Annotated in this window: 116 protein-coding genes, 2 tRNA genes and 3 pseudogenes (2 of these 121 cut by a window edge); 60 read left to right on the forward strand and 61 right to left on the reverse strand. The window is 68.0% G+C overall.

Annotated features, from left to right (window positions below):
* The 3 genes from AB0H88_RS26255 to AB0H88_RS26265 all read left to right on the forward strand — a co-directional run.
* A protein-coding gene (locus AB0H88_RS26255) for an aminotransferase class V-fold PLP-dependent enzyme (RefSeq protein ID WP_357648750.1) crosses the window boundary here: on the forward strand, positions 1–708 show its 3' portion. 609 nt of this gene lie to the left of the window's left edge; only the last 708 of its 1,317 coding nucleotides appear in the window; the start codon falls outside the window, past its left edge; its stop codon occupies positions 706–708.
* Between the two features lie 122 nt (positions 709–830).
* Positions 831–1,211 carry a metalloregulator ArsR/SmtB family transcription factor gene (locus AB0H88_RS26260; RefSeq protein WP_357648751.1) on the forward strand — a complete coding sequence of 127 codons (381 nt, stop codon included), beginning with the start codon at positions 831–833 and terminating at the stop codon, positions 1,209–1,211.
* Positions 1,208–1,933 carry a cation transporter gene (locus AB0H88_RS26265; protein ID WP_357648753.1) on the forward strand — a complete coding sequence of 242 codons (726 nt, stop codon included), beginning with the start codon at positions 1,208–1,210 and terminating at the stop codon, positions 1,931–1,933. The genes AB0H88_RS26260 and AB0H88_RS26265 overlap by 4 nt, the downstream gene beginning before the upstream one ends.
* A 98-nt stretch (positions 1,934–2,031) precedes the next feature.
* Here AB0H88_RS26265 and AB0H88_RS26270 read toward each other — a convergent pair whose 3' ends face one another.
* The 3 genes from AB0H88_RS26270 to AB0H88_RS26280 all read right to left on the reverse strand — a co-directional run bounded on the left by AB0H88_RS26270 (position 2,032) and on the right by AB0H88_RS26280 (position 7,307).
* Positions 2,032–2,490 (reverse strand): GNAT family N-acetyltransferase, encoded by a 459-nt coding sequence (locus AB0H88_RS26270; RefSeq protein WP_357648755.1) that lies wholly within the window; start codon positions 2,488–2,490, stop codon positions 2,032–2,034.
* A 137-nt stretch (positions 2,491–2,627) separates the two neighbouring features.
* Positions 2,628–6,182 (reverse strand): DNA polymerase III subunit alpha, encoded by a 3,555-nt coding sequence (gene dnaE, locus AB0H88_RS26275; protein WP_357648757.1) that lies wholly within the window; start codon positions 6,180–6,182, stop codon positions 2,628–2,630.
* A gap of 138 nt (positions 6,183–6,320) precedes the next feature.
* Complete coding sequence (locus AB0H88_RS26280; protein ID WP_357648759.1) at positions 6,321–7,307, reverse strand: DUF1838 family protein; 987 nt, start codon at positions 7,305–7,307, stop codon at positions 6,321–6,323.
* Between the two features lie 148 nt (positions 7,308–7,455).
* Between AB0H88_RS26280 and AB0H88_RS26285 the strand changes: the two genes are divergently transcribed.
* Positions 7,456–7,884 carry an SRPBCC family protein gene (locus AB0H88_RS26285; protein WP_357648761.1) on the forward strand — a complete coding sequence of 143 codons (429 nt, stop codon included), beginning with the start codon at positions 7,456–7,458 and terminating at the stop codon, positions 7,882–7,884.
* Between the two features lie 106 nt (positions 7,885–7,990).
* On the opposite strand, the gene AB0H88_RS26290 is transcribed toward AB0H88_RS26285, so the two are convergent.
* Complete coding sequence (locus tag AB0H88_RS26290) at positions 7,991–9,559, reverse strand: alpha-L-arabinofuranosidase B (RefSeq protein WP_357648763.1); 1,569 nt, start codon at positions 9,557–9,559, stop codon at positions 7,991–7,993.
* 423 nt (positions 9,560–9,982) lie between these two features.
* Here AB0H88_RS26290 and AB0H88_RS26295 point away from each other — a divergent pair, with 423 nt between their 5' ends.
* Complete coding sequence (locus tag AB0H88_RS26295; protein ID WP_357648765.1) at positions 9,983–10,918, forward strand: NADP-dependent oxidoreductase; 936 nt, start codon at positions 9,983–9,985, stop codon at positions 10,916–10,918.
* Positions 10,919–10,994: 76 nt separating this feature from the next.
* On the opposite strand, the gene AB0H88_RS26300 is transcribed toward AB0H88_RS26295, so the two are convergent.
* Positions 10,995–12,788 (reverse strand): protein kinase, encoded by a 1,794-nt coding sequence (locus AB0H88_RS26300; protein WP_357648767.1) that lies wholly within the window; start codon positions 12,786–12,788, stop codon positions 10,995–10,997.
* 210 nt (positions 12,789–12,998) lie between these two features.
* Between AB0H88_RS26300 and AB0H88_RS26305 the strand changes: the two genes are divergently transcribed.
* The 4 genes from AB0H88_RS26305 to AB0H88_RS26320 are packed head-to-tail and all read left to right on the forward strand — an operon-like array spanning position 12,999 to position 16,639.
* A complete protein-coding gene (locus tag AB0H88_RS26305; protein ID WP_357649349.1) occupies positions 12,999–13,508 on the forward strand; it encodes a hypothetical protein in 510 nt (169 codons plus the stop codon).
* Positions 13,421–13,864, forward strand: a complete 444-nt coding sequence (locus AB0H88_RS26310) for a DUF1152 domain-containing protein (RefSeq protein WP_357649317.1) — start codon at positions 13,421–13,423, stop codon at positions 13,862–13,864. Before AB0H88_RS26305 ends, AB0H88_RS26310 begins: the two co-directional genes overlap by 88 nt.
* The gene (locus AB0H88_RS26315; RefSeq protein ID WP_357648769.1) at positions 13,854–14,357 is read left to right on the forward strand and encodes a hypothetical protein; all 504 of its coding nucleotides are present in this window, start codon (positions 13,854–13,856) and stop codon (positions 14,355–14,357) included. The genes AB0H88_RS26310 and AB0H88_RS26315 overlap by 11 nt, the downstream gene beginning before the upstream one ends.
* Positions 14,354–16,639, forward strand: coding sequence for a bifunctional polysaccharide deacetylase/glycosyltransferase family 2 protein (locus tag AB0H88_RS26320; protein ID WP_357648771.1), 2,286 nt, complete (start codon positions 14,354–14,356; stop codon positions 16,637–16,639). The genes AB0H88_RS26315 and AB0H88_RS26320 overlap by 4 nt, the downstream gene beginning before the upstream one ends.
* 34 nt (positions 16,640–16,673) lie before the next feature.
* On the opposite strand, the gene AB0H88_RS26325 is transcribed toward AB0H88_RS26320, so the two are convergent.
* Both AB0H88_RS26325 and AB0H88_RS26330 read right to left on the reverse strand, forming a co-directional pair.
* Positions 16,674–17,753: a BtrH N-terminal domain-containing protein gene (locus tag AB0H88_RS26325; RefSeq protein ID WP_357648773.1), complete on the reverse strand. Its 1,080-nt coding sequence runs from the start codon at positions 17,751–17,753 to the stop codon at positions 16,674–16,676.
* A 189-nt stretch (positions 17,754–17,942) separates the two neighbouring features.
* A complete protein-coding gene (locus AB0H88_RS26330) occupies positions 17,943–18,902 on the reverse strand; it encodes a GntR family transcriptional regulator (RefSeq protein ID WP_357648775.1) in 960 nt (319 codons plus the stop codon).
* Positions 18,903–19,075: 173 nt separating this feature from the next.
* On the opposite strand from AB0H88_RS26330, the gene AB0H88_RS26335 reads away from it, so the two are divergent.
* The 8 genes from AB0H88_RS26335 to AB0H88_RS26370 all read left to right on the forward strand — a co-directional run bounded on the left by AB0H88_RS26335 (position 19,076) and on the right by AB0H88_RS26370 (position 28,705).
* Positions 19,076–20,107, forward strand: coding sequence for a hypothetical protein (locus AB0H88_RS26335; protein ID WP_357648777.1), 1,032 nt, complete (start codon positions 19,076–19,078; stop codon positions 20,105–20,107).
* A 98-nt stretch (positions 20,108–20,205) separates the two neighbouring features.
* Entirely contained in the window at positions 20,206–20,667 is a 462-nt protein-coding gene (locus AB0H88_RS26340; RefSeq protein ID WP_357648779.1) for an NUDIX domain-containing protein, read from the forward strand.
* 156 nt (positions 20,668–20,823) lie between these two features.
* Positions 20,824–21,252 (forward strand): Rrf2 family transcriptional regulator, encoded by a 429-nt coding sequence (locus AB0H88_RS26345; RefSeq protein WP_357648781.1) that lies wholly within the window; start codon positions 20,824–20,826, stop codon positions 21,250–21,252.
* A 32-nt stretch (positions 21,253–21,284) separates the two neighbouring features.
* Entirely contained in the window at positions 21,285–22,502 is a 1,218-nt protein-coding gene (locus AB0H88_RS26350; protein ID WP_357648783.1) for a globin domain-containing protein, read from the forward strand.
* Between the two features lie 141 nt (positions 22,503–22,643).
* Positions 22,644–23,195, forward strand: a complete 552-nt coding sequence (locus tag AB0H88_RS26355; RefSeq protein WP_357648785.1) for an N-acetyltransferase — start codon at positions 22,644–22,646, stop codon at positions 23,193–23,195.
* Between the two features lie 235 nt (positions 23,196–23,430).
* Positions 23,431–24,924, forward strand: a complete 1,494-nt coding sequence (locus AB0H88_RS26360) for a hypothetical protein (protein ID WP_357648787.1) — start codon at positions 23,431–23,433, stop codon at positions 24,922–24,924.
* A 5-nt stretch (positions 24,925–24,929) separates the two neighbouring features.
* The gene (locus AB0H88_RS26365; RefSeq protein ID WP_357648789.1) at positions 24,930–26,159 is read left to right on the forward strand and encodes a hypothetical protein; all 1,230 of its coding nucleotides are present in this window, start codon (positions 24,930–24,932) and stop codon (positions 26,157–26,159) included.
* Positions 26,160–26,725: 566 nt separating this feature from the next.
* Positions 26,726–28,705 (forward strand): sugar transferase, encoded by a 1,980-nt coding sequence (locus tag AB0H88_RS26370; protein ID WP_357648791.1) that lies wholly within the window; start codon positions 26,726–26,728, stop codon positions 28,703–28,705.
* 192 nt (positions 28,706–28,897) lie between these two features.
* Here the strand turns inward: AB0H88_RS26370 and AB0H88_RS26375 are convergent, their stop codons facing one another.
* Positions 28,898–29,509 carry a transposase gene (locus AB0H88_RS26375; protein ID WP_357648793.1) on the reverse strand — a complete coding sequence of 204 codons (612 nt, stop codon included), beginning with the start codon at positions 29,507–29,509 and terminating at the stop codon, positions 28,898–28,900.
* A gap of 104 nt (positions 29,510–29,613) precedes the next feature.
* On the opposite strand from AB0H88_RS26375, the gene AB0H88_RS26380 reads away from it, so the two are divergent.
* Positions 29,614–30,045: a hypothetical protein gene (locus tag AB0H88_RS26380; protein WP_357648795.1), complete on the forward strand. Its 432-nt coding sequence runs from the start codon at positions 29,614–29,616 to the stop codon at positions 30,043–30,045.
* Between the two features lie 19 nt (positions 30,046–30,064).
* Here AB0H88_RS26380 and AB0H88_RS26385 read toward each other — a convergent pair whose 3' ends face one another.
* Entirely contained in the window at positions 30,065–30,364 is a 300-nt protein-coding gene (locus AB0H88_RS26385) for a hypothetical protein (RefSeq protein WP_357648797.1), read from the reverse strand.
* Between AB0H88_RS26385 and AB0H88_RS26390 the strand changes: the two genes are divergently transcribed.
* The 4 genes from AB0H88_RS26390 (at position 30,348) to AB0H88_RS26405 (ending at position 32,548) form a co-directional block, all read left to right on the forward strand.
* Entirely contained in the window at positions 30,348–30,557 is a 210-nt protein-coding gene (locus AB0H88_RS26390; protein WP_357648799.1) for a hypothetical protein, read from the forward strand. The two genes, AB0H88_RS26385 and AB0H88_RS26390, sit on opposite strands and share 17 nt — an antisense overlap.
* A gap of 273 nt (positions 30,558–30,830) precedes the next feature.
* Positions 30,831–31,766, forward strand: a complete 936-nt coding sequence (locus AB0H88_RS26395) for an ADP-ribosylglycohydrolase family protein (RefSeq protein ID WP_357649319.1) — start codon at positions 30,831–30,833, stop codon at positions 31,764–31,766.
* 224 nt (positions 31,767–31,990) lie between these two features.
* Positions 31,991–32,284, forward strand: coding sequence for a hypothetical protein (locus AB0H88_RS26400; RefSeq protein ID WP_357648801.1), 294 nt, complete (start codon positions 31,991–31,993; stop codon positions 32,282–32,284).
* 87 nt (positions 32,285–32,371) lie between these two features.
* Positions 32,372–32,548, forward strand: coding sequence for a hypothetical protein (locus AB0H88_RS26405; protein ID WP_357648802.1), 177 nt, complete (start codon positions 32,372–32,374; stop codon positions 32,546–32,548).
* A 346-nt stretch (positions 32,549–32,894) separates the two neighbouring features.
* Here the strand turns inward: AB0H88_RS26405 and AB0H88_RS26410 are convergent.
* Positions 32,895–33,011 (reverse strand) — tRNA-OTHER (locus tag AB0H88_RS26410).
* A 126-nt stretch (positions 33,012–33,137) separates the two neighbouring features.
* Here AB0H88_RS26410 and AB0H88_RS26415 point away from each other — a divergent pair.
* Positions 33,138–33,740 (forward strand): hypothetical protein, encoded by a 603-nt coding sequence (locus AB0H88_RS26415; RefSeq protein ID WP_357648804.1) that lies wholly within the window; start codon positions 33,138–33,140, stop codon positions 33,738–33,740.
* 316 nt (positions 33,741–34,056) lie between these two features.
* Complete coding sequence (locus AB0H88_RS26420; protein ID WP_357648806.1) at positions 34,057–34,515, forward strand: hypothetical protein; 459 nt, start codon at positions 34,057–34,059, stop codon at positions 34,513–34,515.
* A 281-nt stretch (positions 34,516–34,796) separates the two neighbouring features.
* Here AB0H88_RS26420 and AB0H88_RS26425 read toward each other — a convergent pair whose 3' ends face one another.
* From AB0H88_RS26425 to AB0H88_RS26435, 3 genes are read right to left on the reverse strand one after another with little or no spacing between them, the layout of a single operon-like run.
* Entirely contained in the window at positions 34,797–35,204 is a 408-nt protein-coding gene (locus AB0H88_RS26425; RefSeq protein WP_357648808.1) for a hypothetical protein, read from the reverse strand.
* A gap of 2 nt (positions 35,205–35,206) precedes the next feature.
* Positions 35,207–36,358, reverse strand: a complete 1,152-nt coding sequence (locus AB0H88_RS26430; RefSeq protein WP_357648810.1) for a hypothetical protein — start codon at positions 36,356–36,358, stop codon at positions 35,207–35,209.
* A 3-nt stretch (positions 36,359–36,361) separates the two neighbouring features.
* The gene (locus AB0H88_RS26435; RefSeq protein WP_357648812.1) at positions 36,362–36,601 is read right to left on the reverse strand and encodes a hypothetical protein; all 240 of its coding nucleotides are present in this window, start codon (positions 36,599–36,601) and stop codon (positions 36,362–36,364) included.
* Positions 36,602–37,399: 798 nt separating this feature from the next.
* Here AB0H88_RS26435 and proS point away from each other — a divergent pair.
* The 5 genes and pseudogenes from proS (at position 37,400) to AB0H88_RS26460 (ending at position 42,709) form a co-directional block, all read left to right on the forward strand.
* Positions 37,400–38,842: a proline--tRNA ligase gene (gene proS / locus AB0H88_RS26440; protein WP_357648814.1), complete on the forward strand. Its 1,443-nt coding sequence runs from the start codon at positions 37,400–37,402 to the stop codon at positions 38,840–38,842.
* 451 nt (positions 38,843–39,293) lie between these two features.
* Positions 39,294–41,177 carry an IS481 family transposase gene (locus AB0H88_RS26445; RefSeq protein WP_357649321.1) on the forward strand — a complete coding sequence of 628 codons (1,884 nt, stop codon included), beginning with the start codon at positions 39,294–39,296 and terminating at the stop codon, positions 41,175–41,177.
* A 224-nt stretch (positions 41,178–41,401) separates the two neighbouring features.
* Positions 41,402–41,857, forward strand: a pseudogene (locus AB0H88_RS26450) (hypothetical protein); the annotation flags it as partial.
* Positions 41,858–42,075: 218 nt separating this feature from the next.
* A pseudogene (locus AB0H88_RS26455) lies at positions 42,076–42,450 on the forward strand (tyrosine-type recombinase/integrase); the annotation flags it as partial.
* A gap of 58 nt (positions 42,451–42,508) precedes the next feature.
* The gene (locus AB0H88_RS26460) at positions 42,509–42,709 is read left to right on the forward strand and encodes a hypothetical protein (RefSeq protein ID WP_357648816.1); all 201 of its coding nucleotides are present in this window, start codon (positions 42,509–42,511) and stop codon (positions 42,707–42,709) included.
* 61 nt (positions 42,710–42,770) lie between these two features.
* Here the strand turns inward: AB0H88_RS26460 and AB0H88_RS26465 are convergent.
* A tRNA-Thr gene (locus tag AB0H88_RS26465) sits at positions 42,771–42,843 on the reverse strand.
* 21 nt (positions 42,844–42,864) lie between these two features.
* Positions 42,865–43,824 carry a 23S rRNA (guanosine(2251)-2'-O)-methyltransferase RlmB gene (rlmB, locus tag AB0H88_RS26470; protein ID WP_357648818.1) on the reverse strand — a complete coding sequence of 320 codons (960 nt, stop codon included), beginning with the start codon at positions 43,822–43,824 and terminating at the stop codon, positions 42,865–42,867.
* Positions 43,825–44,060: 236 nt separating this feature from the next.
* On the opposite strand from rlmB, the gene AB0H88_RS26475 reads away from it, so the two are divergent.
* A complete protein-coding gene (locus tag AB0H88_RS26475; RefSeq protein WP_357648820.1) occupies positions 44,061–45,068 on the forward strand; it encodes an alpha/beta hydrolase in 1,008 nt (335 codons plus the stop codon).
* A 33-nt stretch (positions 45,069–45,101) separates the two neighbouring features.
* Here AB0H88_RS26475 and AB0H88_RS26480 read toward each other — a convergent pair whose 3' ends face one another.
* Positions 45,102–45,788, reverse strand: coding sequence for a winged helix-turn-helix transcriptional regulator (locus tag AB0H88_RS26480; RefSeq protein ID WP_357648822.1), 687 nt, complete (start codon positions 45,786–45,788; stop codon positions 45,102–45,104).
* Positions 45,789–46,504: 716 nt separating this feature from the next.
* Between AB0H88_RS26480 and AB0H88_RS26485 the strand changes: the two genes are divergently transcribed.
* From AB0H88_RS26485 to AB0H88_RS26495, 3 genes are all read left to right on the forward strand, one after another.
* Complete coding sequence (locus AB0H88_RS26485) at positions 46,505–47,026, forward strand: hypothetical protein (RefSeq protein ID WP_357648824.1); 522 nt, start codon at positions 46,505–46,507, stop codon at positions 47,024–47,026.
* 96 nt (positions 47,027–47,122) lie between these two features.
* A complete protein-coding gene (locus AB0H88_RS26490; RefSeq protein WP_357648826.1) occupies positions 47,123–47,638 on the forward strand; it encodes a hypothetical protein in 516 nt (171 codons plus the stop codon).
* 200 nt (positions 47,639–47,838) lie between these two features.
* Complete coding sequence (locus AB0H88_RS26495; RefSeq protein WP_357648828.1) at positions 47,839–48,771, forward strand: NBR1-Ig-like domain-containing protein; 933 nt, start codon at positions 47,839–47,841, stop codon at positions 48,769–48,771.
* A 20-nt stretch (positions 48,772–48,791) separates the two neighbouring features.
* Here AB0H88_RS26495 and AB0H88_RS26500 read toward each other — a convergent pair whose 3' ends face one another.
* Positions 48,792–49,697 (reverse strand): alpha/beta fold hydrolase, encoded by a 906-nt coding sequence (locus AB0H88_RS26500; RefSeq protein ID WP_357648830.1) that lies wholly within the window; start codon positions 49,695–49,697, stop codon positions 48,792–48,794.
* Positions 49,694–50,797 (reverse strand): LLM class flavin-dependent oxidoreductase, encoded by a 1,104-nt coding sequence (locus AB0H88_RS26505; protein WP_357648831.1) that lies wholly within the window; start codon positions 50,795–50,797, stop codon positions 49,694–49,696. Before AB0H88_RS26505 ends, AB0H88_RS26500 begins: the two co-directional genes overlap by 4 nt.
* A gap of 101 nt (positions 50,798–50,898) precedes the next feature.
* Between AB0H88_RS26505 and AB0H88_RS26510 the strand changes: the two genes are divergently transcribed.
* Positions 50,899–51,333: an organic hydroperoxide resistance protein gene (locus AB0H88_RS26510; RefSeq protein WP_357648833.1), complete on the forward strand. Its 435-nt coding sequence runs from the start codon at positions 50,899–50,901 to the stop codon at positions 51,331–51,333.
* A gap of 197 nt (positions 51,334–51,530) precedes the next feature.
* Here AB0H88_RS26510 and cysS read toward each other — a convergent pair whose 3' ends face one another.
* Positions 51,531–52,922 carry a cysteine--tRNA ligase gene (cysS, locus tag AB0H88_RS26515; RefSeq protein ID WP_357648835.1) on the reverse strand — a complete coding sequence of 464 codons (1,392 nt, stop codon included), beginning with the start codon at positions 52,920–52,922 and terminating at the stop codon, positions 51,531–51,533.
* Between the two features lie 43 nt (positions 52,923–52,965).
* Positions 52,966–53,352 (reverse strand): PPOX class F420-dependent oxidoreductase, encoded by a 387-nt coding sequence (locus AB0H88_RS26520; protein ID WP_225294221.1) that lies wholly within the window; start codon positions 53,350–53,352, stop codon positions 52,966–52,968.
* Positions 53,353–53,404: 52 nt separating this feature from the next.
* Here AB0H88_RS26520 and AB0H88_RS26525 point away from each other — a divergent pair, with 52 nt between their 5' ends.
* Positions 53,405–55,282 carry a DUF2637 domain-containing protein gene (locus tag AB0H88_RS26525; protein ID WP_357648837.1) on the forward strand — a complete coding sequence of 626 codons (1,878 nt, stop codon included), beginning with the start codon at positions 53,405–53,407 and terminating at the stop codon, positions 55,280–55,282.
* Positions 55,283–55,428: 146 nt separating this feature from the next.
* On the opposite strand, the gene AB0H88_RS26530 is transcribed toward AB0H88_RS26525, so the two are convergent.
* The 4 genes from AB0H88_RS26530 to AB0H88_RS26545 all read right to left on the reverse strand — a co-directional run bounded on the left by AB0H88_RS26530 (position 55,429) and on the right by AB0H88_RS26545 (position 57,306).
* Complete coding sequence (locus AB0H88_RS26530) at positions 55,429–55,704, reverse strand: GlsB/YeaQ/YmgE family stress response membrane protein (protein WP_225294225.1); 276 nt, start codon at positions 55,702–55,704, stop codon at positions 55,429–55,431.
* A gap of 94 nt (positions 55,705–55,798) precedes the next feature.
* Entirely contained in the window at positions 55,799–56,086 is a 288-nt protein-coding gene (locus AB0H88_RS26535) for a GlsB/YeaQ/YmgE family stress response membrane protein (RefSeq protein WP_357648839.1), read from the reverse strand.
* A gap of 264 nt (positions 56,087–56,350) precedes the next feature.
* The gene (ispF, locus tag AB0H88_RS26540) at positions 56,351–56,806 is read right to left on the reverse strand and encodes a 2-C-methyl-D-erythritol 2,4-cyclodiphosphate synthase (protein ID WP_357648841.1); all 456 of its coding nucleotides are present in this window, start codon (positions 56,804–56,806) and stop codon (positions 56,351–56,353) included.
* 17 nt (positions 56,807–56,823) lie between these two features.
* On the reverse strand, positions 56,824–57,306 hold the full coding sequence (locus AB0H88_RS26545) for a CarD family transcriptional regulator (RefSeq protein WP_189141336.1): 483 nt from the start codon (positions 57,304–57,306) through the stop codon (positions 56,824–56,826).
* Between the two features lie 241 nt (positions 57,307–57,547).
* On the opposite strand from AB0H88_RS26545, the gene AB0H88_RS26550 reads away from it, so the two are divergent.
* Positions 57,548–58,135 (forward strand): copper chaperone PCu(A)C, encoded by a 588-nt coding sequence (locus AB0H88_RS26550; protein WP_357648844.1) that lies wholly within the window; start codon positions 57,548–57,550, stop codon positions 58,133–58,135.
* A 124-nt stretch (positions 58,136–58,259) separates the two neighbouring features.
* Here AB0H88_RS26550 and AB0H88_RS26555 read toward each other — a convergent pair whose 3' ends face one another.
* A complete protein-coding gene (locus AB0H88_RS26555; RefSeq protein ID WP_357648847.1) occupies positions 58,260–58,952 on the reverse strand; it encodes a response regulator transcription factor in 693 nt (230 codons plus the stop codon).
* Positions 58,949–60,127 (reverse strand): ATP-binding protein, encoded by a 1,179-nt coding sequence (locus AB0H88_RS26560; protein WP_357648849.1) that lies wholly within the window; start codon positions 60,125–60,127, stop codon positions 58,949–58,951. Before AB0H88_RS26560 ends, AB0H88_RS26555 begins: the two co-directional genes overlap by 4 nt.
* Positions 60,128–60,250: 123 nt before the next feature.
* Here AB0H88_RS26560 and phoU point away from each other — a divergent pair, with 123 nt between their 5' ends.
* The gene (gene phoU, locus AB0H88_RS26565; protein ID WP_357648851.1) at positions 60,251–60,901 is read left to right on the forward strand and encodes a phosphate signaling complex protein PhoU; all 651 of its coding nucleotides are present in this window, start codon (positions 60,251–60,253) and stop codon (positions 60,899–60,901) included.
* Positions 60,902–60,958: 57 nt separating this feature from the next.
* Here phoU and AB0H88_RS26570 read toward each other — a convergent pair whose 3' ends face one another.
* The 3 genes from AB0H88_RS26570 to mshA all read right to left on the reverse strand — a co-directional run bounded on the left by AB0H88_RS26570 (position 60,959) and on the right by mshA (position 63,554).
* A complete protein-coding gene (locus AB0H88_RS26570) occupies positions 60,959–61,702 on the reverse strand; it encodes a phosphoglyceromutase (protein ID WP_357648853.1) in 744 nt (247 codons plus the stop codon).
* Positions 61,703–61,781: 79 nt separating this feature from the next.
* Positions 61,782–62,270, reverse strand: a complete 489-nt coding sequence (locus tag AB0H88_RS26575) for a YbjN domain-containing protein (protein ID WP_357648856.1) — start codon at positions 62,268–62,270, stop codon at positions 61,782–61,784.
* 45 nt (positions 62,271–62,315) lie between these two features.
* A complete protein-coding gene (gene mshA / locus AB0H88_RS26580; RefSeq protein ID WP_357649323.1) occupies positions 62,316–63,554 on the reverse strand; it encodes a D-inositol-3-phosphate glycosyltransferase in 1,239 nt (412 codons plus the stop codon).
* A gap of 132 nt (positions 63,555–63,686) precedes the next feature.
* Here mshA and AB0H88_RS26585 point away from each other — a divergent pair, with 132 nt between their 5' ends.
* Both AB0H88_RS26585 and AB0H88_RS26590 read left to right on the forward strand, forming a co-directional pair.
* Positions 63,687–64,430 carry an SDR family NAD(P)-dependent oxidoreductase gene (locus AB0H88_RS26585; RefSeq protein WP_357648858.1) on the forward strand — a complete coding sequence of 248 codons (744 nt, stop codon included), beginning with the start codon at positions 63,687–63,689 and terminating at the stop codon, positions 64,428–64,430.
* Positions 64,423–65,214, forward strand: coding sequence for a class I SAM-dependent methyltransferase (locus AB0H88_RS26590; RefSeq protein ID WP_357648859.1), 792 nt, complete (start codon positions 64,423–64,425; stop codon positions 65,212–65,214). Before AB0H88_RS26585 ends, AB0H88_RS26590 begins: the two co-directional genes overlap by 8 nt.
* A 7-nt stretch (positions 65,215–65,221) precedes the next feature.
* Here the strand turns inward: AB0H88_RS26590 and AB0H88_RS26595 are convergent, their stop codons facing one another.
* A complete protein-coding gene (locus AB0H88_RS26595; RefSeq protein ID WP_357648861.1) occupies positions 65,222–65,725 on the reverse strand; it encodes an O-acetyl-ADP-ribose deacetylase in 504 nt (167 codons plus the stop codon).
* A 54-nt stretch (positions 65,726–65,779) separates the two neighbouring features.
* Here AB0H88_RS26595 and AB0H88_RS26600 point away from each other — a divergent pair, with 54 nt between their 5' ends.
* From AB0H88_RS26600 to AB0H88_RS26620, 5 genes are all read left to right on the forward strand, one after another.
* Complete coding sequence (locus tag AB0H88_RS26600) at positions 65,780–66,142, forward strand: BlaI/MecI/CopY family transcriptional regulator (protein ID WP_357648863.1); 363 nt, start codon at positions 65,780–65,782, stop codon at positions 66,140–66,142.
* A complete protein-coding gene (locus AB0H88_RS26605; protein WP_357648865.1) occupies positions 66,139–67,044 on the forward strand; it encodes a M56 family metallopeptidase in 906 nt (301 codons plus the stop codon). The genes AB0H88_RS26600 and AB0H88_RS26605 overlap by 4 nt, the downstream gene beginning before the upstream one ends.
* 59 nt (positions 67,045–67,103) lie before the next feature.
* Positions 67,104–67,595 carry a helix-turn-helix domain-containing protein gene (locus AB0H88_RS26610; protein WP_357648867.1) on the forward strand — a complete coding sequence of 164 codons (492 nt, stop codon included), beginning with the start codon at positions 67,104–67,106 and terminating at the stop codon, positions 67,593–67,595.
* Positions 67,596–67,598: 3 nt separating this feature from the next.
* On the forward strand, positions 67,599–68,015 hold the full coding sequence (locus AB0H88_RS26615; RefSeq protein ID WP_357648869.1) for a hypothetical protein: 417 nt from the start codon (positions 67,599–67,601) through the stop codon (positions 68,013–68,015).
* 139 nt (positions 68,016–68,154) lie between these two features.
* A complete protein-coding gene (locus AB0H88_RS26620; protein ID WP_357648871.1) occupies positions 68,155–68,502 on the forward strand; it encodes a DUF2516 family protein in 348 nt (115 codons plus the stop codon).
* Here the strand turns inward: AB0H88_RS26620 and AB0H88_RS26625 are convergent.
* The gene (locus AB0H88_RS26625; RefSeq protein WP_357649325.1) at positions 68,487–69,056 is read right to left on the reverse strand and encodes an SGNH/GDSL hydrolase family protein; all 570 of its coding nucleotides are present in this window, start codon (positions 69,054–69,056) and stop codon (positions 68,487–68,489) included. The two genes, AB0H88_RS26620 and AB0H88_RS26625, sit on opposite strands and share 16 nt — an antisense overlap.
* 195 nt (positions 69,057–69,251) lie before the next feature.
* On the opposite strand from AB0H88_RS26625, the gene AB0H88_RS26630 reads away from it, so the two are divergent.
* Positions 69,252–69,986, forward strand: a complete 735-nt coding sequence (locus AB0H88_RS26630; protein WP_357648873.1) for an alanyl-tRNA editing protein — start codon at positions 69,252–69,254, stop codon at positions 69,984–69,986.
* 135 nt (positions 69,987–70,121) lie between these two features.
* Here the strand turns inward: AB0H88_RS26630 and AB0H88_RS26635 are convergent, their stop codons facing one another.
* Positions 70,122–71,207: a TetR/AcrR family transcriptional regulator C-terminal domain-containing protein gene (locus AB0H88_RS26635; protein ID WP_357648875.1), complete on the reverse strand. Its 1,086-nt coding sequence runs from the start codon at positions 71,205–71,207 to the stop codon at positions 70,122–70,124.
* Positions 71,208–71,322: 115 nt separating this feature from the next.
* Between AB0H88_RS26635 and AB0H88_RS26640 the strand changes: the two genes are divergently transcribed.
* The 4 genes from AB0H88_RS26640 to AB0H88_RS26655 all read left to right on the forward strand — a co-directional run bounded on the left by AB0H88_RS26640 (position 71,323) and on the right by AB0H88_RS26655 (position 78,016).
* Positions 71,323–72,417 carry an FAD-dependent monooxygenase gene (locus tag AB0H88_RS26640; RefSeq protein WP_357648877.1) on the forward strand — a complete coding sequence of 365 codons (1,095 nt, stop codon included), beginning with the start codon at positions 71,323–71,325 and terminating at the stop codon, positions 72,415–72,417.
* A gap of 46 nt (positions 72,418–72,463) precedes the next feature.
* Positions 72,464–74,071: a DUF2207 domain-containing protein gene (locus tag AB0H88_RS26645; RefSeq protein ID WP_357648879.1), complete on the forward strand. Its 1,608-nt coding sequence runs from the start codon at positions 72,464–72,466 to the stop codon at positions 74,069–74,071.
* A 475-nt stretch (positions 74,072–74,546) separates the two neighbouring features.
* On the forward strand, positions 74,547–76,205 hold the full coding sequence (locus AB0H88_RS26650; protein ID WP_357649328.1) for an ABC transporter ATP-binding protein: 1,659 nt from the start codon (positions 74,547–74,549) through the stop codon (positions 76,203–76,205).
* Entirely contained in the window at positions 76,205–78,016 is a 1,812-nt protein-coding gene (locus AB0H88_RS26655) for an ABC transporter ATP-binding protein (protein ID WP_357648881.1), read from the forward strand. Before AB0H88_RS26650 ends, AB0H88_RS26655 begins: the two co-directional genes overlap by 1 nt.
* Positions 78,017–78,409: 393 nt before the next feature.
* Here AB0H88_RS26655 and AB0H88_RS26660 read toward each other — a convergent pair whose 3' ends face one another.
* Positions 78,410–79,318, reverse strand: a complete 909-nt coding sequence (locus AB0H88_RS26660; RefSeq protein ID WP_357648883.1) for an asparaginase — start codon at positions 79,316–79,318, stop codon at positions 78,410–78,412.
* Between the two features lie 59 nt (positions 79,319–79,377).
* Between AB0H88_RS26660 and dtd the strand changes: the two genes are divergently transcribed.
* Complete coding sequence (gene dtd, locus AB0H88_RS26665) at positions 79,378–79,803, forward strand: D-aminoacyl-tRNA deacylase (RefSeq protein ID WP_357648885.1); 426 nt, start codon at positions 79,378–79,380, stop codon at positions 79,801–79,803.
* Between the two features lie 56 nt (positions 79,804–79,859).
* On the opposite strand, the gene AB0H88_RS26670 is transcribed toward dtd, so the two are convergent.
* The 4 genes from AB0H88_RS26670 to AB0H88_RS26685 all read right to left on the reverse strand — a co-directional run bounded on the left by AB0H88_RS26670 (position 79,860) and on the right by AB0H88_RS26685 (position 82,386).
* Positions 79,860–80,798, reverse strand: a complete 939-nt coding sequence (locus AB0H88_RS26670) for a glycine cleavage T C-terminal barrel domain-containing protein (protein WP_357648887.1) — start codon at positions 80,796–80,798, stop codon at positions 79,860–79,862.
* Between the two features lie 66 nt (positions 80,799–80,864).
* On the reverse strand, positions 80,865–81,278 hold the full coding sequence (locus AB0H88_RS26675) for a Fur family transcriptional regulator (RefSeq protein ID WP_357648889.1): 414 nt from the start codon (positions 81,276–81,278) through the stop codon (positions 80,865–80,867).
* 305 nt (positions 81,279–81,583) lie between these two features.
* Positions 81,584–81,880 (reverse strand): DUF2470 domain-containing protein, encoded by a 297-nt coding sequence (locus AB0H88_RS26680; RefSeq protein ID WP_357648891.1) that lies wholly within the window; start codon positions 81,878–81,880, stop codon positions 81,584–81,586.
* Between the two features lie 5 nt (positions 81,881–81,885).
* Positions 81,886–82,386, reverse strand: a complete 501-nt coding sequence (locus tag AB0H88_RS26685; RefSeq protein ID WP_357648893.1) for an FABP family protein — start codon at positions 82,384–82,386, stop codon at positions 81,886–81,888.
* A 66-nt stretch (positions 82,387–82,452) separates the two neighbouring features.
* Here AB0H88_RS26685 and AB0H88_RS26690 point away from each other — a divergent pair, with 66 nt between their 5' ends.
* From AB0H88_RS26690 to AB0H88_RS26700, 3 genes are all read left to right on the forward strand, one after another.
* Entirely contained in the window at positions 82,453–82,815 is a 363-nt protein-coding gene (locus AB0H88_RS26690; RefSeq protein WP_357648895.1) for a DsrE family protein, read from the forward strand.
* Positions 82,816–82,923: 108 nt separating this feature from the next.
* Positions 82,924–83,328 (forward strand): YciI family protein, encoded by a 405-nt coding sequence (locus AB0H88_RS26695; RefSeq protein ID WP_357649330.1) that lies wholly within the window; start codon positions 82,924–82,926, stop codon positions 83,326–83,328.
* 88 nt (positions 83,329–83,416) lie between these two features.
* Positions 83,417–84,700 carry a DUF6596 domain-containing protein gene (locus AB0H88_RS26700; RefSeq protein WP_357648897.1) on the forward strand — a complete coding sequence of 428 codons (1,284 nt, stop codon included), beginning with the start codon at positions 83,417–83,419 and terminating at the stop codon, positions 84,698–84,700.
* Here AB0H88_RS26700 and AB0H88_RS26705 read toward each other — a convergent pair.
* The gene (locus AB0H88_RS26705) at positions 84,652–85,365 is read right to left on the reverse strand and encodes a glutamine amidotransferase (RefSeq protein WP_357648899.1); all 714 of its coding nucleotides are present in this window, start codon (positions 85,363–85,365) and stop codon (positions 84,652–84,654) included. The genes AB0H88_RS26700 and AB0H88_RS26705 overlap by 49 nt on opposite strands.
* A complete protein-coding gene (locus tag AB0H88_RS26710) occupies positions 85,355–86,584 on the reverse strand; it encodes a MurT ligase domain-containing protein (protein WP_357648901.1) in 1,230 nt (409 codons plus the stop codon). The genes AB0H88_RS26705 and AB0H88_RS26710 overlap by 11 nt, the downstream gene beginning before the upstream one ends.
* A 217-nt stretch (positions 86,585–86,801) precedes the next feature.
* Between AB0H88_RS26710 and AB0H88_RS26715 the strand changes: the two genes are divergently transcribed.
* Together AB0H88_RS26715 and AB0H88_RS26720 are read left to right on the forward strand one after the other, a co-directional pair.
* Positions 86,802–87,665, forward strand: a complete 864-nt coding sequence (locus AB0H88_RS26715; RefSeq protein ID WP_357648903.1) for an LLM class F420-dependent oxidoreductase — start codon at positions 86,802–86,804, stop codon at positions 87,663–87,665.
* Positions 87,666–87,802: 137 nt separating this feature from the next.
* The gene (locus AB0H88_RS26720; RefSeq protein ID WP_357648905.1) at positions 87,803–90,016 is read left to right on the forward strand and encodes a hypothetical protein; all 2,214 of its coding nucleotides are present in this window, start codon (positions 87,803–87,805) and stop codon (positions 90,014–90,016) included.
* Positions 90,017–90,061: 45 nt separating this feature from the next.
* On the opposite strand, the gene AB0H88_RS26725 is transcribed toward AB0H88_RS26720, so the two are convergent.
* Entirely contained in the window at positions 90,062–90,793 is a 732-nt protein-coding gene (locus AB0H88_RS26725) for an alpha/beta hydrolase (RefSeq protein ID WP_357648907.1), read from the reverse strand.
* A 212-nt stretch (positions 90,794–91,005) separates the two neighbouring features.
* Here AB0H88_RS26725 and AB0H88_RS26730 point away from each other — a divergent pair.
* Positions 91,006–91,185: pseudogene (locus tag AB0H88_RS26730) on the forward strand (hypothetical protein); the annotation flags it as partial.
* Between the two features lie 245 nt (positions 91,186–91,430).
* Here AB0H88_RS26730 and AB0H88_RS26735 read toward each other — a convergent pair.
* The 9 genes from AB0H88_RS26735 to AB0H88_RS26775 form a co-directional block, all read right to left on the reverse strand.
* Complete coding sequence (locus AB0H88_RS26735) at positions 91,431–92,558, reverse strand: Fic family protein (protein WP_357648909.1); 1,128 nt, start codon at positions 92,556–92,558, stop codon at positions 91,431–91,433.
* A 341-nt stretch (positions 92,559–92,899) separates the two neighbouring features.
* Positions 92,900–93,265, reverse strand: a complete 366-nt coding sequence (locus tag AB0H88_RS26740) for a nuclear transport factor 2 family protein (RefSeq protein ID WP_357648911.1) — start codon at positions 93,263–93,265, stop codon at positions 92,900–92,902.
* Between the two features lie 322 nt (positions 93,266–93,587).
* A complete protein-coding gene (locus tag AB0H88_RS26745) occupies positions 93,588–93,923 on the reverse strand; it encodes a hypothetical protein (protein WP_357648913.1) in 336 nt (111 codons plus the stop codon).
* Positions 93,924–93,993: 70 nt separating this feature from the next.
* Positions 93,994–94,197, reverse strand: coding sequence for a hypothetical protein (locus AB0H88_RS26750; protein ID WP_357648915.1), 204 nt, complete (start codon positions 94,195–94,197; stop codon positions 93,994–93,996).
* Between the two features lie 303 nt (positions 94,198–94,500).
* Positions 94,501–94,830 carry a helix-turn-helix transcriptional regulator gene (locus AB0H88_RS26755; protein WP_357648917.1) on the reverse strand — a complete coding sequence of 110 codons (330 nt, stop codon included), beginning with the start codon at positions 94,828–94,830 and terminating at the stop codon, positions 94,501–94,503.
* Complete coding sequence (locus AB0H88_RS26760) at positions 94,827–94,991, reverse strand: type II toxin-antitoxin system RelE/ParE family toxin (protein ID WP_357648919.1); 165 nt, start codon at positions 94,989–94,991, stop codon at positions 94,827–94,829. The genes AB0H88_RS26755 and AB0H88_RS26760 overlap by 4 nt, the downstream gene beginning before the upstream one ends.
* Before the next feature lie 3 nt (positions 94,992–94,994).
* Complete coding sequence (locus AB0H88_RS26765; RefSeq protein ID WP_357648921.1) at positions 94,995–95,213, reverse strand: hypothetical protein; 219 nt, start codon at positions 95,211–95,213, stop codon at positions 94,995–94,997.
* Positions 95,214–95,517: 304 nt separating this feature from the next.
* The gene (locus tag AB0H88_RS26770) at positions 95,518–98,481 is read right to left on the reverse strand and encodes an ATP-binding protein (RefSeq protein WP_357648923.1); all 2,964 of its coding nucleotides are present in this window, start codon (positions 98,479–98,481) and stop codon (positions 95,518–95,520) included.
* A 70-nt stretch (positions 98,482–98,551) separates the two neighbouring features.
* The gene (locus AB0H88_RS26775) at positions 98,552–100,489 is read right to left on the reverse strand and encodes a hypothetical protein (RefSeq protein ID WP_357648925.1); all 1,938 of its coding nucleotides are present in this window, start codon (positions 100,487–100,489) and stop codon (positions 98,552–98,554) included.
* A 164-nt stretch (positions 100,490–100,653) separates the two neighbouring features.
* Between AB0H88_RS26775 and AB0H88_RS26780 the strand changes: the two genes are divergently transcribed.
* The 3 genes from AB0H88_RS26780 (at position 100,654) to AB0H88_RS26790 (ending at position 102,937) form a co-directional block, all read left to right on the forward strand.
* Complete coding sequence (locus AB0H88_RS26780; RefSeq protein ID WP_357648927.1) at positions 100,654–101,346, forward strand: hypothetical protein; 693 nt, start codon at positions 100,654–100,656, stop codon at positions 101,344–101,346.
* Complete coding sequence (locus AB0H88_RS26785; RefSeq protein ID WP_357648929.1) at positions 101,343–101,972, forward strand: hypothetical protein; 630 nt, start codon at positions 101,343–101,345, stop codon at positions 101,970–101,972. The genes AB0H88_RS26780 and AB0H88_RS26785 overlap by 4 nt, the downstream gene beginning before the upstream one ends.
* A 194-nt stretch (positions 101,973–102,166) precedes the next feature.
* Positions 102,167–102,937, forward strand: a complete 771-nt coding sequence (locus AB0H88_RS26790; protein ID WP_357648931.1) for a hypothetical protein — start codon at positions 102,167–102,169, stop codon at positions 102,935–102,937.
* A gap of 54 nt (positions 102,938–102,991) precedes the next feature.
* Here the strand turns inward: AB0H88_RS26790 and AB0H88_RS26795 are convergent, their stop codons facing one another.
* Entirely contained in the window at positions 102,992–104,323 is a 1,332-nt protein-coding gene (locus tag AB0H88_RS26795; RefSeq protein ID WP_357648933.1) for a hypothetical protein, read from the reverse strand.
* Between the two features lie 151 nt (positions 104,324–104,474).
* Between AB0H88_RS26795 and AB0H88_RS26800 the strand changes: the two genes are divergently transcribed.
* Positions 104,475–105,029, forward strand: a complete 555-nt coding sequence (locus AB0H88_RS26800) for an XRE family transcriptional regulator (RefSeq protein ID WP_357648935.1) — start codon at positions 104,475–104,477, stop codon at positions 105,027–105,029.
* A gap of 75 nt (positions 105,030–105,104) precedes the next feature.
* Here AB0H88_RS26800 and AB0H88_RS26805 read toward each other — a convergent pair whose 3' ends face one another.
* The 11 genes from AB0H88_RS26805 to AB0H88_RS26855 form a co-directional block, all read right to left on the reverse strand.
* Positions 105,105–105,845: a methylated-DNA--[protein]-cysteine S-methyltransferase gene (locus tag AB0H88_RS26805; protein ID WP_357648937.1), complete on the reverse strand. Its 741-nt coding sequence runs from the start codon at positions 105,843–105,845 to the stop codon at positions 105,105–105,107.
* The gene (locus AB0H88_RS26810) at positions 105,842–106,402 is read right to left on the reverse strand and encodes an RNA polymerase sigma factor (protein WP_357648939.1); all 561 of its coding nucleotides are present in this window, start codon (positions 106,400–106,402) and stop codon (positions 105,842–105,844) included. Before AB0H88_RS26810 ends, AB0H88_RS26805 begins: the two co-directional genes overlap by 4 nt.
* 93 nt (positions 106,403–106,495) lie before the next feature.
* A complete protein-coding gene (locus tag AB0H88_RS26815; protein WP_357648941.1) occupies positions 106,496–106,816 on the reverse strand; it encodes a DUF1416 domain-containing protein in 321 nt (106 codons plus the stop codon).
* Positions 106,816–107,655: a sulfurtransferase gene (locus AB0H88_RS26820; protein WP_357648944.1), complete on the reverse strand. Its 840-nt coding sequence runs from the start codon at positions 107,653–107,655 to the stop codon at positions 106,816–106,818. Before AB0H88_RS26820 ends, AB0H88_RS26815 begins: the two co-directional genes overlap by 1 nt.
* Entirely contained in the window at positions 107,652–108,083 is a 432-nt protein-coding gene (locus AB0H88_RS26825; protein ID WP_357648946.1) for a DUF4395 domain-containing protein, read from the reverse strand. Before AB0H88_RS26825 ends, AB0H88_RS26820 begins: the two co-directional genes overlap by 4 nt.
* 61 nt (positions 108,084–108,144) lie before the next feature.
* Positions 108,145–108,228, reverse strand: a complete 84-nt coding sequence (locus tag AB0H88_RS26830; protein ID WP_350668905.1) for a putative leader peptide — start codon at positions 108,226–108,228, stop codon at positions 108,145–108,147.
* 32 nt (positions 108,229–108,260) lie between these two features.
* A complete protein-coding gene (locus AB0H88_RS26835; RefSeq protein WP_357648948.1) occupies positions 108,261–108,704 on the reverse strand; it encodes a thioredoxin family protein in 444 nt (147 codons plus the stop codon).
* Positions 108,705–108,757: 53 nt separating this feature from the next.
* On the reverse strand, positions 108,758–109,561 hold the full coding sequence (locus AB0H88_RS26840; protein WP_357649333.1) for a zf-HC2 domain-containing protein: 804 nt from the start codon (positions 109,559–109,561) through the stop codon (positions 108,758–108,760).
* A complete protein-coding gene (locus AB0H88_RS26845; protein ID WP_357649335.1) occupies positions 109,561–110,073 on the reverse strand; it encodes a sigma-70 family RNA polymerase sigma factor in 513 nt (170 codons plus the stop codon). Before AB0H88_RS26845 ends, AB0H88_RS26840 begins: the two co-directional genes overlap by 1 nt.
* Before the next feature lie 37 nt (positions 110,074–110,110).
* A complete protein-coding gene (locus AB0H88_RS26850) occupies positions 110,111–110,776 on the reverse strand; it encodes a DUF2993 domain-containing protein (RefSeq protein WP_357648949.1) in 666 nt (221 codons plus the stop codon).
* A 71-nt stretch (positions 110,777–110,847) separates the two neighbouring features.
* Positions 110,848–110,970, reverse strand: partial view of a MoaD/ThiS family protein gene (locus tag AB0H88_RS26855; RefSeq protein ID WP_357648951.1) — the 3' end only. The gene runs 129 nt beyond the window's last position; only the last 123 of its 252 coding nucleotides appear in the window; its start codon lies beyond the right edge, outside the window — the gene reads right to left on this strand; it ends in the stop codon at positions 110,848–110,850.

Raw genomic sequence — 110,970 nt, forward strand, 5'->3', positions numbered from 1 at the left:
CCGAAGGCGAAACTGCTGCTGCTCAGCCACATGAACAACCGCACCGGCCTGGTCACGCCGGTGCGCCAGATCGTCGCCATGGCCCGCCGGCGCGGCGTCGACGTCATCGTCGACGCCGCCCACTCCTGGGGGCAGCTCGACTTCACCCTGCCCGACTTCGACGCCGACTTCGCCGCCTTCTCCCTGCACAAGTGGATGAACATGCCGCTGGGGGCCGGATTCCTCTACATCCGTGCCCAGCGCCTGGCCGACATCGACCCCCTCTACGCCGATGAGACCTATCCGGCCACCGACATCCGCTCCCGCGTGCACTCCGGCACCATGAACGTCGCCCCCTTCCTCACCGCCGACGCCGCCCTGGACTTCCACGACACTCTCGGCGCCGAGGTCAAGCAGGCCCGGCTGCGGTTCCTGCGCGATCGCTGGGTCCACCAGCTGCGCGACCTCACCAACGTACAGATCCTCACTCCGGACGAGCCCGACATGTACGGCGCCATCACCGCCTTGCGGCTGCGCGGCCGTACCTCTGAAGCCGACAACCTGACCATCGCCGACGAGCTCATGACCCGGCACCGGATCTTCACCGTCGCCCGCACCGGGATGACCGGCGGCGCCGCCGTACGCGTCACCCCGGCCCTGTTCACCTCCGCCGACGATGTGGACCGGCTCGCGTCCGCACTGCGCGACATCGCCCGCAGAGAGGCGTGATCAGCGCGTTACTCTCCTGAGCAGCCATCCCATCCATCCCAAATACGGGCTATCATCGCAATATGGCGATTGATCCTTCTAGTGACAGAAGTGTGAGTGCCGACCCTGATGGCGGCCGATGTGTGACTACCGATATCGCCGCCGGCATCTCCCCTGCGGCGGCGCTGTTCCATTCCCTGGCCGATGAGACCCGGCTGCGCATCGTGCAGCGCCTGGCCCGTGGGGAGGCGCGGGTGGTGGACCTGACCGCCCAGCTCGGGCTGGCCCAGTCCACCGTGTCCAAGCACGTGGCGTGCCTGCGCGACTGCGGGCTGGTCGATTACCGCACCGAAGGCCGGCAGTCGTTCTACTCCCTGACCCGACCGGAGCTGCTGGATCTGCTGGCCTCAGCCGAGCAGCTGCTGGCCGCCACCGGCCACGCGGTCGCCCTGTGTCCCGTCTACGGTGCCGAGCGCGCCGACGGGGACGTCGAGCCGGTGACCGGGGAGGCGTCGAGGTCATGAGCACGGCGAACCTGCCCGGTCTCCGCCCGGCTCCGGACCGGCGCGCCTTGCTGCAGCGCCGGATCCGGCTGCTGGTCGCGGCGACCATCACCTACAACGTGATCGAGGCCGCGGTGGCCATCACCGCCGGCGCTGTCGCCTCCTCCGCCGCGCTGATCGGCTTCGGCCTCGACTCCGTCGTGGAGGTCGCCTCGGCCGCCGCGGTGGCCTGGCAATTCTCCGCCACCGACCATGAGCGCCGGGAACGGGCCGCGCTGCGCGTCATCGCGATCTCCTTCTTCGCGCTGGCCGCCTATGTCACCTTCGATGCGGTACGCGCCCTGCTTGGTGCCGGACAGGCCGAACATTCCACGCCCGGACTGATCCTGGCCGCGCTCAGTCTGATGATCATGCCGTTCCTGTCGGCGGCGCAGCGCCGCGCCGGCCGCGAGCTCGGCTCCACCTCGGCGGTGGCCGACTCCCAGCAGACCCTGCTGTGCACCTACCTGTCCGGGGCGCTGCTCGTGGGGCTGGCGCTCAACAGCCTGTTCGGCTGGTCCTGGGCCGACCCGATCACCGCCCTGGTCATCGCCGCCGTGGCGGTCAAGGAAGGCCGCGAGGCTTGGCGCGGCGATGCCTGCTGCGCCGCGCCCACCGGCTTGACGACCTCATCCACCAACGCCGCCGAAGCCGACGCGTGCGCCGATGACTGCTGCTCACCCACCCTGGAGGACCCCCGCTGACCTGGCCGCCCTGCTCCAGACCGCCGGCGAGGCGCGATGACCCCGAGCCGATCTGCTCCAGAGCGCCGGCAAACGTCCTTCGGGAACCGTCTACGGGATCAGCGGAAGCTCAGCTCGTACTCGACCTGCTCGATCGGATTGCCGTCACCGAAATCATGCTTGCGGACCGCACCCGACTCGGTGAAGCCGCTCTTGGCGTAGAAGCGGCGTGACTGGGGTGTGTCGCGCAGCGTCCACAGATGCACCCCGCCGAAGCCCTCCTCGCGCAGCCTGGTCAAGGAGGCGGCGATCAGGGCGCCCGCACTGCCGGTGCCCCACCCGTCCGGGTGGCTGTAGAAGCCGAAGATCTCCGCATCTCCTGGCCGCGTCGGCGAGGGGCCGAAGTAGGAGAAGGTCAGCGGCCGTCCGGCCAGCGCGGCGAGCAGGATGGTGCCTTGCCCGTCGGCGAGCGTGTCGTGCCACTTCTCGCGCCGGCTCCGTACGGCTTCGGCGAAGTACTCCGCGTCGAAGAAGCCCTCATAGGCCGCCTTCCAGGACTCCGCGTGGATCTCCCCCACCACGCCTCCGTCATCCGTGGATGCCTGAAATGTCGTAATACCTTCTGCCATGAGGTGATTCTTTCACTTGGACCTGCCTTCACAGCGCGGGCACGTGGGTGGCTCCGCAGTCGAGACGACCTCGATCTGCCGTTGGGTCACAGCATGATGGCTTCCGGCCCGAACAACTGCTTCACGTCGGCGGCGAAGCTGGGCTCGGCATTGACCGAGAACTCCGGCAGAGCGCACACCAGGGTCTTCCCGCTCAGCCGCTGCACGTTGATCCGCAGCGGCACGCTGCCCTGGTGCAGCTTCAGTACGTTACGGAGCTCTTCCACGGCTTGTTGCGTGAGGCGTTCCTCGCGGACCTGGATGGTGACGGGATGCCCGGAATCGCTGGTGATGCCGGACACGTCGAGCGGTGTGAGATCTTGTGCGAAGACGCTGATGGCGCCGTCCCGGTTGTTGACCTGGCCGCCGACCGACACCACGACGTCGCCGCGCAGCTCCGGGGCGTACAGCTCGTAGCTCTTGGGGAAGAACAGGCACTCGATGGCCGCGTCCATGTCCTCGACGGTGACGATCGCCCACACGTTGCCGGCCTTGTTGACCCGCTTGTCGACCTTGGTGATGAGGCCGCACACCCGTACGTCGCCGCGGTCGTCACGGCCGCTTTCGAGCAGTTCGGCGATGGTGGTGTCGCGGTTGCGGGCCAGCAGCCGCTCCGTGCCCGCCAGCGGGTGGTCCGACACGTACAGGCCGAGCATCTCCCGCTCGAAGTCCAGCAGCGTCTTCTTGTCCCACTCCATGTCGGGGATCTGGACGGAGAACGCCGCCTCTCCCTCGTCGTCGCTCGGGCCGCCGAACAGGGAGTCCTGGCCGTGGGCCTCGTTCTTCTTGATGTCGATGACCGAATCGACCGCCTGCTCGTGCACCATGAGCAGCGCCTTGCGCTGGTGGCCGAGCGAGTCGAACGCGCCCGCCTTGATCAGCGATTCGATGACCCGCTTGTTGCAGGCCGTCAACGGCACCTTGCTGAGGAAGTCGTTGAAGTGCTCGTAGCGGCCCTTCTCGGCGCGGGCCTTGACGATGCCCTCCACCACGTTCTCCCCGACGTTACGGACCGCGCCCATCCCGAAGCGCACCTGGGTGTCGCCGACCGCGACGAAGTCGAGCTGGCTGTCGTTCACGTCCGGCGGCAGGACCTGGATGCCCATCTTGCGGCATTCGGCGAGGTAGACGCCGGCCTTGTCCTTGTCGTCACCGACCGAGGTCAGCAGGGCGGCCATGTACTCGGCGGGGTAGTTGGCCTTCAGGTAGGCGGTCCAGTAGGCGACCAGTCCGTATCCGGCGGTGTGGGACTTGTTGAAGGCGTATCCGGAGAAGGGCAGCATGACATCCCACAGCGCCTGGATCGCCTCGTCGCTGTAGTTGTTGGCCCGCATGCCCGCCTGGAAGTTGGCGTACTCGGCGTCCAGGATCTCCTTCTTCTTCTTGCCCATGGCCCGGCGCAGCAGGTCGGCGCCGCCCAGCGTGTAGCCGGCCAGCTCCCGGGCCACGGCCATGATCTGCTCCTGGTAGACGAGCAGGTGGAAGGTGGGGCCGAGGATGGGTTCGAGCGCTTCCTTGAGCTCGGGGTGGATGGGCTCGATGTCCTGGCGGGCGTTCTTGCGGTGCGCGTAGTTGGTGTGCGCGTTGGCGGCCATCGGGCCCGGCCGGTAGAGGGCGAGCACTGCCGCGATGTCCTCGAACCGGGTGGGCTCCATCAGCCGCAGCAGCTGCCGCATCGGGCCGCCGTCGAGCTGGAAGACGCCCAGGGTGTCACCGCGGGCCAGCAGCTTGTACGTGGTCTCGTCATCGAGGGGAAGCGTCAGCGTGTCGAGCTCCACGCCCCGGTTCTGCTTGATGATCTTGATGGCGTGGTCGATGATGCCCAGGTTGCGCAGGCCCAAGAAGTCCATCTTGATCAGGCCCATGTCTTCACAGCTCGGGTAGTCGAACCCGGTGATGATCACCTTGTCCTTGTCCCGCATGTGCATGGGGATCAGGTCCAGCAGGGGCGCCGAGGACAGGATGACCGCCGCCGCGTGCACGCCCGTACCGCGAATCAGACCCTCGATGCCGCGGCCGGTGTCGATCACCTTGCGCACGTCCTGGTCGTTGTCGTACAGGGCGCGGATCTCGGCGCCTTCGACGTAACGGGGGTGATCCTCGTTGAACATGTCCGCCAGCGGGACACCCTTGCCCATGACGTCCGGCGGCATCGCCTTGGTGATCTTGTCGCCCATCACGAACGGGTAGCCCAGGATGCGGGAGGCGTCCTTGACGGCGGCCTTCGCCTTGATCGTGCCGAACGTGTTGACCTGCGCGGTGGCCTCGCTGCCGTACTTCTGGGTCACGTACTGGACCATGCGGTCGCGCTGGCGGTCGTCGAAGTCGAGGTCGATGTCGGGCGGGCTGATGCGCTCGGGGTTCAGGAACCGCTCGAACAGCAGGCCGTGCTCCAACGGGTCGAGCTCGGTGATGCGTGTCGCGTAGGCGACGATCGAGCCGGTGGCGCTACCACGGCCGGGCCCCACCGCGATGCCGTTGTCGCGGGCGTGCTGGCAGATGTCGGCGACGACGAGGAAGTAGGAGGAGAAGCCGAGCGGACCGATGACCTTCATCTCGGTCTCGTAGCGCTCCGTGACCTCGGCGGGGACCGGGGTGCCGTAACGCATCTCCAGGCCGCGTTCGACCTCCTTGCGCAGCCAGGACTCCTGCGTCTCGCCCTCGGGGACGTCCGGGTATTGGGGCATCCGGTCCACGTAGGCGAACACGTCGCTGTAGTCGCCGACCATCTCGGCCACGAGCAGCGTGTTGTCACACGCTTCGGGCAGATCGGCGAACAGCCTGCGCATCTCGTCAGCGCTCTTGAGGTAGTAGCCCGACCCGTTGAACCGGAACCGGTTGGGGTCGTCCTTGTTCTTGCCCACGCCGACGCACAGAAGGCTGTCGTGCGCGTCGGCCTGGTCCTCGGTCACATAGTGGCTGTCGTTGGTGACCAGCAGCGGGATGTTGAGCTGCTTGGCCAGTCGCAGCAGGTCGGCCCGGACGTCCCGCTCGATGTCGATGCCGTGGTCCATCAACTCCAGGAAGTAGTTCTCCTTGCCGAAGATCTCCTGGTATTCGCCGGCGACCCTGACCGCCTCGTCGTACTGGCCGAGCCGGATCCGGGTCTGCACCGCACCGGACGGGCAGCCGGTGGTGGCGATGATGCCGTTCGCGTATTGAGAGATCAGGTCCTGGTCCATCCGGGGCTTGGAGTAGTAGCCCTCGAACGAGGCCAAGGACGACAGCTTGAACAGATTGCGCAGTCCGTTCGCGTCCTTGGCCCACATGGTCATGTGGGTGAACCGGCCACCGCCGGAGACGTCCTTGCCGCCTTCGCCGTCCGCCACACCGGTCTCGGCTCGCGACCCCCAGAAGACCGGCTTCTTCACGAACCGGTTCTCCGGCGCCACGTAGGCCTCGATGCCGATGATGGGCTTGACGGGGCTGTCCTTGGCCACCTTCTGGAACTCGTACGCCCCGAACATGTTGCCGTGATCGGACATCGCGATCGCCGGCATCTCGAGGCGGGCGGCCTCCTTGAACAGCGGCTTCATCTTCGCCGCCCCGTCAAGCATGCTGTACTCAGTGTGGACGTGCAGATGTACGAAGGACTTGCTCACCCGTTCCCCTAACCTCGCGCCCCGGCCCGACTGCACGCATGAGCCTATTCCGTCCCGTGAGGCTGTTGGGGCATTGAACCCGAGGCGCAGACACCCTGTGCCGGGCTGTTGCCAGAGTGCAATGCGGCTCCCGGAAGGTCAGCCCTTTCCGTTGGCGGCGCACCAGCCGGACCACGTGGTGGCGCCCTTGCCCAGCTGCTTGTTGTAGAAGGAGCTCCAGGAGTTCTCGCTCGGGCCGGGAGCGGTGGGAGCGGCCTTGAAGAGCGGGTAGGCGGCGTCGATCTCCGCGCGTAGCCACGGCTCGACGTCCAGGTAGGAATCCAGTGACCAGCTGCGGGCGTGGTAGGTGAGCTGGCCGCGGACGCCGGTCTCCGGCAGGCACATGAACGGCGCCCACGGGCTCGTCCTGGCCCAGCTGATCTTGGTGTCCATCGCGCCCCTGGGGACGCTGCCCGCGACCGTACGGGCCGCGACCTCGCGATCGTCGACGTAGAAGTCGAACATCTCCTGGGCCGCGTAGACGCCGTTCACCAGACCGAACTGCTCACCCAACGTGGCCCCGAAGTCGGTGCGTACCGGGATGTCGCTGGTCCACTCGGTCTCGTCGTGCATCTCCCGCAGGGGCGGGCCGACGTAGGAGGAGGTGACGTTGAACGGGCCGAAGTTCACCGTGTCGTTGTTGATCGGGACGACCGGGTAGGTGCGCTGGTCGATCGGGTTCTTCCACTCCCGCAGGATCTTCGTGGGGTCGGCGGGGTCGGCGTAGAAGACGATCTCGCGGGAGAGCTGGTAGAGCTGCGTGGTGCCGGGCACCCGGTACAGCCGCCGGATGTTGTAGCCCTCGAGGTTGAACAGCTTCTGGCCGTGGCGCAGCTGCGGGTCGTAGGCGTTGCCCTCGATGTTGGCGTAGACGGCTCCCGAGATCCGGAAGACCATGTCCCGCCCGTCCGGTCGCCCATTGGTCTGCAGGGACAGCATGCCGCTCTTGTCCGTGACCGTCTTGTAGACCGGCCCCGGATAGGTCGGATCCTCTGTCTGCTGTTCCGCCGCCGCGCCGGGAATGGCGACGCACACGAACAGCGCGGTGAGGGCCGCGGACAGGGTTAAGCCACGACGCTTGGACAAGGGGTGCTCCTGGGATGCCGGGGTGACAGTGATCCTGCTGATCATCTCAGGCGGCGTTCGTGATCATTTCGCGCTTCCCGGCGGTAAGAAATCTGACCACAATTCTCGGACAGAACTCGCAGGTACGGGAGGCCAGGTGTCGAGCAGCGTGCTGACCCACGAATTCCACGTGGACGCCACACCGGAGAAGGTGTTCGAGCACCTGACGACTCCGGAGAGCTACATCGGTCTGTCTCCCCTCGTGGTCGCCGTCAGCGATGTGGACCGCTCGGAGGCCGGCGTGATCCGGTACACAGCCGTCGAGCGGTTCCGATTTCTGCGGATCTTCACCTACGACAACGCGATCGACGTGGCCCTGCACACCGACGGCCTGTCCGTCCACGGCGAGGTGCGGAGCCCGGGACGCATTCGCATGGCCTACCGCTTCGACCTGGAGCCGGACGGCACCGGCACCCGGATGAGCGACCGGCTCGACCTGACGGCGCCGTGGCTCCTGGCCGGGTTCGCCGCCGGCCAGGCGCGCAACGTCCAGCTCGCCCGCGCCCGGATCCTGGCAGCACGGCTGTCGCGTAGGTAGGCCCCACTTGTCATCCGGACGGAAGCGCGACCATGTGGCTGCGACGGTCTGGGAGAACGGCGTGGAGCCGCCCCCAAGGAGACGGCTCCACTCAAGAGGGCGACATCTATGCCCAGGCTTGTTCGACGATCCAGCTCACGTCGTCGGCCCATGAGGTGGCGCTGTCGAAGGCGTTCGACCCGCCGTTGCTGGCGATGTAGACGATGTTGTTGTAGTGGCGGATGAAGCGGGTCGGGAAGTTGTAGGAGGCGAGCGAGGTGCCCTGACCGCTCTTGCCGGTCTGCGGGCAGAAGGTGGCGTCGGCGGCGAACAGTGAGCTGCCGTCGTTGTGCTGCCGGTACAGCTGGTAGTTCTGGTGCCGCAGGTAGTCGCCGGGGTAGTTCCTCGACTCGAACGACACGCACGAGCCGCTGGCCAGACCGCTGCGCACGATCCACGAGGCGTCGCTCTTGTCGAGAGACGAGCTGGCCGAGGTGATCACCGACGTGATGGCCTGGTCGTTCTGGTGCCGGATGTAGCGGTCCGTGTAGGAGGACGTCGTCGCGCGCAGCGAGATCGACGAGCCGGGGGTGAGCGTCCCGCCGGGGTTGCCGCCGCCGCTCGACGGCGAGTATCCGGCGGCGACGATGCCGGCCTGGACGGCGTTCTCGGTGGCGTCCGACGGATAGCCGGAGGTCATCACGCCTTCGTAGAAGGTGCCGCGGGCACCGATGCTGTTGTCGCCGCCGATGCCCAGGATGATCGCCCCCTCCTTCTTCATCGGGTTGTAGCCCGCGACGTTGGGGCGCGCTCCGTTGTAGTAGGTCGACAGGTTGCCCGACTGCGCGTTGCCGGCCCGGATCGACCAGTGGTTCGGCTCGCCCTTGATGATGGCGGTCAGGAACCGGTGGTTCACGGTCGGGTCGTTCGCGTTGTAGCCCGGGTTCACTCCGGAGAACAGGCCGTTCTCGAGGTCGGCCATGACCCAGGGGCCGTTGCCCGTGCCGTAGCCCCAGACCTTGATGTTCCCGAAGTAGATGGCCTCCATGGTGCCGTTGCCGTTGTCACGGCTGTTGGTCTCGGCGTTGCCGTAGTCGAAGCAGCAGCCGCCGTTGTAGTGCGTGCCGTCGAAGACCGCGTACATCCCCTCAGGCTGGTCGCCCTTCGCGACGCCGTTGGTGTTGTTGTTGCGGTAGCCGGTGCCAGGAGCCACATAGACGCCGTACGCCTTGTGACCGTTGATCATCGTCGGCGCCGCGGTCGCGTTCGCGAGGTTGTCATACCCGCCCGGAGCCGGGCCGGGGAATCCGCCGGGGGGCGCCTGGGTGAGGTTGTTGCCCCGACCAGACTGGTCGTAAATGATGGTGATGACGCAGGTCGTACCCGCGCAGAACGAATCCTGCGTGGCGGCGTCGGCGTATCCGCCCGCACTCAGGAGGCCGATGTTCCTGGTGGTGTTGTCCGAGGAACGGCGCACCTGGTACAGCGAGCCGTTGTAGGTGCCGTACAGGGCGCGGGTCGTACTGTGCGCCGCGACGCACGGGGTGCCGCCGGCGGCGTAGATGTCACACGACAGCGACGTCGCGGCCTGGGACGGCGTGGAGATCCCGGCCAGGAGGCCGGCGGCGAGCGCGACGGCCGCACCCGCGGACAGCAGTACCTTTTTAAGCTGCCGTAATTGGGACCGAACAATCATGATGAACCTCTGCCTTTCAGGGGGCGTCGCGGACGTCGCGATATTCCAGGCACAGGTCATTAACAAAAGACGCGAGGGACGCCGCCGTACGACCATGTACGCAGCGACATACCAGCCGACCTGCGACATCGCGACAGGGACGGAAAGGAGATTACATTGTTAGCGCTAACATTTTTGGCTGCTATACGACCTCCAGAGACGCGTTTATGGGTTGACTGGCTCACTATGAATCGGAAGCCTATGTTGCGTCAAGGTTTCGGAAGAGTTATGCGGCTACCGAGCCGAACGGTTGTCGCGGGCGGCGGCGAGGTGCGCGCTCCTGTCCGTACGCTAGGCACCTCGAGGTGCCTACTTCCCGCCAGAGAGTAGCTCTCCGTAGGGTCGTCTCAAGTCCTGAACCCTTTGGAACAACAAGGAGAGCTCATGCGCGCAGTAGTCATCCAGGCATTCGGCGGCCCTGAGGCTCTGCAGATCGCGGACGTGCCGACGCCGGTCGCGGGAGAAGGTCAAGTCCGGATTCGGGTCCAGGCCGCGACGGTCAACCCGGTCGATCTGGCCACTCGGTCCGGTGCGCTCACGGAGGCGGGCTTGCTGCCGGTGCGGGACGTGATCGGCATCGGGTGGGATGTCGCCGGAACCGTCGAGGAGACGGGCCCAGGGGTCACCGGTTTCGTGCGCGGGCAGCAGGTGATCGGCCTGTCCGACCGGCTGGACGTGCCGCTCGGCACTCAGGCCGAACACGTCGTCATCGACGCGGACGCGGTCACAGCCGCGCCCGCGGGGGTATCGCCCGTACAAGCCGCCACGCTGCCCCTGAACGGTCTCACCGCCGCGCAAGCCCTCGACGGACTCGACCTGAGCCACGGGCAGACGCTGCTGGTGACCGGGGCGGCCGGTGCGGTCGGCGGCTTCGCGATCCAACTGGCCGTCGAGCGCGGGCTCCGGGTGGTCGCGGTCGCCGGAGCCGATGACGAACCGCTGGTCCGCGGGCTCGGCGCCGAACTGTTCGTACCGCGTACGGCGCGGCTTGGCGAGGCGGTCCGTTCCCTTGTTCCGGGCGGTGTGCACGCGGCGCTGGACGCGGCCGTGGTCGGAGCGGCCGCCCTCGACGCGGTCCGGTCGGGGGGAGCCTTCGCCGCGCTGGTGTCGGGCGGGGCGCCGGCTCCGCTGCGCGGCATCCGGGTCTTCAACCACTGGATTCGCGCTGACGGCGTCCTTCTTTCCAGGCTTGCCACCCTGGTCGAAGCAGGCTCCCTCACGCTACGCGTAGCCGAGACCATGCCCCTCGACCAAGTCGCCGCCGCCCACCGACGCCTCGCGAAAGGCGGCCTCCGCGGTCGCCTCGTCCTCACTCTTTAAAGATCACTCCCGCTGGCCGGCGTCTTCTCTGACGAAAGCCCGCCTGGTCTACCCCTCGCAGCGGTGTGGCGAGCGGTCAGTCGCCGAGTTTGGCCGCCTGCATGGCGGTCAGCCGACGGACATAGAGAGCGGCGACGACCGCTGCCGGCACGACGAGCACGTGCAGGATCAGAATGATCCAGGTCAGCGGCTCGAAGTCGTACCAGGGGGGCCGCCGCATGCCGGAATACCGCATCTTGCCGGTCTCCGTCCATGGGGTCCAGTAGAGAGGCCAGGTCAGGAGGGTGGCCAGCCAGACGAACCACCAGGTGTGCAGCAGGCCGGCGGGGGCCATACCGCCGCCCCGGCCGGGCGGGCTGGAGGCATGCCAGACGTCGTTGGCGATCTGTTTGGGAAGGAAGAGGTTTCCCACCGGGATGAACCAGCCGGCCACCGCCATGAACGGGCGGTACCTCAGCTGCCCGGGCGCGAGCCGCTCGGCGACGGCGCGTACCCGGACGAACCAGATCAGCCAGCCCACCACCAGCCCGACGCCGAAAAGGATCTGGGCGCCCAGCAGGACGTAGACGGTGTCCTCGATCTCTGACCGCGAATTCCACCAGCTGGATAACCCGTCCCGATCTGCTCCGTCGACGACGACGATGAGTTGCTGGACGGCCGTAAGCGCGGAGGCCAGGGCGAAGAGAGCGAGAAGCCAGTAGACAGCGGCCCGGTACCCGTCGGCAGGGAGCGCCTGGCCGCGCGCGCGGCGGCGTTCGTCGACCAGTCGCGGCCGTGGTGCCTTCGACTGCCCGGCCCGAGCAGCCTGCTGCGACTGGTCGCCGGGGGGCTCGGCCACGGGGCCGGCCAAGGACATGGTGAGCTGGGCAGTGGGCGGTTGCGGCGTGACGGCCGGGGCCGTCGCCCTGGCCTCGGTGACACGGTCCGCGCCGGGTGCGGCGCCCGCGGCGAGGATCATCCGGGTCCGCGGATCCTCCTGGTCGAGAAGCTGTACCGCCTCCTGGCCCAGCCGAGCCAACACCTCTGCGGGCAGCCACGGCCCCAGCGAGCGATACTGCGTATCCTCCCGTTCCCGCAGCTCGACCAGGGTCGGCCGGTCGGCCGGGTCCTTGGCCAGGCAGTCCTTGATCAGTCCCAGCAGCGACTCTGGCACCCCGGTGAGGTCCGGCGGCTCGTGTACCACCCGGTACATCAGAGCGTGCACCTGACTCTCCGGCGCGTCGAACGGCAGCCGCCCGGCGGCGGCGAAGGCCAGCACCGTGCCCAGCGAGAAGATGTCGCTCGCCTCGGTCAGACTCTCGCCCCGGATCTGTTCCGGTGACATGAAGCCGGGCGAGCCGATCAACGCCCCGGTGGAGGTCAGGCCCCCGGCGGTGGAGGCATCCAAGGCACGGACGATGCCGAAGTCGATCACCTTCGGTCCGTCGATGGTCACCATCACGTTCGACGGCTTCAGGTCGCGATGGATGAGCCCAGCGGCGTGGATGTCGCCCAGCGCCTGGCACAACCCGGAGGCCAGGCCGCGCACCGAATGCTCTGGCAGCGGCCTGCGCGGCTCCGTCACCACCTGTTGCAGGGTCGGCCCGGCGACGTACGCCGTGGCCACCCAGGGCAATGCCGCATCCGGGTCGGCTTCCAGTACGGCGGCCGTCCACTTCCCCCCGACCCGCTGGGCCGCGGCGACCTCCTCGGCGAACCGACGGCGGAAATCCGGGGTCGCCACCAGATCGCCGCGAATGGTCTTCACCGCCACCATCCGGCCGCGCGGCGACCGTGCCAGGTAGACCACTCCCATGCCGCCTTCCCCCAGCCTGCCGATGAGCCGGTAGTCAGCGATCCGGTCGGGGTCCTGTCCTTGCAGAGGCTGCACAGCTGGCGACTTCCTACCCTTGAGCATCGTGTGGCGGACCAAGACAGAGCCTTGGCTCTTTCCGGGAATCGATCATCGACTTTAATCAGTCCCAAGGGCGGAGCTCAAGACCAGCGGCAACCACCCCGGCCAGCTTGCTCGCGCAGGAGCGGGGTCATGGACAGCGATCGGGTCGGGCGTTTCCACCAGCTTTACGGGAAGATGTGACGCATGTTTGGCACGCCCCTGTCCGCCCGGCTTGAGCGTTCCAGCCGGATCCTCGTCGCCGGCGCGGGCGGAGGCCTCGACGTGTACGCCGGACTACCCCTTGCCCTGTCTCTTCGGGAAGCCGGCAAGGAGGTGCACCTGGCGAACCTGTCGTTCAGCCACCTCGACGCCCTCGACCTGGACGTCTGGCTGTTCGAGGACGTGGCGGAGATACGCCCGGACACCACGACCCGCGACTGGTACTTCCCCGAGGGCTGCCTGGCCCGCTGGCTGGCCACGCACGGCCAGCCGTCGACCGTGTACGCCTTCCCCAAGGTGGGCGTCCGCCCGCTGCTTCCCCAAGGTGGGCGTCCGCCCGCTGCTTCCCCAAGGTGGGCGTCCGCCCGCTGCGCGCCCCGTACGCCAAGCTCGCCGAGCACCTCGACCTGGACGCGGTCGTCTTGGTGGACGGCGGCACCGACATCCTCATGCGCGGCGACGAAGCCGGCCTCGGCACCCCGGCCGAGGACATGACGAGCCTGGCCGCCGCCCACGCTCTCGACGTTCCCGAGAAGATCGTGGCCTGCCTGGGCTTCGGGGTGGACGCCTATCACGGCGTCAACCACGTACAGGTCCTGGAGAACCTGGCGGCCCTGGAACGCGACGGCGCCTACCTGGGCGCGCTCTCCGTCTCCAGGTCCACGAAGGCGGGTGCGCTCCACCTCGACGCCGTCGCCCACGCCCAGGCGGAGCTGCCGGCGTACCCGAGCATCGTGAACGGTTCGATCGCGGCGGCCGTGCGCGGCGAGTTCGGGGAGCACCCCGCCCAAATCGCACTATTTCCCCACAAGTTACATCTGGTCACTACTCTTTCCCGATGTGTCTCCTGAGCATCACCACACGACAGCCGTCTTCGTCGACCAGAGCGGTCGCCGGCGACGGCTGATCATGATCGGCTCGATCGCGTCCAGTGTGCTGGTCATCGCACTGCTCGCGGTCGTCATCGGCGGCTTGTTCTCCAACACGACGCTGTCGGTGACCGGATGGCCGGGCGATCACAAGGGCGGGATGGGCAGCACGGCTTCGCCCGATCCTTCACCGACGCCTCGGGCGAGCCGGACCAAGCGGCCCACCCCTTCGGCGATCCGCACCTCAGCGCGTCCCACTCCGAGCAGCACCCGGTCCGCCGTACAGTCGAAGGATCCTGAGACCGTACGGACCCCGTCTTCGTCACCCAGCGCGAAGCCGAGTACTGCACCGGAACCGGAGCCGACCACCGAACCCACAGCCGAGCCCGTAGCCGAGCCGACCGACCTACCCCGCGGCCAGAGCAGGACGCCGCCGGGGCTCGACCCGGACCGGACGAAGGGGCCGAAGAAGTGAGCGGCCTCGCCGACCAGGACAGAGCCGACCAGGACAGAGCCGGCCAAGATCGGCAGGTATGGCCCCGCCCGGCGGTCTCCGCCTGGCAGGATCCCGCTTCGGTCCAGTGGGCGGGTCAGCCTGAGCAGGCCCGACCGCCCGCCCCCACGCCGTCTCCCGCCAAGCGAGCCGACCCGAGGGGCCACTGGTTCCTGCTGGCCATCGGCATGCTGCTGGCGGTCGGCGCCCTCGTACTCAACGGTTACGTGACCAACGTCGTCGGCGAGACGCACACCGCTCCGCCCGCCACCGACCACCCTTCCCCGCAGCTCGCGGAGATGCGGCGAGGCGGACCCGTGCTGAACCTCACGGGCAGCGAGCCCTCCAGCGCGCACCTGCCGAACAAGACGATCGCTCTCACCTTCGATGACGGCCCGGATCCCGCCTGGACGCCGGCGGTGCTCGACGCCCTGAAGAAGCACGGTGCCAAGGCGACGTTCTTCGTCGTCGGCTCGAAGGTCGCGAAGTACCCCGAACTGGCTCGGCGGATCGTCGCGGAAGGCCATGAGCTGGGCAGCCATACCTACACGCACGCCGAGCTGGCGGCTGTTCCCGGCTGGCGGCTCAGGCTGGAGCTGTCTCTGACGCAGAAGGCCCTGACGGGAGCGACCGGGCTGCACACCGCCCTGGTCCGCCCACCGTACTCCTCCACCCCCGAAGCGATCACGGGCCCGCAGTGGGAGAGCATGAAGGCGCTGGCGGCCGAGGGGTACCTCGTCACGCTGGCGGATCTCGACACCAAGGACTGGAGCCGCCCCGGCACGCGGAAGATCGTGACCTCGTCGCTTCCGGCCGGGGGCCGCGGTGCGATCGTCATGATGCACGACTCGGGTGGCGACAGGCGGCAGACCGTCGAGGCCGTCGATCTGGTCCTGAAGGAGCTCGCGGGCAAGGGCTACCGGGCGGTCACGGTGACCAAGGCCCTCGGCATGCCACCGGCACAGCAGCAGGCCGGCGGAGTGGACCGGTTCGTCGGCTCAGCGTTGAACATGGCCCAGCGCGCATCCGGATGGTTCACCGACGCGCTGATGTGGGTGCTCGTCGCCGCGGGCGCGCTCACGCTGGCGCGACTGGTCTTCTTCGCCGTACTCGCGTGGGTGCATGCCCGCCGTACCAGAGGTGGAAAGCGGCGAAGGGGGCGCGCGCCCGCATGGCCCGCACCCCCGCCCGTGACGGTGATCGTGCCCGCCTACAACGAGGCGGCGGGGATCCAGGCGACGGTACGCTCACTGGCCGACACCGCCTATCAGGGCCAGCTGGAGATCCTCGTCATCGACGACGGCTCGACCGACGCGACCGCCGAACTGGCCGCCGGGCTGGGATTGGCCAACGTACGGGTGATCCGGCAACGTAACGGCGGCAAACCCGCGGCGCTCAACACGGGCATCGCGGCGGCCGGGCACGAGTTGCTCATCATGGTGGACGGCGACACCGTCTTCGAACCCGCGACGATCGGCCACCTGGTACGCCAGCTCTCCGACCCCACGGTCGGCGCGGTGAGCGGCAACACCAAGGTCGGCAACCGGCGCGGCATGATCGGGCGCTGGCAGCACATCGAGTACGTCATCGGGTTCAACCTCGACAGGCGTGCCTTCGAGCAGCTCGACTGCATGGCGACCGTACCCGGCGCGATCGGGGCGTTCCGCCGCTCGGCGCTGGTGGCCCTGGACGGTGTCAGCACCGACACGCTGGCGGAGGACACCGACCTCACGATGGCACTGTGCCGGGCCGGATGGCGCGTGGTCTACGAGGAGAAGGCCCTGGCCTGGACCGAGGCCCCGACCACGCTCGGCCAGCTGTGGAAGCAGCGCTACCGCTGGTGCTACGGCACCATGCAGGCGATGTGGAAGCATCGCCGCGCCGTACTCGACCAGGACCCGTTCGGCCGCCGCTGCCTCGGCTACCTGGCGCTGTTCCAGGTGCTGCTGCCGCTGCTCGCACCCGTCGTCGACCTCATGGCGATCTACAGCACGGCCGTGGGCGATCCCCTGCCGGTGGTCGCGGTGTGGGCCGGGTTCGTCGCGGTGCAGGCACTGACCGGCTGGTACGCGCTCCGCCTGGACGGCGAGCGCGCCTCGGCCCTGTGGGTGCTCCCTTTGCAGCAGTTCGTCTACCGTCAGCTCTTGTACCTCGTGGTCATCCAGTCATTGGCGACCGCGGTGCTGGGCGTACGGCTGCGCTGGCACACGGTACGCCGGGAGGGCACGTTCAGCGCACCCACCGCTCCCGGCCTCTTGCGCTGAGGCTTGTGCCAATCGCCAGGTCTGCTCCATGCCGTCAAGAAGCTGTCCGGAGTGGCGGTTGGATCGCACTCAGCACTTGCATGGCGTCCCGTTCGATCTGCGAAAGGTCGTGGAGGATGGCGCCGGCTTGCTCAAGGTGGGCCGCGTCGCCGTCCTGTCCGGCCTTCGCGATCAAGTCGGCCACGCTCGTCCACAGTGCGGCTGCCTCGGCGTACAGCCGGTGACCTGTGCGAAGGCGGTCATCGTCGATGAGCTCGGTACACTCGCCAAGAAAGTCACGGTAGAGGGCGCGGAACAGGGCGCCGCCGGTGCCGGCCTTCTCCATGAGTACGGCGGCTTGCGGCAGGTCACGCTGTGGATCGTCCGTGCGCTGCCACCACTTGGACACCTGGCCTGCGGCTTTCTGGATGCCGCGGTGGCCCAGGTTCGCGATGGGCGCGGCGAGGAAGGTGTCGGCGCAGGCTTTGATCGCGGGCATGATCTGGTCCTGCCAGGAGGGCGCATGCGCCGGCAGGGTGATGGAGAACGAGCGGTTCCTGGCCGTCATCGGGCCTCGTTCGGCCCTGGCCATGGCCAGGCTGGTCCGGCTCGTACGTACGGCTCCTCCCTGCTGCGCGGTGTCCACCAGGTAGGCATCGTGCTCGTCGTAGCCGTACATGGCGACGACGTGGCCGCCGAAGTGCACCTTGGATTGGAAGTAGGCCAAGTGGAAGCAGTCGAGCTGGAGGCCGACCGGTCGACCGGCATCGATCTGGGCGGCCACGTTCTCCCACGCCTTGCGTGGTGAGGTGGTCTCGTCGACCTGCAGCGTCAGCCCGAGCCTGGCAGCCAGGTTTCTGGTGAGGTCAAAGGGCTTGACGCGCCCTCCAAGGAAGGGGAACGGCATGCCTTTGCTGTCCCAATAGATGAAGGACAGGCCCGAGCCGAGCCCGAACAGCATGGGCTCGGACAGATCAAGTCCCTGAGGCCGCAGCAACACCCCCAGGGCCGTCGTCTCGCAGTGTTGCAAGCCACGGCCCTCGATACCTTGCACGATGGTCATGTCGCTCTCCTCGATAGCCGGACGATCGGCGTGGGCGGAGCCGCCGTTTGCGCGGAACGCCGGGAGCAGCATGAACCCTCCCACAAAGGAAGAGTCAAGCCCGTTCGCCCTTCTCGCGGGGCCCTACAGGCGATCACTAGCGGGCACGCCGCCTCGGACCCCCGGACGCTTTCACTGGCTTCATCGACACCGACGCGATCCCACTGCACCCCCCAGGTGGATGTGTACCTGAGAACATCGTTCGTTGCGATCACCGCGGCCTCATGACCGGGTCCGGCCTTGGCCCTCCACCAGGACGGCGAACCCATCGAGATGGCGTGCGAGGGCGTACTCGAACAGTCCGTTCAGGTCCGACGCCACTTCCTCTGGTATCGCGGCCAGCAGTGGAAATCGTCCGCTGTGGAGGAGTTCGTCGGTCCGCTTGCGCTGGGCCAGCCACCACCGGTCGAGCGTCACACCGGTCTCCTGCTCCGCTTCGACCTCGTCCGCCATGGACAGAGCGATGGTGAGGACCAGTGTGTGCAGCGTGAGCGCCTCTTGAATCCCTGTCGCCACGGGCAGCCCGAGCCCGTCGAGTGCGCGCAGGGTCCACTCCGTGTGTTCCATCATGTTGGGGACGAGCGACGGGCGAGTGAACGAGATGGCCCTCGGCAGCCAGAGGTGACGACGGCACAGCTCCCATTGCCTGCGGGAGATCAGTTCGAGCTTGGCTCGCCACCCCTCCGGCCCCGGGATGGGCAGATCCGGTTCGCCGAAGGCTTCGTCGACCATCTGCGTCACCAGCTCGTCTTTGTTCGCCACGTGCCGGTACAGCGACATCGGACCGACGCCGAGTTCGGCCGCGAGTCGCCGCATGGAGACGGCGTCCAGCCCTTCGGCGTCGGCGATCGTGATCGCGGTACGGAGAACCTGCTTCCGGTTCAGCTTGGTGATTGCGCCCTGCCGTGGCTTCAGCGGCGTACTCGGGCCGGCCGGCTGCGGCCGGCTCACGCGTGCGCTGACCACCGTGCCAGAACCGACCTTCGCCTCGACCAGCCCGTCGTCGCGGAGCGTCGCCATCACTTTGGTCGCGGTCGCGACCGCGACGCCCCATCGCTGGGCGATCTGCCGGATGGACGGCATCCGCTCGCCGGGCCGCAGGTCGCCGGTCAGGATCCGGGCGCGGATCTCCGCGACGATCCGCCGGTATGGCGGGTCCGGCCGCTGCGTGGACGACGACATGGGTGCCCCCGATTCGTTGGTGAGATGGCTAGTGTACTAGTTCAATTACCACAGTACTAGTGCACTTTAGCTTGCTAAACCGCAGAATAATCCCGCTTTTCGGCGACCGCTGGCTACTCTGTACGCATGACACTTGATACACCGTACGCATCCATGCGACAGACGGGTGCCGCATGAGCCGGCCAGAGGACCCGACGTCCATCTCCTTCGCCGAAGTGCGGTCATGGCACCGACCACTGATGATCATGGTGGCGGCGATGTCCGCGCTCATCGTCGTCGCGATCTTCGGCCTCCTCGCAGACGGTCGCGAGCTCATGCAGCAGTCGATCTGGGTGAAACCATTGAAATTCGGGGTGTCGTTCGTCATCCATGGCGCGACACTCGCCTGGCTGTTGCCGAAGCTTCGCAAGGCAAAGCGCACGATGTGGGCCCTCGGAACGGCCTTGGCCGTCGCCGGGCTGATCGACGTCGGCTTCATCGCGGTACAGGCCGCTCGCGGCACCTACAGCCACTTCAACACCGGCACCGACACGTTCAACGAGATCGGGCAGGTGGTCTTCTCCACCGGCGTGGTCGGGTTGTTCGGGGCGAACCTGCTCATCGCCATCATGCTGCTGTTCCAGCGGATCGGTGAAACGGCACTCACCTGGGCCCTGCGTGCCGGGATCGGGCTGGCCGTCATGGGCATGGGGTTGGCGTCCTTCATGGTCGGGACGGCCACCAGGCCGCCCCGGATGGTCGAGGATGCCTACGGAAACCCGGTCCCGTTGGTAGGGGGGCACGGAGTGGGGGTCCCCGACGGCGACGGCATGCCGATCACGAACTGGAGCACCGTGGGTGGCGACCTGCGCGTTCCGCACTTCATCAGCCTGCACTCCATGCAGGTGTTCGTACTCGCGGTGCTGGTTCTCACCGCCCTCGCGGCCCGGATCACCTGGCTGCGCGTCGAACGCACGCGCGCCCAGCTGACCGGGATCGTCATCCTGGGCTACGCCGCGCTGTTCGCCATCACGGCGTGGCAGGCGCTGCGCGGTCAGTCGCTGATCCACCCCGACACGGCCACGTGGATCGCGCTCGCGGTATCGGTTGCCGTGACCGCGCTGCTGGCTGTGCCGGCCATCTTGGCGGCCCGCCGCCGGGAGCCGGCACCCGCCGGCTACGGGCACGCGGCTAATATGCACCACAACTCAACCCAGCAGGCATAAACGCGTGGGTGAAGTCCGGCGGGGTGACTGGGCGGCCGGGTCGTGATGTGCTCCGGCACGGCACGGAACTCCGCCGGGGCTGACCGTATGATCGTTTCATGCCGATCCCCCGAGCGGTCGCCGTGGTCACCGACGGCACCCGAGTCCTGGTCATCAAGCGGTTTCTCCGCCGCCGCCCAGGCGTCCCGTGCGTCATGTGCGATGCCGCAGGCTGGCGGGGGTCGTCATGTCCCGCGCACCACTACGCGGTTCTTCCCGGGGGGCATGTGGAGGATGGCGAGTCGCCGGAGAGTGCGGCAGTCCGTGAACTCCACGAGGAGACGGCTCTCACCGGGAAGGTCGACCGGCTGCTCTTCACCAGCTCACACAATGGCCGGCCCGCCTTCTACTTCCTCATGGGTGACGTCAGCGGCGTCCCGGCGCTCTCCGGCGAGGAGGCATTGGACCACGGGCCGGACAACACCTTTGAGCTCAGATGGGCGAGTGCTGTCGAGTTCGAGCAGCTGAACCTGTACCCCGCCGATGTGCGCGGGCCGCTCACGGAACTGCTTCACGCCTGACCCGGCGCGCCATCGGCGGGCGATGATCCTTTGGCCTCGGCCGGCGGCTGCACAGTGCCGGTTGTCGCCGGCCTGGTGGCCCCGAGTTCGGTTTCACCCCAGTGAGGTCACTCACAAAAGAGGACTTTCAGATTCCTGTTTAAGTAGAGTCGTCCTGTGTACCTCAACCGCTCCACGGACATCAGCCTCCGCATCCTCATGCTCGGCGCGACCCGCGACGACCTGCTCACCATCGACGAACTGGCCGAATCCCTCGTCGTACCCCGGCACCACCTGGCCAAGGTGGTCCAGCGGTTGCAGCACCTGGGCCTGCTGGAGACCGTCCGTGGTCGCAGTGGCGGTGTACGCCTCGCCGCCACGGCCCGCACCGCCTCGATCGGCGGCCTCGTTCGCGAACTGGAGGGCGGGACCGAGGTCGTCGACTGCGACGGCGACCCGATCTGCCCGCTCAGCCGAGGCTGCCTGCTGCGCGGAGCCCTACGCCGCGCGCAAGAGGCGTTCTACGCCAGCCTCGACCCGCTCACGGTCGGGGACCTGACCGCGCCGCCGACCCGGCAGGTGCTGCTGAGCCTCGGCCGTCGCTAATTCGTCATCTATCCCCTCACCTGGAGGAACAAGTGCTTTCCGCGACCAGTGTCCCGATCGTCAAGGCGACTCTCCCCGTCGTCGGCGAACACCTCGGCACCATTTCGGGAGCCTTCTACGACACGATGCTCGGCGAGAACCCTGACCTGCTCAACCTGTTCAGCCGCAGCGCGCAGGCGACCGGCGAGCAGAAGCACGCGCTGGCCGGTGCGGTCGCCGCGTTCGCCGGGCACCTGATCGGCGCCGGCCCGGACGCCCCGGTCTTCGACCACATCGTGGAGCGCATCGCACAACGGCACTGCGCCCTGGGCATCCGCCCGGAGCAGTACACGGTGGTCGGCAAGTACCTTCTGGGCGCGGTCGGCACCGTGCTCGGTGACGCGGTCACCCCGGCGGTCGCCGCCGCCTGGGACGAGGTGTACTGGTTGTTCGCCGCCCGGCTGATCGGCCACGAGGCGCGCCTCTACGCCGAGGCCGACGTGAACAGCGCCACGCCCTGGCGGGAATACGTCGTGGCGAGCAAGATCAGCGAGGCGCACGACACGGCGTCGTTCATCCTCACGCCGGCCGACGGCTACCCTGCCCCCGGCTTCCTGCCCGGCCAGTACGTCACCGTCGCCGCCGACCTGCCCGACGGCACCAGCCAGTTGCGGCAGTACTCCCTCTCACAGGCGGCCGCCGCCGGCATGCTGCGGATCACCGTACGCCGGGTACGCGGCGCCGGCGGCACCCCGGACGGCGTGGTCTCCGGCTTCCTGCACGACCATGTGGGTATCGGCGACCGGCTGCGGCTGAGCCACCCGTACGGCGAACTCACCCTGCGCGCCGGCGAAGCGCCATTGGTCCTGGTCAGCGCGGGCGTCGGCATCACCCCGATGGCCGCCATCCTGGACCACGTTTCGCGCACCCAGCCCACCCGCGACGTCACGGCCGTGCACGCCGACCGCAGCATGGAACGCCACCCACTACGCGCCGACATGATCGCCAACGGCTCCCGGCTGCTTTCCTTCCGCAACCTCGTCTGGTACGAGCAGACGGTCCCGGACGCGCCGGATGCCTTCACCGGTTTCATCGACACCGACGCCATCCCGCTGCATCCCGACGCGGATGTGTACCTGTGCGGTCCCGTCCCGTTCATGCAGGTGGTTCGGGCCGGCCTGCACCGCCGCGGCGTACCGGACGAGCGGATCCGCTACGAGGTCTTCGGCTCCGAACAGTGGCGCCCGGCCCCCGTACCGACACCCGCCTGACCGTACTAAAGGGGGCGACATCCATCTGAGGAGGCGCGGGATAACAGCTTTGAGCTCAGATGGGCGTCTCGCCGTCCACATGCGAGGCCTGCGAGTGAAAACCAGATGCCGGCGGCAGGATAGATCGTTACCGTTCGGGAGGTGGAGCTTCGACAAGAGCGGCCGGGCGACGCGGACGCTGTACGTCACGTCCATCTGCGAGCGTTCGGCGATCACGGCAGAGTCGTGGTCGACTTGGTCGACACCCTGCGCCACGGCATCCGCTCCGACGGGGGGTTCGCACTCGTGGCCGAGGCCGCTGGGCAGGTCGTCGGGCACGTCATGTTCACCCGCAGCCTGCTCGACGCCCCGCGGCGGCTGGTCGACGTACAGGTGCTCAGCCCTCTGGGCGTGCTGCCCGAGCACCAGCGACAGGGCATCGGCTCGGCCCTGGTCCGCGCCGGGCTCGCGACTCTCACCGAAGGAGCGAGTCCCCTCGTCTTCCTGGAAGGCGACCCCGGCTACTACTCTCGCTTCGGGTTCATCCCTGGGGCCGAGCTGGGCTTCCGCAAGCCGTCCCTGCGCATCCCCGACGACGCCTTCCAGGTGATCAGGCTTCCGGCGTACGAGCCGTGGATGACGGGGACCCTGGTCTACTCCGAGCCGTTCTGGCGTCACGACGCGGTCGGGCTCCGCGACCTCGACGCCTGCTGAATGCGTGCACCGCGACGAGAACGCCGCGGGCGCAAGCCCCGAGCACCGCCGGTTCGATTCCCACCCAGGCGAGATAGGGCAACCAGCAGTTGGCCCACCATCTCACGCGGACTTCTTGCCTCTTCCTGGGGAGTCTCCAAAACGTGATCATTCTGTCGGGTGTTCACCTGACAGACCGGGCATTCGGCTCTCCGTAAAGTCGCGACCGGAGCCATCTGCCGGTTGAAAGGTCGCGATGCCCACGCCCTACCCCCCGTCCAACAGGTCCCTTCCCCAGCGGCCGCAGGGCCAGCCGCTTGGGCACCCTCAGGGACGCGGAGCGCATGCCCGGCAGACCGGTGAGCACTGGCCACCGCCACCTCAGCCACCTCGCCGCGGCGGCCGGCGGGGGCCGCTGATCGGGCTGATCGTCGTGCTCGGCATCCTCATGATCGGGGGGCTGGCGACCGGCGGCTGGCTGCTCCTACGCGCGTTCAGCGACGAACCTCGCCCGGCCGCGTCCACCTCCGCCACCCGGCGGAAGCCCGTCGCATCCGCGACACCGACGGTCGCGGCCGTGAAACTGCGGGCGCTCACCGGCGACCAGCTCTGCGCCGCCATCCCCGACGCGTACCGCAAAACGCTGGTCACCGACGGCAAGTACGGCGGAAACGACGCGTCCACCAGCATGGCCACTGAAACCGAGAAGCACGCGGCCTGCTCGTGGAACAACAGCAAGATGGACGTGGGCTCCGGCGTCCTCGGCTACCGCTCGTTGAAGATCTCCGTGAAGGCCCGCAACAGCAGATCCCAAAACGCGCTCGACTACGCCAAGGACCAGTTCGACCGCGACAAGAAATCGTATGAGCGCCGCGTCAATGTCCGCGACGGCAAACGGATCGACGGCAGGACCACCGGCTCCACGTTCGGCCCACTCAAAGAACTCACCTTCGGTGACGCGTCGTACAACCAGAGCTCGATCGGCCTCAGCGGCCTCTTCGCCACCGTGTACGTGCGGCAGGGCCCCTGGCTGATCGAGATCTCGTACGGCGGCGACAACCGGACCGGCGACAAATACCCCACCGGCGACTCGGTCCGCGAGGCCACGGGCAAGGTCGCCGAACTCATCACCGCCGAGATGGCCAAGGACGCCGCCGCCGTGAAGCTCTCCGGCCCCTGCGCGATCCTCACCACCGCCGACATCAAGTCGGCCTTCTTCCCCACCGTCGAGGGCCCGTCCGTCGGCGGCAACTCCGGCCGCATCCAGCAGACCAGTTGCACCTGGAAGATCAGCGAGGTCGTCAAACATAGCCCCGGCCAGGAGTTCACCGCCCGTGGCGGCACGCTGGGCATCCACCTGACCAACTGGGGCAAGGACGGCTTAGGCTCGAAGTTCCAGTTCGACCGCGCCGCCAAGAAGTTCGACCGCTACAACGCCAAGGGCGGCCTCGGCGACGCCAACATCCACACCGACTACGAGGTCCGCCAGAACATATCCGGCCTCGGTGAAAAGGCGTTCGCCGTGGTGTCTTCCACGTACCGGCCGAACCGCCCCAAGGAAGGCACCACCCACGAGGTCCTGCTCGAGGTCCTCCACGGCGACCGCACCCTCGTATTCACCTACCGAGGTACGACCACCGGCGGCGGCATCATCGACAGCCCCCGCTACCTCGCCCCAGCCTTCGAGCCCTCCGTCGCGCAGTCAGCCGTCGTACGGCTGGCCAAGACCTTCGTCTCTGACCTCAAGTAGCTGCGATGCGAACTCCCCTCATCCTCCTGCTCGCGACCACACTGGCCGCCTGCACCGTCACTCCCCCGGCGGCGGCCCCCACCCCCACCGCGGCGACTGGCAGCCCGACCCCCACCCCCGTCGTCCCCGACCAGCTACGTCCGATCACCGGGGCCCAGGTCTGCGCGGCCGTCCCCGAGGCGCTCCGGGTGTCCCTGGTCCGCAGCGACATGCTCAGCGACGAGATCGACTGGAGCAACAATGTCGCGACCGCCACCCAGGTCTGGGGGCAGTGCCAATGGTACTTCGGCGGCCCTCGCTCGCTGGGCGTGACCGTCCAGGCCTACGGCACTGTCACCAAGACCGCGACCGACCACGCCAAGCAGAAGTTCGACAAGAGCAAGGCGGACGCCGCAAAACTGGCCGAAGAGCCGGACGCCCTCGGCTGGACATACACCCCTCCCGTGGCAGCGGATCACGGCGACGCCGCGTACAGCCTGACGGGGAGTCGGACCGGCCAGTCCGGCCGGTCCGACTCTCGCTACGTCCATATGCACATCCGGCAAGGGCCCTGGCTGATCTCGATCAGATACCAAGGCGAAGAGCGCGACGACAAATTACCCGCAGAAGCCGAGCTTCGCCGCGGCGCGGACCAGGTCGCCGAGGTCTTCACCACGGAAATGGCAAAAGACCCCAGCACCGTTGCCCCCAATGACAGCGGCCTGTGCGGGGCCATCTCCACCGCCGACGTCACCTCGGCCTTCTTCCCCTCCGTCACGGAAGTGAGTAGCAGCGGCGACGCTCACGACACCACCTGCACCTGGAAACTCCGCGACCGGCTCGGGCAGACAGACGAGGTCGTGGAGACAGGCGGCTACTGCGGCCTCGGAGTGATCCAACTTGGGGACATCACCCGTCTCTGCGGAGATCTGCGCATCTACGTCAACAACGTCGGACGCCGCGGCCACCGGGAGCTAAAAACTGGGGGGTGGGACGCCAAGGCCAGACGCTACGCCAAGGACGCGCCCGTCAAGCACCTCACCGGCCTCGGGGACCGGGCGTTCGCCTTCGCCGACCAAGTCCACGTCCTGGCCGGCGACTACCTCATCCAGCTCAGCTACGACGGCACGAACACCGGCGGCGGCGTCCGCGACACCCCCGGCTATCAGGAGCCGGACCTCGACGAAGCCGCCCTCCGTAAGTCCCTCATCCGGATTGCCAAGATCTTCGTGTCCGGCTTGTCCGCCCACGATTGAGATAACCGATACCGCGCCCACACTCAGCCATCGCAGCCCTCTGCCTCGCAGCCACAGCCTGCGGCTCGACCCCTCATCAACGATCAGCTCACCATCTCCGTCGAGGACTTCACCCGTCGCCCGGCTGACGCGAAGAGGCGAGGGTGACGTGCACCAGGTGGCGGGCGAGCACGTCGATCGGGGATGATGGCGCGCGAACGTGGGCCCCTGTTCTTGATCGACTGGCGTAGACAACCGACGAGACGACCGCAGGCGACTGAGTCTTCGTCCGCACTTACCCCATCTACTCTGAGGGTGCTTCGATAGCTGCCAGACATACCCATGCGAAGGATGGAGCTGCAATGCATCGGCTTTTGGTCGAACGAGCTCTTTGTTCAGCAGCGGCAATTTAAGTCGCGGCTTCGTCTGGTCTCCAAAGCGCTCGCCATCGGCGGGTGTGCTACGTTGCCGAACGCGCATCAGCCACCACTGCGTCGCGCCTTGTCGGCCGACAGTGAAGGCGGCCCCGCCATCCGTCGGCGTAGATGCTCCGTTAGTGATTGCGAGCGTTGCTGTAGATCATGGAGATGAGGAACATCGCCGCCAACGATCTGGCCCCTGCGGGGATGCTGATATTCGACCCGGAGAACTGGCTCAGCGCGGGGAAAGGCGTCCGGAAGGCCGCTGATGATCTGGCCGAGGGCGTGGACGAGTTCTGCCGGGCGGTGGATGAGCGCCCCTTCGGCCAGGACGATCTAGGCCGGGCGCTGTTCGAGGGCGATCCCGAGGCGGGCATGCCGGGGTTCGCCCAACTACGTGACGACCTGCTGAAAGACCTGGTCGGAGCGGTTAACCTGCTACGCGCGATGGCGGCCGGGATGGTCGTCGCCGGGTGCGGGTATGCCGCAACCGAGGACTTGAACGCCAGGATGATTGCCGGGGGCAGCTACGCCGAGGCCGGGGAGGCGACCACCGAGATCCCGTACGCGCAGGTATACCCGGGATGGCTGACGGATCCGGATGTGTACAAGCCCGGGCTGAGCCCGAGCGGTCTGCCGACGACCACACCAGCGCCTGACTTCGTGAGCCAGGCGATCTGGTTCCTCGAATCTGTAGGAGTCGGGTCCGCGTGGCCGGATGGTGATCTCGACGGTGTGGCGCGGCTGCGGGATGCCGCGACGGCGGTGGGACGCGTGGTCGCTGACGTCCAGGAGCAGGTCGCCGGGCAGGCCGAGCGGGTGACCGGGGCCGGGTCCGGGCTGGCCACCGCTGTGTTCGGACGTACCACGCGGGTGGTGCACGGCGAGAATGGGCAGCTGGCTGACCTGCATCGGCGGTGCGCGCATCTCGCCGACAGCGGCCAGATCGGCTACGACGCGATCGTGGAGGCCAGACGGCGATTCCTGGCATCTGCGGCGTTCGTGGTGGCGCTGATGCTCATTGCGAAGCTACTGGCCCCCCGGCTCGGCCCGCTCCTCGACGCCGTGGTGAAAAGGCTGCTCCGAACCGAGGGCCAGGTACTGCGGATCACGTTGCTGATCATCCGTCAGGCAGCATTGGGCGCGATGTACTCCGGCGGACTGGGCGCTATCAACCAGCTGTTCGCCACCGGCACCATCGATGTCGGGAAGCTGGTTCGGGATATGTTGCACGGAGCGCTCGCCGGCGGGTTGATGGCCGGTGCGCACGGCGCGCTGCCCGCGTTGCTGCGCCGAGGCGGACCCGCGCTCACCGGCCTGGCCGAGGCCATGGAGTCGGCCACATGGGAGCGGGCATTCTCCCGGATCATGGTCGGCGGTGCGGTGAGCTCAACCGTGCTGGCAACCGCGGGATGGGCGAGCGGCGCCGGCTGGGATTGGAAGCACGCCGCTGAGATGGGCTTCGGCATGGCCGCACTCAGCACCGGCGCGGGTATCGCGGCTCGGTCCTGGCCTGCCCCACCCTATGCGAGCCTGAGGGGCAGAGAATGGAAGCAGAGCCCGGCCAAGCGGTGGCATGACGTCAAGTGGGCCAGCGGGATTGTCATGATCACCACTCCTGCGAACGCCATCTTCGCGCTCGCGAAGTTCGCCGAGGACGGAAGAAATCCCTTCTTCTTCCAGAAACGGGTTGGTCAGTTCGGCCACGAGTTCGACATGGCCAAGGGCCGTACGATGAAGATAACCGACGGCACCAAAGGCGGTAGCGGCGAACGTACGAGCGTCGGTAATGGATGGTCGCGAACCACTCTCGACGAGACCGTCCAAATGCTCTACAACGTCATCATCAAGGGAAACATGTCGGTCGTAAACGACCGACCGCTATTGACCCCCGACAGACAGAGAACAGTAGCGGCGCTCGGGCCCGTCCTGGGACCACGCTGGAACGAAGCGGATCTGGCCGGAAAGCCTGGGTGGCTCGGCGCCTTCCCCAACAAGACCGTCGAGCTCAATCTCAAGCAGGGGACATTCGCGTACGACCTTCAACGAGGCTTCACGGGCCTCTGGCATGACCAGCACGCGAGCCTGAAATTGGACCGGGAGATCGCCCGGAAATTCCTCTCCACTTACTGGAAGCGCATTCTCTAGGCTCGATCTTCCGTGCGCCCAGCAGAACAGGAGCGAAGCCGTGACGTAGCGATGAGTCTTGTGGGTCGTAAGCTCGGCCTCGCTTGCCGGGTGGGAGTCGGTCCGAGCAACCGTCAGGAGGCCCGGTAGCAGACTGGTGGTTACTGGCACGCGACTGATGTACATGCGCGTGATCCGGGAAAGCGCCACGTCTTACGACCTGCAGCGCCTTCTGAACGCCTCGCTCCTACGGAGACTCTGGCCCGAGTTGATCTTGCCCGAGTTGATCTTGCCGCCCCGGGTGGCCGGCCACGCCGTGGCGATCGTAGGGCTGCATCTGTGCGGCGGCGCGGCAGCCCTGGTCAGAGCTTTCGGGCCGTACGGCGCGGCAGGCGTGCGGCGCCCGGCCCGGTGTCCCGCCGCCGTCGGGGACCGGCCCCAGGCCGCACGCCCGGGGTTTCTCGCCAGATCACGCTGAATGCCGCTGACGACATAACCGCCTTCGCCGCCTCCCCTTCGCTCACTGAAAGAAGATCTGGTCGACCAACCCCCTGCACGATTGAACCCAGAAGCCAAACGCCGAGCCGACGTCGTGTCCTTCTCCCGCCGCAGCCAGGCCAGTTCCTCCTGCTCGGACTCCGTCAGCCTCCCGCTCCCACCGCCGTTGCCACCGACCTGCCGATCCATCTGCATCCAGTTATGCAGTGTGTACTCGTTGACACCAAGGTCCCGCGCGACATGCGAGACGGGCTTGCCGGTCTCCTTGACAATGCGCACAGCACCGCCTCGGAACTCCGGATCAAACCGGCGCCTGCTCACTCCCACGACCCAACCTCACCTCAGGTTCGGTCTCCACCGTATGAGGGGAAGCGCACCCCGGTAAGGCCTGCATACCGGCGATATACCAGACGCCGCTAGCTTCATGGTTCATGAAGTTGACTTCCAAGCGCATCGCCGCGATTGCCGTCGGCGTGGTCGCGGCCGCCACGACCATCACCCTCAATGCGGCCCCTGCCGCAGCCCTCACCGTCAAGGGCTGCAAATCCACGCAGACCTTCTCCACGAGCATCACCGGCGCCTCCGCCGAGGGGTATGTCAAGAGGGGATGCACCGTCAAGGGCAGTGGATGGCAGCGCATCGACCAGGACTACATCTGGTTCAGGACGAGGGACACCAAGTGCGACAAGTACGGCCCCAAGATCTGGATCGGTGGCTGGGTGCAGAAGAACGACAACGGCTGCGGCAGCTCGAAGACCGGCTTGAACTACACCGCTTCCACCGGCACCGTCTACAAGTACATGTTGCGCACCTGTAACAGCGGCGGCTGCCAGAACAGCTCCGGCTACATCACGATCAAGTAGGCAGTAGTGGAAGGGGCTTCTACGCCGCCGCCCTGCTATGACTTGAGCAATGCTTGAGATCTGTCGGGCCGGGCCAGACGGCGAGAGCCAGCTCCGCGACCGATCTGAGCTCGGTGACATCGGCCCCGTCCCTGGCCCACTCAGACATGTCGCGCAGCACAGCCGCGAAGTAGGCGGCCAGCGCGTGCGGGTCGAAGCCACGTGGAAACTCCCCGTTCTTCCGTGCGGCTTCGACCCGCTGCACGAACGTCCCGAATCCCGTCTCGCGGATTGAAGCGGCCCGGAGGTAGGCGGCGACGTCGGTGTCCTGGACCATCACGTTGGCCGACCTCCTGCTGCGGGCAGTCGCCGATGACGACTGCGCCAGCGTCATCATCATGGACACCGACCTGCGACGCCTCTACCTCCCCTACGACGGCGGCGCCGACGTCATCCTGGCCAGCCCGCAAGAACGAGACGCCCTGAAGAACGCTCACGCCGACTGGCTCTCTACACACCCGCTCGGACTCTGATCCCACCCACTATCCGACTTCCTACTTGCAAACGGGAGCCAGTCACCTCGTTGAGGGCTGGCGAGCCTGGTCAAGCGGTAGATGCGGGGCAACGACATGTGATCGGGTAAGGCGACGTTGCTGTATTCCGCTGCTGTTTACAGCTCTCTGCTTCGGCAACCTGCCCGTCATGACCCAAGGTCCGCCGTCTCCTTCCGTTAGCTCAGTCACTCCGCCTCGAAGCACCAGACGGTCGGCGCTGCACGGGCCAAGTAGCCTGCTGGAGTGAATCTTGTGCAGCGTGCCGTTGGCGCGGTCGTCGGCTCGGCTGTGGGCGACGCGCTGGGTGCTCCCTTCGAGTTCGGTCCGGCGGGCGCGTTCTCTTCCCGCTTTCCGGTACCAGGTGCCGGCGGCGAGATGATTGGAGGCGGCGGCTGGGACGCGGGCGAGGCCATCGACGATACGCAGATGGCTGTTCACGTAGCCGAGTCGCTGCTGGAACAGGGCGGTTTGGACCTGCCGGATATCTTCGCCCGCTTCCAGCGATGGGCGGCCGATCAGCCGAAAGACATCGGGCTGCAGACCGAAGACGTACTGACCCGCAGTCTGCCCTGGGATCAGGCCGCCGCCGCCCACTACCGGAGCAGCCACCGAGCCGCGGGTAACGGCGCGCTGATGCGGGCCACCCCGTCGGCGGTGTACTTCGCCCGCAACGGACGGCAGGCCACCATGGACGCCGCTCGGCACATCGCCGCCCTCACCCACGGCGACCCGGCAGCATGGGAAGGCACCGCGATCTTCCACGACCTGATACGCGTCGCCCTGTCCGGAGCGAACCCCTTGGACCAGCTCCCCCAGACCCTGGCCGCTGTCCACCCCGACCATCGTCAGCGCTACGCCGCCATCCTCGCGCCCAGCTGGCATCCCGACCAAGCCACCGAATTCAACGGTGCCGTCTGGCCCTGCCTCGGCTCAGCCATATGGGCACTGCGCACCACCCGCGGCTATGAGGATGCTGTCCGCGCCGCGATCGACCTGGGCGGCGACACCGACACCGTCGCCGCGGTCACCGGCGGACTGGCCGGGGCCGTGTACGGAGCGGCAGCGATCCCAACCAGTTGGACCGATCCCTTACACGTTCCGCTACCCGGAAGCGGCGGCCGAACTCTGCCTCTGCCCCACCTGATCGACCTCGCTCGTGACCTCGTGGAGCATCCGAATTCAGACTGACGCAGGGACCTGGCTGCGTTTTCCAAGGCCGTTGTTAGCGTCCGCGTTAGCAGGATCACCAATCGTCGGAATTGAAGGTCTCCAGATCACGGGCGCCGAGCCGGACAGTAATGCTCGGTGTACGCCTGGTAGACGATCAGGGGCACACTCTTCCCCTTGGACCTACGGGATTCCTGCGAGTAGTTGAGATCAAGCCGTAGGCTGACAGCGTGAAAGGTGGTGTCATGAGCGCTCAGCCTGTCCACAGTGGCGCACCGGACCACCCCAGAGTGCCGCGGACGATCGGCGGAATCTCCGGCGCGCTGCGCGGCAGCCGCCGTGCGCAGTTCTTCGCCGAACTTCTTGAAGCTCAGCAGGGCGCTGAACTGGACGGCGTGCTCAACGCCTGGTGGGGTCGGGCCATGCTGGACACCGACCCGGACCGTGACCGTATCCGAGCAGCAGCCGAAGCCGGGACTCTGCCGACCGCGACCATGGAGGAAGTCCTACGTCGCCGACAAGAGCGTGGCGCTCAGTGAGCGAGGACGACCTATGGCCGGTCGTGCCATCGGAGGTCGTGGCTGAAACACTCGCCAACCCATCGGTCTCGGCGGAGGCGTTCTCGAGTGTGGCCGCACTCACAGTCGCCATTTGAAGAGGACCTGTGGCTGACGGCAAGCGACCAGGTCGGCACCGATCCCGACTGGCGGGAGATCCTCATCCCCAAGGGATTCGGCATCGCGGAGTATCGGATCGACCGGAAGAATCAACAGGTGCTGCTAACCCGGATCGTCCTGTTCTGACAGGGTGAGCCCGGCCCTACCAACAGGCTTGATAGCGAGGCCTTCTCCCTACCTCCTCCAATACCCTCCGCAAGGCTCTCAGGGAGTGTTGAGAAGGCACTGCCCCGGCGCGCCTTCGCCATGTCTCGAGTTCCACCACATCAGAGTAGAGCTCACCGACCTTCCCGCAACGGCCGGCCTTTACATCCTCCGAACACTCGACAGCAGCCGCGTGGGATGCCAAAGACGGCAACGCTGCTGGCGGGGAGCCACCTGGGAGCCACCGTATTAGCAAGATCTCGATATTGTCCTGACAAAGAGAAAGCCCCTGACGGCGTTATGCCTGCTCAGGGGCTCCCTACTGCAGAGCCGACGAGGGGAATCGAACCCCTGACCTTCTGTTTACAAGCAGGATCAAGGACGTCCACGAGCATCCACAGCAAACAGAACAGCCTGCTCAGATGGCCTCCCGCAGGACTTCGGCTCCAGCTCCGTCCATGTTCGTCCAAGGCCGCTGTTAGCAACGGCGCTAGCAAGATCAACTCTGTGGCACACCCGGCTCGCGAGGCGGCGTTGGCTGCTCAACAGGTGCTGTCGCTAGGCTGCGATCGTGATCAGCCGAGAAGGGGGACTCCTAGGCTTGAGGGCCGCACACAGACTGGCCGAACTGGGCTGCTGTGAGATCGAGCCGGGGCTGAGCGAGGCGGAGTTCGACCGTATCGAGCGCGACTTCGGCTTCGAGTTCGCTGACGATCACAGAGCGTTCCTCGCGGCCGGACTTCCGGTGGGACAGGAACCACAACCCGGTACCACCTGGGAGAAACTATGGCCGGACTGGCGCAATTGCGTTCCTGACCGACTTCGCGAGCAACTCGCCTGGCCCGTCGACGGAATTCTGTTCGATGTCGAGCACAACGCCTTCTGGCACAACACGTGGGGCGACCGACCCGACGACCTAACGGCAGCGCTTACTGTAGCGCGCAGCCAGCTAGCCCAAGTACCTACCCTCGTCCCGATCTTCGGACACCGGTATCTACCCGCCGGCCACAGTACGCACGGACATCCGGTGCTGTCGGTCTACCAAACCGACATCGTTTTTTACGGCACTGACTTGGCCGACTACATCACGAACGAGTTCAGCGGAACAGGCCAGTCGATCAGTGAAGACTGGATCACACCACCGCTGGTTCGCTTTTGGGGCGACTTCCTCTGAGGCTTTGGCAGGGGTGAACTGCCGACCGTCCGCTGTTCGAGTCAAGCGGAGCAATCGTCATGACCTTGACTGGCGCGACATGGCGTCCCGCGCAAGCGCTAGTGAGCGCCTACTTGCAAAGGAGCCAGGTACCACCTGGAGCCCGCGGTGCCCAGTTCAGAGACCAGTTCCCAAGTGGCAGGGTGTGATCGTGTAAGACCTCATTGCTATGCCTCTGCTGTACAGCGCCGAGCACACGGCAGGACGCCGACAACCCCCACATGAATCGTGATCAATGCGTGTGCATCGCGAGACGGTCGGATCAGATGCTTGCGGTGTGGAGATGTGCAACGCGAGTGTCTCGCCCGCCGCCGAAGGGCGGCTTGCCGAGCGGGTGGTCGCCGCCGGGCTCGCCGGCATCATCCTGCCCTTCCTCCAGTTCGGCTGGCTGCTACTCGTAGCCGCCCTGTCCGACGACTCGAGCTGCGGCCACTTCGGCTGCGTCGGTCAGCTGGCCGACGCGTGGACGGTGGGGAACTGGACGGCGGTCGTGCTCGCCTGGCCGCTGCTGCACCTCCTACGGGTGCGCCCGGCGTGGTCCGTCGCCGTGCTGGCGCCCTTCTTCCTGGTGCCAATCTGGGAACTCGCCGACGTACCGGTCGGCGTAGTCGCCGGATTGTTCGCCTACCCACTGGCCGCCCTGGCAAGCGCGCCGCGCCTGACGTGGCGGCGGTCCAGTCTGGTGCTGGCCCTCTTCCTTCTGCTCTGCGCCTTCCTCGCGCTTTCTTCCGGATAGTCCCGGCCTGGGCAGTCTCGGGTCGGCCTCATCATAGGTCAGAATCACGGGAGTCCGGCATCTGATCCGTAGCCAGTTCGAGATCGTCTACGGAGATCTACCGCTGTCGGAAGTGCCTGCTCGGCGGCTTCTCCAGCTTGATCATCTTTCAGGGGCGTACGCCGGTGGTCCAGGGGCGTTGTTAGCATCGGCGTTAGCAAGATCCGCGGCTGGTGGCTTCCTCGTGGCGGCGTGTCGGCATGACACCGACCAAGAGCCGATGACCTGTCCGAAGAGACTCGTCAGTTGTCGAAGCTGGCGATCCATTCATTGATGAACTTCGACGCATCCTCGGCGATGACGACATCGCTCCTGGGCGCGGGCCCGAGGCTATCGGCGAGCACTTCTGGCGATACGGGTTCCCCGGCGACGACCAGGTAGCACGAGAGGCCCTCACTCATTTGACGTGACATCGAGGAGACGAACGCATCGCGGCGGTACCTGTTACAGAGCAACAGCAGGTTCTGCTGTTCCAGCTCTGCTCTCAGCTGGCGCAAGGCGTCTTCGAAGTCGATCGACGAGTGAACCCTGATCGGCGAAGCGCTTGCGCGAGTCAGGCGGAGCTCGTACGTCTCGCCATCGGTCTGCGTTGTCACCTGGCAGGGCAGAAGGGATTCATCCGCCAAGTTGACCAATTCGAGGTCGTGCATGCTCACCTCGGCACGTAGTGGGGGTTCGGAATCCAGACGTCGTCAGCGCTCCCGTACTTGCCCGGCTTCCAAGCTCCTCTGATCTGCGATGGATCGATCCGCTTGAACGCGACCTCCTGCTCGCCTCTGAGGTGTTTGAAGCCGGGGCCGTACTTTACTTCCATGCCGTTTCCGCGGTCATCGATCTCAAAGATGTATCCCTTGTGTCCGACGGCGAACCCCCTGGCCACGTTCTTGCTCTTCGAGGCGGCGATCAAACCGTTCTCGCCGGAGAGGTGGTCTTCGATGCTCATGTCCGGGTCGCGTGCGGTCATACCGTTCTCGAAGATTCTGTCCAGTGTCCGGCCGTCTCCCCGGAACAGCGGTGGCACTTCCTTCCCCTTAAGCTCGAAGCGCTCACCGTAGTGTGAGAGCTTGGCCGACGGCGTGGGTTTTATCACGCTCTTGGCCGCCTTCCCCAGCGCACCCACGGCCTGTTTGGTTCCGGAGACTGCGCCGCTGGAGCCGGCCGTAGTGATGGCTGCCACGATGTCCGGGATGAGGCGGCCGAATGCTCGCTCGGGATTGGAGGTCCAGGTATCCCAGTCCAGCGCCGACTTGGCGAACTCAGCCGGGTTCTGGATGCCGTAGAGCAGGCCTTGGGCCATGTCATTTACGCTGCGTTGCCAGCCCATGAAGTCGACGATCGCCCGAATGGGAGAGTAGTCGATCACCATCTTCCCCATGCCGGCCACGCTCTCCACCGTGCCTTTGACCGCCTCCGTCAGGGAGTCGCCGGAGTTCAGGTTCGGGTCGAAGGTGGCCTGGATTTGCTGGCCGACGCGATCCCAAAAACCTCCTGTCGTGGGCAGAACCGCTCCAGGAGCGAATACAGAGTCGTCGACCGAGATCGGTGGCATGCCCGCGCCGAACAACTCCGGCTTGTCCAGCTCCATACGCTCCAGAAGCAGCAACCGCCTATTGATCTCAGGCCCCTGGGTTCCAGCCCACGCCGCTACTTGACGGATCGTGTCGGCCGAGGCGGTCGATAGCCAAGCACCGCGCAGCAAGTTCCATAACTCCTCACCGATGGAGTCCAGCGATGATTCGGCCTGGCGCAGCGCGTCCTTCAGGCTGCGAACTCCCTCGGGGACCATGCCCTCCAGTTGACCCATGGGTTAGCCGAGGCTGTCGGCTGGCGTGTGGGCTAATAGCGCCCGGAGTTCCTCGACCGTGCCTGCGCAGGCTCCGATGAGGGCTTGGCGCTGAGCGGTCAGTTCGTCGGCGAAGCGTTGTGCGGCCGGGCCGGTCCAGACGTTCTGCGCCATGAGCGCGATCGCCTGGTCGAGACCGGGCCTGGCTTGATCGGTGAGTTCCTCGGCTCGGCGTAAGGCCTGTTCCACTTGCTCCCGGGTCATACGTGACTCCTTCGGGTGCGACGATCAAGCTACGGACCAGGGCGTTAAGGCCATTGGACTGCGCTCCGCCTTTCGCAGCAACCGAATTGCCGGGATTGGTCTGAAGTGTCAGATGATGCGACACGCCCCCATTAGGAGATAGGAGAGTGGAGGTTCCTCCGCCTGTTCGGGCATCTTGAGCTGGGCAAATGCCCTGTATGGGCCTGGGGCACACAAGATCATGGCGCGCATGTCTCTCGACCAGCCGCCCCGGACTATCGCGGTCGCGGCGCCCAGGTCTGATCTCCTTCCGGTTTGCGGGGCTTGTTGTCCATTGGGTCGCACGCCACGATGATGAGTCACATGGGCGGGGACGGTCGGAGGCACTGGACGGCGTCCTCGGTGGCGATCCTGACAAGCAAGAAGCCCCTGAGCGGGTCATCCCAGCTCAGGGGCTTTCTCGTGCAGAGCCGACGAGGGGAATCGAACCCCTGACCTTCTGTTTACAAGGCCCCCAAACGATCTTCAGGGCCGTTCAGGTCCGTTCGCTGGGCCAGTTGGAGGTCGCCTCGCCGTTCAGGCTCGTACGGCTCAGTTCATGATTGTCCGTTCGGGTGGCTCCCCACGTGGCTCCCAAACCGGGGCCGCCGTCCCGGCCGAGATCGCCCGTGTGCACTCATGAGCAGGCACGAGGCCAGGTTAATGTATTGGGCGTCACAGACCCTATGACTGCCACCTGCTCTCTTCCCCGTAGGGCACTGTCGCAAGGCCGTCCTCCACGGGGCCACGAGGACATGCCATGAGCGATATTCTCCGTGCATGGGACGTGATGAACGTGGTGTGACTCCTCAGAATGAGGACTTCTCGGCCTGGTACAACGAGCTGGTTGCCAAGGCGCAACTCGTTGACAGGGGACCCGCCAAGGGCACCATGGTCATCCGACCGTACGGCTACCGCCTGTGGGAGCTCATCCAGGAGGAACTTGATCGCCGGATCAAGGACACCGGTCATGAGAATGCTTACTTCCCTCTACTGATCCCAGAGAGCTACCTTCGGCGAGAGGCCGATCACGTCGAGGGATTCTCGCCTGAGCTCGCCGTTGTCACTCACGCTGGCGGTAAGGAGCTCGAAGAGCCGCTGGTCGTTCGGCCCACCTCAGAGACAATCATCGGCGAGATGATGGCCAAGTGGGTCTCATCCCATCGAGACCTTCCGCTCCTACTGAATCAGTGGGCCAACGTCGTGCGCTGGGAATTGCGGCCCCGCATGTTCCTGCGCACGACGGAATTCCTCTGGCAAGAGGGTCACACAGCACACGCCGACGAGGCGGACGCCATGCGCGAGACGATGCTGGCGCTCGATCTCTACACGGAGGTTGCGCGAGACATCGCGGCGATCCCAGTAGTACCTGGCGAGAAGACACCTGGGGAGCGGTTCGCCGGCGCAGTCCGTACCTTCACCATCGAGGGCATGATGAGGGACGGCAAGGCGCTCCAAGCTGGAACCTCCCACTACATGGGCACGAATTTCGCCAAAGCCTTCGACATCCAGTACACCTCCGAAGCCGGTCGTCTCGAACTGTGTCACACCACCTCATGGGGCATGTCGACGAGAATGATCGGCGGCGTCATCATGACCCACGGCGACGACAAGGGCCTGGTCCTCCCACCCAGACTCGCCCCCTATCAAGTTGTAATCGTGCCGATTGGACGTGGCGATCAGGGCGCGCAGACCTCAGCCGCGGCACTGGAGCTTGCAGGGCGACTTAAGGCGGCCGGTATACGTACCCATGTCGATGATCGCGCACAGCTTTCACCTGGCTTCCGGTTCAATGACTGGGAACTGCGCGGCGCCCCTATCCGGCTGGAACTCGGTCCGCGTGATCTTGAGGCTGGCACTGTAGTGATGGCCAAGAGGCTGGGCGACGAAGGCAAACAAAGCATCTCGCTGTCTTCTGCACCGGAGCTCATTCCTGGCGTACTGGAGGAGTTCCAAGCCTTCCTTCTTCAGCGGGCTACCGAATACCGCGACAGTCACACCATGAGAGTGGACTCCTGGGACGCCTTCACGAAGGCGGTGGCATCGGGATGGGCGTTGGTCTTGCACTGCGGCAGACCCGCCTGTGAGGACGACATCAAGGCCAAGGTCGCAGCAACTCCGCGCTGCATTCCGCTCGACGGTACTCCGGAGACCGGATGGTGCGTGCATTGCGGTGAAGCATCGGCATATGGCAAGCGTGTCATTTTTGGGCGTGCTTACTGATCACGGTTACCACGATGCTCCGTGAGCCGGGGCTGAGGAACGAAGTCCCGGATCGTCGATCGCCCCCAGGCACGTACGGCGTCCAGCCATGCAGTGGCGATCGCAGGGCTGCATCTGTGCGGCGGAGCGGCAACCTCGGCCGGAGCGTTCGGTCAGTACGGCGGGGCGGGCGTGCGGTGGCCGGCCCGGTGTCCCGCCGCCGTCCGGGACCGGCCCCCAGGCCGCACGCCCGGACGGCGGGCGGGCGGAGGGCCGGGGGTACGGCGGCGCGCCGCGCTGCCGCTTGATACCTACAAGAGCAATTCGGCAATGCGGCAGACCAGACAGGTGTCCTGTCTCGCTTGATGGTTGACACTCTGGCCTCGCTTGATGCTTGACACCTTGATCGTCTTCTGTGCCTGCTCGTGGCGTTATCGACGCTTCGGGGGAGGCTCAGGTGGCATTGGTGGAGTTGAGCGTCGTGGAGCAGCGCTATCACGCGGTGATCGAGGTGTTGTCGGGGGCGAAGGTCACCGATGTGGCCGGCCGGTATGGGGTGTCGCGGCAGTCGGTGCATGCCTGGGTGCGCCGCTATCAGGACGGCGGCCTGGCGGAGCTGGCTGACCGGTCGCATGCGCCGAAGGCGCATCCGATGCAGACCCCGGCCGCGATCGAGGCGTTGATCTGTGAGCTGCGGCGCGCTCATCCGCGGTGGGGACCGCGAACCCTGTTGTGGGAGCTGGGACGGCGCAAGGTAGAGCCGTTGCCGTCGCGGGCGAGCATCTACCGGGTGCTGGTGCGCAACAGCCTGATCGATCCCGTGGCGCGGCGGCGTAAGCGCGAAGATTACCGGCGCTGGGAGCGGCCGGCGCCGATGCAGTTGTGGCAGATGGACATCATGGGCGGGCTGCTGCTGGCCGACGGCAGCGAGGCCAAGCTGATCACCGGTGTGGACGATCATTCCCGGTTCTGCGTGATCGCCTCGGTGGTGGCCCGATCGACCGGGCGAATGGTGTGCGCCGCGTTCGCCGCGGCGATGCGCGCCTACGGGGTGCCGCTGGAGGTGCTGACCGACAACGGCAAGCAGTTCACCGGCCGGTTCGGCGGGCCGAAGGCGGGCGAGGTGCTGTTCGAGCGCATCTGCCGGGAGAACGGCATCAAACTGCGTCACACCCCGCCGCGCACTCCGACCACCACCGGGAAGATCGAACGGTTCCATCAAAGCGTGCGCCGCGAACTGCTGGCCGAGGCGCTGCCGTTCGCCTCGCTCGAGGCCGCCCAGGCCGAGGTGGACGCGTTCGCCGAGCATTACAACACCGCCCGCCCGCACCAGGCGCTGGACATGGCCTTCCCCGCCGACTGGTTCTTCGCCGAGCGCAGCCCCGGCCAGCACCGGGCCGAGCAGGAACTACCGCTGCACCTGCCCGCCAGCCTGACCACGGTGCCCGCTCCCGCTGCCGGCGTTGCTCCTGAGGCCCCTCCCGCTGCCGGCGTTGCTCCTGAGGCCCCTCCCGCTGCCGCGCTGCCGGATCTCCCGGTCCCGGCCGTCAGTCACCTTGATCAGCTCGAACGGCCCGAGCCGATCCAGACGAGCACGGTCGATCCGCTGTCGCGCCAGGCGATCGAGGTCGATCGGGTCGTTCCTGCGTCGGGAAACCTGTCGATCGGTGGTCAGCAGCTGTGGCTCGGCCCCGATCGGGCGGGCATGCCGATCACCTTGTGGATCAGCACTCAACGGTTGCATGTGTTCACCATCGGCGGTGGCAGGCTCAAGAGCGTGGCCTCCCGGCTGACCGTCAAGGACCTGGCCGCGCTGGTCGCCTCGGGACAGGCCCGCCCGGCACCGGACGAGCCCGTCCCCGGGCCCGCGATTGCGGCGAGCGCCGTCGAGGTGGATCGGCAGGTCAGCTCGATCGGCACCATCAGCCTGGCCGGCCGGGCCCTGTGCATCGGCGCCCACCTGGCCGGCCGCCGCGTCATCGTGCGCCTGGACGGCATCACCGCCCGTGTCATGGACGACCAGCGCCTGCTGCTGCGTGCCGTGCCCTGCCCGCTCCCGCTCGCCGAGTGCGTCACCCTGCGCAACGCCCGCCCGGCCGGACCACCGCCCGGCGTTTCGACCGAGCCTGTCACCGTCCAGCGGGTGGTCTGCAGCCGCGGCCACTTCCAGATCGTCGGTCAGAAGATCCAGGTCGGCCGGGTTCACGCCCGCAAAATCCTGGACGTCACCGTGGACGACACCCACATCACCGTGCACGACAACGGCGAACCCATCCGCGTCGTCCCCCGAACCACCACCCAGGAGATCACCCGGATCAAGTCCCAGGCGCATACTAAGAAGCGAAAGATCGGCTAGGAGTGTCAAGCATCATCCGATGCCAAAGCGTCAAGCATCAAGTGAGACCAGGCAGGCAGACCAGACAGGCAGACCGGGCAGGCCCGCGTCACGCGATCATCACCGGCCTAGACGAGGAGATCAACGCGGCCGGGATACGCGGCAACGTCCCTAGCCGGACAACCGCCAAGCGCTCCCGCTCGACCAGGCGGCGGCAGGACGCACCGGACCTGCCCAAGCGCGCGATGACCAACACCACCCTTGGACGCACCTTCCATGGCGCGGACGGCAGGATCTACCGGCCGTCCCTGTTCGTCACACTCACCCTGCCCAGCTACGGCAAGGTCCGTAAGAAGCGTGGCCAGAACGAGGACTCGATCTACAAGGACGGTGACCGCTGGCGCGGTGCGGTCTCCCTCGGCTACGGCCCGGACGGGACGCGCATCCGCAAGAAGGTCTCCGGCAAGACCCGTGCTGAAGTGGTCGAGAAGGTTCGCAAGCTCAAGGAAATCCTGGCCAAGGGTGCTCCAGTCCCAGATGACCGGCTTACGGTCGGTGCGTTCCTCGATCGCTGGCTGCTCCACCTGCCCGGCCACATTTCCGATGGGACCTTGGACGACTACGAGGACACGGTACGGCTGCACCTCAAGCCAGGACTCGCCCGACACAAGCTGACCAAGCTCACCGTGGCCCAGGTCGATGCCCTGTGGCAGGCCAAGCGCAAGGCGGGCTACAAGGCGAACAGCGTCCGCAACATGCGGGCCGTGCTGCGTAAGGCCCTGGGCCAGGCGGAACGAGAGGGCTTGGTCATGCGGAACGTCGCAGCACTGTCGATGCCCCGCGCGTACCTGTCGAGGAAGGCCGAACGCTCACGGTGGAGGAGGGCAAAAGGCTCCTCGGCGCTGTCGCCGATCACCGCATGGGCGAGCTCGTCCTCCTGGCCCTCGTCTTCGGCCTGCGTTGTGGCGAGGCACTCGGGCTCATGTGGAACGCCTTCGACCTGGACGCCCGTACCCTCCGAGTCACCCACTCCGTCAAGCGCCTCAAGAACCGCGACCCGAACGCCACCGCCAAGACCCGCATCGTGATCAGCGAACTCAAGACCAGGCGGTCACGCCGCGTCCTCTGCCTGACTCCCGAACTGGTCGAGGCGATCAAACGCCACAAGGCCGCCCACAACAAGGAGCGCCTTAAGGCCGGCGAGAACTGGACGGAGCACGGCCTGATCTTCCCAACAGCTTTCGGCAACCCGTCCGACCCCGACACCTTCTCGCACCTGTTCTCCCGCCTGGCTAAGAAGGCGGGCCTCGGCCACTGGCACCCGCACGAGCCTCGCCACTCCGACGCCGCTCATGCTGGCGCAGGGCACCCCGCTTCACGTCGTCTCCGAAGTCCTCGGCCATGCGAACATCGCGATCACCAAGGACATCTACGGACACCTGGTGGAAGGCGACCGGCGCGCCGCGACCGAAGCCATATCCAGCGCCCTTCTGGGGAAACAGTCCCCGGTGGCTCCCAGGGTGGCTCCCAAAGACGCCGAAGACACCGGTTGAAGATCGGAAAGCGGAAGGCCCCTGACGGCGTAATGCCTGTTCAGGGGCCTTTCAGTTGCAGAGCCGACGAGGGGAATCGAACCCCTGACCTTCTGTTTACAAGACAGATGCTCTGCCGATTGAGCTACGTCGGCGCGGCCTATCAGTGTAGACGGTCAGCGACCCCGATGACGAGCCACCTCGTACAACGCCACACCAGCCGCCACCCCCGCGTTCAACGACTCCGCAGCCGCCCGCATGGGAATCCGTGCCACAACGTCGCACTGCTCCCGCACCAACCGCGACAGCCCCTTGCCCTCGGAGCCCACCACGATCACCAGCGGCTCGCTCAGTAGGTCGACGTCACCGATGTCCGCGCTGCCCTCGCCGTCGAGTCCGATCACGAACAGGCCGGCGTCCCGGTACTCACGCAGCGCCGCCGTGAGGTTGGCCGCCCGGGCCACGCGGAGGTTGGCCAGCGTGCCCGCGGACGTCTTCCACGCCCCACCCGTCACTCCGGCCGAACGCCGCGACGGGATCATCAGTCCGTGCGCCCCGAAAGCGGTCGCCGAACGCGCGATGGCGCCCAGGTTGCGGGGATCGGTGACGCCGTCGAGGGCCACAACCAAGGGGACTTCTGCCGCATCCTGCGCCAATTCGACCAGCTCAGAAGGGTGCGCATAGTCATAAGCCGGGATCTGCAGCACGATGCCCTGGTGAACGGCGCCTTCGGTGAGCCGGTCAAGCTTGTCGCGGGTCGATTCGAGCAGCGCTATGCCCCGCTCCGTCGCGGCCTTGATCGAGTCGCGTACGCGGTCGTCGCTCTCGATGCGCTGCGCGACGTACAGCGCGGTGGCCGGCACCCCGGCGACCAGGGCCTCGAGCACCGGATTGCGGCCGCCGATGTATTCGGGCGCGTCCTCTGAACGCCGCTGCCGAGCCGGGCCGGGTCGCCGTCCGCCTTGCTCCTCGCGGGCGATCCGCTCGGAACGGGCCTTGTCCTTGTACCAGTGACGCATCTCGGCAGGCGGGGTGGAGCCCCTGCCCTCGAGCCCGCGGCGTCCCTGCCCACCGGTGCCCTTGGACGGGCCCTTCTTCTTCGCGGGCCTGCCCGATGCCCTACCGCCTGCTGCCATGGCATTAAGCGTACTCGGGCCACCACCCACCTCACGCCTCACTCAAGATCACTCTCTGCTACGAGTACGCCGGGCACACCCGCGAAGCCGTACTGCCTGCACGCCCTCAGATCGACAGGAGCAGTTGGTTCTCTTACGCCGATAGAGGGTGACAAACCCGGCGCGGCCCCCGCCAGACCCTCCAGTTACTCTAAGTACATACATATGTTCATATTGTTTCCCGGAAGGCGAAATATATGGATAGGCGAACGTTCTCCAAGCTGCTCCTCGCGGGAACGGCCGCGGCTTCACTGCCCGTCCTCCCGACCGCCTCGGCCTCGACACTCGCGCCCGACAGATGGAAGACGCCCTTCGGCCCGCTGAAGCAGATCAAGGCCGGCGTCCTGAACATCGGGTACGCAGAGGCCGGTCCCACCGATGGTCCCGCGGTCATCCTGCTGCACGGGTTCCCGTACGACATCCAGAGCTTCGCCGAGGTGGCACCACTGCTGGCGAAGGAGGGCTATCGGGTGATCGTTCCCTACCTCCGAGGCCACGGCACGACCCGCTTCCTCTCGGACAGGACATTCCGGAACGCCCAGCAGTCGGTGATCGCCCTCGACATCGTCGCCCTGATGGACGCCCTCAAGATCAAAAAGGCGATCCTGGCCGGGTTCGACTGGGGCTCGCGTACGGGCGACATCATCGCCGCCCTCTGGCCCGAGCGCTGCAAGGCCCTGGTCTCCGTGAGCGGCTATCTGATCACCAACCGCGAGGCGCAAAAGGAGCCCTTGCCGCCGCGGGCCGAGCTGGCCTGGTGGTACCAGTACTACTTCGCCACCGAGAGGGGCCGGCTCGGCCTCGAACGGTACCGGCACGATTTCGCCCGGCTCATCTGGGAGAACGTCTCCCCGACCTGGAAGTTCGACGACGCAACGTTCGAGCGCACGGCGGTGTCCTTCACGAACCCGGACTGGGTGCCCATCGTGATCCACAACTACCGCTGGCGGCTGAGTCTGGCCGCGGGCGACCCGAGATACGACGGCATCGAGAAGCGGCTGGCCGCGGCTCCCGCCATCTCCCTGCCCACGATCACCCTCGACGGCGAACGCGACCCCTTCACCCCCGCAGGCGACGGCGCCTCCTACCGCAAGCACTTCACCGGCAAATACGCGCACCGGACCCTGCGGGGCATCGGCCACAACGTGCCGCAGGAGGCCCCGCAGCCGTTCGCCGAAGCCGTCGTCGAAGTGGACAAACTCTGAAGCAATGTACGGTCAGCAGCCCGCATCCCCGAGCTACGACGCCCCCTGCTCACCCATCCGAGCCTCCGGCCGAGGGATTCGGAACAACCCGTACAACCTCCCCAGAGCCTCAAGATCCCCGAACGCCCTCGCAGCTCCACTCTTGATCGCATCGCCAAGCGTCCCCCGCCCAGCCCCCATATCCGCCAGAACATCGTCATCCATCTCAATAACGACATCCGGCCGCTGAGCGGGCCCATGCATCGTTTCGATCGTCCCGTCGTCGACCCGAGCGTGAAAGACCTCATCGGAAACCCGGAACTCGTACACCGCCCGCAACCCCACCGCCGCCTCCGGCTCGAAGCCGACCCGCAACGCCAGCACCGCCCACCCCGCCTGGAACGCCTCCCCTTCCTTACGCTCCCCCATCGCCCACTTCATGCCCCAGCGCGCCAGAGCCAGCACCGCGGGCCCCAACTCCTCACCGGCCTCGGTCAGGGCGTATGCGGGGGTACGCGCCGGTGCAGGCAGCACGATCTTGCGTACCAGCCCCTCACGCTCGAGATGCTTCATCCGAGCCGCCAGCAGCCCGGTGCCCAGCCCGCGAAGGCTGTGCTGCAGATCCCCGAACCGCTTCGGCCCCGTCAGCAGTTCGCGCACGAGCAGCAGTGTCCACCGCTCGCCCACGATGTCCAGGGTCCGGGCAGTGGCGCAGAACTGGTTGTACGATCGCTGATCCACTTCAACATTCTAAGCTTCGGACTTCCTGTTTCTGAACTTCGTACTGTCCTTGACCCGCAGCCCGTCCGGCGCCTGCTCCACGATCGCCAGGATCTGCCGGTGGACGGGCGGGAGCGCTGGCATGCCAGAGGCGGCCTCGGCCAGGTCATCGGGTCATCTCCAGGTTCGTCTCGCGGGTGATGTGCAACGGGAACAGCGCGTCCTCGGCCGCGCTCAGCCGTTCCGACAGCTCTGCGTTCTGCTCGCGGAGTCGGGCGCCTTCGGCCTGGGCGGCGGCGATCGGGAGACGACCCCCATTCCCTGTCCACCTGCTCCGTTCGGATTAGTGAGACACCTGGCCATGGCCATGTCCGCCCGATTTTTTGCGAGCACTACGTCAGCCCTGAATTGTTGAATTGCGCAATTGCTGCGACGTCCGAAGTGGGGTCGGCGTGGGCGCTGATCGTGCGAAGATGAGAAGGATTACACTGGCGTGTTGAATCCCTGTCGCAGGTTCCTGACCTGCGAATTTGATTGTCCCAATAGCTCTGGACAATGCTTGGATAATTTGACAACGCAGATCGCTTGCCGCATCCGGTCATTGACGGTCAGAGTGGTGCCATTCCCAGCGCCGCCGCCATTGGCAGGCGTGCGGATATTCCGCTGAATCGCTGTGCGCGGTTGATCGGAGACTCCCGAGTCGGAAAGTGCAGAGGATTTCTCTGAAAGGAGATCCGATGGTCGGACGAAAAGGGATTACAGGAGCAGCTCTCGTCATCGGGCTGACAGCCGGGCTCATGGCGGGGTCGTCAGCGTCGGCGCAGGCGGGGCAGGGCGTCACCGCTGTCTCGGACAGCTCCGCCGTCCTGGCGCCGGGCTGGTCGGCCAAGTCCTACCTGGGGATCGGGTACCACGACCGTTGCAAGGGCTGGCAGCGGATAAAGACCCCGTACAGGACCGGCGCTTACATCACGACCAGCAGGCAGGTCCACTGCGAGAAGGGCGAGTGGGGCCGCCGGGCCGTGGTCAAGACGAGCCTCCAGCAATATCGCGGGCTCGGTTTCTGGCGGACGAAGGCCACCTCGGAGGTGAAGAAGGGAAGGGCGGCGTTCACCGTGACGACGACACCTTCGTGGAAGTGCTCCGGCGGTAGCCAGCTCTACCGGAACCAGACGAAGGTGCATCTCTACTCTCTCCTGCGTGGAAGCGAAGTGGCCACCCTGTACAAGCGGACGCAGGAGCGCCGGATCCGGTGTTGATCCCGGGCTGGAACGGTGACGTAGCTCGGCCGGATTTCGGCCCTTGGCGCTCGCGAGAGCGTCAAGGGCGTTTTCTTCCGAAGGAGTGAGCGGCGGATGAGATCGCGCGAGAGAAGGCAGGTTCCCGCGTGGCGCCTGATCGTCGTCGGAGTCGTACCGGCCCTGGCCTTCGTGCTGTGGGCGACGGTCTCGGTGGCGGAGGAGGCACCGTACGAGCACATCAAGAGGCAATACATCGCCGCCGTAGACGCGGTGTGTGAGGAAGTGTCCCGACAGTCGGATCTCCGCGAGGAGCCACCTGCGAACCTGCGCGAGGAGGTGGACGAACTGCGCCGCGCGTCGGAGTCGATGACCAGTGCCATCGCCGCGATAGAAGCGATCGCGCCGCCCGATGGTGACGTCCCGCGGGTGCGGGAGAGGTTCTTCGTGCCCGCCAGGGCGCTGGCCGCGAGCCTGCGCGAACTCAGTGGAAGCGCGGAGACGGCGATGCGCGCGGGCAGGGAGGGCGAGGCGAAGAAGGCGGTGGAACAGTCCTTGGAACCGGACGAGAACGAGAAGGCGCTGCGATCCTTCGCGGCGGAGTACGGCTTCCGGGCATGCGCGGGTGAATGACCACGGCGCCCGAGTAGACCGTAGAATTCCGGACTTATTTGGACAATTCAGGTAATCTCATTTGCTCTCAGGTGTCAGCAGGCCATGCCGGAGTCGTCGGCACGGCCGGATGACGGTGCCGGACAGGGCAGGTGAAGATGCCGGAATTACCGGGGACATCAGGCTCGCAGGGGGACGAGCCTGGCCCGCAGTGGTCGGGCATGGGAGCGCGGCCTGGGCGAAAGCCGGTCCAGCCGGACCCGGCCGCGGGCCCGGTGGCGGCCCTCGCGTATCGGCTGTGGGAGCTCAAGACGAAGGCGGGCGACCCGTCCTACGCGGAGATGTCGACCCGTATGGGCGCGGCGGCCTCGAAGTCCTCGCTGGCGGCCGCCGCCCGGGGGCAGGTGCTCCCGACCTGGGAGACGACGTGGGAGTTCGTCCGGGTGCTCGCCGTCCACCGGCTGAAGCAGGACGCCGCGGAGGCCAGGCGCGAGTGGCGAGCCCACTGGGAGCGGGCCGCGAGCGCCGCACGTAGCGAGACCACCGAGGGCCGTACGGGTCACGACGAGACCAGTACCGGACACATCGGGACCACCGAGGACCATACGGGTCACGACGAGACCAGTACCGGGCGCATCGAGACAGAGGTCCGTACGGCGGAGCGCCTCGAACGCCGAGCCCGGCCTCTCCTTGCCAGGAGGACGGCCATGATCGCAGCGGTCGCGACCGCCGGTGCCGCCCTCTTCACCTGGCTCGCCCCGCTCTCCGGAAACGACGAGCCCACCGCGTCTGCCACCCCGGCTCGGGCCGCCTCCCCCTACGACGATTCCGCCTTCGAGCAGGACGTCACCCATCCGGACGGCACGGTGGTGAAGACGGGGACGGAGTTCACGAAGATCTGGCGGATCAGGAACACCGGCACCATCCTGTGGCGGGGTCGCTATCTCACCCGGCTGAACGACACCCCGTGCCGCGCCCCCAAACGGGTCGAGATCCGCATGGTCCAGCCGGGCGAGCCCGTCGACATCGCGGTACGCGTCCGCGCATCGGACTCCCCCGGCAGATGCAAGATCTATTGGAAGATGACCGACGAGACCGGGACTCAGCTGCTGTCCGCCAAGAAGCCGATCTTCCTGGACGTGGTCGTCGGCTGATCAGCGCGCCATCACCGGCATCAGCCCACACAACGCCCTCCCAGAAGTACGGCAGCCACAGCACCCGGATCGGTGAGCAGCACATCATGTGGCCCGTCCAGCGCGATGGTTCGATAGCCGACCGCCTCAGCGAACCTGTCAAAGGCAAAAGTCTGCGGCCGGCAATAGACCCCTGTCCCAGGGATCCGATCGACGGCCCCGGTCAGGCGAGTGCCTTCGGAGAAGGTACGCAGCGGCTGCGGACGCAACCGCTCCTGAAGCCACGCGGCGTCGGCCGGATCGGTGATGCCGAAGGTCGCCGGCGCGGGGGCGGGTACCTGCCAGCCATCGGCCGAAGCCTGAACGAACTTTACGAACCCTTCGGGAGCAAGGCTGAGCATGCTGTCCCCGTTCGTCCCGGCCCAGCCCTCCACCATGATCACATGGTCAACGCGTTCAGGACGGAGGTCGGCCGCCTGCCGTACCACCAAGCCCGCATAACTGTGCCCAACCAGCACAACACCGCCGCCAGAACGGACATCGACCACATGACGGCCCTCGACGTGGGCCTCAGCACCGCCCTCAGCCCCGCTCTCAGCACCGCCCTCAGCACCGCCCTCAGCCCCAGCCGCGGCCCCGGTCGGTGCCTCAGCCCCGACCCCAGCCTCGGTCTCAGCCCCGGCTCCCGCGGTCTGGGCCCAGGCCTCGGCTTGGGCTTGGGCTTGGGCTTGGGCTTCGGCTTCGGCTTCGGCTTCGGCTTCGGCTTCGGCTTCGGCAGCGTCGAGTGCGGCGACGACCTGCGCCACATGGTCGTGCAGACCCACGTCACGGCCATACACGAGGTCCGGAACGACGGTGCGCGCTCCTGCGCGTTCGAGCAACGGAACAACGCGATCCCACGCCCAGGGACCATGCCACGCACCGGAAACCAGAACAAAGGTGGTCATAGACGGATCTCCGCGCGAAGCCGCGGCAGCACCCGGTCAGCGAACTCCTCCAACGCCGCACGATGGTCATCGACAGCGAACCGGATCACCACGTGCCGCACTCCAGCCGAGGCGTACGCGTTCAGCCAATCGACCGCATCGGCCGCAGATCCGGCAAACGTGGCCTGAATGGTCTCGATGAACTCGAGCGGCGCGTTGTAGTAGCGCTCAATACTGGTCCGCAGACGTCCTCGCGCCCGCTCGGCGTCATCATCGAGACAGACCGTCGCGTACAGCGCAGGCGTGATCACCCGCGCTTCCTCGCCCGCAGCAGGTCCCACCAGGGAGTCCGCCTCATCCCCAGCAGGTCCCATCAGCGCCGCCTCCCCGACCCCGCGACCGCGCAGACGTGCCGCCTCCCCGACCCCACGACCGCCCAGACGTGCCGCCTCCCCGACCCCGCCACCGCCCGGACGTGCCGCCTCCTGAACCACGCCCCATTCATGGGCGTACGTCTCACTTGTCGGCGGGTACGGCAGCCACCCATCGGCCAGTCGTCCCACGCGCCGCAGCCCCGACGCGCCGCTTCCCGCGAGCCAGACCGGCGGCCCCCCGACCTGCGCGGGTTTGGGTTCCAGCACCACATCTTGGAAGTCGAAATGCGCACCCTGGTACGTCACCGCCCCGCCAGCCCACAATTGCCGCATCACGTCGATCGACTCTTCGGTACGGCTGACCCGGCGCTTGAACGCGACGCCGAGCGCATCGAACTGTGCCTCGGTGTTCGGATGTGGGAATCCGGCGCCCATCCCGGCAATGAGGCGCCCGTCGGCGATCCTGTCCAGCGTGGCGAGTTGATGGGCCAGAAGGATCGGATGACGCAAGGCGGGCAGGAGCACGGCTGTGCCGAGCGTCACTCGTTCCGTCACGGCGGCTACCGCAGACAGAAGCATCAGCGGATCCGCGCGGTGACGGGTCACCGGGCTGTCGCCGGCCCAGACGGAGTCGAAGCCGAGATTCTCGGCCAGTCGCGCCTGCTCTACCAGCGCGGACGGCTCCCGATCGCCCAGAACGACCCAGTCACGAGTCGGCAGCAGATAGCCGACCTGAGGCCTCGTCATAGTTCCTCCAGTGAAGTGATCACGATCGGATCCTAAAGCATTGACTTCCTGTTTTTGAAGTCTAAGATTCACTTTCAAGAAGACGAGGCAAGGAAACCGACATGACGAAACCGCTCTATACCGCCCAGGCACAGGTGACCGGCGGCCGAGCACACGGGCACGGGCGTTCCAGCGACGGGATGCTGGACGTTAACCTGCGCCAGCCGAAAGAACTGGGTGGCGATGGTGATGGGACAAATCCGGAGCAGCTGTTCGCGGTCGGCTATGCCGCCTGCTTCTCCGCTGTCCTGACGATGCTTGGGCAACGGCAGGGGTTGAAGGCAGGAGACGCGGCGGTGGACTCCAGAGTCATGCTGATCCCGAACGCCAACGGCACGTTCAAGCTCGGGGTCGAGTTGGACGTCACGTTGCCCTCGATCGAGGACCCGGCACAGGCCGCCGGCCTGGTGCGCACCGCGCACCAGGTGTGCCCGTACTCCAACGCCACACGCGGCAACATCGACGTCGCCCTGTCAGTGAATGGCTCCGCGCTCTGAGGCGAATACGCGCGACGAGTCCAACGTGAAGGTGCCAGCTCAACGCCAGGGCGCCGAGCAACGAGCTCTAAGCTGCCCTGGGTTGGTTGGATGCGCCCCGAACTGCAAGCAAGCTGGGAGTCGTGCCCGCCCTTTCCTGTGACAACGAAACTTGAGCTTGTGGTTACCGAAGCTAGTGGGTCTGCCACGGAGCGGACCTAGTGGGACAGCTCCCAGCGAGCCCCGTGCGGTGTGTCCTCCACCGTGATCCCCGCCGCCGTCAGCTGGTCCCTGATCGCGTCAGCCGCCTCGTAGTCCTTGCGCGCCCGAGCGGCCCTACGCTGGTCCAGCGCCACGGCCACCAGCGCGTCGACCACCGGCTTGAGGTCGGACTTCGCGGAGCGCCACTGGGCCGAGCGCGGATCGAGGCCCAGCACGTCGAGCATGTTCTGGGTCTCGGCCAGTAGCCGTGCCACCGCTTCCTTGTCGCCCCTGGCCAGCGCCACGTTGCCCTCGCGGACCACCTCGTGCACGACCGCGAGCGCCTGCGGGGTGCCCAGGTCGTCGTCGAGCGCGTCGCTGAACGCCTGCGGCAGTGGAGCGTCGGCGTCGACGTCGTGGATCACTTCGGCGGCCCGGGTCACGAAGCCCTCGATGCGCTGGTAGGCGGCCGCGGCCTCCCGCAGCGCCTCCTCCGAGTAGTCGATCGACGAGCGGTAGTGCGGTGCCGCGAGGTAGTAGCGCAGCTCCACCGGGCGTACTTTCTGCACCATCTCCGGGATCAGCAGCGAGTTGCCGAGCGACTTGCTCATCTTCTCGGCGCCGATCTTGACCAGGCCGTTGTGCATCCAGTAGCGGGAGAAGCCGTCTCCGGCCGCCTGGGACTGGGCGAGCTCGTTTTCGTGGTGCGGGAAGATCAGGTCGAGGCCGCCGCCGTGGATGTCGAACGTCGGCCCGAGGTATTTGGTGGCCATGGCCGAGCACTCCAGGTGCCAGCCAGGACGGCCGGGGCCCCAGGGGGTCGGCCAGGTCGGCTCGCCGGGCTTGGCGCCCTTCCAGAGGGCGAAGTCGCGCGGGTCGCGCTTGCACGACTCGTCGTCGGTGTCGGCCGCCGCACGCATGTTGGCCAGCTTCTGGTTGGACAACTTGCCGTAGCGGTCCTCGTAGGAGACGACGTCGAAGTAGACGTCGCCGCCCGACGCGTAGGCGTGGCCGAGATCGATGAGCCGCTGCATCAGGACGATCATCTCGGGCACGTGACCGGTCGCGCGGGGCTCGACGGTCGGGGGCAGGCAGCCGAGAGTGTCATACGCCCAGGTGAAGGCGCGCTGGTTGCGCTCGGCGACCGTGAACCAGGGGACGCTCTCCTCGGCGGCCACCCGGATGATCTTGTCGTCGATGTCCGTGACGTTGCGGCAGAACGTCACGTCATATCCGGAACGCAGCAGCCAGCGGCGCAGCACGTCGAAGTTGACGCCCGAGCGGATGTGCCCGACGTGCGGGGGAGCCTGCACGGTCGCCCCACACAGGTAGATCGACGCCCGGCCGGCTTCGACCGGAACGAATTCGCGGATGGCACGTGCGCTGGTGTCGTAGATGTGCAGGCTCACGAAAGAAGGCTAACGCCTAAGCCAACATCACAGGTCCTTTTAATCACGCGCGCATGATGACCTTCTCCGGACTTATGCGGACAATTAGCCGCTCGACCCCTGGCTTGTCCTCCCAGGGCTTACCGGTGTACTTCAGCGAGAGCTCCTGGATGAGGTCGCCCGCGGGGTCCTCCTCCATGGTCACGCGACCACGGACCTCGGCGTAGCGGTAGGGGTTCGCCGGGTCGATGACGAGCAGGCTGGCCCGGGGGTCGCGCTCGAAGTTGCGCGGCTTGCGCCGCCCCTTGGCGGTGGAGAAGAGGACGTCGTCACCGTCCGTACGCACCCACACGACCGTCGACTGAGGTCCGCCGTCGGGATTGATGCTGGTCACCGTCGCGTAATTGGGCGCGTCGAACAGCTCGCGCACGTCCCCTGAGAGCTCGGTCATGTATCTCCCTTGATCGGTCCTGACCCCCATTGTTCTGTAGGCTCGAACCGCCATGGACGTGACTCCCCCTTCTACGCTCCGACGCCTGGGCATCGCCCTCGCCGGTCTCGCGGTGGCCGGCCTGACGGCAGTCGCCTGCGTGCTCTCCTTCGACGACCTGCGGGTGCTGGCCATCCGCGGCGAATCCCGACCCGACCTCGCCTTCCTCTATCCGGCCGGCTTCGACGCGCTCCTGGTCGTCGCGCTGATCGGCGTACTCCTGCTGCGCTCGGCCCGTCTGCTGGTACGCGCCCAGGCGGCGCTCGTGCTGGTCCTGCTCATCGTGGCCGCCGCCGCGTCGAACGCCTTGACGGCGCTCCAGATCCAGCTCGACGTACGGCCTCTCGCGGTGGGAGTGGCGGTCGCGCCGTGGGTCATGCTGGCGATCGCCCTCTGGCTGTGGTTGCTGCTCATCAAGCACGTCCAGGCCCGCAGGACGTCCACAGACGACGATGACGACGGTACGGCGGAGCAGGACATCGTGCCCTTCCACCGGAACCGCCCCCCCGAGACCCCGCCGCCGCTGACCAAGCCGCTGCACCACCCTGTGCTGGAGACCACCCCGGTCGTCGGCCCCACACCCGCCCCGGAAACCCCGCCCATCTCCGCCCGCGTGACCCACTGGCCCGCCACCCCCGGACAGGATCCGGACGCCGAACCGACGCATCTGCCGCTACCCAGCCCCGAACCGACTGCCGAGTGGCCCCGCCAGCCGGCGAGGGCCCAAGAGCCGGCAGCCGGGCGCGAGCGGGCCCACCGGTCAGATCGCGACCCTGAGTCCGAAGTACGCGCCCCTGACGGCGAGGGCCGGCCGGAGCCCGAGTCGACGCCGCCAGGGCCGGTGGCACTGCCGCACATGCGCCAGACGCCCGACTCGCGGCCACAGACACAGTCACAGCCGGAGTCCCACTCCCAGGCCCGCAGGGAGGATGACGCCAACCGGGTGAGTACGGCCTCGCAAGCTACCGGGCCGTGGCACGAGCCGGAATCGAGGCCGGAGCCGGGCAACCGTACCCATCCGGGCGGACGGCCGCAGCCAGGCGGACGAGGTGAACCAAGCGGACGCGGTGAGTTAGGTACACGCACTGAGCCCAGCGAACGCACCGAGCCAGGTACACGTGCCGAGCCGGGTGGGCGCACTGAGCCCGGCGGAGAGGACGGGCGCGACGGAGACGGCGAGCCCGATCGACACACCGAGCCCGACGGACGCACCGAGCCGGGCGATCGGCTCGAGCCGCAAGCCGCTGACACGCCCGCGCGAGCGCCGAAGCTCCGCCGTGGCCTGCGCAAGCGTGCTCAGGAACCCGCCGACGAAGAACCCCGAGGCGCGACGGCGGCCCCATCCCTCCCGGAACCCGAGCCAACCCCAGAGTCCGAGCCAACCCCGGAGCCTGAGCCAACCCCGGAGCCTGAGCCTGCCCCAAAACCCGTACCGACCTCTGAGGCGAGCGCCGAGCCACAGTCGGCCCCTGAGGCCAGCAACGAGCAGAAGCGTCCGGTGCGCTGGGGCGATCGGGTGAAGCCGACCGACGTCCTCGTCCACCCCCGCACCCCTCTCGTCACCGACCGGGACACCGACACCCAACCGGTCCGGGTCTTCAGCGACGTCCAAGCCGCACCTCCCCGCGCCAGACCTGCCGGAGCCGCCGGAGCCGGAGCCGGAGCCGCCGAACAGGCCGGAACCAAGGCCGGAGTCGCCGAACGGGCCGAAGCGGAGCCCGACCCCGACCCCGACCCCGACCACGGCCCGGAAGCCGCCGACCCCGGCGAGTCCGCCACTACCCGCACGCTGCAGGACCGCGCCCTGGAGGACACCGCCCCTCACCCCGTCATAGAAGACGACGCCCCCTCGGGCCGGCTCCGCAGCACCCCCCTCCCGCCCGAGGACTGAGCCGGCGCAGCAGAAGTGCCGCCCGGTGAACCGACACGGCAGAAGACAGCAGAAGACCCGCCCGGTTTAAGTACCGGGCGGGTCTTCGCGTACCGTTCCGCGCCGAAGGGGGTTCGGCACAGTCGCGGAACTGCCTAAGCCATCGTCTAAACGCTCCTACCACTGCCCCGCCGCAGCCCGGCCACGAGCCCGACACCCACAATGGCCAGAACGACCTGCATGACGAGTTCGATCCAGTCGATGCCATTGGTGGTGGCGACGCCGAGTACCTGCGCGATGAGCGTGCCCACCAGGGCGGCGACGATACCGACGACGATGGTGAGGATCCACCCGATGGCCTGCCTGCCAGGAAGCAGCAGTCGACCGAGGGCGCCGATCACGGCGCCGATCACGATGGCGCCAAGGATGGACTGGATTGTCATGACCAAACCTCCCAGTGAGGGTGAGCCGTTCACTCTCGAGGGAGATCAGTACCCGGCCACGCGCGAATATGCGTAGGTGCTGGGAAACAGCAGGTCAGATTGGGGTTCCTCCGGTTCGGCCCGTTTTTCCGGTGCTCATCCTTGCCACGATGAGGACGCCGATGACCGCCAGGACGAGCTGGATGATGTGCTCCAGCCAGTCGATGCCTCTGGTGTCGGCCCAGCCGAAGGCCTGAGCGACGAGCGTGCCGAGCAGAGCTGCCACGATGCCGACGATCAGCGTCAGGCCGATGGACATGTTCTGCTTACCGGGCACTATCAACCGGGCCAGTGCTCCGACAATGGCGCCGATGACGATTGCGGAAACAATCGCGCCGATCATGTGTAGCTCCCCCCGAAGACGTTCCACATGTCTCCAGAAGGACTTACCCGACATATCGGGAAAGTACCCTCGGGAAGGCGGCGATCCGTACCGCGCCAGTAACGGACCGCCGCCCCCGTTCGCTCGGCGGGCCGGAGGCAGCGCCCGCCAGGATACCCTCAACGGATCCCGTAAGAAGACGCCGCAGTGCCGGTAAAGGTTGACGAACGCCGCGTCTGACGACGAACTGCCTAGAAAGACGAAGAGACGAAGAGACGAAGAGCTCTAAGCGACAACGAGCGCGGTCGCGATGGCCGCGACCCCTTCGCCCCGCCCGGTCAGCCCCAGCCCGTCCGTGGTGGTCGCGCTGAGGCTCACAGGCGCCCCCAGAGCGGCGCTGAGCGCCTTCTCGGCCTCTGTACGGCGAGGCGCGAGCTTGGGCCGGTTACCGATGATCTGGACGGCGACATTGCCGATCTCGAAGCCCGCCGAACGTACCTGGCGCGCGGTCTCCTCCAGCAGCGTGACACCCGAGGCGCCCGCCCAGCGTGGGTCGGCGGTGCCGAACAGGCCACCGAGATCGCCGAGCCCGGCGGCGGACAGCAGTGCGTCACAGGCCGCGTGCGCGGCGGCGTCGCCGTCGGAGTGGCCCGCGAGCCCCACCTCGCCCGGCCAGTGCAGGCCGGCGAGATGCAGGTCTCGCCCTGAAACGAACGGGTGGACGTCGACTCCGACGCCCACCCGTGGAAGCTTCGTGTTCAGGAGTTGAGAACCTCGTCGAGCAAGGCCTCCGCCTTGTCCTCATTGGTCTTCTCGGCGAGGGCCAGCTCACTCACCAAGATCTGACGGGCCTTGGCGAGCATGCGCTTCTCACCGGCGGACAGGCCGCGCTCGCGGTCCCTCCGCCACAGGTCCCGGACCACCTCGGCGACCTTGTTGACATCGCCGGACGCGAGCTTCTCCAGATTGGCCTTATAGCGCCGGGACCAGTTGGTCGGTTCCTCGGTGTGCGGCATCCGAAGAACATCGAAAACCTTCTCAAGGCCTTCCTGGCCGACAACATCGCGCACGCCGACGAGTTCTGCGTTTTCTGCTGGCACCTGGACGGTAAGGTCGCCCTTGTCGACCTTGAGCACCAGGTAGGTCTTTTCCTCACCCTTGATGGATCGCTTCGTGATTGCTTCGATCCGAGCAGCCCCATGGTGGGGGTAGACGACAGTGTCGCCGACCTGGAAAGTCATGTGACAAGTACCCCTTCCGCTGTACTCCAGAGTACCACGCATCCACAGGCTCCCGGAACAGTGAAATCATCATAACTGCAGGTCAAAGCGGCATATTGGGGGTTGACAAGCCGTCAACTCTATGAATCGCATATGCGGGCATAGCTAATGACCTGCAGGGGTGCGGATATGACCATGGATTCGGGTGGATATGGTGGGCGCTGCCCTACATGCATGCGCAAGACCCTAGGAGAACCCGCTCGTGACCCGCAGTCGCTGGATTGTCGCCGCCGCCGTCTTCCTGGCTGCCCCCGTGCTCGCTGGCTGTTCGGCTGGATTCGACGCCGCTACCAACAAGCCGTATGCCCCCAATGAGGCCGGTGTCCTCTTCGATCAGGCCAAGAACTACGGCACACGTGGCATCCATATCCCCCAGGCGTTCATCCTCGGCCCCGACCCCGGCGCACAGCTCGTCTATGGCGGCTCCGCCCCGGTCTACCTGAACATCCTCAACACCAACGGCGCCCCTGACACGCTCACGGCGGTCAACGCCGGCAACATGGCCACCGCGAAGGTGACCGCGCCGATCCAGCTGCCGAGCAACCAGCTCGTCAACACCGGCAAGCCAAGCCCGCAGATCATGCTGGAAGGCATCTCCAAAGGCCTCAGGGGCGGCGAGAGCATCCGCCTGGACCTCCAGTTCGCCAACGCCGGGGTCGTGTCCATGAACGTCCCTGTGGTCACGCGCAGCCGCGAGTTCAAGGACTACCCGCCGGCGCCCAACGCGACCCCCGCGCCGACGCCTTCCCCCTCGGCCACCGCCGCCGCCGAGGCCGAAGCGGCCCACTGACGCCAAGAGAAAGCCTGACGCCAAGAGCCTGGCGCCATGAGAAAGCCCCGGTCCGGCACGAGAGGAAGCCTGTACGTGCCGAACCGGGGCTGACCCTGTCAGCTCTCCAGGTCAGCTCTCCAGGTCAGCTCTCCAGCGCGTCGAACTTGTAGCCCAGCCCGCGCACCGTCAGGATGCAGCGCGGATTCGACGGATCCGATTCGATCTTGGCGCGCAGCCGCTTGACATGAACGTCGAGCGTCTTGGTGTCGCCCACGTAGTCGGCGCCCCACACCCGGTCGATGAGCTGCCCCCGGGTGAGCACCCGCCCGGCGTTGCGCAGCAGCACCTCCAGGAGCTCGAACTCCTTCAGCGGCAGCTGCACCTGCTCACCGCGTACGGCCACCACGTGCCTGTCGACGTCCATGCGCACGGGACCCACCGCCAGCACCGCGGACTCCAGCTCCTCCACGGCGTCGCCCTGGCGGCGCAGCACGGCGCGGATGCGGGCGACGAGCTCGCGCGAGGAGAACGGCTTGGTCACGTAGTCGTCGGCGCCCAGCTCCAGGCCCACGACCTTGTCGATCTCGCTGTCCTTGGCGGTCAGCATGATGACCGGCACCTTGGAGCGCTGCCGCAGCGAGCGGCATACCTCGGTGCCCGGCAGTCCGGGCAGCATCAGGTCGAGCAGCACCAGGTCGGCGCCGCTCCGGTCGAAGGTGTCGAGCGCCTCCGGCCCGGTCGCCGCTACGGAGACCTCGAAGCCTTCTTTGCGGAGCATGTACGACAAGGCGTCGGAGAACGACTCCTCGTCCTCGACCACGAGAACTCGGGTCATTTTGCGGCCTCCAGGGTGTTCGGGGGTGGTACGACCACCGCGGTGCCGCCGAATGCGGGCAGCCGCAGCGTGAATGTGGAGCCGGAGCCTTCCTTGCTCCAGACGGAGACCTCGCCGGCGTGCGCCGCGGCGACGTGCTTGACGATGGCGAGGCCGAGGCCGGTGCCGCCGGTCGCCCGGGATCTGGCCGCGTCGACGCGGAAGAAGCGTTCGAAGATGCGTTCCAGCGACTCTTCCGGAATGCCGATGCCCTGGTCGCTGACGCTGATCTCGACGGAGTCGCCGGCCGGTCTGACGCTGACGACGACCCGGGTGTGTTCGGGGCTGTAGGCGACGGCGTTGTCGATGAGGTTGCGCAGGGCGGTGACGAGCAGTTCGTCGTCCCCCCAGATGCGCAGGCCCTCCGTGCCGCCGGTGACCAGCGTGATGTCCTTGGCGATGGCTCTGGTGTTGCAGTGGTCTATGGCGTCGTGGACGGATTCGTCGATCGAGACCTGGCCGGGGGTGGGGATGGGCTCGGCGCCCTGGATCCGGCTCAGCGTGATCAGGTCCTGCACGAGGTAGGTGAGCCGGGCGGCCTCGTGCTGCATGCGCCCGGCGAACCTGGTGACGGCCTCGGGATCGTCCGCGGCGTCCTGGATGGTCTCGGCGAGCAGGCTCAGCGCGCCGACGGGGGTCTTGAGCTCGTGGCTGACGTTCGCCACGAAGTCGCGGCGGACGGCCTCGACCCTGCGCCGCTCGGTCTGGTCCTCGGCGAGCACCAAAACCTGGCCGTACGAGCCGAGCGGGGCCACCCGGACCGCGAAGTTCGTGATCTCCTGGCCGAACTTGTGCCCGGCCACGTCGATCTCGCTCTCGCGGATCTCGCCGTCCCGGCGTACCTGCCTGGCCAGCGCGAGAAGCTCGGCCGCCATCAGCCGGTCGCCCTTGACCAGCCCGAACGCGCGGGCGGCCGAGCTGGCCCGCAGCACGCGGTCGTGCGCGTCGAGCACGACCGCGGACGACGGAAGTACGGCCAGCACCGACGCCACGCCCTGCGGCAGGGCGCCGGCCTCCTGGTCGCCGGCCGTCGCGGCCCTGTTCTGGGTCTCGATCTGGTTGCGGTAGAACAGGACCGCCAGCGCTCCCACGACGAACCCCGCCAGGGCCGTCAAGCTCATGGCCATCTCACTCATGCTTTCGATGGTAGGCGGCCTTGTCCAAGTGACAGCCCTTCCACCTGCGGATGAACGGCCCTTTCCGGGAAAGTTCATCTCGCTGTAGGAGTTCGTTCATCAAGGGCAACGTACGGTGACGACATGCGCGACGCGTACCATGAAGAACTCGATTCCCTGACTGACAAGCTGGTCGAGATGACCAGACTGGTCCGCTCGGCCATCTCCAGAGCCACCACGGCCCTGCTCGACTCCGACCTCCAGCTCGCGGAGAGCGTGATCTCCAGGGATGTGGAGGTGAACGCGACGTTCGAGCAGCTCGAGGCGTCCATCTTCGAGCTGATGGCCAGGCAGCAGCCGGTGGCCGTGGACCTGCGGCTGGTCATCACGGCCCTGCGGATGGGCACGGACCTGGAGCGCATGGGCGACCTGGCGGTGCACGTGGCCAAGGTCGCGCGGCTGCGCCACCCCGAGACGGCCATCCCGGCGGAGGTACGGCCCACGATCCTGCAGATGGGCCAGATCGCCGAGACCCTGGTCACCAAGGCGGGCGGCTGCATCGCCTCGCACGACGTGGAGTCGGCGCTGGAGCTGGAGGCCGACGACGACGCCATGGACAAGCTGCACCGGCGGCTGTTCAGGAACATCCTGGCCAAGGACTGGCCCCACGGCGTGGAGCCGGCGATCGACATCACGCTGATCGGCCGTTACTACGAGCGTTATGCCGACCACGCGGTCCGCGTGGCCGGTGACGTGGTCTACCTGGTGACGGGCTCCCGCCCGACGGCCACCTGACCTGAGCTGACCTGAGCTGATGACGGCGGGGCGCGCGATGCGCCCCGCCGTCGGTGTTCAACGGCCCTGGTTGGCGACCGCCTCGATCGCCGCCTTCGCGGCCTCCGGGTCGAGGTATTCGCCGCCGCGCTGGAGCGGCCGGAACTCGGCGTCCAGCTCGTAGCGCAGCGGGATGCCCGTGGGGATGTTGAGCCCGGCGATCTCCTCGTCGGGGATGCCGTCGAGGTGCTTGACCAGCGCTCGCAGCGAGTTGCCGTGCGCCGCCACCAGCACGGTGCGCCCGGCCGCGAGATCCGGGAGGATCTCGTCGTACCAGTAGGGCAGCATGCGGTCGACGACGTCCTTGAGGCACTCGGTGCGCGGCATGAGCTCGGGCGGCAGCAGGGCGTAGCGCGGGTCGCCCGCCTGGGAGTATTCGTCGCCGTCGGCGATCGGGGGCGGCGGGACGTCGAAGGAGCGCCGCCAGAGCATGAACTGCTCGTCGCCGAACTCCTCGCGGGTCTGCGCCTTGTTCTTGCCCTGGAGGGCGCCGTAGTGGCGCTCGTTGAGCCGCCACGAGCGCTTGACGGGCAGCCAGAGCAGGTCGGCCTCGCCGAGGGAGAGCTGGGCCGTCTGGATGGCCCTGGTCAGCAGGCTGGTGTGCACCACATCGGGCCGGACCCCGGCCTCCACCAGGAGCTTGCCGCCCCGGCGGGCCTCGTCCTCGCCCTTGGCCGAGAGGCTCACGTCCACCCACCCGGTGAACAGGCCTTTCGCGTTCCAGTCACTCTCGCCGTGCCGTAGCAGCACCAAAGTCGCCATGCGGGCAATCCTATGGCGGGCGTCAGTCGCCGGTCCGCGCCGGACCCGGGAAGCCGGCTGTCCGCGAAGCCGGCGGCCGTCAGCCGTCGGTCCGGGCCGGATCCGCGAAGCGGGCGAACGCCTGGAGGTTGGCCAGCGACTCGCCGCGTTTGGCGCGCCATGCCCACTCGCGCCTGATCGACGAGGCGAAGCCGAGCTCCAGGGCCCTGTCGAACCAGTCGTCGGAATAGGTCAGCACGCAGCCGAGCAGCCGGTCGATCTCCTCTTCCGTGATCGCCGTGAGCGGCACCCGACCGACGAGGTAGACGTCGCCGACGCTGTCGATGGAGAAGTGGACGCCGTACATGCCGCCGTTCTTGGCGAGCAGCCACTTGTAGAACTCGGTGTGGTTCTCGTCGGGCTGGCGGCAGAAGAACGCCTCGACGTGCAGCGCCTGATCGCCGATGATCAACCACGTCATCGTGGCGAGTTTGTGCTGCCCGGGCAGCTTCACCAGGAACGCCCCCGGCCGTGGCTCGTCAAAGGAGACGTCCGCGGCCTTGAGCGCGGTTTCTACGACTTCGCGCATGTCGTACAGCCTACGGAACGACCGGCCGGCCCATGGAACGACCGCCTATGAGATGACGGCGACCGGCAGTCTGTGCAGGTCGGCGACGGCGTCCGCGTAGACCTCCATCAGCCGCGACGACGTGGCCTGCCAGCCGAAGGCCGCCGCGTGCTCACGGGCGCCGGCCGACAGGCCGTCGCGCCAGGCCGGCGCGGTGACGAAGCGACGCAGCGCGCGGGCCCACTCGTGCGAGTCGTGGCCGTCCACGAGCACGCCCGACACGCCATCCTGTACGGCCGTGCGCAGCCCGCCCACGGCGGCCGCGGCGACGGGGGTGCCGCACGCCTGTGACTCCAGGGCGACGAGGCCGAACGACTCGCTGTAGGACGGCACGACGGTCACGTCGGCCGCGCGGTACCAGTCGGCCAGCTCGTGCTGCGGCGCGGGCGGCACGAGCCGGACGACGTCGGAGATGCCCAGCTCGGCGGCGAGCTCGGCGAGCAGGGACGGCCTGGCCAGGCCGTTGCCCGACGGGCCGCCCACGCACGCGACGACCAGGCGCTCGCGCAGCGAGGGGTCGTCGATGAGCATCCGCGAGGCGGCGCGCAGCAGCACGTCGGGCGCCTTCAGCGGCTGGATCCGGCCCACGAACAGCAGGACGTGCGCGTTCTGCGGCAGTCCGAGGCGGCGCCGGGAAGCCCCTTGTGAAGCGGGCTGGAAGACCGTGAGGTTGACACCCGGGTTCACGACCGCGACGCGTTCCTCCTGCGCCCCGTACAGCTCCATGAGCTCGTTCGCCTCATCGGCGGTGTTGGCCACGAGCCGGTCGGCGATCTCCACGACCTGCTGCTCACCCACTACGCGGGCCGGCGGCTCGGGCTGGTCGTTCTGGGCCAGCAGCAGGTTCTTCACCTTGGCCATGGTGTGCATGGTGTGCACCAGAGGCACGCCCCAGCGCTCCTTGGCCAGCCAGCCGACCTGGCCGGACAGCCAGTAGTGCGAGTGGATGACGTCATAGCGGCCGGGGTCGTACATCGCCTCGGTCCGCAGCACGCCGGACAAAAACGCGCAGAGCTGGCCGGGCAGGTCGGCCCTGGTCAGCTCCTCGTACGGTCCGGCGGTCAGGTGGCGGACCATGACACCGGGGGCGAGTTCGGACACCGGTGGCAGGTCACGCCCAGTGGCCCGGGTGAAGATCTCCACCTCGACGCCGGACTCGGCCAGTCGCTTGGCCGATTCGACGATGTACACGTTCATCCCGCCGGCGTCGCCCGTGCCGGGCTGTTCCAGGGGGGACGTGTGCATGCTGATGGTCGCGACCCGGTTGACCCGTCGTCGCCTCACCCGACACCACCTCCAAACGCATTACAACTATGCCGAGCATCCCGACATTCCCGACAAGCGGGGTGTCTGGGCAGGCCTGGCAAGATGTCGGCCATGAAGAAGACGGCTGTGGTGACGGGCGCGAGCAGCGGGATCGGTGAGGCGACGGCGCGGCGCCTGGCCGCCGAGGGCTACGACGTGGTGGCGGGCGCGAGGCGTCAGGACCGGCTGGACAAGCTGGCCGCCGAGGTGCCCGGCATCCGTCCCGTGTCCCTGGACGTGACCTCTCAGGAGTCGGTGGACGCGCTGGCGGCCTCGCTCGACCGGTGCGACGTGCTGGTCAACAACGCCGGTGGCGCGCTCGGCATGGAGCCGGTGGCCGAGGGGCTGCTGGACGACTGGCAGCGGATGTACGACACCAACGTCCTCGGATCGCTGCGGATGACGCAGGCCCTGGTGCCCATGCTCGTCGAGTCGGGCGACGGAGTGCTGGTGATGCTCACCTCGACCGCGGCGCTGGTGGCGTACGAGGGCGGGGGCGGCTACGTGGCCGCCAAGCAGGCGCAGCGGTCGATGGCCGAGACGCTCAGGCTGGAGCTGGTCGGGCAGCCTGTGCGCGTCGTGGAGATCGCGCCGGGCATGGTCCAGAGCGAGGGCTTCGCGGTGAACCGCTTCCGCGGCGACGAGGCGGCGGCCGCCCGCGTGTACCAGGGCGTGCCGGATCCGCTGAGCTCCGACGACGTGGCCGACGCGATCGTGTGGTGCGTCACCAGGCCCGCGCACGTCAACATCGACCGCCTGGTCATACGCCCGCGCGCCCAGGCCGCCCAGCACCGGGTGCACCGCGTCGGTGGCTAGGCCGGTCGGTTCGATCACCAGGGGCACGACCGGGCACAACCGGCTGCGGCGCGCCGACCGGTGGATCGCCGCCGCGCACGGCCGCATGTTGCGCGGCGCCGTCCGGCCGCTGGCCGTGGACCTCGGCTACGGCGCCTCCCACACCACCACGCTGGAGCTGTTCACCCGCCTGCGGCGGATCAGCCCGGACATCGAGGTGGTGGGCATCGAGATCGACCCCGCGCGAGTGGCCCTGGCCAAGCCGTACGAGCGCGCCGGCCTGAGCTTCGCCCTGGGCGGCTTCGAACTGCCGGTCTCGCGTCCCCCGCTGCTGATCCGGGCCTTCAACGTCCTGCGGCAGTACGGCGAGGCGGACGCCTGGCGCTACTGGGAGGCGCTGCGCGGCCGGCTGGCCCCCGGCGGTGTCCTGGTGGAGGGCACCTGCTCGGAGAGCGGCCACCGGGCGATCTGGGCCGGCCTGGATCGGGACGGCCCGCGCACGCTCACCCTCTCGGCCAGGTTCGACGCCTTCGACCGCCCTTCGGACCTGGCCGACCGCCTGCCCAAGACCCTCATCCACCGCAACATCCCCGGTGAGCGCATCCATACGTTCCTGAGCGACTTCGACCGTGCCTGGGCGAGAACCGCCCCGTACGGCGCCCATGGCCGCCGGCAACGCTGGCTGGCCGCCGTGGACCTGCTGGCGAGCTCCTGGCCCATCCACCGGCATCCGCCGCTCGGCGGCACGGCCAGATGGCGACTCGGCGAACTGACCCTCCCCTGGGACTCCGTGGCGCCCCTCTGACAGCCCTCTAAAGAGCTTCGGAGAAGGCCGCGTAAGCGACCGCGTCGAACAGGACGAACCGCACTTCGTCCACAGCTGTGGAAACATCCCGCACGGTGCGCAGCGCGATGCGGGCTCCGTCGTCCAGCGGCCACCCGTAGATGCCGGTCGAGATCGCGGGAAAGGCCACCGACCGGGCCCCCAGCGAGTCGGCCACCAGAAGCGACTCCCGATAACACGAGGCCAGGACTTTGGAGCGGTCATCCGTCCGCGAATAGACCGGCCCGACGGTGTGGATCACCCAGTTGGCGTCGAGCCGTCCGGCGGTCGTGGCCACGGCCTGCCCGGCCGGCAGTCCCTTGCCATAGTGGGAAGCCCGCAACTCCCGGCAGGCGGCGAGAATCTCCGGCCCGCCGCGCCGGTGGATCACGCCGTCGACCCCGCCCCCGCCCATCAGCGACGAGTTGGCGGCGTTGACGATCGCGTCAACCGTCTGCGCGGTGATGTCCCCCTGTACGAGCGTGACGTCCATCTCACCAGCATCCCGGATATCTGCTCGACGCTTTGTAGTACTACGCTGAAGCGTGTGAAGGGTCTTGGCGAGCTCGAACGCAGCATCATGGACATCATCTGGGCGGGGAGCAACCCTCTGACGGCCCGTGAGGTCGGCAGGCTCATAGCCGACCGCGATCTGGCCCCGACCACCGTCATGACCGTCCTCGACCGTCTGACCCGCAAGGGGTTCCTCCAGCGGACCCGCGACGGCCGCGCCTGGCGCTACGAGCAGGCGGCCAGCCGCGACGCGTACATCGCTGAGCTTATGCTGGAAGCTCTGGACCTGACGGGCGACCGCTCGGCCGCCCTCACCCGCTTCGCCCAGGCCGTGTCCGGCTCGGAGGCGGAGATCCTGCGCAGGGCTCTCACGGAGCTGGAGCTGGAGGAAGAGTGACCACGGCAGCGACGCTGGCAGCGCTCGCCCTGGCGTGCGGGCTCGGCTCCTGGCGTCTCACGACTGCCCGCTGGACGTCTCGCGCCCCTCGGATCGCCATCATCCTCTGGCAGTCCCTTGGCGTGGCCTGGGGCCTGGCCACGACGGGCGCCATGCTGGCGTACGCCGTCCAGCCCTCCGGGCTGGGCATCCTGCCGGGCATGGCCGCCTTCCTGAGTGGCGAGCGCCCGCGTGGGACCTGGGATCCGCTGCACGTGACGGCGATGATCGCCGGGCTGACCTCACTGACCGTCCTCATCGTGGTGCTGATCGCCGCCGGTGTGCAGGCGCTGCAGGCACGCAGGCGGCACCGCGTGCTGCTCGCCCTGATCGCCCGTGACGACCCGGGCGTGCCCGGCGTGCGGGTGCTCGACCATCCGAGCGCGGCGGCCTACTGCGTGCCGGGGCTGCGCTCGCAGGTGGTGGTCAGTGAGGGCGCGCTCAAGCTGCTGTCGCACGACGAGCTCACGGCCGTGCTCGCGCACGAGGCCGCGCACGTACGGGAGCGGCACGACCTGGTGCTGCTGCCGTTCGCCGCCCTGCGCCGGGCCCTGCCCTGGTCCAAGGTGGTCTGCGAGGCGCAGGCGCAGGTCGAGCTGCTCATCGAGATGGCCGCCGACGACCGCGCGCGGCGCTACTGCTCGCCGCGCAGGCTGGCCACCGCCCTGCTCAGGTTCGGCACGGCCGGCGCCATGCCGACCCCGCAGGGCATGCTCGGCGTACGCGCCCAGAACGTCATGGCCCGGGTGGACCGCCTGATCAAGCCAAGTCCTTCACTGCCCACCGCGATGCGCTTCAGCATCCTCGCGCTGTCCGTGACGCTGGTCACCGCCACACCGTTCCTCTGGACCATCCAGTTTTAATGCTTGCTGGCGTTTCCTTTGCGTTTGCAATTGCAAGCACTCTGGGGCACACTAGAGGCATGGCACTACCGAAGGTCGGCTCGATCGGCGAATACATCCGCGAGCAGCGGCAGCAGGCGAAGATCTCGCTGCGCCAGCTCGCGGCGGCCGCAGGGGTGTCCAACCCTTACCTCAGCCAGATCGAGCGCGGTCTGCGAAAGCCGAGCGCGGAGATTCTCAACCAGATCGCCAAGGGTCTGCACATCTCATCGCAAGCGCTCTACGTGCAGGCGGGCCTGATCGAGGATCGCGAGCCGCCGAGTGATGTCATCACCGCGATTCGCGCCGACGCGACCCTGACCGGGCGGCAACGCCAGGTGCTCATCGATATCTACGAGTCGTTTCGCAAAGAGAAGCGCGCCGAAGACGAGCAGACCTCCCAGAACGCTCATCTCCGGCACGACTCCGAATCGGACGACGAGCCGCTGCCTGAGGATTATCTCGCCGCGCTTGAGCCTTTTGCGGCGTCCACCGGCAATGGCACCGCCAACCAGGAAACCAAGGAAGGTTAACCCATGACGCTGGCCACTGAGGTCAAGAAGCTCACCGACTCCAAGCCGTTCTACGCCGTGGCGGGTGCGGGCGACTACGCCGTGGAGAAGCTGCGGGAGCTGCCCGACCACCTGCTGAAGCTGCAGTCCCGGCGCGCCGAGATCGCCAAGGACCTGCCTGAGAAGGCCCGCACCTACGCCGACAAGGCCGAGGGCTTCGCCAGGGAGTTCCCCGAGAAGGCGCGCACCTACGCCGACCAGCTGACTGTGCTGGCCACCGAGGTCTACGAGGACTTCGCCACCCGCGGGCGCAAGGTCGTCAGCAAGACGACCGGCGAGGCCGCGCTGGAGCTGGAGGAGGTGTCGGAGGCCGCCGAGCCGGCCGTCGCCACCCCCGTCAGGAAGCCCCGCACCACCAAGGCCACCACGCCCAAGGCCTGACACCACGCCGAAAGCCCGCCTCCGCACGGAGGCGGGCTTTCCGCTTCGGGGGTGCCCGTTTGTCGGGGGCGCCTACTAGGCTGGGGCCGTTTCATCGCGAGCGTTGGGCGGGACTCTTATGGAAATTGTCAACGGCGGCTTGAATCTTCTCTTCCTGCTGCTCGCGGTCGGCATCTTCGGCATGTCGGTCTATGCGCTGGTGCACGCGGCGCGGGTGCCGACCAACGCGTTCGTGTCGGCCGGCAAGCTGCAGAAAAACCTCTGGCTGATCATCCTGATCCTGGCCACGCTGTTCTCCGCCGCGGGCGCGTGGTCCTACTTCCAGGCCTTCATGTTCCTTGGGGGCCGCGAGTTCCTCGGGATCGGGCTGGGGTTCTTCTCGATCATCGCCGTCATCGCGGCGACGATCTACGTCGTCGACGTCAAGCCCGCCGTCAAGGGCATGGGCGGGCGCGGCGGCAACAACGGCCCCTATGGGCCTTGGTGATCTTTCCCGGGTAGGCGGCCGACGGCGTCCGCCAGCCATTGGGCCAGGTGGAGATGGCCCTCGGCGGTCGGATGGATGCCGTCGGGGAGCAACTGGCCGGACGGGGTGCCGGTGATCCGCTGGTCGGCGAGCGGGTCCAGGAAGGGCACTGCTTCCTGCTGGGCCAGGCTCGACAGGGCGTCACGCAGCCGATATGCCTTGCGTGGGGTGTCGTGCAGCCAGATGGGGCCGATCACGAGGATCCGGGTTCTCGGCCAGTGGGTCCGCGCCTCGAAGATGAGGCTCGCCGCCGCTCGCCGTACGCTGGTCGGGGACCACGGGCAGTCGTTGTGGCCGCCCGAGATGATCAGCACATCGGGCGCGGGACGCCAGGCCAGCTCGGCCTCGAACGACTCCTGGAACGTACGCCCGACGCGGCCCTGGTTGAGATAGCCGGTGCCGCCCGCGCCCGCGATGACCGGTTGCCAGCCGAGCAGGCGAGCCGTCTCGGCGGCATAGGTCCGCCAGGGCGGGACCGGGCCGGAACCGACCGTGAAGCTGTCGCCGACGAACATCACGACCGGCGCGGTCGGCGCGCTCCGCGGCAGAGGCGACTCAGAATGAAGCTGCGCCGGGCTCGGCCAGGATTCACCAGCCCCACCACTGCATCCCGCTATAGCGCAACAAATCCCCAATATCGCGACAGCCGGTGCGATCAGGGCTCGATCCAGCAGGCCGCGCATAACCACCTCGGGGCTTAAGCTGCCGACATGACTCATGACCTCCACGGGCGGACAGAACGGCTCGAATTGTCGGATCAGAATCTGCGCGACTTCGAGGCCGTCGTCCTTGACTCCACACCCGACGGAATCGTGCTGAGCAAGTCGGCATTCTATCCGGGCGGAGGCGGTCAGCCGGCGGATCACGGAGTTCTGCTCTGGCAGGGGGTGGAAACTCGGATCGTCGGAGTGCGCAAAGGCGATGATCTGCACCTGATTCCGGCAGAGGGCGACCCGGTCCCGCCGGTCGGCACGGTCGTTCAGGGGGCGGTGGCCGACGCGCGGCGTTCCGCCCTGATGCGTACCCACTCGGGGCTGCACGTCCTGTGCGGCGTCGTCTTCCGCGACTACGGCTCGCTGGTGACGGGCGGCAACATGGACGAGCTGAGCGCGCGGATGGACTTCAACCTGCCGGAGCTGCCGCCGGGCTTCAAGGAGGCGGTCGAGGACGCGTGCAACGCCGAGATCGTCGCGGACCGGCGCATCGACGTACGGGTGCTGCCGCGCGAGGAGGCGTTCAACATCCCGGACATCATCCGGACGGCGACGAACCTGGTGCCGGCGCACGTGGCGGACGTCAGGATCGTCGACATCGTCGGGCTGGACACCCAGGCCGACGGCGGCACGCACGTCGCCTCGACGAAGCAGATCGGGCGCATCAAGGTGGCCAAGATCGAGAGCAAGGGCCGCGGCTTCCGGCGCCTCCGCATCGCCATCTCAGACTGACGCCTCCGCATCGCTACCTCAGACTGACGCCTCCGCATCGCTACCTCAGACTGACGCCTCCGCATCGCTACCTCAGGCTGACGCCTCCGCGTCGCGGTCCCGGACCAGCGCCTCCCGGTCGCGCTCCCGGACTGGTCATGACCTGGCCTGGCCTGCGGTCTCGATGATCCCGGACAGCCCGTCGAGCAGCGGTCGCAGACCGAACTCGAAGAGCCGGTCGAGGTTGAAGTCGAAGTCGCCGTCCATCCGCCGGATGACGTCGGCGAACGTGGGATAGGCGCCCGAAGTGGCGACGGCCGTCAGCTGCGCGTCCTGGGCCCGCATCCATTCGTCCTCGGTGAGGCCGGTAGCGGCCTGCGCCTGTGACTCCAGCTCGAAGTTGGCGGCGATCCCCTGGACGTAGCTGTACATCAGGATGTGCACATGCATCATGCTCTCCGGGTCGAGGCCGTGGCCGTCGACCGCCGCCAGCGCCCATTCAGCGTGCCTGAGCAGGCTGGGTGACGGCAGCGGCCGGGTCAGCGAGGTGATCCGGGTGAGCCACGGGTGCCGCCGGTAGGCCGCCCACTGCACGCGGGCCGCCACCTCCAGCCGGGCCCGCCAACCGGGGGGCGGCTCGGCGGGGAGCGGGAATTCGCCGAACACCTGATCGATCATCAGCTCGACCAGGTCGTCCTTGCCGCCCACGTGACGGTAGAGCGACATCGTGGCCACGCCGAGCCGACCCGCGACGCCGCGCATGGACAGCGCGGGCAGCCCCTCGGCGTCGGCGATCTCGACGGCGGTCCGCACGACACGATCCCGCGTCAGATCACGGGCCGGATCACGGGCCGGATCACGAACCGCGTCACGGACCGGATCACGGAAGGCCGGATCACGAGCCGGGTCTCGTGTCGGCTCCCGGGCAGGGTCTCGTGTCGGTTCCCGGGCCGGCTCTCGTGTCGGCTCCCGGCTGGGGACGGGGAGGTCGCCGTGCGGGCGCCGTGGTGACCGGGCCGACGGTCCGGCGACGACCGTGCCGACGCGCGGCTCGGCCACGACCACGCCTTCCTGCCCGAGCCGGGCCAGCGCCTTGGCGGCCGTGGCCAGGGCCACGTCCCAGTCCCTGGCCAGCTGCCTGGTGGAGGGCACCCGCTCCCCGACCCGCAACTCGCCGTCCGCTATGCGGCGCTTGATGTCCTCGACGATCCGCACGTACGGCGGCACGGCTTCCACAGCCACCCGACCTCCCCAACCCTGTACTAGTACAGAGATTAGCAGATTCCCAGTTGCAAACCCTGTCTGTACGCCGTACATTCACCTCGTACAGCGTCAACAACAAGCAAGGGAGAACCCCATGAACGTCCTCATCTCCGGCGCCAGCATCGGCGGACCCGTCCTGGCCTACTGGCTGCGCGAGCACGGTTTCGACGTGACCGTGGTCGAACGCGCCCCCGCCCCCCGGCGAGGCGGCCAGGCGATCGACATCCGGGGAGCCGCTCTGGAGGTGGCCGCGCGCATGGGCATCCTGGAGCAGGCGCGAGCCATGAAGACCGACATGCGCGGCATGTCGATGGTCGACGGCGAAGGCAACGAGCTGATGCGCACCACCGAGGAGACGATCAGCGGCGGCCGGCTGGACAGCCCGGACATCGAGATCATGCGCGACGACCTGACCGCGCTCGTCATCGCCGCTTCGGGCAGCGGCACCGAATACCTCTATGGCGACTCGATCGCGGCGCTCCACGACGACGGCCAGGGTGTCCAGGTGACGTTCGAGAGCGGGGTGCGGCGGCGCTTCGACTACGTGGTCGGCGCCGACGGCCTGCACTCGAACGTGCGCGGGCTGGTGTTCGGCGAGGAGTCGCAGTTCATCCACCATCTGGGCATGTACGTGGCGATCTACAGCGCCGACAACTTCCTCGGCCTGGACCGCTGGCAGGTGTGGCACCGCGAGGGCGAGGCGGGGTTCGGCCTCTACACCGCCCCCGGCAACGCCTCGATACGGGTCAACATCGGCTTCGGCGGTGAGGAGGTCGCCTACGACTACCGCGACGTCGAGCAGCAGAAGCGGCTCATCGAGGAGCGCTGCGCGGGGCTGGGCTGGGAGACGCCCCGGCTGCTGAAGGCGATGTGGGCGGCCGACGACTTCTACTTCGACGCGATGGCGCAGATCCGGATGGAGCGCTGGTCCGAAGGCCGGGTGACGCTGGTCGGCGACGCCGGCTACTGTGCCTCGCCGCTGTCGGGCCAGGGCACCAGCCTGGCGATGGTCGGCGCGTACGTACTGGCTCAGGAGTTGTCCAGGGATCCGCACGGCGCGTTCGACCGCTACGAGGCGCGGCTGCGGCCCTTCGCCGAGCTCAACCAGGCCCTCGCCCTGGAGAACCCCGGTCAGGGCGCGGCTCCGGAGAACGTCCAGCGGGCCGCCAACGGCATCGTGCTCGGCTGATCCCGCCTGCCCGCGCAAGGTGTACGAACCGCTACGATGTGCCGCCATGACGGGTATCAGGCGCACGCTGGCCATACTGGGGGCCGTCGCTCTGTCGCTGAGCGCCGTCCCCGCCACGGCGGCGGCCGGGATCACCGACGAGGTGACCATGAGCCTCGCCAAGGACGGCACGCTGCACGTGGTGGAGAAGATCAGCGGCGGCTCGGGGGAGCTGAAGCGGACGTTCCTCACCAGGACCCGCTTCGACGACGACAACGACCGGCTCTACCAGATCTCGAACGTCAAGGGCGGCACGCTCACCGGCGACGTACTGACCATGAAGGGGCCGGGCACCGTCCAGTACGACGTCAAGGGGGCCGTGACGCCCGCGGGCGCCATCGAGGAGCTGCGCTGGTTCGCGGTGAACGGCTGGAGCACGCCGGTCACCAAGGCGACGGTCAAGGTGAGCGGCCCTGGCCAGGTGCAGAACCTGTCGTGCTTCGCCGGTGAGCTGACCTCGGCCATCGGCTGTACGTCCGCCTCCATGGACCACGGCGCCACCGAGGCCGCCTTCGAGCAGCAGAACGTGGGCCCCGGCCAAGCGCTGACCGTGGTCGTCGGCTACGCCAAGGGCTCCACCGGCGGAGCGCCGATCCTGGAGCGGCGCTTCTCGCTGGCCGGCGCGTTCACGCTGAACGGCGTCACCGGCGGCGCGCTCGCCGCCCTGCTGGTCCTCCTGCTCGGCGGCGTCGGCCTGCTCTACTGGACGCGCGGACGCGACTCCAGGGCTGCCGGGCACGAGCGCAACTCGGTCGCCCCTGTGCAGAACGGGCACTTCTCCCCGCCCGACGGCGTCCGGCCCGGCCAGATCGGCACACTCGTGGACGAGCAGGCCGACGTGGTCGACGTCACCGCGACGATCGTGGACCTCGCGGTCCGCGGCTACCTGCGGATCGACGAGCAGCCGAGGCAGACCTACGACGCACCCGACTGGACGCTGGTCAGGCTGCCGAACGCGCCGGTCAACACGCTGCTGCCGTACGAGCGGGCGCTCTACGACGCCATCTTCGACGGGCGCGACATGGTGCTGCTGTCCCAGCTGTCCGGTTCGTTCGCCAGCCACCTGGGCAAGGTCCGCGACGCCCTCTACGCCGACGTGGTGACGCAGGGCTGGTTCGCCCGCCGTCCCGACACCGAGCGGACCCGCTGGACGGTCATCGGCGTGCTGCTCATCGGCGTGGGCCTGCTGGCCACGGTGGCGCTCGCCTGGTTCACCACGTACGGTCTGCTGGGCCTGGCGCTGATCATCGCCGGTGGCGCCCTGGCGGTCGGCGGCCAGTACATGCCCGCCAAGACCGCCAAAGGCTCGGCCGCGCTCGCGCACACGATGGGTTTCCGCGAGTACCTGTTCTCCGGTGACCTCGGCGAGGTGCCCGAGCAGCACCGGGTGGAGCTTTTCTCCCGCTATCTCCCGTACGCGGTGATCTTCGATGGCGTGGAACACTGGGCCCGGGTCGTCGCCTCGGTCACCGGCAACGGGCACGAAACCGACAACCTGTACTGGTATCACGGCCCGGCCGAGTGGGACCTGTCCAAGTTCGCCGGGTCGATGCGGACGTTCACCACGACCACCTCGGGCGCCATCTCGGCCAGCCGCCAGTTCCGCACTTTGTAGGGCCCGGCGAAGGCCTGACCAATCTGATCCGATCCCGTCTACGACGGATTCGGGCGGGGCAGCGCCGCGGCCTCCTCCGCGGGCATGCCGCCGTGTTGGTCTGGCGGTAATTCCCCCGCTCATGCTCGGCCAGCCCGTCGGGGACAGCGTGTTCGTGTCCTTGCTGTGGATTGTCGTCATCGCGGTGCTCTTCGCCCCGCTGGGCGTGTGGGCCTACCGCCGCCGCTGACGCGCGGAAACGTCGGCGGGCGGGGCCGCAGCCCCCGAATAAACGGCTGGGGAAATGTCGGTGCCATTTGATACAACCGACCCTGCGGCGTCCTGGGCGGGGGCGGCATGGCTCGGGGAGGCGCGGGTGACTGTCACAGGAGCGGTTCAGCAGGCTGAGTTCTCGGTCGTGGGGGTGACCCACGACCGGCGTGGACCGGCTCGCTGGATTTGGTCCCATCTGCGCCGCCAGCCGCTCTATCTGAGCGTGTTCTTAGTCGGAGCCATCGCGATGGTGGTTCTGAACGCGGCGATACCCGGTCTGGTGGGTGCCGCGTTCGACGCGGTGGCCGGCCACGGTGAGCTGCTCCCCATCGTGGGCGCTCTGCTGGGGATCGTGCTGGCCCGCGGGTTGCTCGACATCGGCGCGCGCCTCAGCAGCGAACTGCTGGCCAGCCGGCTCAACCGGGATACCCGCGATGAGCTCTACGTGAGTCTGCTCGGCAAGAGCCAGACCTTCCACAACCGGCAGCGGGTCGGCGACCTGATGGCCCGGGCGGCCAACGACATCAAACAGCTGCGCATGCTGGTCTCACCTGGTCTCGACATGATCGTCGACTCCGGTTCGCAGGCCTTCATCCCCCTGGTCTTCATCGCGCTGATCGACGTGCGGCTGCTGCTGGTGCCGGCGAGCTTCCTGGTGGTGTTCGGGCTGGCGCTGTGGCATTACATGCGGCAGCTCAACCCGGTCGCGACCGGGATGCGCGAGCAGTTCGGTTCGCTCAACGCCCACCTGAGCGAGGCCGTCCGGGGCATCGAGGTCATCAAGGTGACCGCGCAGGAACGCCAGGAGCGACTCCGGTTCCACCGCAACGCGCGGCTCTACCGCGACCTGTCCGTACGCGAGGGCCTGGTCCGGGCCCGCTATCTGCCGACTTTGCTGCTCGCCCTGGCGATGGCCGCCGCCCTTTGGCACGGCGTCGCCCTGCACACCGCCGGGGATCTCACACTCGGCCAGCTGATCGCCTTCATGGGTCTGATGACCCTGCTGCACTTCCCGACGAACGTGTCGACCTTCACCTTCTCCCTAGTCCAGCTCGGGCTGGTCTCCGCCCGCCGGATTCTCGAGATCATGAACGCGGACACCGAGCTCCACCAGCGAGCCGACGGCCACACCGCGGCCATGCGCGGTGAGCTCGTCTTCGACGGCGCGTCGTTCTCCTACGCGGGCTCGCTGGTGCTCAGCGGTGTCTCCTTCACCGTGCGGCAGGGCGAGACGGTGGCCATCGTCGGCGAGACCGGTTCCGGCAAGAGCACCCTGACCAAGCTGGTCCCGCGGATCTTCGACGTCGACTCCGGCCGGATCCTGGTCGACGGCGTGGACGTACGCGACTGGAACCTCAACTCGCTCCGTTCGCAGATCTCCACCATCGAGCAGGACATCGTGCTGTTCTCCCGGTCGATCGCCGAGAACATCGCCTATGGGCTGGGTCAGCGGGCCGACCGGGAAGCCGTCGTCCGCGCCGCCGAAGACGCGCAGGCGGCCGAGTTCATCGACGAGCTCGACAACGGCTACGACACCGTGATCGGCGAACGTGGCGTCACCCTCTCCGGCGGCCAGCGGCAGCGCCTGGCCATCGCCCGGGCGCTGCTCACCGACCCGGCCATCCTGATCCTCGACGACTCGACCAGCGCCATCGACTCCGCCACCGAGGACCGCATCCAGGAGGCGATCGAACGCGTCCAGTCCGGCCGGACCACACTGCTGATCACCCACCGGCTGTCCCAGATCCGCCGGGCCGACAAGGTGCTCCTGATCCGGCGGGGCGAGCTGGTCGACTTCGGCACCCACGACGAGTTGCTCGGCCGCAGCCCTCTGTATCGGCGGATCTTCTCGCGCTACGACGAAGTGGAGGTGCCGGTCTGATGGGGTTCTTGATGGACGGTCTGGAGGCCGAGGACTACGACCGCACCTACACCGATCGTGAGCTGCTCCGCCGCGTCGTCGGCTACTTCTGGCCGAAACGCTGGACGATGCTCGGCGTCGCGTCGATGATCGTGCTCGGCTCGCTGACCCAGGCGGCGGTCCCGGTGATGATCAGCTGGGGCATCGACCGGATCGTGCACGGCGGCGGCATCTGGACACTGGCCGGGGGCATACTGCTCGCCGGTGGGCTCGGCTGGGTGTTCAACTTCGTCCGGCAGTGGCTCAACGCGAAAGCCACCGGCGACGTGGTCCTCACCCTGCGCGAGGACGCCTTCGACGCCGTTCTCGAACGGGACCTGTCGTTCTACGACGAGAACCCGTCCGGGCGGATCGTCAGCCGGGTCACCTCCGACACCGATGACTTCGCGAGCGTCGTCGGCCTCAGCATGGATCTGCTCAGCCAGGTGCTGGTCGTCGGATTCGTCACCGCGCTGCTGTTCACCCGGAACGTCCCGCTGGCCCTGCTGACCCTGCTCATCGTGCCCATCGTGGTCGGCTGCGCGCTGCGGTTCCGGAAGATCGCCCGCTCCACCACCCGGCGGGCGCAGCGCTCGATGAGCCGGGTCAACGCCAATCTCACCGAAACCATGGGCGGGATCGCGGTCGCCAAGAACTTCCGCCAGGAGCAGCGGGTCTACGACGAGTTCCGCCCAATCAACGAGCAGAGCTACGCCGTACAACTGCGGCAGGGGTTCACCTTCGCGTCGATCTTCCCACTGCTGTTCCTCGTCGCCGGGCTGGCCGAGGTCATGCTGGTCCTGGCGGGCGGCAACGCGGTCCGCGACGGCGGCCTGTCGGCCGGTGACTGGTACCTGTTCTTGCAGGCGGTCGCGTTCTTCTGGTTCCCGTTGACGTCGATCGCCGCGTTCTGGTCGCAGTTCCAGCAGGGGCTGTCGGCGGCCGAGCGGGTCTTCGCGCTGATCGACGCCACCCCCAGGGTGGTGCAGACCGATGCCCTGCCGGTCGGGCGGCTGGCTGGGCGGATCGAGTTCCGAGACGTCAGCTTCGGCTACTCCACTGAGACCCCGGTCCTCGAGAACTTCAATCTCTCGATCGAGGCCGGGGAGACCGTGGCGCTGGTCGGCCACACCGGGGCGGGGAAGTCGACACTCAGCAAGCTCATCACCCGGTTCTACGAATTCTCCGGCGGCACCCTCCTGATCGACGACCGGGACATCCGGTCTCTGGATCTGGCCGCGTACCGCCGCCAGATCGGGGCGGTGCCGCAAGCGCCGTTCCTGTTCAGCGGCACGGTCGCGGACAACATCCGCTACCCGCGCCCCGAGGCGAGCGACGATGAGGTGCTGGAAGCGGCCATCGGTGTCGGCGGCGGCGACTGGATCGAGGCGCTGCCGGACGGCCTGGCCACCGACGTGGGCGAGCACGGCCGGTCCCTGTCCATGGGGCAACGGCAACTCGTCGCCCTGGCCCGGCTGCTCGTCCAGGATCCGGCGGTCGTCGTCCTGGACGAGGCCACCGCCAGCGTCGACCCGCTGACCGAGGCCCAGATCCAGGAGGGGCTGGACGCGGTGCTGGCCGGCCGTACCTCCATCGTGATCGCGCACCGGTTGTCCACGATCGAGCACGTGGACCGGATCGTCGTGCTGGACCACGGCCGAATCGTCGAACAGGGCGACCACACCAGCCTGCTGGCCCGGGGCGGCCGCTACTGCGAGGTGTACAACACCTACTTCCGCCACCAGTCACCCGACTATCGCCCCGGCACCGGCTTCGTGGCGGTCACCACGTGAACCCGCTCGCTCGATCGAAGACCGTCAGCCAGTCGTGGTCGTCAACGAACTGGCGCTGATATGGACGCCAAGGACGATCGCCGCACTCAGCGCGAGACAGTGACCACGTGACGGGCAGCGTGACGGGCGATGACCCGCCCGAACAGGCCTGGTCGCCAGACGGGTCGCACCAGCGAAGGCGACGGCGTCGGATTCGAACAGGTTCCCGGCACCGCCTGCGACGCGGGCAGAGAAAGGAGGCGGACTGGTGAGCGAGAACCAGTACGACACATGTGTCATCGGGTCCGGGCCCGCGGGGCCGGCGGTCGTGAGGGCGTTGGCGGAGCGCGACCTTCCGTACACCCACATCGAACGGCGCATCGGGCAGGCGGGCTGTGGGACATAGACAGCCGCTCAGCGGAGGCGCAGTTCGCCCACGGCGCGTCCGCCGCCCATCAGCGGCGGGCGGGCCATCATGTCCAGCTCAGGGGCGTCCAGGCCGAGCGAGCGCAGCGCCGCCACCGTGGCGGGCGTGCGGGCCCGCTGCGCGCCGTCCTCGACCTTGACGGCGCCCGCCCGCCCGTCCTCGAACACGAACGCGTCGAACCCCTCCGCGCCCACCTTGACCATCAGCCCCGGCAGGGCCCGCATCAGCTCGGCCTCCGGCCTGATCGTGCCCGAGGTCCACTCCGGGTTCGCGCGCATGGCGTCGAAGATCCGCCGCTCGTACGAGCCCGCCTCCCCCAGGGCCAGCGCGCGGAAGGCCCGCGTCACGCCCACCATCGAGACGAAGAACAGCGGCGCGCCGCACCCGTCCACCCCCGAGGCCGCGACCCGCTCGCCCGTCAGCTCCTCCACCGTGCGGCGGATCGTCCGCTGCAGCGGATGCGCCGGCTCCAGGTAGGTGGCGAGCGGCCAGTCGTTCAGCACACAGGTGGCGAGCATGGCGGCGTGCTTGCCCGAGCAGTTCATGTAAACGCGGCCCAGGTCGGTCGCCGCCCGCTCGAAGGGGTAGTCCTCGGGGCAGAGCAGCGCCGCCTCCGTCAGCCCGGCCTCCGCGAGGATCTTCCGCACGCCGTCCACGTGATACGGCTCACCGGAGTGGGAGGCGCAGGCCAGCGCGAGGAGTTCGCCGTCGAGCGCGAGCCCGGCGCGGAGCATGCCGAGCGCCTGGAGCGGCTTCATGGCCGAGCGCGGCGAGGCCGGCACGTGCACCGCGCCGTGCACCGCGACCGGATCGCCCGCGGCGTTCACGGTGAGCATGCGCACGTGATGGGTCGACTCCACGAACCCGGACCGGACAACCTCCACGACCAGCGACATTCGCCTCCCCTTTCGGCATGAGTCTACGAAGCTTTTGACCTGGGCCAGAATGAGGTCTCATGCGAGCAGTCGTGCAGCGAGTCAGTACCGCGTCCGTGGTAGTCGATGGGGAGACCGTCGGCTCGATCGACGAGCCGGGCCTGCTCGTGCTGGTCGGCGTCACGCACCCGGACACCCACGCCGAGGCGCGCAAGCTCGCCGCCAAGCTCTGGGGGCTGCGCATCCTGCATGGCGAGAAGTCCTGCTCCGACGTGTCGGCGCCGCTCCTGGTGATCAGTCAGTTCACCCTGTACGGCGACGCCCGCAAGGGCAGGCGGCCCACCTGGCAGGCCGCCGCCCCGGGACCGGTCGCCGAGCCCCTGGTGGACGCGGTGGTGGACGAACTCCGGGCGCTGGGAGCCCACGTGGAGACAGGCCGGTTCGGCGCGGACATGAAGGTGTCCCTGGTCAACGACGGGCCGATCACGCTCGTGGTGGACGTGTGAATATAGCCTCCGCGCCCGCTTTACCGGAGACGCCCGCTTTACCGGAGACGGGCGCTTTACCGCAGGCGGCGACGCATCGCCGGGTCGATGGTGACGTTGCGGCCCGCGTCTGGAGGGACGATGACCTCTTGGGCGGCGGCGACACCGCCCGCGAGTAGGGGCGCGTCGACCGGCACCGTCCGTTTGACCATGGCCAGCGCGATCGGGCCCAGCTCATGATGGCGGGCGGCGGAGCCGACGACGCCCACCTCCTGGCTCTCGAAGATCACCGGCGCACCGTGCGCCGGCAGCGTGTCGACGCTGCCGTCGAGGTGCAGGAATACCAGCCGCCGCGGCGGATGCCCCAGATTGTGGACGCGGGCGACCGTCTCCTGGCCCCGGTAGCAGCCCTTGGTGAGGTGTAGGGCGCTGCCGATCCAGCCCACTTCGTGCGGGATCGTCTTGTGGTCGGTGTCGAAGCCGAGCCGGGGCCGGTGCTCCTCGATGCGGAGCGCCTCGTACGCCCAGAGCCCGGCCAGCGGCTTGCCCAGATGGTCGGGCAGTTCGGCGCGCGGCACCAGGAAGTCCTCGGTCGCGGACGAGAGCACCGCCAGGTCGTCGGCGCGCGAGACCTCGACGCGGAGCATGAACCGCATCCGGTCGAGGTAGGCGACCAGGCTGTCGGCGGTGCCCGGCTCGACGTGCGCCAGCACGCTCTCGCCGTCGTCGACCAGCGTCAGGTGGTGCAGGACCCGGCCCTGGAGATCGAGGTCGAGCGTCTGCGTCCACTCGCCGGGCGCCAGCGTGTCGAGCTTCTGCGAGGTCAGGTCGTTGAGCCATTTCAGCCGGTCGGCCCCGGAGACACGGACCACCTCGCGGTTGCTGCGGTCGACCACCGCCTCGCCCTTGACGAGCGCCCGTTGTTCGGCGAACAGGTCACCGTAGTGGGCGGCCACGTCGGAGTCGGGGCCGTCGGCGGGAACGGCACCGGGGAGATCGAGCAGAGGGCTGCGCATGCCTTCCAGGTTATCGGCAGTTGCGACAGAGGCCGAAGACGGTGTGGTCGGCGGCTGAAGGCAGTCTTATCGGCACTTGCCGCAGAGGCCGAAGACGGTCAGGTGGCGTACGTCGGCCACGAAGCCCATCTCGCTGTCCAGCCCCTTGACCAGCCCGTCCGCGAGCTCGGGGCGCACTTCGCCGACCTCGCCACAGCCCCGGCAGACCAGGTGCAGATGGTCGGCGTCCGCCGCCAGGTGGTAGGTGGGCGCGCCGTGGCTCAGATGGGTGTGGGTGACCATGCCGAGCTCTTCGAGCAGTTCCAGCGTGCGGTAGACGGTCGAGATGTTGACGCCGCGGGCCGTCTCACGCACCCTGACGCAGATCTCTTCGGGCGTGGCGTGCTCAAGCGACTTGACCGCCTCCAGCACGAGCTGTCGCTGAGGGGTCACCCGGTAGCCCTTGGCGCGGAGTTCTTCGTGCCACTGCGTCTCCGTCATGCCCCGAGTCTACGACCGAGTATTAATCACTTGCCCCCTCCTCGACCGAGCGCATAGCTTCTGGAGTACGCCGAAAGGAGGTGGTCCAAACAATGGTGATTCATAGTTGGACTAGCGAGGTGGTTGTCCGCTAACGATGCGGACTGTTGTCTCGCGTCTGCTTAGCGAATTCGAGGCAACCACCGGGGCCCCTGGCAGTCGGAGGGCGGGGATGGTTTTCCTGTCCATGGTCCATCCGACCCGCTCGATCACGAGCGGAACGCCGCCTGGGGCCCTTTTCCATGCCCTCGGTCCGCAGCGCGTGGTCAGTGCGCGCCGCGGGGCGGGATGCCGAGCTTGTCACAGGCTTCGCGATAGAGGCGTACGACCGCCATGCGCACCTGGGGGCGTTCGGTCAGCGTCTCTCCCCACGGCACCCTGACCTGCTCGCCGCCGTCGATCGTGAACTCGATCGCCTCGGCGTCGACCCCGCTGGTGGCCGCCGCCGTCGCGGCGGGCCGGCCGCCCAGCCCCCGCACGATGATCAGCGCGTCGTCGGGGTGGTCGTCGTTCATGTGCCGCTTGATCGCCTCGACCGCCTCAGCGGTGAACGGGGTGCTCATTTGGATCAAGCTACTTTCTTCAGCTCCGCCGACATGTGCGATGTGAGCGGGTGCCCGACCGCGGCCATGTCATAGGCCCACATGAGGTTGCCCTTGACCAGCCCGTACAGGCGGGTGGCCGCGGTGTATTCCTTGGCCGAGGCGGTGCGCGCGACCACGTCGGTGCGCAGCTCGATCTTGTGGAAGACGACCTCGCCGATGTAGATCTCCACGATGCCGGTCGGATGCGCCAGCAGCACCTCGAGCTGCCGGTCGGGCTGCGGCCGCCAGTAGCCGGACTCGGTGGCGAGCGGCCTGACCCGGTTGCCGTCCTCGTCGAGCAGCCAGGTGCGGCTCACGTACGACAGGAACGGTTTGCCGTTGTGGCCGAACTCGATCTCCTGACCGAAGTTGAAGCTCTCGATCGTCGGATATCCCCCGACACCGGCGCCCTCCCAGCGACCGATCAGGAACGCGATCGGCTCCAGATCGGGATGCACCGGCACCTGGACCTCAGCATCTTCCATGGCACCAAACTGTACTGGCCGCCCGCGGTGAAGGCGTCCTGCGGGAAGGGGGTTAGGGTGACGAGCATGGCACGTTCACTGGTGATCAAGGTGACCGCCGGCGCCGAGGCCCCGGAGCGCTGTAACCAGGCGTTCACGGTCGCGGCCGCCGCGCTGGCGAGCGGTGTTCCGGTCTCTCTCTGGCTGACCGGCGAGTCCTCCTGGTTCGCGGTGCCGGGCAAGGCCAAGGAGTTCAACCTGGCCCATGCCGCTCCGCTCACGGACCTGCTGGACGCCGTTCTGGCGGGCGGCCGGGTGACGGTGTGCACCCAGTGCGCGGCCCGGCGTGACCTCACGGTCGACGACCTCATCGACGGCGTCCGCATCGCCGGCGCCTCCACCTTCGTCGAGGAGGCCGTGGCGGAGGGCGCGCAGGCTCTCGTGTACTGACCGCGGATAAACCTCCGGCGCGCGTGTCCGGAGTGGCTCGGTGGTTCCGACGTCTCTGGTGTACGGCACCGGGAGCGGTGCCGGCCGAGAGGAGAGATCGTGAAGTACATGATCATGATGAGCGGCACGCAGCGCGACTACGACAATCTGTCCGGGAAGCCGGACAATCCGGTCTGGTCCGGTGAGGACGTCGCGGCGCTGCACGCCTTCATGGAGGCGTGGAACAACGCCCTGGTCGAGTCCGGGGAGTTCGTGGACGCCCAGGGCCTGAGCGCGCCCGTGCTCGCCAGGAGGGTCGAGCTGAAGGACGGGGTTCCGGTCGTGACGGACGGGCCCTACTCCGAGACGCAGGAGGTCCTGGCCGGTTACACGATCGTCGAGTGCGAGAGCTTCGACCGGGCCACCGAGATCGCCGCGCGACTGGCCGACACTCCCCACCCCGCGAACGCGACCCTGATCCACGACTGGCACGTGGACATACGGCCGATCGCCGGAGGCTCCGAGGAGCTGTGATCGGCGACGAGGTCCTGTTGTGATCGGCGACGAGGTCCTGTTGTGACCGGGGGCGAGGTCCTGTTGTGACCGGCGGCGAGGTCCTGTTGTGACCGGGGGCGAAATCGAGGACCTGCTGCGCGGGCTGGCGCCGCAGGTCCTCGGCGCGCTGGTACGTCGTTACGGACACTTCGCCACGGCCGAGGACGCGACGCAGGAGGCGCTGCTCGCGGCCGCCCTGCAGTGGCCCGGGGAGGGCCTGCCGGACAACCCACGCGGCTGGCTGATCACCGTCGCCTCACGCCGGCTGACCGACCTGCTGCGCGGCGAGCAGGCCCGCCGGCACCGCGAGGACACCGTCTCACGCTGGACACTGCCCGACCAGTGGCTGGCCCCCGCCGCGGACCGGCCGGCGTCGGAGTCCGACGACACGCTGATCCTGCTGTTCATGTGCTGCCACCCCTCGCTGTCGCCCGCGTCGCAGATCGCGCTCACCCTGCGGGCCGTCGGCGGCCTGACGACCGCGGAGATCGCCAGGGCGTTCCTGGTCCCGGAGGCGACCATGACCCGGCGCATAACCCGGGCCAAGCACCGCATCAAGGAGAGCGGCCTCCCCTTCGGCATGCCCTCCGGCCAGGACCGCGCGGAACGGCTCGCCGCGGTCCTGCACGTCCTCTACCTGATCTTCAACGAGGGCTACGCCAGCACCTCGGGTCCGGCCCTCCAGCGCACCGAGCTGACCATCGAGGCGATCCGCCTGACCCGCCTGGTCGACCGCCTGCTGCCGGACGACTCCGAGGTGGCGGGCCTGCTGGCCCTCATGCTCCTCACCGACGCCCGCAGACCGGCGCGTACGGGCCCGGACGGCTCCCTGATCCCCATGGCCGAACAGGACCGAACCCTCTGGAACACCGCCTACATCACCGAAGGCACAGCCCTCATCACCGGCGCCCTCCCCCGCGGCCCGACCGGCCCCTACCAGCTCCAGGCGGCGATCGCCGCCCTGCACGACGAGGCGCCGACCGCGGCGGCGACCGACTGGCCCCAGATCAAGGCCCTGTACGAGGTGCTGATGCGGCTCTCCGACAACCCGGTGGTCACGCTCAACCACACCGTGGCGGCCGCCATGGTCGACGGCCCGGAAGCGGGTCTGGCCCTGCTCGAAAAGCTGGCACACGACGCCCGGATAGCCGAAGACCACCGGCTGCACGCGGTCCGGGCCCACTTGCTGGAGATGTCCGGCGACCACCGGGCGGCCCGCGAGTCGTACGAGGCGGCCGCACAGCGAACGAGCAGCCTCCAGCAACAGCGCTACCTGCACGCCAAGGCCGGCGCGCTGGAAGGTCAGCTGCCGAGCACGGCGGCCAGGCGCTCGCGGCGGAGTTGCTCGTAGCGGGTGTCGTCGAGCGGGGCCAGGTCGCCCGCGCGCCAGGAGAGCAGCAGGTCGGCGAGCGCCGGGTTGCGCGCCAGCGCCGGCCCGTGCAGGTAGGTCCCGACGATGTGTCCCGCGTAACACCCCTCGAAGCCGTCCCCGTTGCCCACTCCCACGGTCGTCCGGGACAGCGCCTTGACGCCCGGCCCCAGGCGGGTGACTCCCATGTGGTTCTCGAAGCCGGTCAGCGTCGGCAGGCCCAGCTCGGCATCCACCTCGGCGACCAGCTCGCCGACCGCCCGTGAGGGGCCGCGGGAGCTGGCGATGTCGAGCACGCCGATGCCGTCGACCGGCTGGCCCTCCTCGCCGCCGAACGTACTGCCCATGATCTGGTAACCGGCGCAGACCGCGAGCATCGCCGCGCCCCGCGCGATCGCGCGGTGCACGCCACCGTCCTTGCGCAGCCGCTCCGCCGCGAGGATCTGCGGTCGGTCCTCGCCGCCGCCGATGAGGTAGATGTCGCCGCTCTCCGGCACCGGGTCGGCCGAGCGCACGTGGATGGTCTCGGTCTCGATCCCCCTGCGCTGGGCGCGCTGCTCCAGGACGAGCACGTTGCCCTGGTCACCGTACGTGCTCAGCAGGTCAGGATAGATCCAGACGATGCGAAGGGCGCTGTCAGACGGCACGACCGAACTCCGATCGGATCTGCTGGAAGGCGGTGTAGTTGGCGATCACGTCGACCCGGCCCGGCGGCTGCATGGCCAGCGCTTCGTTGAACGTGCCGCAGAGCGTGAACGGCACGTCGGCCACGTCGAGCCGGAGCGCCAGGTCCAGCCGCCGCTCACCGGTGACGAACACCGGGCGGCCGCGCAGGATTCGGTAGTCGACGTCCCACAGCCAGGAGGTGTCGCGCCCGTCGGGGCCCTGCGCGTTGACCGAGAGGATGATCGGCTGCTGCGGGTCGGAGACGTCGAACGCCTCCAGCCAGCCCGCCGGGTTCTTGGCCAGCAGCAGCCGGGCGTGGCGGCCGTCGCGCTCGACCGTGGTGTAGCGGCCCGCGACCGAGGTGACCTCGCGCAGCCGGGGCAACGCCCGCTCGACCGACAGTCCGAACGCCTCGCCCACCGCCAGCGCCATCGCGGCGTTGGACCGGTTGGCCAGGCCGGGCAGCTGGATGTCGAGCAGCCACCGCTGTCCGCGCGGATCGATCACCGCGTCGTCGTCGAGCACCCACTGCGGCTCCGGCCGATGGAAGGTGCACTCACGGCACGCCCAGTCGGCGTCCTTACGATCCAGCGGCCCGCCGCACTCGGGGCAGCACCAGGAGTCTTCCTTCCAGCGCTGACCGCCCGCGACCCAGGTCACCTTGGCCGCGGTCGAGGCGCCCCAGGTGACGAGCGGGTCGTCGCAGTTGGCGATGACGTGTGTCGGCTTGCCGGACAGCGCCCTGCGCCACTTCTGCGCGAGCAGCCAGATCTCGGCCGCGCGGTCCATCTGGTCGCGGCTGAGGTTCATCAGGCAGACGACGCCGGCGCCGGTGGTGTCGAGCACCTCGGGCAGGTATTTCTCGTCGACCTCCAGCACGCCGTAAGGGGCGTCCTTGTGCGTGGAGAGCGCCGAGACGTGACCGGCGGGCATGTTGGCGCCGAACGCGTTGGTGGCCACCTCCCCCAGCTCCAGCAGCGCCGAGGTGATCAGCCGGGTCGTGGTGGTCTTACCGTTGGTCGCGCTGACCAGGGCCAGCCTGCGGTCGCGGGCGAGCTGCCGGAGCAGGTCGGGCTCGAGCATCAGGCCGACCCGACCGCCGATGACCGAGCCGTCGCCGCGCCCGGTCATCCTCGACAGCGTGGCGGCACTGCGGCCCAGGGCGCTCGCGAGCTGAGCCCGCAGTGGAAGCTGGGTCATGGCACAGGATCCTAGTCGTCGTTGGGCTCTGCTCTGGTGGGGCGCACCAAAACACGTCCGGGGCCTTCGGTCTCCCGTGCTCGGCCTATGAGATAATCATTCGTACGGAGCCCTCTCGGCCTCGGGTCCAGCGACCCAGGCGGGAGGGTTTTTTCATGCCCGAAATCGCAGTGACGCGTCACCCTGCGGCAGGCATTCCCCGATCAAGGAGTATTCGATGAAACTCGGTCTGACCTGCCCTCGCTTCATCTGGCCCGGCGGCGACACCGCCATCGCCGAGAGGTTCGCGGCCGTCGCCCGCGGCGCCGACGAAGCCGGGCTGCACAGCCTGTGGGTGATGGACCATTTCTTCCAAATCCCCAACTTCGGCGCCGTCGAGGATCCGATGCTGGAGGCGTACGGCGCGCTGTCGTATGCCGCCGCCCTCACCCGCCGGGTCACGCTCGGCGCCCTCGTCACCGGTGCCGTCTACCGTGCGCCCGGGTTGCTGGTGAAGCAGGTCAGCACGCTCGACGCGCTCTCCGGGGGCCGCGCCGTCCTCGGCATAGGCGCGGGCTGGTACGAGCATGAGGCCCGAGGTCTCGGTCTCCCCTTCCCTTCCCTCGGCGAGCGGTTCGAGCGGCTGGAGGAGACGCTCCAGATCGCCAAACAGATGTGGAGCGACGAGGACAAGCCGTACGAGGGCACCCATTACAGACTGGAACGCACGCTCAACTCCCCTCAGGCCCGCCCGCCGATCCTGATCGGCGGCAGCGGGGAGAAGAAGACTCTCCGTCTCGTCGCCGAGTACGCCGACGCCTGTAACTTCCTGCACGGCGCCGATGTACGGCACAAGCTCGGCGTGCTGCGCGACCATTGCGAACGCCTGGGACGGCCGTACGAGGACATCGAGAAGACCCTCCACATGCGCATCCCCGACGGCGAGAGCGTCGAAGAGAGCGTCCAGCGCTGCGGCGACCTGGCCGAGCTGGGCATCGACCACGTCATCGTCGCCGTCCCCGACGCCGCCGCCGACTCCTCACTCGCGCACCTGGCGGCGCTCGCCACGCAGATCTCCGCCATCACCCCGGCCGGGCGCTGAGGACAAGCGTTGCGGACATGAGCACGTTGCCCGGGACGGCAGCACAAACGTGGCCGCGGACACAGCTGAGCTGAGCCGCGCGTCCCGGCCAGGGCGTTCCCGCACCCGCCCGGACATCGGTGGGCGATGATATTCAGGTGCGGAGAGTAATCAAGTCGCGACGCTGGGTGTGGCATTGGGTGAGCTGTGCGGCGTTCTTGATCGCCGTGGCCGCGGTGCTCGTGTACTTTCACCTCGGTTCGCCCGACCGTCTGGAGGAGGCAGACAAGCTCGCCGGCGTCGGCAGCCTGTTGTTCAGTGGGGTCTCGCTGCTGGTGTCCGTGGCCGCTCTGGGATGGGGGGCCGCCGCACCTCGGCGCGAAGGCGCCGCCTCCGCGGCGGACGAGGCCCGGTCGCTGGATCCGTGGGTGGCCCGGCTGGCGGGCAGGGTACGTGACCAGTGGACTGAGGAGGCGGCGGTGCGGACGTTGGGCCGGCCGGATCCGCTGCGGTTGCACTGGTCGTCCTCGGGCCGTCCCGGTGCCTCCGCGATCGCGGTGCTGGGCGAGGGGACGATACCGGGGCGGCCCACGCGTCTGCGGCTGCACGGCGACCTGGGCGACGTGGTGACGGCGTTCCGGAAGCTCCCGCGCAAGCAGCTGATGGTCCTGGGAGAGCAGGCGGCCGGCAAGACCGTGCTGGCGCTCCTGTTCACCCTCGGCGTGCTCGAAACCCGCGAGCCGGCCGAGCCGGTGCCCGTCCTGCTGACCGCGTCCTCATGGGACCCGGCCCGGGAACGGCTCGACGTCTGGTTCGCCAGGCGACTGCGTGAGGAGTATCCGTTCCTGGCGGACCGGGACGTCCACGGCAATGACGTGGCCTGGCGGCTGGTCCACTCCGCACGGGTGATGCTGGTCCTGGACGGCTTGGACGAGATGCCGGGCAGGCTGCACGCTACGGCGATCAAAGCAATCGATCGAGCCGTCATCGACAAGCGTCCGCTGGTGATCACCTGTCGCTGCGCGGAGTACGACGCCGCGGTCGCGGCGGAGGGCCAGCCACTCGCTCACGCGGCGGTCGTAGAGATCGAACCGGTCAAACCCGAGGACGCCGTCGACCACTTGCGCGCCGCCCTTCCCACCGGCGACGATCGCTGGACACCGATGTTCGATCATCTCCTCGCCTGCCCCGACGGTCCGCTGGCACGGGCGCTGTCGCCTCCGCTGATGGTCTCCCTCACGCGCTCGGCGTACGCCCCTCCCGGCACCGACCCGTCCGACCTGCTCGACCTCGGCAGGTTCCCGGACCGGTCCGCGATCGAACACCACCTGCTCGAGGCGTTCCTCCCCACGGTCTATCAACTTTCACTGCCGCCGCCGGACCATTCCGGATCTCCCGCGACGCCCCTCCGCACGTACGAGCACGACCAGGCTCGGGCCTGGCTCGCGCACCTCGCCCGGCATCTGAGAGCACTCGGCACCCGTGATCTCGGCTGGTGGGAGCTGCACCGGACCCTCCCCCGGGGCGGTTTCGAACTCATCGCCGGACTGGCCGCGGGACTGACTGCGGGGCCCGTGATGGGGCTGGTGGCGGGGCTTGTGTACGGCCGATCGTTCCTGGCCATCGCCGGATGCGGGACCGGGCTCGGCGTCGGTGTCGGGGCGGCACTGGTGTCCGGATTCGGGAGAAGACCGTCGCCTTCCCGGGTCCGGCTCCGGATCAAGGGTCGCCGCCGTCAGATCCTGCGGGGAATCCTCGTGGGTGTGGCCGTCGGGCTGTTCGCCGGCCTCGTGTTCGGGATGGTCTTCTGGTCCATGGCGGACGGCTCGGACATCGGGCTCGTCGCCGGTGTGGTGGCCGGGGTCGCCGGCGGGATCGGCGTCGGGCTGGGCGCGGGCCTGACCGCGCCGGTCGGACCCGAGGAGAACATCAGCCCCCGCTCCCTCCTCGACCTGGACCGCGCCACCGCGCTGACCCAGGCGCTCGGCGGCGGACTCGGTGCGGGGCTGATGGTCGGCGTCGCGGCGGCCATGCTCGCCCATCCCGCGGCCAGACTGGGCACCGCGCTGGTGGCCGGCGCCGGGGTGGGCATCGGGGTCACCCTGGTCGCGGTGAGCAGCACCGCGTGGGGGCGGTGGATGCTGATCCGCGCCTGGCTGGTGTTCAGGAAGAAGCTGCCCTGGCGGGTGATGGATCTCCTGGACCATGCCCACCGTCACGGCGTGCTCCGGCAGGTGGGCGGCAGTTATCAGTTCCGCCACGCCCGTCTGCAAGATCACCTGATCGACTTCCCGGCGATCGGCGGAGATCGGGACTTCGCGGCCGGGCTCCGCTCCACGAGCATCGATCCATGCCACGGTTACAACGGCTGATCAGCCAAGCCCGGCCGGCATGTCGCGAACTATCAGGCAGCGGCCCTAACCAAGGTGCCGGGCGAAGAACCGCAGCGAGCTGTCGGTCTCGAACTCGGGGATCTCCCCGTGCTTGCCCGGGTTGGCGTGCAGCGTCTTGTCAGTCGAGGCCAGAGCGTCGAACAGCGCCAGCCCTTGGTCCCGCGGCACCAGGTTGTCCTCCCATTGGAGCAGGAACAGCACCGGGACGGTCACTCCAGCGGCGCTCTCGGCCAGCCCGTGCAGGCCGAGCAGACCCAGCACGGCGGCGCGGACCCGGGGTTCCGCGGCGAGCAGCGGCACACCGAGTCCGCAGCCCATCGACATACCCCAATAGCCGACCGGGCCGACGCCCACGTGATCGAGTTCCTGGACCGCGGTGATGACCGCCTGCCATTCCGCGACGGCCTGCCCGGCCAGGTGCGCGTGCATGGCGGCGACCAGCATGGACGGATCCTGGCCGGCGGCCATGCCGGCCCGCAGTTCGCCCGCGATCCGGTCGAACTCCTCGTCCTTCGGCCGGTCGCCGTGGTTGGGCGCGTCGATCGCGGCGACCGCGAACCCGCCCTCGGCGACGAAGCGGCGTGCACCGGCCAGGATGCCTGGGGCCTTCTTGTGCTGCCTGCCGCCGTGCCCCATCAGGATCAGGGGACGAGGCCCGACGGCATGTTCCGGCGTCCACAGCACACCGGGTATGTCGCCGAAGGTGAAGATCTGTTCGCTGACGCCGTCCAACGACGTCTGGGAGGTGAAGCGCATAGCGTCGCAAGCCTTTCGGGATGCCTTCTGCGGGCGCTCCCTAGACCGTGCAAAGGAGGGAGCCCCGACCTGTCACAGCGTTGATCGGTCTCACCTCCTCGGTTCGCGGCGATGCACAGCGGCGGCGAAGGTATCACACAGCCCGCGCAGGGCAAACGTTGCGTTCGCGGTGCCGCTGCTGACGGGGACGGAGTCGCCCGACCCAACTCCAACAGATCTTCGCCGAACTTTTGGCCCATGCTCAGGAGGCAGGCGTGGTGCGAACCGATGTGGACAGCCAAGACGCACAAGCCATCGTCCTGGCCGCAGTCACCGCAGAACGCCGCCGCGCCGACCACGCCAAGCCCGGCCGCCTCGCCGACCTCGTGCTGGACAGCCTGCGCCCTAAGTGAGCGTTTTAGGCACGCAACACCCCGTTGCAGCAGTCGGTGGGCCTCCTCAACACCGGGGAGCACTCGTGATCACGAGCAAGAGCCTGCATCTGCGGTCGGCTGACCGGAATGCCCTGCCACGACAGGGTGATGCAGTCGGGCACAAGCGTTACCAGCTCTCGCCCATGCGAACACTTAGCAGCCAACTGTTCGCATGGGCAGCACGACGGCCTCCCAAGAGTCGGGAGGCGTGACCGAGCTAACCCTCACCCCTGAGTCCGGTAGGGGACTGGACGCGCGGGCGGCGCCTGCCGCGTGTCACCCAGAGGGCTGGCGAGTGCTCGCTCGAATCCGGTGAGGGCGTTGATGAGGTCGGGTGCCTCGAATGCGCGGTTGCGTCTGCCGATGGTGGTCTGTCGGAGTATGCCGACTGCTGCCATCTGATTGACGGCGTCATTGGCTCGCTGACTGGATCTTCCGATCAGGTCGGCGGCAGTGGCCACCGTGAGCACAGGAGCGGAGGGAAGCACTCGCAGCAAAAGATCGACGGAGGATCCAGAGCGGACGCTCCCAATTTTCCGTCGCCAGTCCGTGTCCAGGGCGTCAAGGTCCGCACCGAAGCGATCCGTATCGATGATGGCGCGGGCGGTGTCCACGGTGAATCGATCGATGCACGCGCCCATGGCCTCCTGGGCCTCCGGGGAGTCGGCGGCTCCTTCATACCGATATGACGTGAGTGCGGAGATGTACGCGTCAGCGTGTGAGGCCAGGATGAGGCTGATCGGAGGAACGAAACGGGGTGCCAGCCCTCTACGCCGAAGGATCAGGTGGATAAGTGCCCTTCCAGTGCGGCCGTTCCCATCAACGAACGGATGGATCGTCTCGAACTGCGCGTGCGCGATAGCCGCTTGGACAAGAGCGGGGTGTTCGTCCCCTGACACGTACGCGCACAGGTCTTCGAGGAGCGAGTGCACTCGGTCCGGCGGTGGAGGGACGAAGTCGGCACTGCAGGGTGACATTCCGGTTCCGCCGACCCAGTTCTGCTCGGTTCTGATCAGCCCACCGAAGCGTGCGTCCCGGGTTCCGTTGAGAAGTCGCCGGTGCAGCTCCAGCACGTCGTCAAGGTGTATGGCCGGCGCGTCCGCGAGTCCGAGGGCTGATTCCATCGCCCGGACATTTCCGAGGACGGCGTGTGCCGTGTCGTCGCGCATCTCTATGCCCGTACGTTCTGCCACGTCGGTCTTGGCCAGACGTCGCACGTTGATCTGCAGACCTTCGATGAAGGAACTCGCTACGGCCTCGGCCCACAGGAGAAGCCTGGCCAGTGCTTCAAGGCTGACCAGAGGACGTTCGGAGGTGTTCAGCTCTATGAGCCGGCGTTCGACGTCGCTCACGTCCGCCGCGCGCTGTCCCGTCAGGGTCAATGGACGACCCAGCAGAGGGTCGGGAACGTAAGCTCTGTAGTCGCAGCGCTGACGTTCCGCTCGCGTTGCACCGTTGGGGGTGCCCTGCCACGACAGGGTGATGTACTCGGCCACAAGCGTTACTACCTCTCGCTCATACGAACACTTAGTTGTTAACCGTTCGTATGGGAGCCGCGAGAGAACACTTACGAAGTGCGATAGAGGCTGCTGCGCGCCCGGTCGATAAACGATCTTGCTGCTAAGTGGACTCAGCGAGCCGGTCCGGGCCACCACGCCTGCTCCTGAGCTTGGCCTTAACCCCCCTTGGAGCTTCAGTGTCGGCCCAGCCCGGCGATGAGATCGTCGACCATGTCGAAGGCGATCACACTGTCGAGTGGGTTGGAGTAGTTGCGCGACCAGCTGATCAGTCCATCGCGCACGCGAGCGACCATGACGATCTGGGAAGTGAACCGCTTTCCCGTCGCGGTGACCAGGCCCTGCAGCCGGTATTCGGCTATCACCACTTCCGGGTCGGCCGTCTGGCGGATCGCGACGTTGTCCACCGACTCGAACCTCTGAATCTGGGCACCCGTCTTGAGGTGGGCACGGAAGGTCTCGCGGCCCTGCTCCTCCTGTGGGGCGCCGGGCAACTGGAACGGAAACTCGAAAACCGCGTCCTCGGCGAACAGGTCAGCCATCTCCTCGCAGGGCCGGCGCCCTGGCCGCGGGCGCCCCGGCCCGGCAGCGGGAGTGGACTTCGAGGAGATCGGGCGGGCTTTGGCCCTGGTCGAAGAGGCCGGGCTGCCGATCAACCGGGCCGCGGCACTGCTACTCGGCATCCCCTCCGCGAACCAGGCCGTGGACCGGCCTGTGGGAGCGCCGCGTCCAGGAGGCACGGGGCACGGCCCAGGTCACGCCGGTATGACGGGGCTGGCGGTGCGCGGGGCGGGGGCCGTACGGCGCCGTCGTAGGCCACGAACACAAGCGGCTCGGCCGCGGCATCGAGCTCAGCTCAACGGCTCAGAGCAGGGTACGCAGTTCGCGGGCCGCGTCGGTGGCGTTGAGCAGGCGGGCGCCGTCCGGGAGCAGGACCAGTGGGCCTGTAGTAGTCCGTGCCGCGATCCCCGCCCGCTCCCAGACCAGGACGATCTGCAGGATGACCGCCTGGTAGGCATGGTGGGCGTCGGTTCCACGCGGCTTCCCGAACCGGCCGTACAGCTCTTTGTCCACCCGGTTTCGGGCCTGCTCACGTCCCAGCCCGACGCCCGTGAACACCACTACGAACGTACTGGCGGCGAGAGCGACGATCTCCTCATTGAGCAACGCCTTGACACCGGTACCCGAACTCTCGGTCATGACCGGCACGTTACTGACCTTGGGGACCAACGGAACAGCCGGTAACGCCAAGCACTTGATCTTGGCTGACTCACCCCGCGCAAAGCCGCCGCCGCCCCGGCCATCCCGACTGGACCCGTTCAAGCCCCAGCGAAATTCCTTCAGGGCCGGTCACCAGCGCACCGTGTTCGGCCTCTTGCACGGCACCCCAGCTATGGCCGGACACGTCGTACAGGCCAAACCGCCCATCCGAGATCGGCGCCTCGTCGTAGACGCTGCGGATCAGCTCGGCCACTTCGGTCTCCTCCATCCGGTCGCAGGTGGAAACCCTAGCGATCACGAACGACGGTTCCACTCGCGCCGTTAGCTAGGACGCCAGGAAGTCGAAGTTTGGGACGGGGTGGGAGCTCGACGGCGATGTTCGACGTTGGCCGAGGGAAAGCCGACAATGGAGAGGCTGATGATGGGGAAACCGTGGCAGGGGCGGGCTGTGTGGCGCCTGATCGGCGAGCCCTCGCAGTGCGCGACGAGCGCCAAAGGAAGCGCACATCGCTCTATGGACGGCAGCCGTATCGCTCGTCCTTGACCGGGCTCGCGGTCAAGCGACCCGTACCGAGTGAGGCCCAACGCTGATCGTCACATCGACGTGGCCACCAAGGGCGGCCGCGTAGGCGCGGATGGTCTCGAGTTCCATCGAGTCCAGATCGCCGTTCTCAATCTGAGAAATACGCGCTTGAGAGATGCCGAGAGCAGCCGCCACCTCGGCTTGGGTCTTGCCCACCGACTTGCGCAGCTCTTTCAGATGATGACCGGCGACGTAGGCATCCAACTGCGCATCGGCAGCAGCCTGACGCTGCGGGTCGGCCAGATCGGGATACAACCGGTGCGCTTCCGCTTTGACCTCACGCCAATTGCGTCCGGGGCTCATCGCTTGCCCTCCTCCTTCGTCTCAGCCGACTTCGCGGCGCGGTACTCGGCATAGCGCGCCTTGGCAAGAGGTATCGCTTCCTCATACCAGCCTGACCATCTGCCGGCCTTGTCGCCGGCCACAAGGAAGATCGCCTCCCTGTCCGGATCGAAGACGAACACGATTCAAATCTCGGTTCGCTTCCTTGAGTCCGGACGGAGCTCCTTGAGGTTGCTCATACCGTCGTCTATCAGGGTGTCCACCAATGGGCGACCAAGCGCGGGGCCGACCTCTGCAAGCCGATCAATGGCTTTCTCTATCAAATTGGCAGAGTCTGGTTCGCTCTCGCAGAGTTTGAGGAACCACGATTCGACAGGCTCCAGCAGCACGATCTCCCACGCCATGCAGGCAGTATAACTCCTAGCTTATGTCACGCCGAGAGGCTCGCTCACTCCTCGGTGACGCGTTCGTAAGCTCTCCTTGTTGGTGAAAGGAACACCCGCCGCCCCCTTGGTCTGGCCGTGGCGGAGCGTGGGAGCGCGAGGGCTTGCCCTCGCATAGGAGGGGCCGGAGGCCCCGGGGAGCACGCCGAAGCCCCATCGGCGCGAAGCGCCTGATCGGCGAGCCCATGCAGTGCGCGACCAGCGCCAAAGGAAGAACGCCGAGCTTCCAATGCGCGAAGCGCCGACTGCGAGCCCTTTGTAAAGCTCAGCCCGGCTCGGCGAAAGAGAGCTCCGGGGCGCCGTCCCGGTCGAACGGCAGCACGAACCGCCGTGGCCAAGACAGTACGCCTTCCAACCACCCCGCCCCCATCGTCTGCCCCACGTGCCGCAACCGCGATGACGGGTCGACGCCGATCGCGACCGTGCTGATGTCGCGCTGGACGCCCTCGCTCTCGTCGTCGCCCAAGATGACCCGCCAGGCCAGCGCCCTGTTGTGGTCGATCTCCATCGACAGCGGGTGGTGTCGCAGTGCCTTGGCGCGGTGGCCGAGCAGTTCCGATTGCAGGAGTTCGGCCGAGCTGCCGTTGGGCGCGTTGCGGAACAGGGCGTACTCCATCGGCGGTGCCGGGCTGCGGAGGTTCGGGGCCGGCTGGCCGTACGGGAAGAGTCTGTCGACCTCGTGCAGCCAGCGCACCTGCGGGATGACCCATGAGGCGCCGGGGCGCTCGCCGCCGCTGTCCACGGCGGCCAGGAGCCGGGTTGCCGTCTCGGCGGCCTTCTCGGTGAGCAGGGCCGGGTCGAACCAGCTGCGCAGCGACCAGGCCCGGCGCTGCACCGAGCGTTCGATCAGGGTGGCCAGCAGGCACTCCCGGCGTCTGGCCGGCAGCTCGGACCAGGCGGCCGTCAGTGCGCGAGGTACGCCGGGCAGAGGCCGGTTGCTCACGAAGGCCAGGACGACCGTGTCGCACCAGATGCGCAGCCAGGCCCAGTCGGGCGCGTCGGCGAGGACGTCTGCCTCGCGCAGTTCGACCAGGGTGCACGCCTGGCCGGTGCGGCACTGGCTGCCGCAGGCCGCCGATCTTCGGCCCCGGATCGGCGGGGCGGGGCTGGCCATCAGCTTCTCGCGGGACTCGCCGAGGGGCACCCGGACGCGCAGCGGGCGGTCCATCCCGTCGGCGAACACCGCGGCGGAGCCCGGTTGCAGGGAGACGACGTGGCGGGACTGTTCCTCGCTGAGGTTCATGGCCCCACCGACGAGTTGCCGGTCGTCCTCGGCGGGGAGCCGGTGGACGACCTTCAGGGCGGTGTTCTTGACCACGTCCGTGACGAGCTTGGTGGGGATCTGCTCGGCCACCACGATGCCCTCGCCGTAGGCCCGGATCTCGGCGAGCAGGCCGGCCAGCAGTTCGACCGCGTGGGTGGAGGCGCGGCCGGTGCCGCGGTCACGCAGCAGCCGGTGGGCCTCCTCGATGACGATGACGTGGCGCAGGCCGGTGGACTTCTCCTGCCGGGCCCGCATCCGCAGGTGCTCGACGATGCGGATGATCAGCGTGCCCATCAGGAACGCCTTGTCCTCGTCGTTGGCCACGTCCTCGATCGCCAGCACCACGTTGCGTTCCAGCAGGCCGCCGATGTCGGCCGGGTGGCCGCCCTCGAAGAAGCGGCCGGCCGAGCCGACGCGGAGCGAGCGCAGCCTCAGCGAGATGAAGCCCTCCACGTCGGCCTGGACCTCGCGGCCGTAGCCGATCTCCCGGATCACGTCCATGGCGTGCTGCTGGAGCAGTTCGAGGGTCGGCACGCTGGGCGGCACCTTGGAGCCCGGTACGGCGCCGCCGGTGACCACGTCCCAGCCGGTGGCCTCGTAGACGCGCTGCAGGGCCAGCGACATGATCTGCGGGAACGGCTCCTCGGCGTCGAACGCCGCCATGAACAGCGCCCTGACCATGTCGATGTGGGCCTGGACGGGGTAGCCGGGCTCGGGTTCCAGCGGGTTGATGCTGAACGGCACGCCCGCGGGGGCCGACGGGTTGATCACAGTGACCGTGCCGGGCTCGATGCGGCCGGCCATGGCGGCGTACTCGGACTTGGCCGGCTCGATCGCCAGCCAGGGGATCCCCGCCCTGCTGAGCTGCTCCAGCAGGTGCCTGACCGTCTGCGACTTGCCCGAGCCGGTGGCCCCGGTGACGAAGGCGTGCCGGTTGAGCGTGCTCAGCGGAACCCGGAACGAGCCGACGCACCGGTCCTGCCCGTCGAGGATCTCCCCCAGGTCCAGCTCGCCCTCCTCGGCCTCGGAGGTCACGTCGAAGAACCCGGAGTCGAGCACCCGTACGCCAGGCACCTCGCGCCTGGGCAGTCCGGCCAGCGCCGCGAGGGCCCCGGCGGTCGCGGCGAAGGGCGCGGCGGCGCCGTCGGCCGGGTCCTGCATCGTCAGGCCGAGCGCCTCCGACAGGCCGTAGACGGCGCCCTGAGCGCTGCGCAGCCGGTAGGGGTGGTGGCTCATCTCGACGGAGCCGACCAGGACCGGCGCGATCTGCCGGAGCTCCTCGGCCGTGGCGCCGCCGGCGAGCACGCGGACGTTCCAGAGCCCGGCCTCGCGGAAGGCGTCGAGCTCCTGCATGCGGCGTTCGGCCCGCTCGGCATCGAACCTGCTGCGCTCGGAGGCGTCGCCGTACTGCCTGAGCACGTTGAGCTGGGTACGCAGGTGCGCGACCTCGGCGTCGAGCAGGTCGGTCGGCTCGGCCACCACCAGCCACGCGAACGGCCTCGACATGAGCGTGACCAGCGTCGCCTCGAACAGCGTCGGCCGCTTCAGCTCGTCGGGTTCGAGCCCGCCGAACTCGCGCCGGCCGCCCAGCGGCGGCGCCTGCCGTCCCGGGCACGGCGTCCACACCAGGTCGGCGAGGTCGGCCAGGTACTCCTCGTCGAGCTGCACCCCGCGCGCCCCACCGGGGAACAGCAGCGGCTGCGGCCCGGCCGGCGCCCCCGGCGCGTCGGGAGCCCGGCGCGGCTGGCGCGGTGGCGACAGCGGCCCGGCGTTGGTGATGAGCTCAAGCGGCGCGCCGGAGCCGCGGGAGAGCCACCCGATGACGAACGGCCGGTCACGTTGGGCGGCGGACAGCACGGCGGGCAGCACGGTGACGAAGTCCCACTCCGCCGACGAGCTTCGCGAGGGTGCCGCGATCGACTGGATTCGGTACCAGGGCCCGCTCAGCGAGACACTCGACTGCATTTCATTCCCCCACAGACGGTTGCTAGTAAAATCCGCCTACCGTCAGCGCGCCACGTTGACATTGACCATGTCATTGCCTGTCCTTGCGCCAGTCCAGGCGTGGCGGCGGCGGGCCGAGGTTCGGAGGCGGCTCTCCGTCGCCGTCCGCGCCCTTGCCGTCGATCGCGAGTACGGCCTCGCGGACGTCGTCCAGCTCGCCGAGCGTGGTCTTGGGAAATGTGAGGATGGCCGGGTTCGCGTCGGCCAGCCGGACCCGGCGGCCCTCCGGGGTCGCGTCGGTGACGATCACGGACGTCGTGGGCAACTGCTGGAGCTGGTGCGGCTCGACGAGGAACTCGCGCGAGCGCTGCAGCACCCGCTCCTTCTCGGCGATCTTGTCGGCCGTCCTGCCCCACTCCGTCGACTCCACGAGGTCCTCCGCGAGGTCCGTACGGTTGTCGTCACGCTCCTCCGTCGCGTCCTCGACCTGGGAGATCGTGGAGGTGTAGCCGCCGTCGAGGCGGGGGATCGAGTCGCTGATCGTCTCCGTGAGCTGGGCCAGCTCCAGCCGGTGCTCGGTGCCGACGTGCTCGCTGGCCACCCGGGCGTCCTCGGCGTTGCCGAGACGCATGAACGCCACCGCCGCGTGGCCCCTGCCGAGCCGCTCCCGCACGGTCGGGGTCAGACTCCGGTACGTCAGCACCAGGCCGGTCCTGGACGTCTCACAGGCGTCCATGAGCCGGTCCAGCACGTCGCCACGAAGCTTGTCGGCCCCCGCCACGATGATCGTGTGATACCAGGGCCGGTCGGCGGCGGGCGACTGGCGCAGGATGTGCGTGAGCGCGGTGGCTACGTAGGTGCCGAGCACCCGGTTGCCGAACACCCCGGCCTGGCGGTCCATGCTCACCACCCGCAACCTGGCGGGCGGCAGCCGTACGGCCTCCGTGCCGAGCGTCTCCAGCTTGCGCAGCTGGGACTCCAGCGCCCAGGCCCGCTCGATCACCACGCGGTCGCTGACGCCCCGCCCGAACAGCGTGCCGATCCGTTCGAGCTGCGCCGCCGTGATCAGCCCGAACCTCAGGTCGTCACGCGGGTCGCCGACCTGGGCGAGGGCCCGCAACGCGGCCGTGACCTGGTTGATCGTGGCGTTCTCGCCGAGCACCTCCAGCACCCGCTCCAGGATCGCGTTGTCGAAGCTGAGGTCGCGCGTGGTGCGGTGCTCCTCGCTCACACTGACCACGTGGGCGAGCACGTCGGCGAACGCCTCGGGCTTCAGCGTCGCGCCCAGGTCCAGCCGGGGCAGGTCCGTCGGCAGCACCCAGACCAGCGGGTCGTCGCCGCCCCGGCGGGCCAGCTCGATCAGGTCCTTGGCGATCGCGCCCTCGGACAGGTCGAGCACGGTGAGGTGGCCGCCGCTGTAGAGACGGGTGGCGCCGAGCAGGGTGATCAACGCCGACCAGCCGGGCAGCGTGCCGCCCGCCACGTCGATGCGGTCGATCTCGTCGGGGACGGCCACCGCGTACCAGGTGAGCTGGCGGTCGTGGCGTTCCTTGACCTCCTGCCACTCGCGGTAGCGCTGGGCGTGCTCCTCCTGCGCGCGGAACAGCTCTTTGTCACGTTCCCGTCGCTGCCGGTCATCACGGGCCTGCTGCTCGCTCACCCGGTAGCGGACCGCGCGGTCACCCTGTATGAGCGCGTAGCTGCAGATGATCGCCACGCCGCCGGCCGCGCCCAGACCCAGCAGCGCGAACGACCACTGCAGGTAACCGGCGACGGCCAGCCCGAGTATGAGCACGGTGAGGATGACCATGAACACCCTGAACACCCGCACGGGCCGGTTGAGCAGGTCTTCCTGGAAGCGTTCGCGGCGCAGCAGCTCCTGGTCGGCCGCCTCGGAGGGGGCCTCCTCTTCGCCGGGCGAGGGGCGCTTGGGCGGCGGTCCGGGATCGGGGTGCAGCAGGATGTACTGCCAGCCCAGGTAGATGCGGTCCGCCTGGAGCTGCGCATGCTCGGGATGCACGTCCGCCACGTGACCCTCCGGCCGCGATATGTCGTTAGTTGGGGGCTGACCCTCCGCTCCGTGACAGCGTATGAGCTAGACCCCCTGCTGCGGCAGGGTTCTCGGCAATTAGACCAGCCAGATGGGAGGCTAGCGGCAGATGGGGCAAGCGTGACCTATTACCATCCTTACCCATGACGGAACCCTCCGGCGGCAGCAACAAGCCCAAACGCCCGGTAGTGGTGCCCGCAGTGGCCCTGGTGGCAGTCACCGCTCTCGGCATCACCGCCCTGCTCGGCGGTTTCGCCGAGGTTCCCGATCCGGCGCCGCCTCAATACGGGGAAGGGGCGGTGCTCGACCAAGGGCAGTTCAGTACGCAGTTCGTGACGGCCAAGCTGGCCACGCAGAAGGCCAAGACCGACTGGGAAACCGACAAGCGCTTCGTGGAGTTGACCTTCAAGGTGACGAACCAGGGCAAGACCACGGCCATGGTCGGCCTTCCGCCGGACAAGCCGGAGCGCGCGGTCTCGGCGACGAGCTTCGCCGGATCGCTGGTCAAGGTGACCCCACAGGTCCAGGCGAAGGGTGTGCCGTCGGTCTACAGCCTGTCGAAGAACGCGCAGAGCGGCCAGCTTCAGCCGGGCGTCCCGACCACGGTCATCCTCCGCTACGACCTGGACGGCGCGGCCAAGCCGCCGCAGAAGGTGACGCTGGACGTGGCGGGCTTCGCCTACGAGCCGGGCTTCAACGACCCGTCCTTCCACTGGAACCTGATCTCGGAAGAGTCCGACTCGGAAAAGTCCGGCTCAGAAGAGCCCGGCAGCGGACGGCTCCCCGTCGTCCAGGCCCAGGTGACGCTCCCCGTGCACGGCGCGGAGGCGACATGACCGCCACCGCGTCCCGCCGCCCGCCCGGCCGCCGCTCCCGCGCTCGCCGCCAGGGTGGCTCGCGCGTGCTCGGCGCCCTCGTCGGCCTGGTGCTGCTGGCCGGCGCCGTCGGCCTCCAGACGCGCAACCTGACTCCGAACGAGATGGACGCGCCCATCACCACCGTCGGCGCGAAGGGCCAGGAGGTGAACGCGGGCAGGTTCGCGGTCCGTGTCAACTCGGTCGCCGTGGCGCGGGCCGTGCAGGGCGCGAGCGGGAAGGTGGAGACCGAGCAGCTCTTCCTGATCGTCCAGGCGTCCGCGACCTCCGCCACCAAGCCCATGCGCCTGGGCACCCCCGCGCTGCTGACCCCGGACGGCGTCAGCTACGACGCCACGGACAAGATCGAGCCGTCCGAGACGCTGGCCAACCCCTGGGTACAGCCGGGCTTCTGGGTCAGCGGCAACTTCGTCTTCGAGATCCCCGCTTCGGCGCTCGAAGGCGCGCGGGTGGTGTTCAAGCTGCCCGGATCGGCACTGGTCGAGCCGTTCGAGCCGGAGGCCGAGGTCGATCTGGGCATCGACGGTCCGGCAGCGGCCCAGCTCAAGTCCGCGCCCAGCGACGTCTACATCCTGAAGAAGAGCTGATGAGCACAGACGACCGCGGCTGGTTCTCCCCTCCGGCCGGCCAGAACGCGGACCAGCCCCAGCCCCAGGCGCCGCCTCCGCCTCAGCCGCAACCTCGATCTCAGAGGCCGAGGCCGCGGCGGCGACGTCCGACCGCGACGCGGGTCATCCCTCCCGATCAGCAGGTGTGGCCGCCCAAGCGGACGGAACCCTCGGTGGACACCTCCACCCAGCCGATCCCGGCCATCCCCAGCGCCGGGCCGCTTCCCCGGCCGTCCGTCCCGCCCCTCCCCGCCGTCCCGCCCCCTGCCGTGCAACCGCCCTCTCCCCTGGAACCGGCCCCTTTCGCGGGACCGGTCACCGCCGAGGTGCCGGTAGCCGCCGAGCTTCCTGTCGTCGCCGAGGTTCCGGTAGCCGTGACTCCGCCGCCGCGCAGACGGCGGCCCGTGCTGGCCGCGCTCGGGGCCGTGGCCGCGCTGGTCGTGGCGCTCGGGGCGATGACCTACGACCGCTATCACGTCTATCTGGTCAGGTCAGGGCAGATTCCGGCGAAGCAGGAGCAGGTCGTACAGGCGGGGCAGTCCGTCACGGTCAAGCACGTCAGCTGGAAGTCCACGATGGAGACCGTGCCGCAGATCCCCGGCAGCAAGCCCCAGCCGGGATCGGCCTACGTCAAGATCGACATCAGCCGGTCGGCCGTCGACGCGGACGGACAGTTCAAGACGGCCAAGCCCAAGGAACTGTTCGTGACGGATCGACAGGGCCGTACCTGGGTGGCCCTGGTCGGCGATGACACGACACCGGCCGAGAAGATGGAGGTCGGCGAGCCGTACCAGATGACGGCCTACGCCCGGGTGCCGGCCGCGCAGGCGGCCGAGGTCGAGCTGCTGCTCACGCCGAGCAACTACCGCTCGGATGTCCCCACGAACCAGCTCATGACCGCGAAGACGGAACCGGACCTGGACGTGCTGCGCTTCAAGCGCTGACGCTCCTCCCACCGACCGACCGGCCGGGTGCGGCTCGTCAGGGCGTGCGGGGCGTCAGGCGTTGACGTCCATCCGGCCACCTCGTACGGCGGGCGCTTCGGGCGCCGGGGCCATCCGGCGGCCCCGCGTGGCCGCGATGTCGAACGCGGCGGCCAGCAGGGCCATGGTCAGGACCGTGACGAGCAGGTTCTTGACGAAGTCGACGGGAGCGCCGACGAGCATCCAGAGCCACTCCACCTTCGACCCGATCAGCGTCCGCACACCGCGCATGGCGTACTCCGCGCCGACGTGCAGCGACACGTAGCACAGGCACATCATCCCGAACAGCGCCACGCCGCCCGTCAGCGTCTGCCTGAAGGAGTTGGCCAGCGGGACCCAGCGCTCCTGGAAGCCGCCGGTGATCCGCTCGACCGACTTCTGAGTGATCGAGTGGGTCGAGTAGAGCTTGTCGATGCCCTTCTCGAAGCGCGTGTCGCGGAGCATGGTACGGGCGTCGTCCGCGTACGTGCCGAAGACGAGCACCGCCACCGTCAGCCACGTGAGCGGGATGAAGACACCGTCCACGATGTACGGCCAGATTTCACCGACCGCTCCCCAGAACGCCTCCCAGCCGGGAATGCTCCGCTCGGCCTGGGTCACGAGCTCACCCGAGGTGGACACGGCGAGGCGGTGCGAGACCCAGTCGGAGCGCACGTTGGCCAGCACGAAGGTGGCGTTCAGGCCGAAGAACACGAAGGCGAACTCGGACAGGGCGGTGCCCAGGCCCGAGACCTTCCCGTCGCCCCGCTCCACCATCTTGCTGAACAGCGCGCGCAGCAGGAACGCCACGGCCATCAGGCCGAACGAGATCCGCCAGTCGAGGTCGATGAGTCCCCGCCCGACCGTGCTGCTCCTGCCGAGGAAGCTGTCGCTCAAGAAGTCGTCGATGTTGTGCACGTAGTCCGTCTGTACGAAGTCCCGGGCGTCCTCGACATGGAACCCCCACGTCAGGTAGATGACCGCGAAGGCGGGGGCGACCCGGTTCATGGAGACCCAGTAGCGCTCGTCCTCCTCGCCCGTCGCCCGGCGGGCGCGGATCTCCCAGAGCGCGCCGCGTACCGACCACAGCATGCCCGCGGTGATCGTCATCGACGCCATGACGATGAGCGTCAGCACCGCGATGGTCGCGACCAGGCGGAGCTGCCGGGCGTCTCCGTGAGAGATCTCCGTACCGAGGTAGAGCAGCCCGAAGCGCACCGCCTGACCGGCCGAGAACCAGGCGATCAGCGGTAGCGCGCACTTCCCGGCGATGCGTAGCGCGTGCAAGGGCAGCGAGAACGGGGACGGCATCGGTCCCGGTGCGGGCACGGGCCGGGACGGGGCCATCACTCCTGACATCGCGGACACCCACGGGATCCTACCGACATGTCGAGACATGCGACTACCAGGCGTGATGATCGCCGGCATTCATGGCGAACCCAAAAGGATCACCGCGAGATAGCCATAACAGGCCGGAGCGCCCGGCGCAATCCGGCGAGATGTGGGGGAACATAGCGACATGGAGGCACGGCCCGCGCTGGACACAGATCCGGTCATCGTCGGGCAACGAGTACGACTGCTGCGCCAGGCGGCAGGCGTCTCGCTGTCCGAACTGGCCAAGCGCGCCGACATCGACAGGACAACGCTGCTTGAGGTAGAGACCGGCCTGGCCAAGCCGACGGCGGAGATGCTCTGGGCCATCACCGCGCAGCTCGGCGTGCCGATCGGCGCGATACTCGACACACCGCCATCGCCGCAGGTCGTGCACGGCACGGCGATCGAGGCCGCGCTGCTGGAGGTGTTCGAGGACGAGGGGGTGACCTATGAGCTCTATCGGCTGCGCATTCCGCCCGGCATCACCCAGACCTCCGCCGCGCATCTGGAAGGGGTGACCGAGCACCTCACGGTCTACGCCGGCACACTGATCGCGGGGCCGATGGACGCGCCGCTGACGGCGGGCCCCGGCCACCACATCTCGTGGCGCTCGGACGTCCCGCACGGCTACCGCGCGGTGGCCCCGGACGAGGTCAGAGCCTCACTGCTGATGCGCTACCCGACGAACACCCGTCCCTGACGGACACCCGGCCCTGACGGACGGACACCTGTACCCGGCCGGACGCCTGACCGAACACCCGTCCCTGACGGGTGCTCAGGCGGCCAGGGCGGGCCTGCAGGTGCGGCAGGGCCGGTAACCGGCCTCCTGGGCCTGGGCGAGGCTGCGGAAGCCGTGCCGGTGCGCGGCGGTGATGCGCCGGGCGTTGTGGCAGGTCGGGAAGCACACCACACCGGTGGTGTCGCTGGCCAGGTAGAACACCCGCGCCCGCGCCAGCCGCCGCACCGCGTCCAGATCCACGCCCTCGGCCACCAGCAGCGTCTCCTTGGCCGCCGCCCCGAACACGTAGTCGCCCGCCACCCCGTCGGACCTGGTCACCCGGTGGCACGGGACGAGCAGCGGCACCGGGTTCGCGCCCAGCGCCGCGCCCACCGCGCGTACCGCCTTGGGCCGGCCGACCTGAGCCGCGATCCAGGCGTAGGGCCGTACCTCGCCCCTGGGGATCGTCCGGGCGGCCAGCAGGACGTCGCGCTGGAAGTCGCTCAGCCCCCGCAGGTCGAGCGCGACCCCCGAGGAGCGGCCGGTACGCAGTGCGGGCAACAGCCCGGCGGGCGGCCTCTCGGCGGGCAGCAGCGGACGTCCGGCACGCGCCCTGAAGGCGGCGGCGAAGCCGTCGCCCCGATGAACGTAGGCGACACCCTGACCGGTGAACGCGACGGACAGCTCCCCGAGCGGGCTCGGCGCCGTCACCCAGCGCGCGGCGATCCGCTCGAGCAGCCCGTCGGGCGCGTCCGTGGCCAGTGCCGCGAGTCCGGCGAGCAGCGGGTCCTGGGTCATCCGACACCTCCAAGTGTGCGCAGTCGCCGCAGTCCCCGCGACACATGCGACTTGACCGTGCCCTGCGGAATCCTGAGAACCGTGGCGATCTCATTGACCGGCAGATCGACGACGTGCCGGAGAACAACGGCCACCCGCTGATCCTCCGGCAGCATGCCGAGCATTTCGGCGAGTTTGTCACCGGTCTCGTGCCGCACCGCCGCGTCCTCCACGCTCTCGCGTGGATCAACGGTATCGACCGGCTCCTCGCGTAGATCGGGGGGAGGCTTCCGGGACTTGGTACGGGCGCAGTTGCGCCAGATGTTCAGCAGGATCGTCAGGAGCCAGGCCCGTGGTTGCAGGGCGGCGATCCGTTCTCGCTCGTAGCCGGCGACGGCACGGTAGGCACGCAGGAACGTCTCAGCGGTGAGGTCCTCGGCATCGGCCCACCGCCCGCTCAGCCGCAGCGCGGTCGAGAAGACCACGCCGCGATAGGCGCCGAACAGCTCGGCGAACCCTCCGTCGAGGTCGTCGAGCAGCGCCTTTCGCACCGGGTCGAGGCAATCGATGTCACTCACACCAGGTACAACACCATCGGGCCGGATTCGGTTGCAGAAGAAGAAGGCCCGCGCCCGAGATCGGACGCGAGCCTTCCTCTAGATGTTTCCGGGTCAGACGGCGACGGCCAGCTGGGCCACTTCGCCCAGCTTCGCCTCGACCTGGACGTCACGCGTGACGCCGCCGCCGGCGATGATGCGTACCGTCCAGTCGCCAGGTGCGGCGAAGAAGCGGAACACGCCCTCCTCGGACACGACGACCTCGCCGGTGAACTCGCCGGAGTGGTCGAGCAGCCGCGCGTAGGCGGTGCCGGCGCCCGTCACGACGCCCTGGATCACGGACTGGGTGGACAGGTCGATCCCCGCGGGCAGCGCGATGGTCTGCTCCGGAGCTCCGCAACCCGGTGCGGTCTGAGCGGTCTGAGTGGTGGTCATCAGCGGGCCTCCCCCAACTCGATCGGCACGCCCACGAGCGAGCCGTATTCGGTCCACGAACCGTCGTAGTTCTTCACGTTCGCCTGGTCGAGCAGCTCGTGCAGGACGAACCAGGTGTGCGCGGAACGCTCGCCGATACGGCAGTAGGCGATCGTGTCCTTGTCGAAGTTGACCCCCGCCTCGCCGTAGAGCGTGCGCAGGTCTTCGTCGGTCTTGAACGTGCCGTCGTCGTTGGCCGCCTTGGACCACGGGATGCTGCGAGCGGTGGGCACGTGGCCCGCGCGCTGCGCCTGCTCCTGCGGCAGGTGGGCCGGGGCGAGCAGCTTGCCGGTGAACTCGTCGGGAGAGCGGACGTCGACCAGGTTGAGCTTGCCGATCGCGGCGACCACGTCGTCACGGAAGGCGCGGATGGCGGTGTCCTGCTCCTGGGCCACGTAGGAGGTCTTGGCGCGCTGCGGCACGTCCTTGACCAGCTCGCGCGAGTCGAGCTCCCACTTCTTACGTCCGCCGTCGAGCAGCTTGACGTTGTCGTGGCCGTAGAGCTTGAAGTACCAGTAGGCGTAGGCGGCGAACCAGTTGTTGTTTCCGCCATAGAGCACGATGGTGTCGTCGTTGGAGATGCCGCGCTCGGACAGCAGTGTCTCGAAGCCGGTCTTGTCCACGAAGTCACGGCGGACCGGGTCCTGAAGGTCCTTCTGCCAATCGACCTTCACGGCGCCACGGATGTGGCCCTTGTCATAGGCGCTGGCGTCTTCGTCAACCTCGACGAGAACGACGCCGGGGGTGTCGAGGTTGGCCTCGACCCATTCGGCATCCACCAGGACGGCGGAGCGGCTCATTGGGGAACCTCCAATTTGGCGGCGGGCAGTAGTCGGCGAATCAGCAGGTACGTTTCGCAGCCGAGGCAGAATCCGAAGGCTGCGTTGAGGAAGGCGGCGAGGAGTGCCGCGGCCGTGGCCACGAGGGCGAGCGGCGTGATCCCGGCGAGATATCCGACCAGACCCACGACCGCGAAGCCGAGCCCGACACCCTGCGCGAAGCGGGGTGGGCGGGCGTCCTCCGTCTCCTTCGGAGCGCTCTTGACGAGCGCCTTGAAGAGCAGCACGTAAGGCGAACGACCTGCCACGCCGAGTGCGAACACCAGCGCCTGGGCGGCCAGCAGCACTTGGGCGGCCGACGGCCAGGCGCTCCCCGTCACCAGGACGAGGGCGAGGATGGCAGTCGTGATGGCCGCGCTGAAACGCAACGCTCTAGGGTCGGCACGCATCGAAGGATGCTCCTGAAGGGGGTCGGATTGGGGCGGATCGGAAGTCCGCGCGAGACCGTCCTCAGGCAGCGCGACAGAGCGCGGTGGCTACGCGGCAAAAATCAACCGCGCGCCGCTTCGTCAGCAGCTCTGTCGATGGGTTCATGGCTAGGACACTACTCGCCGTCTCGGCATCTGTCACATCTCGTCCGCGTTCTGAGACGAAACATGGGATACTGCGCCCGCCAAGGCGGCGAGGACGTCCGCTTTGCGTGGCTGGCCAGACGCCTTTTTCACGATATTTCCGGCGCTGTCGAGGATCAGGACCGTCGGCGTGCGCATGATGTCGAGCCGCCGGACGAGATCAAGACGCGACTCGGCGTCGATCTCGACATGCGCCACACCAGGCACGAGCCCACTGACGTCGGCCAGCACCCGCCGGGTCGCCCGGCACGGCTGGCAGAAGGCGGTCGAGAACTGCACGAGCGTCGCCCGCTCCCCCAGGTCGGCACCCAGGTCGGCGGTGACCAGGCGGTCGTCCGCCTGAGCCGTGTCGCGCACCCTGCCGTCGCGGCGCAGTCGTACCACCCCGATCACCGAGCCGAGCGCCAGCGTCGCCAGCGCCACCCACAGTCCTGTCATCTCCTGGTCCAACCCCGGAGGGGACGCTTTACTTCCGCTTCGGGACCGGAAACTTACCTCCCCTTCGGGACCGGGATCTTGACGAGCACCTTGCCGCCCGCGTCAACGACCTCGAACCTGGCGATGTCGTTCATCGGGATGCGGGTCTGACGCGGGAAGACGGCCTTGTTCTCGTAGGTCTCCCGGCTGACCTTCCAGCTCATGGTGGAGTCCGACGCGCCGTTCTTGGCGAACACCACCAGCCGGCACGTCGTACCGAGCGGCAGGCCACTGACCCGCACCGACAATTTCGTCACGTCGCCGCCGGGGAAGGCCGCCACGCTCGCCTGATAGCCCTTGGCCGCGTTCTCGCCGGGGAACTCGCGGCCGGGCGCCGTCTGACTCGCCGATGGCCTCGGAGTCGGCCGCGCCTCGGACTTCTTGAGCCGCGCGTCATTCGGCGCGCTGTCCGTCGCGGCGTACGGCGCTTCCGCATGGGACTCGACCGCCCCGGAGGTGGCGGCGGGCTTGGCGGCGGACTGCATGGAGGTCGGCTGCTGGGAGCCCATCCACACCGTGACGCCGACCGCCATCACCGCGACCGAGGCGGCCACGGTCAGCAGCGCGCGTCCCCTCCGGTGGCGCCGGGCACGGGCGTTCAGCAGCCGGTCGAGCACCTGACGCGGGGGGCTGGACACCAGCTCGACGTCGCGCTCCGACACCTTGCCGAGGAAGGACGCGACACCCTCCAGGTCGAGCAGCTCGGCACCGCACACCTCGCAGGTCGCCAGGTGGGTGTCGATCTCCATCGCCTCGTCGGGCTCCAGCGCTCCGAGCGCGTGCGCGCCCAGTGCCAGCCTTACCTCCTCACACGTCATCACGGCGCCAGCCCTCGCTCCTCGAGCGCGAGCCGGAGCGCGCGCAGCGCGTAGTAGGTGCGTGACTTGACCGTGCCCGGCGGGATGCCCAGCGTGGCCGACGCCTCCTTCACCGATCTCCCCCGGTAGTAGACCTCCAGCAGCACCTCACGGTGCTCGGGCCGCAGCGCGGCCAGCGCCTCGGCGACGGCCCATGACTCGACCGCCCGCTCCAGCTCGTCGTCGGCAGGCAGTACGGCGAGCGCCTCGTCGCCGGTCTCCGGCGGGCGCGCCTTGCGGGCGCGGTGCTGGTCCACGACGAGGTTACGGGCGACGGTGAACAGCCAGGCACGTATCGGGCGGCCGGTGAGGGCGTCAGGATGCCGCCAAGCCCGCAGCAGCGTTTCCTGCACGACGTCCTCCGCTCGTCCCGAATCGCCCGTGAGTCGCAGCACGTATCCGTAGAGTGGCCCAGCGTGCTCGTCGAAGAGGGTCCTGACCAGTTCCTCGTCGGCGGTGTCGGCTGCAGTCACACCCTCATCACGTACGGCGGGAGCGACCGGTTCGATGTCATCCACGGAGCGGCACGTCAGACGCTTCGGCAGCGAACTCCAACCCGTCGGCCACGCTCCTCACTCCGGTCACCTTCACATCGAACGGGAGCTTCCCCTTGAACGGGATCGTGTAGGTCACGAACTTCGCGAGCGCGTCGGGCACACCTTCGATCTTCTCCGCCTGGAGCTTGATGCCGCCGTCGGCCACCTGGACGCGCATCTCCGCGTTGAACTTCACCTTGTTCACCCCTACCGTCACCTCACCCGACGCGACGAGCCGCTGGCCGTTCCCGGAGATCTTGACGCCCTGCGGTGCGTACTTGTCGATCGTCGCCCTGGTCAGAGTGCCGTGGACGGTCAGGCGCCCGGCCCGGACGTTGGCTCTGTTCTGGAGTACGTCGGCCAGCGGGGCGGTCACGTCGTAGGCGACGCCCCGCAGGTTCTTCACCGGAACTCCCCCGTAGGTGAGAGTGCCGAGATCAAACCGTACCTCCGGATAGCGGCCGGAGACCGCCTGTGTGAGAAAGGGGATGCCCTCGATGGTCACCGTCGGCTGGCTGTTGAGGTCGGCCGCGGCGGCGATCCTGTTGGCCAGATCGCGCTGCACTCCGGTGACCGCCACCCGGTCGACGACAGCGAGGAGAACGACCAGCACGATCAGGAAAACGATCAGTTTGCGCATCGGACATCCTGTCTCACGGGGGATCATGAGCTTATCGACTGGAATGCCTCATTCCCTGGCCGAGCGCTCGATCACCCCCCGGCGAAGGGCGGCAGCACCTCGACCGTCGCCCCGTCGCCGAGGACCACATCCTCGTGGGCCCGTTTGCCCACCGGTGAGCCGTCGACCAGGAACGATGACCGGCTGACCACGCG

It is taken from the genome of Nonomuraea sp. NPDC050680, from assembly GCF_040654555.1.
Classification (GTDB): domain Bacteria; phylum Actinomycetota; class Actinomycetes; order Streptosporangiales; family Streptosporangiaceae; genus Nonomuraea.

Bases quoted from the DNA above. Each gene is read 5' to 3' on its own strand.
- AB0H88_RS26630 (WP_357648873.1), top strand. From the start codon at position 69,252: ATGACTCATGACCTCCACGGGCGGACAGAACGGCTCGAATTGTCGGAT.
- AB0H88_RS26805 (WP_357648937.1), bottom strand. From the start codon at position 105,845: ATGACCCAGGACCCGCTGCTCGCCGGACTCGCGGCACTGGCCACGGAC.
- AB0H88_RS26555 (WP_357648847.1), bottom strand. From the start codon at position 58,952: ATGACCCGAGTTCTCGTGGTCGAGGACGAGGAGTCGTTCTCCGACGCC.
- AB0H88_RS26740 (WP_357648911.1), bottom strand. From the start codon at position 93,265: ATGGCTGACCTGTTCGCCGAGGACGCGGTTTTCGAGTTTCCGTTCCAG.
- mshA (WP_357649323.1), bottom strand. From the start codon at position 63,554: ATGCACACGTCCCCCCTGGAACAGCCCGGCACGGGCGACGCCGGCGGG.
- AB0H88_RS26585 (WP_357648858.1), top strand. From the start codon at position 63,687: ATGAAGAAGACGGCTGTGGTGACGGGCGCGAGCAGCGGGATCGGTGAG.
- AB0H88_RS26370 (WP_357648791.1), top strand. From the start codon at position 26,726: ATGAGGAACATCGCCGCCAACGATCTGGCCCCTGCGGGGATGCTGATA.
- AB0H88_RS26530 (WP_225294225.1), bottom strand. From the start codon at position 55,704: ATGACAATCCAGTCCATCCTTGGCGCCATCGTGATCGGCGCCGTGATC.
- dtd (WP_357648885.1), top strand. From the start codon at position 79,378: ATGCGAGCAGTCGTGCAGCGAGTCAGTACCGCGTCCGTGGTAGTCGAT.
- AB0H88_RS26560 (WP_357648849.1), bottom strand. From the start codon at position 60,127: ATGAGTGAGATGGCCATGAGCTTGACGGCCCTGGCGGGGTTCGTCGTG.
- AB0H88_RS26460 (WP_357648816.1), top strand. From the start codon at position 42,509: ATGCTGGCGCAGGGCACCCCGCTTCACGTCGTCTCCGAAGTCCTCGGC.
- AB0H88_RS26545 (WP_189141336.1), bottom strand. From the start codon at position 57,306: ATGACTTTCCAGGTCGGCGACACTGTCGTCTACCCCCACCATGGGGCT.
- AB0H88_RS26430 (WP_357648810.1), bottom strand. From the start codon at position 36,358: ATGGGTCAACTGGAGGGCATGGTCCCCGAGGGAGTTCGCAGCCTGAAG.
- AB0H88_RS26695 (WP_357649330.1), top strand. From the start codon at position 82,924: ATGATCATGATGAGCGGCACGCAGCGCGACTACGACAATCTGTCCGGG.
- AB0H88_RS26815 (WP_357648941.1), bottom strand. From the start codon at position 106,816: ATGACCACCACTCAGACCGCTCAGACCGCACCGGGTTGCGGAGCTCCG.
- AB0H88_RS26655 (WP_357648881.1), top strand. From the start codon at position 76,205: ATGGGGTTCTTGATGGACGGTCTGGAGGCCGAGGACTACGACCGCACC.
- AB0H88_RS26800 (WP_357648935.1), top strand. From the start codon at position 104,475: ATGGAGGCACGGCCCGCGCTGGACACAGATCCGGTCATCGTCGGGCAA.
- AB0H88_RS26575 (WP_357648856.1), bottom strand. From the start codon at position 62,270: ATGCGCGAAGTCGTAGAAACCGCGCTCAAGGCCGCGGACGTCTCCTTT.
- AB0H88_RS26835 (WP_357648948.1), bottom strand. From the start codon at position 108,704: ATGACAGGACTGTGGGTGGCGCTGGCGACGCTGGCGCTCGGCTCGGTG.
- AB0H88_RS26670 (WP_357648887.1), bottom strand. From the start codon at position 80,798: ATGCGCAGCCCTCTGCTCGATCTCCCCGGTGCCGTTCCCGCCGACGGC.
- AB0H88_RS26495 (WP_357648828.1), top strand. From the start codon at position 47,839: ATGGGAGCGCGGCCTGGGCGAAAGCCGGTCCAGCCGGACCCGGCCGCG.
- AB0H88_RS26680 (WP_357648891.1), bottom strand. From the start codon at position 81,880: ATGAGCACCCCGTTCACCGCTGAGGCGGTCGAGGCGATCAAGCGGCAC.
- AB0H88_RS26340 (WP_357648779.1), top strand. From the start codon at position 20,206: ATGCCGATCCCCCGAGCGGTCGCCGTGGTCACCGACGGCACCCGAGTC.
- AB0H88_RS26525 (WP_357648837.1), top strand. From the start codon at position 53,405: ATGGACGTGACTCCCCCTTCTACGCTCCGACGCCTGGGCATCGCCCTC.
- AB0H88_RS26490 (WP_357648826.1), top strand. From the start codon at position 47,123: ATGAGATCGCGCGAGAGAAGGCAGGTTCCCGCGTGGCGCCTGATCGTC.
- AB0H88_RS26715 (WP_357648903.1), top strand. From the start codon at position 86,802: ATGAAACTCGGTCTGACCTGCCCTCGCTTCATCTGGCCCGGCGGCGAC.
- AB0H88_RS26380 (WP_357648795.1), top strand. From the start codon at position 29,614: ATGAAGTTGACTTCCAAGCGCATCGCCGCGATTGCCGTCGGCGTGGTC.
- AB0H88_RS26675 (WP_357648889.1), bottom strand. From the start codon at position 81,278: ATGACGGAGACGCAGTGGCACGAAGAACTCCGCGCCAAGGGCTACCGG.
- AB0H88_RS26710 (WP_357648901.1), bottom strand. From the start codon at position 86,584: ATGACCCAGCTTCCACTGCGGGCTCAGCTCGCGAGCGCCCTGGGCCGC.
- AB0H88_RS26615 (WP_357648869.1), top strand. From the start codon at position 67,599: ATGACGCTGGCCACTGAGGTCAAGAAGCTCACCGACTCCAAGCCGTTC.
- AB0H88_RS26305 (WP_357649349.1), top strand. From the start codon at position 12,999: ATGTTTGGCACGCCCCTGTCCGCCCGGCTTGAGCGTTCCAGCCGGATC.
- AB0H88_RS26535 (WP_357648839.1), bottom strand. From the start codon at position 56,086: ATGATCGGCGCGATTGTTTCCGCAATCGTCATCGGCGCCATTGTCGGA.
- AB0H88_RS26520 (WP_225294221.1), bottom strand. From the start codon at position 53,352: ATGACCGAGCTCTCAGGGGACGTGCGCGAGCTGTTCGACGCGCCCAAT.
- AB0H88_RS26820 (WP_357648944.1), bottom strand. From the start codon at position 107,655: ATGAGCCGCTCCGCCGTCCTGGTGGATGCCGAATGGGTCGAGGCCAAC.
- AB0H88_RS26435 (WP_357648812.1), bottom strand. From the start codon at position 36,601: ATGACCCGGGAGCAAGTGGAACAGGCCTTACGCCGAGCCGAGGAACTC.
- AB0H88_RS26725 (WP_357648907.1), bottom strand. From the start codon at position 90,793: ATGCGCTTCACCTCCCAGACGTCGTTGGACGGCGTCAGCGAACAGATC.
- AB0H88_RS26770 (WP_357648923.1), bottom strand. From the start codon at position 98,481: ATGCAGTCGAGTGTCTCGCTGAGCGGGCCCTGGTACCGAATCCAGTCG.
- AB0H88_RS26500 (WP_357648830.1), bottom strand. From the start codon at position 49,697: ATGACCACCTTTGTTCTGGTTTCCGGTGCGTGGCATGGTCCCTGGGCG.
- AB0H88_RS26830 (WP_350668905.1), bottom strand. From the start codon at position 108,228: ATGAACCCATCGACAGAGCTGCTGACGAAGCGGCGCGCGGTTGATTTT.
- AB0H88_RS26765 (WP_357648921.1), bottom strand. From the start codon at position 95,213: ATGGCGTGGGAGATCGTGCTGCTGGAGCCTGTCGAATCGTGGTTCCTC.
- AB0H88_RS26840 (WP_357649333.1), bottom strand. From the start codon at position 109,561: ATGACGTGTGAGGAGGTAAGGCTGGCACTGGGCGCGCACGCGCTCGGA.
- AB0H88_RS26660 (WP_357648883.1), bottom strand. From the start codon at position 79,318: ATGTCGCTGGTCGTGGAGGTTGTCCGGTCCGGGTTCGTGGAGTCGACC.
- AB0H88_RS26690 (WP_357648895.1), top strand. From the start codon at position 82,453: ATGGCACGTTCACTGGTGATCAAGGTGACCGCCGGCGCCGAGGCCCCG.
- AB0H88_RS26295 (WP_357648765.1), top strand. From the start codon at position 9,983: ATGCGCGCAGTAGTCATCCAGGCATTCGGCGGCCCTGAGGCTCTGCAG.
- AB0H88_RS26290 (WP_357648763.1), bottom strand. From the start codon at position 9,559: ATGATTGTTCGGTCCCAATTACGGCAGCTTAAAAAGGTACTGCTGTCC.
- AB0H88_RS26425 (WP_357648808.1), bottom strand. From the start codon at position 35,204: ATGCACGACCTCGAATTGGTCAACTTGGCGGATGAATCCCTTCTGCCC.
- AB0H88_RS26850 (WP_357648949.1), bottom strand. From the start codon at position 110,776: ATGCGCAAACTGATCGTTTTCCTGATCGTGCTGGTCGTTCTCCTCGCT.
- AB0H88_RS26505 (WP_357648831.1), bottom strand. From the start codon at position 50,797: ATGACGAGGCCTCAGGTCGGCTATCTGCTGCCGACTCGTGACTGGGTC.
- rlmB (WP_357648818.1), bottom strand. From the start codon at position 43,824: ATGGCAGCAGGCGGTAGGGCATCGGGCAGGCCCGCGAAGAAGAAGGGC.
- AB0H88_RS26365 (WP_357648789.1), top strand. From the start codon at position 24,930: ATGCGAACTCCCCTCATCCTCCTGCTCGCGACCACACTGGCCGCCTGC.
- AB0H88_RS26645 (WP_357648879.1), top strand. From the start codon at position 72,464: ATGACGGGTATCAGGCGCACGCTGGCCATACTGGGGGCCGTCGCTCTG.
- AB0H88_RS26785 (WP_357648929.1), top strand. From the start codon at position 101,343: ATGACCGCCACCGCGTCCCGCCGCCCGCCCGGCCGCCGCTCCCGCGCT.
- AB0H88_RS26685 (WP_357648893.1), bottom strand. From the start codon at position 82,386: ATGGAAGATGCTGAGGTCCAGGTGCCGGTGCATCCCGATCTGGAGCCG.
- AB0H88_RS26625 (WP_357649325.1), bottom strand. From the start codon at position 69,056: ATGTTCGTCGGCGACAGCTTCACGGTCGGTTCCGGCCCGGTCCCGCCC.
- AB0H88_RS26265 (WP_357648753.1), top strand. From the start codon at position 1,208: ATGAGCACGGCGAACCTGCCCGGTCTCCGCCCGGCTCCGGACCGGCGC.
- AB0H88_RS26755 (WP_357648917.1), bottom strand. From the start codon at position 94,830: ATGAGCCCCGGACGCAATTGGCGTGAGGTCAAAGCGGAAGCGCACCGG.
- AB0H88_RS26510 (WP_357648833.1), top strand. From the start codon at position 50,899: ATGACGAAACCGCTCTATACCGCCCAGGCACAGGTGACCGGCGGCCGA.
- AB0H88_RS26330 (WP_357648775.1), bottom strand. From the start codon at position 18,902: ATGTCGTCGTCCACGCAGCGGCCGGACCCGCCATACCGGCGGATCGTC.
- AB0H88_RS26780 (WP_357648927.1), top strand. From the start codon at position 100,654: ATGACGGAACCCTCCGGCGGCAGCAACAAGCCCAAACGCCCGGTAGTG.
- AB0H88_RS26745 (WP_357648913.1), bottom strand. From the start codon at position 93,923: ATGACCGAGAGTTCGGGTACCGGTGTCAAGGCGTTGCTCAATGAGGAG.
- AB0H88_RS26595 (WP_357648861.1), bottom strand. From the start codon at position 65,725: ATGGACGTCACGCTCGTACAGGGGGACATCACCGCGCAGACGGTTGAC.
- proS (WP_357648814.1), top strand. From the start codon at position 37,400: ATGGGACGTGATGAACGTGGTGTGACTCCTCAGAATGAGGACTTCTCG.
- AB0H88_RS26400 (WP_357648801.1), top strand. From the start codon at position 31,991: ATGAGCGCTCAGCCTGTCCACAGTGGCGCACCGGACCACCCCAGAGTG.
- AB0H88_RS26360 (WP_357648787.1), top strand. From the start codon at position 23,431: ATGCCCACGCCCTACCCCCCGTCCAACAGGTCCCTTCCCCAGCGGCCG.
- AB0H88_RS26475 (WP_357648820.1), top strand. From the start codon at position 44,061: ATGGATAGGCGAACGTTCTCCAAGCTGCTCCTCGCGGGAACGGCCGCG.
- phoU (WP_357648851.1), top strand. From the start codon at position 60,251: ATGCGCGACGCGTACCATGAAGAACTCGATTCCCTGACTGACAAGCTG.
- AB0H88_RS26485 (WP_357648824.1), top strand. From the start codon at position 46,505: ATGGTCGGACGAAAAGGGATTACAGGAGCAGCTCTCGTCATCGGGCTG.
- AB0H88_RS26640 (WP_357648877.1), top strand. From the start codon at position 71,323: ATGAACGTCCTCATCTCCGGCGCCAGCATCGGCGGACCCGTCCTGGCC.
- AB0H88_RS26610 (WP_357648867.1), top strand. From the start codon at position 67,104: ATGGCACTACCGAAGGTCGGCTCGATCGGCGAATACATCCGCGAGCAG.
- AB0H88_RS26325 (WP_357648773.1), bottom strand. From the start codon at position 17,753: ATGCTGCTCCCGGCGTTCCGCGCAAACGGCGGCTCCGCCCACGCCGAT.
- AB0H88_RS26570 (WP_357648853.1), bottom strand. From the start codon at position 61,702: ATGGCGACTTTGGTGCTGCTACGGCACGGCGAGAGTGACTGGAACGCG.
- AB0H88_RS26825 (WP_357648946.1), bottom strand. From the start codon at position 108,083: ATGCGTGCCGACCCTAGAGCGTTGCGTTTCAGCGCGGCCATCACGACT.
- AB0H88_RS26335 (WP_357648777.1), top strand. From the start codon at position 19,076: ATGAGCCGGCCAGAGGACCCGACGTCCATCTCCTTCGCCGAAGTGCGG.